Annotated in this window: 107 protein-coding genes, 2 tRNA genes and 3 rRNA genes (1 of these 112 cut by a window edge); 71 read left to right on the top strand and 41 right to left on the bottom strand. The window is 66.3% G+C overall.

Going from position 1 to position 110,389, the window contains the following annotated elements; genetic code table 11:
* Both BMY12_RS07630 and BMY12_RS07625 read right to left on the bottom strand, forming a co-directional pair.
* Window positions 1-947, bottom strand: partial view of a Tex family protein gene (locus BMY12_RS07630; protein ID WP_093284121.1) — the beginning only. 1,381 nt of this gene lie to the left of the window's left edge; only the first 947 of its 2,328 coding nucleotides appear in the window; its start codon is at window positions 945-947; its stop codon lies off the left edge, out of view.
* Window positions 948-1,033: 86 nt separating this feature from the next.
* Window positions 1,034-3,616 (bottom strand): M1 family metallopeptidase, encoded by a 2,583-nt coding sequence (locus BMY12_RS07625; protein WP_093284119.1) that lies wholly within the window; start codon window positions 3,614-3,616, stop codon window positions 1,034-1,036.
* A gap of 153 nt (window positions 3,617-3,769) precedes the next feature.
* On the opposite strand from BMY12_RS07625, the gene BMY12_RS07620 reads away from it, so the two are divergent.
* Window positions 3,770-4,321 carry an NADPH-dependent FMN reductase gene (locus tag BMY12_RS07620; protein ID WP_093284573.1) on the top strand — a complete coding sequence of 184 codons (552 nt, stop codon included), beginning with the start codon at window positions 3,770-3,772 and terminating at the stop codon, window positions 4,319-4,321.
* A 161-nt stretch (window positions 4,322-4,482) separates the two neighbouring features.
* Here BMY12_RS07620 and BMY12_RS07615 read toward each other — a convergent pair whose 3' ends face one another.
* On the bottom strand, window positions 4,483-5,280 hold the full coding sequence (locus tag BMY12_RS07615) for an alpha/beta fold hydrolase (RefSeq protein WP_093284116.1): 798 nt from the start codon (window positions 5,278-5,280) through the stop codon (window positions 4,483-4,485).
* Between the two features lie 347 nt (window positions 5,281-5,627).
* Here BMY12_RS07615 and BMY12_RS07610 point away from each other — a divergent pair, with 347 nt between their 5' ends.
* From BMY12_RS07610 to BMY12_RS07595, 4 genes are all read left to right on the top strand, one after another.
* Complete coding sequence (locus BMY12_RS07610) at window positions 5,628-8,405, top strand: DUF3857 domain-containing protein (RefSeq protein WP_143068882.1); 2,778 nt, start codon at window positions 5,628-5,630, stop codon at window positions 8,403-8,405.
* 88 nt (window positions 8,406-8,493) lie between these two features.
* Window positions 8,494-8,796 (top strand): type II toxin-antitoxin system RelE/ParE family toxin, encoded by a 303-nt coding sequence (locus tag BMY12_RS07605; RefSeq protein ID WP_093284111.1) that lies wholly within the window; start codon window positions 8,494-8,496, stop codon window positions 8,794-8,796.
* A 4-nt stretch (window positions 8,797-8,800) separates the two neighbouring features.
* Window positions 8,801-9,106: an addiction module antidote protein gene (locus BMY12_RS07600; protein WP_093284109.1), complete on the top strand. Its 306-nt coding sequence runs from the start codon at window positions 8,801-8,803 to the stop codon at window positions 9,104-9,106.
* Window positions 9,107-9,316: 210 nt separating this feature from the next.
* Window positions 9,317-9,733, top strand: a complete 417-nt coding sequence (locus BMY12_RS07595) for an ester cyclase (RefSeq protein WP_093284108.1) — start codon at window positions 9,317-9,319, stop codon at window positions 9,731-9,733.
* 9 nt (window positions 9,734-9,742) lie between these two features.
* Here the strand turns inward: BMY12_RS07595 and BMY12_RS07590 are convergent, their stop codons facing one another.
* Window positions 9,743-10,621 (bottom strand): spermine/spermidine synthase domain-containing protein, encoded by an 879-nt coding sequence (locus BMY12_RS07590; RefSeq protein WP_093284105.1) that lies wholly within the window; start codon window positions 10,619-10,621, stop codon window positions 9,743-9,745.
* Between the two features lie 244 nt (window positions 10,622-10,865).
* Between BMY12_RS07590 and BMY12_RS07585 the strand changes: the two genes are divergently transcribed.
* On the top strand, window positions 10,866-11,165 hold the full coding sequence (locus BMY12_RS07585) for a hypothetical protein (RefSeq protein ID WP_093284103.1): 300 nt from the start codon (window positions 10,866-10,868) through the stop codon (window positions 11,163-11,165).
* A 240-nt stretch (window positions 11,166-11,405) separates the two neighbouring features.
* Here BMY12_RS07585 and BMY12_RS07580 read toward each other — a convergent pair whose 3' ends face one another.
* Window positions 11,406-12,116, bottom strand: coding sequence for a DUF4386 domain-containing protein (locus BMY12_RS07580; protein ID WP_093284100.1), 711 nt, complete (start codon window positions 12,114-12,116; stop codon window positions 11,406-11,408).
* Between the two features lie 434 nt (window positions 12,117-12,550).
* Between BMY12_RS07580 and BMY12_RS07575 the strand changes: the two genes are divergently transcribed.
* A complete protein-coding gene (locus tag BMY12_RS07575) occupies window positions 12,551-13,183 on the top strand; it encodes a LysE family translocator (protein ID WP_093284098.1) in 633 nt (210 codons plus the stop codon).
* 7 nt (window positions 13,184-13,190) lie between these two features.
* Here the strand turns inward: BMY12_RS07575 and BMY12_RS07570 are convergent, their stop codons facing one another.
* From BMY12_RS07570 to BMY12_RS07550, 5 genes are all read right to left on the bottom strand, one after another.
* Window positions 13,191-13,829: an SLATT domain-containing protein gene (locus BMY12_RS07570; RefSeq protein WP_093284095.1), complete on the bottom strand. Its 639-nt coding sequence runs from the start codon at window positions 13,827-13,829 to the stop codon at window positions 13,191-13,193.
* A 20-nt stretch (window positions 13,830-13,849) separates the two neighbouring features.
* Window positions 13,850-14,980 carry an aminotransferase class V-fold PLP-dependent enzyme gene (locus BMY12_RS07565; protein ID WP_093284093.1) on the bottom strand — a complete coding sequence of 377 codons (1,131 nt, stop codon included), beginning with the start codon at window positions 14,978-14,980 and terminating at the stop codon, window positions 13,850-13,852.
* 270 nt (window positions 14,981-15,250) lie between these two features.
* Complete coding sequence (locus BMY12_RS07560) at window positions 15,251-16,807, bottom strand: alkaline phosphatase D family protein (RefSeq protein WP_093284090.1); 1,557 nt, start codon at window positions 16,805-16,807, stop codon at window positions 15,251-15,253.
* Between the two features lie 457 nt (window positions 16,808-17,264).
* A complete protein-coding gene (locus tag BMY12_RS07555; protein ID WP_093284088.1) occupies window positions 17,265-18,509 on the bottom strand; it encodes a DNA recombination protein RmuC in 1,245 nt (414 codons plus the stop codon).
* Window positions 18,506-19,273 (bottom strand): M48 family metallopeptidase, encoded by a 768-nt coding sequence (locus tag BMY12_RS07550; protein ID WP_093284085.1) that lies wholly within the window; start codon window positions 19,271-19,273, stop codon window positions 18,506-18,508. The genes BMY12_RS07555 and BMY12_RS07550 overlap by 4 nt, the downstream gene beginning before the upstream one ends.
* Window positions 19,274-19,467: 194 nt before the next feature.
* Here BMY12_RS07550 and BMY12_RS07545 point away from each other — a divergent pair, with 194 nt between their 5' ends.
* Complete coding sequence (locus BMY12_RS07545) at window positions 19,468-19,680, top strand: cold-shock protein (RefSeq protein ID WP_093284570.1); 213 nt, start codon at window positions 19,468-19,470, stop codon at window positions 19,678-19,680.
* A 113-nt stretch (window positions 19,681-19,793) separates the two neighbouring features.
* On the top strand, window positions 19,794-20,267 hold the full coding sequence (locus BMY12_RS07540) for a copper chaperone PCu(A)C (RefSeq protein WP_093284082.1): 474 nt from the start codon (window positions 19,794-19,796) through the stop codon (window positions 20,265-20,267).
* Between the two features lie 30 nt (window positions 20,268-20,297).
* Here BMY12_RS07540 and BMY12_RS07535 read toward each other — a convergent pair whose 3' ends face one another.
* The 5 genes from BMY12_RS07535 to BMY12_RS07515 all read right to left on the bottom strand — a co-directional run bounded on the left by BMY12_RS07535 (window position 20,298) and on the right by BMY12_RS07515 (window position 25,207).
* Complete coding sequence (locus tag BMY12_RS07535) at window positions 20,298-21,167, bottom strand: DUF4340 domain-containing protein (RefSeq protein WP_177188892.1); 870 nt, start codon at window positions 21,165-21,167, stop codon at window positions 20,298-20,300.
* 19 nt (window positions 21,168-21,186) lie between these two features.
* Entirely contained in the window at window positions 21,187-22,551 is a 1,365-nt protein-coding gene (locus tag BMY12_RS07530) for a GldG family protein (RefSeq protein WP_093284077.1), read from the bottom strand.
* A 22-nt stretch (window positions 22,552-22,573) separates the two neighbouring features.
* Window positions 22,574-23,317 carry an ABC transporter permease gene (locus tag BMY12_RS07525; RefSeq protein ID WP_093284075.1) on the bottom strand — a complete coding sequence of 248 codons (744 nt, stop codon included), beginning with the start codon at window positions 23,315-23,317 and terminating at the stop codon, window positions 22,574-22,576.
* Entirely contained in the window at window positions 23,314-24,249 is a 936-nt protein-coding gene (locus BMY12_RS07520; RefSeq protein ID WP_093284072.1) for an ABC transporter ATP-binding protein, read from the bottom strand. The genes BMY12_RS07525 and BMY12_RS07520 overlap by 4 nt, the downstream gene beginning before the upstream one ends.
* Window positions 24,250-24,319: 70 nt before the next feature.
* Window positions 24,320-25,207, bottom strand: coding sequence for a lysophospholipid acyltransferase family protein (locus BMY12_RS07515; protein WP_093284070.1), 888 nt, complete (start codon window positions 25,205-25,207; stop codon window positions 24,320-24,322).
* A gap of 89 nt (window positions 25,208-25,296) precedes the next feature.
* Here BMY12_RS07515 and dtd point away from each other — a divergent pair, with 89 nt between their 5' ends.
* From dtd to tatC, 10 genes are all read left to right on the top strand, one after another.
* Complete coding sequence (gene dtd, locus BMY12_RS07510) at window positions 25,297-25,734, top strand: D-aminoacyl-tRNA deacylase (protein WP_093284067.1); 438 nt, start codon at window positions 25,297-25,299, stop codon at window positions 25,732-25,734.
* A gap of 146 nt (window positions 25,735-25,880) precedes the next feature.
* Window positions 25,881-26,633, top strand: coding sequence for an SDR family oxidoreductase (locus BMY12_RS07505; protein ID WP_093284065.1), 753 nt, complete (start codon window positions 25,881-25,883; stop codon window positions 26,631-26,633).
* Between the two features lie 167 nt (window positions 26,634-26,800).
* Window positions 26,801-27,394 (top strand): imidazoleglycerol-phosphate dehydratase HisB, encoded by a 594-nt coding sequence (gene hisB / locus BMY12_RS07500; RefSeq protein WP_093284062.1) that lies wholly within the window; start codon window positions 26,801-26,803, stop codon window positions 27,392-27,394.
* 113 nt (window positions 27,395-27,507) lie between these two features.
* Complete coding sequence (gene hisH, locus BMY12_RS07495; RefSeq protein WP_093284060.1) at window positions 27,508-28,143, top strand: imidazole glycerol phosphate synthase subunit HisH; 636 nt, start codon at window positions 27,508-27,510, stop codon at window positions 28,141-28,143.
* A 195-nt stretch (window positions 28,144-28,338) separates the two neighbouring features.
* The gene (hisA, locus tag BMY12_RS07490; protein ID WP_093284057.1) at window positions 28,339-29,064 is read left to right on the top strand and encodes a 1-(5-phosphoribosyl)-5-[(5-phosphoribosylamino)methylideneamino]imidazole-4-carboxamide isomerase; all 726 of its coding nucleotides are present in this window, start codon (window positions 28,339-28,341) and stop codon (window positions 29,062-29,064) included.
* 75 nt (window positions 29,065-29,139) lie between these two features.
* The gene (hisF, locus tag BMY12_RS07485) at window positions 29,140-29,910 is read left to right on the top strand and encodes an imidazole glycerol phosphate synthase subunit HisF (RefSeq protein ID WP_093284055.1); all 771 of its coding nucleotides are present in this window, start codon (window positions 29,140-29,142) and stop codon (window positions 29,908-29,910) included.
* Between the two features lie 55 nt (window positions 29,911-29,965).
* Window positions 29,966-30,292, top strand: coding sequence for a phosphoribosyl-ATP diphosphatase (locus BMY12_RS07480; RefSeq protein ID WP_093284053.1), 327 nt, complete (start codon window positions 29,966-29,968; stop codon window positions 30,290-30,292).
* Window positions 30,293-30,311: 19 nt separating this feature from the next.
* On the top strand, window positions 30,312-30,542 hold the full coding sequence (gene tatA / locus BMY12_RS07475; protein ID WP_093284050.1) for a Sec-independent protein translocase subunit TatA: 231 nt from the start codon (window positions 30,312-30,314) through the stop codon (window positions 30,540-30,542).
* Window positions 30,543-30,658: 116 nt separating this feature from the next.
* Complete coding sequence (gene tatB, locus BMY12_RS07470; protein ID WP_093284048.1) at window positions 30,659-30,973, top strand: Sec-independent protein translocase protein TatB; 315 nt, start codon at window positions 30,659-30,661, stop codon at window positions 30,971-30,973.
* Entirely contained in the window at window positions 30,970-31,746 is a 777-nt protein-coding gene (tatC, locus tag BMY12_RS07465; RefSeq protein ID WP_093284045.1) for a twin-arginine translocase subunit TatC, read from the top strand. The genes tatB and tatC overlap by 4 nt, the downstream gene beginning before the upstream one ends.
* 33 nt (window positions 31,747-31,779) lie before the next feature.
* Here the strand turns inward: tatC and BMY12_RS20255 are convergent, their stop codons facing one another.
* Window positions 31,780-31,956 (bottom strand): hypothetical protein, encoded by a 177-nt coding sequence (locus BMY12_RS20255; RefSeq protein WP_177188891.1) that lies wholly within the window; start codon window positions 31,954-31,956, stop codon window positions 31,780-31,782.
* A gap of 349 nt (window positions 31,957-32,305) precedes the next feature.
* Between BMY12_RS20255 and BMY12_RS07460 the strand changes: the two genes are divergently transcribed.
* Together BMY12_RS07460 and BMY12_RS07455 are read left to right on the top strand one after the other, a co-directional pair.
* On the top strand, window positions 32,306-33,775 hold the full coding sequence (locus tag BMY12_RS07460; RefSeq protein ID WP_177188890.1) for an aminotransferase-like domain-containing protein: 1,470 nt from the start codon (window positions 32,306-32,308) through the stop codon (window positions 33,773-33,775).
* A gap of 11 nt (window positions 33,776-33,786) precedes the next feature.
* Window positions 33,787-34,287 (top strand): GNAT family N-acetyltransferase, encoded by a 501-nt coding sequence (locus BMY12_RS07455; protein WP_093284040.1) that lies wholly within the window; start codon window positions 33,787-33,789, stop codon window positions 34,285-34,287.
* Here the strand turns inward: BMY12_RS07455 and BMY12_RS07450 are convergent.
* Both BMY12_RS07450 and BMY12_RS07445 read right to left on the bottom strand, forming a co-directional pair.
* Window positions 34,284-34,565 (bottom strand): hypothetical protein, encoded by a 282-nt coding sequence (locus BMY12_RS07450; protein WP_143068881.1) that lies wholly within the window; start codon window positions 34,563-34,565, stop codon window positions 34,284-34,286. The two genes, BMY12_RS07455 and BMY12_RS07450, sit on opposite strands and share 4 nt — an antisense overlap.
* Window positions 34,566-34,650: 85 nt before the next feature.
* A complete protein-coding gene (locus BMY12_RS07445; protein WP_093284035.1) occupies window positions 34,651-35,334 on the bottom strand; it encodes an alpha/beta hydrolase in 684 nt (227 codons plus the stop codon).
* Between the two features lie 67 nt (window positions 35,335-35,401).
* On the opposite strand from BMY12_RS07445, the gene lptM reads away from it, so the two are divergent.
* From lptM to polA, 3 genes are read left to right on the top strand one after another with little or no spacing between them, the layout of a single operon-like run.
* The gene (gene lptM, locus BMY12_RS07440; protein WP_093284032.1) at window positions 35,402-35,590 is read left to right on the top strand and encodes an LPS translocon maturation chaperone LptM; all 189 of its coding nucleotides are present in this window, start codon (window positions 35,402-35,404) and stop codon (window positions 35,588-35,590) included.
* A 52-nt stretch (window positions 35,591-35,642) separates the two neighbouring features.
* The gene (gene lysA / locus BMY12_RS07435) at window positions 35,643-36,893 is read left to right on the top strand and encodes a diaminopimelate decarboxylase (protein WP_093284030.1); all 1,251 of its coding nucleotides are present in this window, start codon (window positions 35,643-35,645) and stop codon (window positions 36,891-36,893) included.
* The gene (gene polA / locus BMY12_RS07430; RefSeq protein WP_093284027.1) at window positions 36,890-39,691 is read left to right on the top strand and encodes a DNA polymerase I; all 2,802 of its coding nucleotides are present in this window, start codon (window positions 36,890-36,892) and stop codon (window positions 39,689-39,691) included. Before lysA ends, polA begins: the two co-directional genes overlap by 4 nt.
* Window positions 39,692-39,991: 300 nt before the next feature.
* Here the strand turns inward: polA and yihA are convergent, their stop codons facing one another.
* Window positions 39,992-40,636: a ribosome biogenesis GTP-binding protein YihA/YsxC gene (yihA, locus tag BMY12_RS07425; protein ID WP_093284024.1), complete on the bottom strand. Its 645-nt coding sequence runs from the start codon at window positions 40,634-40,636 to the stop codon at window positions 39,992-39,994.
* Window positions 40,637-40,818: 182 nt separating this feature from the next.
* Between yihA and BMY12_RS07420 the strand changes: the two genes are divergently transcribed.
* On the top strand, window positions 40,819-41,451 hold the full coding sequence (locus BMY12_RS07420) for a c-type cytochrome (RefSeq protein ID WP_093284022.1): 633 nt from the start codon (window positions 40,819-40,821) through the stop codon (window positions 41,449-41,451).
* Between the two features lie 60 nt (window positions 41,452-41,511).
* Window positions 41,512-42,168, top strand: a complete 657-nt coding sequence (locus tag BMY12_RS07415; protein WP_093284019.1) for a thiol:disulfide interchange protein DsbA/DsbL — start codon at window positions 41,512-41,514, stop codon at window positions 42,166-42,168.
* A 128-nt stretch (window positions 42,169-42,296) separates the two neighbouring features.
* Here the strand turns inward: BMY12_RS07415 and BMY12_RS07410 are convergent, their stop codons facing one another.
* The 3 genes from BMY12_RS07410 to lpxL all read right to left on the bottom strand — a co-directional run bounded on the left by BMY12_RS07410 (window position 42,297) and on the right by lpxL (window position 45,566).
* A complete protein-coding gene (locus BMY12_RS07410; RefSeq protein ID WP_245732403.1) occupies window positions 42,297-43,514 on the bottom strand; it encodes a L,D-transpeptidase family protein in 1,218 nt (405 codons plus the stop codon).
* A 27-nt stretch (window positions 43,515-43,541) separates the two neighbouring features.
* Complete coding sequence (locus tag BMY12_RS07405) at window positions 43,542-44,570, bottom strand: nuclear transport factor 2 family protein (RefSeq protein ID WP_093284016.1); 1,029 nt, start codon at window positions 44,568-44,570, stop codon at window positions 43,542-43,544.
* A gap of 72 nt (window positions 44,571-44,642) precedes the next feature.
* Window positions 44,643-45,566 carry an LpxL/LpxP family Kdo(2)-lipid IV(A) lauroyl/palmitoleoyl acyltransferase gene (gene lpxL / locus BMY12_RS07400; RefSeq protein ID WP_093284014.1) on the bottom strand — a complete coding sequence of 308 codons (924 nt, stop codon included), beginning with the start codon at window positions 45,564-45,566 and terminating at the stop codon, window positions 44,643-44,645.
* Window positions 45,567-45,631: 65 nt separating this feature from the next.
* Between lpxL and waaA the strand changes: the two genes are divergently transcribed.
* Entirely contained in the window at window positions 45,632-46,885 is a 1,254-nt protein-coding gene (gene waaA / locus BMY12_RS07395) for a lipid IV(A) 3-deoxy-D-manno-octulosonic acid transferase (protein ID WP_093284011.1), read from the top strand.
* 29 nt (window positions 46,886-46,914) lie between these two features.
* Entirely contained in the window at window positions 46,915-47,895 is a 981-nt protein-coding gene (locus BMY12_RS07390) for a ligase-associated DNA damage response exonuclease (protein WP_093284009.1), read from the top strand.
* Window positions 47,896-48,033: 138 nt separating this feature from the next.
* On the opposite strand, the gene BMY12_RS07385 is transcribed toward BMY12_RS07390, so the two are convergent.
* The gene (locus tag BMY12_RS07385; RefSeq protein ID WP_245732402.1) at window positions 48,034-49,251 is read right to left on the bottom strand and encodes a helix-turn-helix transcriptional regulator; all 1,218 of its coding nucleotides are present in this window, start codon (window positions 49,249-49,251) and stop codon (window positions 48,034-48,036) included.
* 248 nt (window positions 49,252-49,499) lie between these two features.
* Between BMY12_RS07385 and BMY12_RS07380 the strand changes: the two genes are divergently transcribed.
* Window positions 49,500-49,886, top strand: coding sequence for a steroid Delta-isomerase (locus BMY12_RS07380; RefSeq protein WP_093284004.1), 387 nt, complete (start codon window positions 49,500-49,502; stop codon window positions 49,884-49,886).
* Window positions 49,886-50,335, top strand: a complete 450-nt coding sequence (locus tag BMY12_RS07375) for a nuclear transport factor 2 family protein (RefSeq protein WP_093284002.1) — start codon at window positions 49,886-49,888, stop codon at window positions 50,333-50,335. The genes BMY12_RS07380 and BMY12_RS07375 overlap by 1 nt, the downstream gene beginning before the upstream one ends.
* Here the strand turns inward: BMY12_RS07375 and BMY12_RS07370 are convergent.
* Window positions 50,325-51,710: a sensor histidine kinase gene (locus BMY12_RS07370; RefSeq protein ID WP_093283999.1), complete on the bottom strand. Its 1,386-nt coding sequence runs from the start codon at window positions 51,708-51,710 to the stop codon at window positions 50,325-50,327. The two genes, BMY12_RS07375 and BMY12_RS07370, sit on opposite strands and share 11 nt — an antisense overlap.
* Window positions 51,707-52,384 (bottom strand): response regulator transcription factor, encoded by a 678-nt coding sequence (locus tag BMY12_RS07365; protein WP_093283997.1) that lies wholly within the window; start codon window positions 52,382-52,384, stop codon window positions 51,707-51,709. The genes BMY12_RS07370 and BMY12_RS07365 overlap by 4 nt, the downstream gene beginning before the upstream one ends.
* A 133-nt stretch (window positions 52,385-52,517) precedes the next feature.
* Here BMY12_RS07365 and BMY12_RS07360 point away from each other — a divergent pair, with 133 nt between their 5' ends.
* From BMY12_RS07360 to BMY12_RS07350, 3 genes are read left to right on the top strand one after another with little or no spacing between them, the layout of a single operon-like run.
* Window positions 52,518-53,774 carry a TolC family protein gene (locus tag BMY12_RS07360; protein ID WP_093283994.1) on the top strand — a complete coding sequence of 419 codons (1,257 nt, stop codon included), beginning with the start codon at window positions 52,518-52,520 and terminating at the stop codon, window positions 53,772-53,774.
* Window positions 53,771-54,928, top strand: coding sequence for an efflux RND transporter periplasmic adaptor subunit (locus BMY12_RS07355; protein WP_093283992.1), 1,158 nt, complete (start codon window positions 53,771-53,773; stop codon window positions 54,926-54,928). The genes BMY12_RS07360 and BMY12_RS07355 overlap by 4 nt, the downstream gene beginning before the upstream one ends.
* 27 nt (window positions 54,929-54,955) lie before the next feature.
* A complete protein-coding gene (locus BMY12_RS07350) occupies window positions 54,956-58,057 on the top strand; it encodes an efflux RND transporter permease subunit (protein ID WP_093283990.1) in 3,102 nt (1,033 codons plus the stop codon).
* A gap of 269 nt (window positions 58,058-58,326) precedes the next feature.
* Here BMY12_RS07350 and BMY12_RS07345 read toward each other — a convergent pair whose 3' ends face one another.
* From BMY12_RS07345 to BMY12_RS07335, 3 genes are all read right to left on the bottom strand, one after another.
* Window positions 58,327-59,448 (bottom strand): 3-ketosteroid-9-alpha-monooxygenase, oxygenase component, encoded by a 1,122-nt coding sequence (locus tag BMY12_RS07345; RefSeq protein WP_093283987.1) that lies wholly within the window; start codon window positions 59,446-59,448, stop codon window positions 58,327-58,329.
* Window positions 59,449-59,582: 134 nt separating this feature from the next.
* Complete coding sequence (locus tag BMY12_RS07340) at window positions 59,583-60,002, bottom strand: MAPEG family protein (RefSeq protein ID WP_093283985.1); 420 nt, start codon at window positions 60,000-60,002, stop codon at window positions 59,583-59,585.
* An 83-nt stretch (window positions 60,003-60,085) separates the two neighbouring features.
* Window positions 60,086-60,931 carry a protein NO VEIN domain-containing protein gene (locus BMY12_RS07335; RefSeq protein WP_093283982.1) on the bottom strand — a complete coding sequence of 282 codons (846 nt, stop codon included), beginning with the start codon at window positions 60,929-60,931 and terminating at the stop codon, window positions 60,086-60,088.
* A 368-nt stretch (window positions 60,932-61,299) separates the two neighbouring features.
* Here BMY12_RS07335 and BMY12_RS07330 point away from each other — a divergent pair, with 368 nt between their 5' ends.
* From BMY12_RS07330 to BMY12_RS07320, 3 genes are read left to right on the top strand one after another with little or no spacing between them, the layout of a single operon-like run.
* Window positions 61,300-62,505 carry a flavin-dependent monooxygenase gene (locus tag BMY12_RS07330; protein WP_245732400.1) on the top strand — a complete coding sequence of 402 codons (1,206 nt, stop codon included), beginning with the start codon at window positions 61,300-61,302 and terminating at the stop codon, window positions 62,503-62,505.
* A 56-nt stretch (window positions 62,506-62,561) separates the two neighbouring features.
* Window positions 62,562-64,274 carry an FAD-dependent oxidoreductase gene (locus BMY12_RS07325; protein ID WP_093283980.1) on the top strand — a complete coding sequence of 571 codons (1,713 nt, stop codon included), beginning with the start codon at window positions 62,562-62,564 and terminating at the stop codon, window positions 64,272-64,274.
* Between the two features lie 7 nt (window positions 64,275-64,281).
* Complete coding sequence (locus BMY12_RS07320) at window positions 64,282-65,037, top strand: SDR family NAD(P)-dependent oxidoreductase (protein ID WP_093283977.1); 756 nt, start codon at window positions 64,282-64,284, stop codon at window positions 65,035-65,037.
* Window positions 65,038-65,126: 89 nt separating this feature from the next.
* On the opposite strand, the gene BMY12_RS07315 is transcribed toward BMY12_RS07320, so the two are convergent.
* The gene (locus BMY12_RS07315; RefSeq protein ID WP_143068880.1) at window positions 65,127-65,768 is read right to left on the bottom strand and encodes a hypothetical protein; all 642 of its coding nucleotides are present in this window, start codon (window positions 65,766-65,768) and stop codon (window positions 65,127-65,129) included.
* Between the two features lie 190 nt (window positions 65,769-65,958).
* Here BMY12_RS07315 and BMY12_RS07310 point away from each other — a divergent pair, with 190 nt between their 5' ends.
* Window positions 65,959-67,026: an NAD-dependent epimerase/dehydratase family protein gene (locus BMY12_RS07310; protein ID WP_093283972.1), complete on the top strand. Its 1,068-nt coding sequence runs from the start codon at window positions 65,959-65,961 to the stop codon at window positions 67,024-67,026.
* Window positions 67,027-67,028: 2 nt separating this feature from the next.
* Window positions 67,029-67,916: an RluA family pseudouridine synthase gene (locus BMY12_RS07305; RefSeq protein ID WP_093284563.1), complete on the top strand. Its 888-nt coding sequence runs from the start codon at window positions 67,029-67,031 to the stop codon at window positions 67,914-67,916.
* A 120-nt stretch (window positions 67,917-68,036) separates the two neighbouring features.
* Here BMY12_RS07305 and BMY12_RS07300 read toward each other — a convergent pair whose 3' ends face one another.
* Window positions 68,037-71,171, bottom strand: a complete 3,135-nt coding sequence (locus tag BMY12_RS07300) for a parallel beta-helix domain-containing protein (RefSeq protein ID WP_245732399.1) — start codon at window positions 71,169-71,171, stop codon at window positions 68,037-68,039.
* 253 nt (window positions 71,172-71,424) lie between these two features.
* Between BMY12_RS07300 and BMY12_RS07295 the strand changes: the two genes are divergently transcribed.
* The 13 genes from BMY12_RS07295 to ubiB all read left to right on the top strand — a co-directional run bounded on the left by BMY12_RS07295 (window position 71,425) and on the right by ubiB (window position 82,286).
* On the top strand, window positions 71,425-72,441 hold the full coding sequence (locus tag BMY12_RS07295) for an aromatic ring-hydroxylating oxygenase subunit alpha (protein WP_093283970.1): 1,017 nt from the start codon (window positions 71,425-71,427) through the stop codon (window positions 72,439-72,441).
* A gap of 71 nt (window positions 72,442-72,512) precedes the next feature.
* On the top strand, window positions 72,513-72,839 hold the full coding sequence (locus BMY12_RS07290; protein WP_093284558.1) for a 2Fe-2S iron-sulfur cluster-binding protein: 327 nt from the start codon (window positions 72,513-72,515) through the stop codon (window positions 72,837-72,839).
* 54 nt (window positions 72,840-72,893) lie between these two features.
* Window positions 72,894-73,733 (top strand): diaminopimelate epimerase, encoded by an 840-nt coding sequence (dapF, locus tag BMY12_RS07285; protein WP_093284556.1) that lies wholly within the window; start codon window positions 72,894-72,896, stop codon window positions 73,731-73,733.
* Window positions 73,721-74,425, top strand: a complete 705-nt coding sequence (locus BMY12_RS07280; protein WP_093283967.1) for a DUF484 family protein — start codon at window positions 73,721-73,723, stop codon at window positions 74,423-74,425. Before dapF ends, BMY12_RS07280 begins: the two co-directional genes overlap by 13 nt.
* Before the next feature lie 10 nt (window positions 74,426-74,435).
* On the top strand, window positions 74,436-75,407 hold the full coding sequence (gene xerC, locus BMY12_RS07275; RefSeq protein WP_093283965.1) for a tyrosine recombinase XerC: 972 nt from the start codon (window positions 74,436-74,438) through the stop codon (window positions 75,405-75,407).
* Between the two features lie 158 nt (window positions 75,408-75,565).
* Window positions 75,566-75,793, top strand: coding sequence for a hypothetical protein (locus BMY12_RS07270; protein WP_093283962.1), 228 nt, complete (start codon window positions 75,566-75,568; stop codon window positions 75,791-75,793).
* Between the two features lie 145 nt (window positions 75,794-75,938).
* Window positions 75,939-76,706, top strand: coding sequence for a methanethiol S-methyltransferase (mddA, locus tag BMY12_RS07265; RefSeq protein WP_093283960.1), 768 nt, complete (start codon window positions 75,939-75,941; stop codon window positions 76,704-76,706).
* Window positions 76,707-76,843: 137 nt separating this feature from the next.
* Window positions 76,844-77,386 carry an ATP-dependent protease subunit HslV gene (gene hslV, locus BMY12_RS07260; protein WP_093283957.1) on the top strand — a complete coding sequence of 181 codons (543 nt, stop codon included), beginning with the start codon at window positions 76,844-76,846 and terminating at the stop codon, window positions 77,384-77,386.
* Window positions 77,387-77,419: 33 nt separating this feature from the next.
* On the top strand, window positions 77,420-78,745 hold the full coding sequence (gene hslU / locus BMY12_RS07255) for an ATP-dependent protease ATPase subunit HslU (RefSeq protein ID WP_093284553.1): 1,326 nt from the start codon (window positions 77,420-77,422) through the stop codon (window positions 78,743-78,745).
* A 2-nt stretch (window positions 78,746-78,747) separates the two neighbouring features.
* Window positions 78,748-79,167: a gamma-butyrobetaine hydroxylase family protein gene (locus BMY12_RS07250; protein ID WP_093283955.1), complete on the top strand. Its 420-nt coding sequence runs from the start codon at window positions 78,748-78,750 to the stop codon at window positions 79,165-79,167.
* Window positions 79,168-79,309: 142 nt separating this feature from the next.
* Window positions 79,310-80,098, top strand: a complete 789-nt coding sequence (gene ubiE / locus BMY12_RS07245; protein WP_093284550.1) for a bifunctional demethylmenaquinone methyltransferase/2-methoxy-6-polyprenyl-1,4-benzoquinol methylase UbiE — start codon at window positions 79,310-79,312, stop codon at window positions 80,096-80,098.
* On the top strand, window positions 80,098-80,712 hold the full coding sequence (locus BMY12_RS07240) for a ubiquinone biosynthesis accessory factor UbiJ (RefSeq protein WP_093283952.1): 615 nt from the start codon (window positions 80,098-80,100) through the stop codon (window positions 80,710-80,712). Before ubiE ends, BMY12_RS07240 begins: the two co-directional genes overlap by 1 nt.
* Complete coding sequence (gene ubiB, locus BMY12_RS07235; RefSeq protein WP_093283950.1) at window positions 80,709-82,286, top strand: ubiquinone biosynthesis regulatory protein kinase UbiB; 1,578 nt, start codon at window positions 80,709-80,711, stop codon at window positions 82,284-82,286. Before BMY12_RS07240 ends, ubiB begins: the two co-directional genes overlap by 4 nt.
* Window positions 82,287-82,511: 225 nt before the next feature.
* Here the strand turns inward: ubiB and BMY12_RS07230 are convergent, their stop codons facing one another.
* Together BMY12_RS07230 and BMY12_RS07225 are read right to left on the bottom strand one after the other, a co-directional pair.
* Complete coding sequence (locus BMY12_RS07230) at window positions 82,512-83,861, bottom strand: S41 family peptidase (protein ID WP_093283947.1); 1,350 nt, start codon at window positions 83,859-83,861, stop codon at window positions 82,512-82,514.
* Between the two features lie 90 nt (window positions 83,862-83,951).
* Complete coding sequence (locus BMY12_RS07225; RefSeq protein WP_093283945.1) at window positions 83,952-85,106, bottom strand: murein hydrolase activator EnvC family protein; 1,155 nt, start codon at window positions 85,104-85,106, stop codon at window positions 83,952-83,954.
* A gap of 54 nt (window positions 85,107-85,160) precedes the next feature.
* Between BMY12_RS07225 and BMY12_RS07220 the strand changes: the two genes are divergently transcribed.
* The 4 genes from BMY12_RS07220 (at window position 85,161) to BMY12_RS07205 (ending at window position 87,432) form a co-directional block, all read left to right on the top strand.
* Window positions 85,161-85,586, top strand: coding sequence for a rhodanese-like domain-containing protein (locus tag BMY12_RS07220; protein ID WP_093283942.1), 426 nt, complete (start codon window positions 85,161-85,163; stop codon window positions 85,584-85,586).
* Entirely contained in the window at window positions 85,583-85,837 is a 255-nt protein-coding gene (gene grxC, locus BMY12_RS07215) for a glutaredoxin 3 (protein WP_093283940.1), read from the top strand. Before BMY12_RS07220 ends, grxC begins: the two co-directional genes overlap by 4 nt.
* 28 nt (window positions 85,838-85,865) lie before the next feature.
* Window positions 85,866-86,366 carry a protein-export chaperone SecB gene (gene secB / locus BMY12_RS07210; RefSeq protein WP_093283937.1) on the top strand — a complete coding sequence of 167 codons (501 nt, stop codon included), beginning with the start codon at window positions 85,866-85,868 and terminating at the stop codon, window positions 86,364-86,366.
* Window positions 86,367-86,430: 64 nt separating this feature from the next.
* Window positions 86,431-87,432, top strand: coding sequence for an NAD(P)H-dependent glycerol-3-phosphate dehydrogenase (locus BMY12_RS07205; RefSeq protein WP_093283936.1), 1,002 nt, complete (start codon window positions 86,431-86,433; stop codon window positions 87,430-87,432).
* A gap of 168 nt (window positions 87,433-87,600) precedes the next feature.
* Here the strand turns inward: BMY12_RS07205 and BMY12_RS07200 are convergent, their stop codons facing one another.
* The 3 genes from BMY12_RS07200 to BMY12_RS07190 all read right to left on the bottom strand — a co-directional run bounded on the left by BMY12_RS07200 (window position 87,601) and on the right by BMY12_RS07190 (window position 89,338).
* Window positions 87,601-88,494, bottom strand: coding sequence for a CAP domain-containing protein (locus BMY12_RS07200; protein WP_093283933.1), 894 nt, complete (start codon window positions 88,492-88,494; stop codon window positions 87,601-87,603).
* Between the two features lie 71 nt (window positions 88,495-88,565).
* Window positions 88,566-89,036: a tRNA (uridine(34)/cytosine(34)/5-carboxymethylaminomethyluridine(34)-2'-O)-methyltransferase TrmL gene (trmL, locus tag BMY12_RS07195; protein WP_093283931.1), complete on the bottom strand. Its 471-nt coding sequence runs from the start codon at window positions 89,034-89,036 to the stop codon at window positions 88,566-88,568.
* Window positions 89,033-89,338, bottom strand: coding sequence for a putative signal transducing protein (locus tag BMY12_RS07190; protein ID WP_093283928.1), 306 nt, complete (start codon window positions 89,336-89,338; stop codon window positions 89,033-89,035). Before BMY12_RS07190 ends, trmL begins: the two co-directional genes overlap by 4 nt.
* Window positions 89,339-89,486: 148 nt before the next feature.
* Between BMY12_RS07190 and BMY12_RS07185 the strand changes: the two genes are divergently transcribed.
* Window positions 89,487-89,753 carry a hypothetical protein gene (locus tag BMY12_RS07185; RefSeq protein WP_245732395.1) on the top strand — a complete coding sequence of 89 codons (267 nt, stop codon included), beginning with the start codon at window positions 89,487-89,489 and terminating at the stop codon, window positions 89,751-89,753.
* 59 nt (window positions 89,754-89,812) lie between these two features.
* Here BMY12_RS07185 and BMY12_RS07180 read toward each other — a convergent pair whose 3' ends face one another.
* Entirely contained in the window at window positions 89,813-92,608 is a 2,796-nt protein-coding gene (locus BMY12_RS07180) for a M16 family metallopeptidase (protein WP_245732393.1), read from the bottom strand.
* 55 nt (window positions 92,609-92,663) lie between these two features.
* Between BMY12_RS07180 and ampD the strand changes: the two genes are divergently transcribed.
* Genes ampD through BMY12_RS07165 form a run of 3 tightly spaced genes read left to right on the top strand, consistent with a single transcriptional unit; the run spans window position 92,664 to window position 94,925 of the window.
* Window positions 92,664-93,236, top strand: coding sequence for a 1,6-anhydro-N-acetylmuramyl-L-alanine amidase AmpD (ampD, locus tag BMY12_RS07175; protein WP_177188902.1), 573 nt, complete (start codon window positions 92,664-92,666; stop codon window positions 93,234-93,236).
* A gap of 4 nt (window positions 93,237-93,240) precedes the next feature.
* Entirely contained in the window at window positions 93,241-94,104 is an 864-nt protein-coding gene (gene ampE, locus BMY12_RS07170; RefSeq protein ID WP_093283926.1) for a regulatory signaling modulator protein AmpE, read from the top strand.
* Window positions 94,104-94,925: a helical backbone metal receptor gene (locus BMY12_RS07165; RefSeq protein WP_093283923.1), complete on the top strand. Its 822-nt coding sequence runs from the start codon at window positions 94,104-94,106 to the stop codon at window positions 94,923-94,925. The genes ampE and BMY12_RS07165 overlap by 1 nt, the downstream gene beginning before the upstream one ends.
* Here BMY12_RS07165 and BMY12_RS07160 read toward each other — a convergent pair.
* On the bottom strand, window positions 94,906-95,448 hold the full coding sequence (locus BMY12_RS07160) for a cob(I)yrinic acid a,c-diamide adenosyltransferase (RefSeq protein ID WP_093283920.1): 543 nt from the start codon (window positions 95,446-95,448) through the stop codon (window positions 94,906-94,908). The two genes, BMY12_RS07165 and BMY12_RS07160, sit on opposite strands and share 20 nt — an antisense overlap.
* A gap of 117 nt (window positions 95,449-95,565) precedes the next feature.
* Here BMY12_RS07160 and BMY12_RS07155 point away from each other — a divergent pair, with 117 nt between their 5' ends.
* Complete coding sequence (locus BMY12_RS07155; RefSeq protein WP_093283918.1) at window positions 95,566-96,366, top strand: inositol monophosphatase family protein; 801 nt, start codon at window positions 95,566-95,568, stop codon at window positions 96,364-96,366.
* Window positions 96,367-96,630: 264 nt separating this feature from the next.
* Here the strand turns inward: BMY12_RS07155 and BMY12_RS07150 are convergent, their stop codons facing one another.
* The gene (locus BMY12_RS07150) at window positions 96,631-97,287 is read right to left on the bottom strand and encodes a histidinol-phosphatase (protein ID WP_093283915.1); all 657 of its coding nucleotides are present in this window, start codon (window positions 97,285-97,287) and stop codon (window positions 96,631-96,633) included.
* Window positions 97,288-97,400: 113 nt separating this feature from the next.
* Between BMY12_RS07150 and BMY12_RS07145 the strand changes: the two genes are divergently transcribed.
* From BMY12_RS07145 to bfr, 3 genes are all read left to right on the top strand, one after another.
* Entirely contained in the window at window positions 97,401-97,934 is a 534-nt protein-coding gene (locus BMY12_RS07145; RefSeq protein ID WP_093283913.1) for an RNA pyrophosphohydrolase, read from the top strand.
* A 75-nt stretch (window positions 97,935-98,009) separates the two neighbouring features.
* On the top strand, window positions 98,010-98,234 hold the full coding sequence (locus BMY12_RS07140) for a (2Fe-2S)-binding protein (protein ID WP_093283910.1): 225 nt from the start codon (window positions 98,010-98,012) through the stop codon (window positions 98,232-98,234).
* Between the two features lie 61 nt (window positions 98,235-98,295).
* A complete protein-coding gene (gene bfr / locus BMY12_RS07135; RefSeq protein ID WP_093283908.1) occupies window positions 98,296-98,775 on the top strand; it encodes a bacterioferritin in 480 nt (159 codons plus the stop codon).
* 11 nt (window positions 98,776-98,786) lie between these two features.
* On the opposite strand, the gene hemJ is transcribed toward bfr, so the two are convergent.
* Window positions 98,787-99,206 (bottom strand): protoporphyrinogen oxidase HemJ, encoded by a 420-nt coding sequence (hemJ, locus tag BMY12_RS07130; protein WP_093283905.1) that lies wholly within the window; start codon window positions 99,204-99,206, stop codon window positions 98,787-98,789.
* Window positions 99,207-99,302: 96 nt separating this feature from the next.
* On the opposite strand from hemJ, the gene argC reads away from it, so the two are divergent.
* Window positions 99,303-100,334, top strand: a complete 1,032-nt coding sequence (gene argC / locus BMY12_RS07125; protein ID WP_093284540.1) for an N-acetyl-gamma-glutamyl-phosphate reductase — start codon at window positions 99,303-99,305, stop codon at window positions 100,332-100,334.
* A gap of 70 nt (window positions 100,335-100,404) precedes the next feature.
* Window positions 100,405-100,761, top strand: coding sequence for an iron-sulfur cluster insertion protein ErpA (gene erpA / locus BMY12_RS07120; protein WP_093283902.1), 357 nt, complete (start codon window positions 100,405-100,407; stop codon window positions 100,759-100,761).
* A gap of 10 nt (window positions 100,762-100,771) precedes the next feature.
* On the opposite strand, the gene BMY12_RS07115 is transcribed toward erpA, so the two are convergent.
* Together BMY12_RS07115 and BMY12_RS07110 are read right to left on the bottom strand one after the other, a co-directional pair.
* On the bottom strand, window positions 100,772-101,887 hold the full coding sequence (locus BMY12_RS07115; protein WP_093283900.1) for an anhydro-N-acetylmuramic acid kinase: 1,116 nt from the start codon (window positions 101,885-101,887) through the stop codon (window positions 100,772-100,774).
* 17 nt (window positions 101,888-101,904) lie between these two features.
* Complete coding sequence (locus tag BMY12_RS07110; protein ID WP_093283897.1) at window positions 101,905-103,317, bottom strand: OapA family protein; 1,413 nt, start codon at window positions 103,315-103,317, stop codon at window positions 101,905-101,907.
* A gap of 195 nt (window positions 103,318-103,512) precedes the next feature.
* Here BMY12_RS07110 and tyrS point away from each other — a divergent pair, with 195 nt between their 5' ends.
* The 6 genes from tyrS to rrf all read left to right on the top strand — a co-directional run bounded on the left by tyrS (window position 103,513) and on the right by rrf (window position 110,341).
* Window positions 103,513-104,724 carry a tyrosine--tRNA ligase gene (tyrS, locus tag BMY12_RS07105; protein WP_093283895.1) on the top strand — a complete coding sequence of 404 codons (1,212 nt, stop codon included), beginning with the start codon at window positions 103,513-103,515 and terminating at the stop codon, window positions 104,722-104,724.
* A 484-nt stretch (window positions 104,725-105,208) separates the two neighbouring features.
* Window positions 105,209-106,738, top strand: a 16S ribosomal RNA gene (locus BMY12_RS07100).
* 122 nt (window positions 106,739-106,860) lie between these two features.
* Window positions 106,861-106,937: transfer RNA gene (locus BMY12_RS07095), tRNA-Ile, on the top strand.
* Between the two features lie 30 nt (window positions 106,938-106,967).
* Window positions 106,968-107,043: transfer RNA gene (locus tag BMY12_RS07090), tRNA-Ala, on the top strand.
* Window positions 107,044-107,250: 207 nt separating this feature from the next.
* Window positions 107,251-110,108, top strand: a 23S ribosomal RNA gene (locus BMY12_RS07085).
* Window positions 110,109-110,226: 118 nt separating this feature from the next.
* A 5S ribosomal RNA gene (gene rrf, locus BMY12_RS07080) occupies window positions 110,227-110,341 on the top strand.
* Together the 16S, 23S and 5S rRNA genes with 2 tRNA genes alongside form the textbook arrangement of a ribosomal RNA operon.
* Window positions 110,342-110,389 lie beyond the last annotated feature (48 nt).

Below are 110,389 nucleotides of genomic sequence, written 5' to 3'. Positions count from 1 at the left end.
TTGAGGTTTCTGGCGAAGACCTCGATGGCCTCGGCCTCGGCGCGATTGCGCAGTTCCATCATCAAGTCCACCGACAGCGTCAGCGAGAGCTTCACGCGCCAGGTCCAGCGTGAGACTTCCAGCAGCCAGGCATCCGCCGCGCCGCCGTTGACGCGGATGTTCTGCGACTCCGCGATCATGCGCTCGATGGGCTTGAGCGGCGAGGCGTCGTCCGCATCGATCTCGATCTCCAGCATCAGCACTTCTTCATTGCGGCCGCGCATCATCGCCAGCGCGCGATGGCCGGCGACCTTGGCATAAGGCTCGCGATGATCGAAGTAGTCCGAGAACTTGGCGCCGGCTTCTTCCTTGCCTTCGAAGACTTTCGAGCGCAGCACGCCGTGATCGCGCAGATACTGGCGCAGGCGGCCGAGCAGCGTGGCGTCTTCGGCAAAGCGCTCCATGAGAATGTCGCGTGCGCCGTCCAGCGCCGCCTTCACATCGGCCACCTCGCCCTGCACATAAGCCTGCGCGGCTTCGGCCGGCACCAGGCTGCGATCCGCCAGCAGCGCATCGGCCAGCGGCTCCAGGCCCAGCTCGCGCGCGATCTGCGCGCGCGTGCGGCGCTTGGGCTTGTAGGGCAGATACAGGTCTTCGACTTCCGCCTTGGTGCTGGCGGCGCGCAGCTTGGCTTCCAGTTCCTCGCTGAGCTTGCCCTGGCTCTGGATCGATTCGATCACTGCCGCGCGGCGGTCTTCCAGCTCGCGCAGATAGCCCAAGCGCTCTTCCAGCTTGCGCAGCTGCGTGTCGTCGAGCCCGCCGGTGACTTCCTTGCGGTAGCGCGCGATGAAGGGCACGGTGGCGCCTTCGTCCAGCAGCTCCACCGCCGCCTGCACCTGTCGCGCCTGTGCGCTGATCTCCACCGCGATGGTCTGCAGGATGGACTGGCGGACTTGCTCGGGACTCATGTTTCGTGCGCGCTGATGAAAAAGGCCGGCAACGATAGCGGCTTGCCGGAACGAATCCAAGCGCAGCGCGCGGCGTCGCGCAGGCCTCAGCTGTCCTGCTGCGCCAGATAGCGTGTCAGCGCCGGCAGACGCTCGCGGCGCAGCCGGGCGTGGAAGCGGATCGCCGCCTCGGCCTCGCGCACGCTCTGCTGTGCGCTGGCCGGAATGTAGCGCGCCGCGTACTGGCGCAGGCGCGCAATCAGCGCCGGATCGGCCGAGTGCGCGGCCAGATCCGGCACGAAGCGATCGCGGGCCGAAGGTTCCAGCAGGTCGTGCACGGCCTCGATGTTGCGCAGCACGAAGTCGAACACCAGCTCGGGTTGCTGATACGCCAGAGCCTGCATCATCGCCGAGCGCTCGGTGGTGGGCAGCTGGCCGTGCAGCACCTCCTCCAGCATGCGCCGCACCAGGGCCGGATCGCGCACGCCGGTGAGTGCGAAGCGCAGGTGCTGCGCATCCAGTTCGCTGCCGGCCTGCTGCCGCGCCGCCTGCAGCAGTGCCCAGTCGCCGGCGCCGGCATTGCGCACCACCACGTTCAGCACATCATCGCGTGCCTCGCCGGAAAGCGTCTGCGGCTGCTCAAGCCAGTGCCGATAGCGCGCGTTTGCGGTGGCGATCACCGCTGCGTCGCCGAACTGTCCCAGCGCGCTGATCAGGCTGCTGCGCGCCAGCGGCGTGTTGCCGTCTTCGCCGGCGCGCGCATCCCAGCCCACTGCGGCCAGCAGCGGCTGCAGCAGCGCGATGGCGCGGCGCCGGTACGCGGCCTGCGCCGGCAGACCGCGATACGCATCGTCCAGGCGCATCAGCCGCCGCGTCAGCGCGCTGACGATCAGGGGATGGCTGCCCGGCGGGCACTGCGCTGCGATGCGCAGGAAATCGGACAGCGGCTGATCGCCGGAGTAACCCAGCGCCAGACTGTCGTCCAGCAGCCCGTACTGATCCGCCAGGCTCAGCTGCGCAAACTGCGGCAGCAGCGCGTCCAGCAGCTGGCTCTGATAGCGCGTGCGGAAGTAGCCGCTCTGCCCGGCATTCACCAGCGGCAGCTCGATGTGCGGGAGCATTTGCGGCTGCCGCGCCACCAGGCCCTGCCAGTCTTCGCCCCCGGCGCTCAGGCTCGCCACTTTCACCGGCACCTGCCACGGCGGCGGCCGCTTGCGCGAATCATCCACGCCGTAGCGTGACAGCTGCAGACGCAATGCCTCGCCGCTGCGCGAGGCCTCGATCATCGGCACGCCCGGCTGCAGGGTGAAGCCGTGCGCCACGTGCACCACCGGCTGCCCGGCGGCCTGCGCCAGCGCCGACCACAGCGCGTCGGTGGTGGCATTGCCATAGGCGTGCGCGGCGAAATAGCGGCGCACGCCATCGCGGAAGACATCGGCGCCCAGCCACTGCTCCAGCATGCGGATCACCGCCTGGCCCTTGCGGTAGGTGATGTCGTCGAAGGCCTGATCGGCCTGCCGCGAATCGGCCACCGCCTGCACGACCGCATGCGCGCTGCTGCGGGCGTCCAGATCCATGGCGCCGCTGCGCTCGCCCTGGGCGTCCAGCCAGACGTGCCAGTCCGGATGCAGCCGCTCGGCGGCCTTGCTCTGCATCCACTCGGCAAAGCCTTCGTTGAGCCAGAGATCGTCCCACCACTGCATGGTCACCAGATTGCCGAACCACTGATGCGCCATCTCATGCGCGATCACCGCAAACACCTCGCGGCGGTCGGCGGTGGTGGAGGTTTGCGCGTCGAGCAGCATGGCCGACTCGAAGTACAGGATCGCGCCCCAGTTCTCCATGGCGCTGAAGCTCACGCTGGAACCGGCGGCGGCGATCATGTCCAGCTTGGGCAGCGGAAACTTCACGCCGAAGTAGTCGTTGTAATAAGGCAGAACCTGCGCGGCGGTCTCCAGTGCCTCCTGCGCGCGGCCCAGCTCACCGCGACGCACCACCACGCCCAGGTCCACGCCTTCCACCATCCGCGACTGCCGCTCGAAGTCGCCGGCGGCGAAGAACAGCAGATAAGACGACATCAGCGGCGAGGTCTCGAAGCGCACGCGCTTGAGCCCATCGCCCGCCGGCGTCTGCTCCGCCACCGGCATGTTGGACACCGCCATCTGCGCCTGCGGCAGCACGGCGCTGAGCGTGTAGCGCGCCTTGATGCCGGGCTCGTCCCAGCAGGGCAGCAGGCGTCGCGCATCCGCCGGTTCGAACTGCGTGTACAGCGCGCGCTGCTGACCTTGCGCTGTGGCGTAGTCCAGCGCAAACAGTCCCGCCGGCTGCGTGTTGATGCGCCCGGCGTACGCGATCTGCAGACGGTGCCGGCCCGGCGTCAGCGGCCGCGCGAAGTCGAGAATCAGGCGCTGGCGTTCCGCATCCAGACGGATGTGCCGCGCCGGCTGCCCGTCCAGGCTGGCCTGCGCGATCTGCAGTTCCGCGGCATTGAGTTCCAGGCGGCTCGTGGCCTGTCTGATTTCCAGCGTCACGCCCAGCTGCGCGGTGAAGCGCAGGGCCTGGGCATCGGGACGCAGCTCCAGCTCATACAGCAGGGGCTGCGCCGTAGTCGGCAGCTGTTCACGCGACGGCGCCGCGATGCCGGCCTGCGCCCAGAGAAGCACCGCAAGACCGGCGAGCCACTGTTTCATGTCCGTTCCTGATGAACCCGATCTGCCGACACAAAGACCGGCGAAAGCGCGAGTCTAGGCAAAAGCGCAGGCACAGCGCATGCGGTACTTCACCCAATTGCGCGGTGCGCGCTTACACTGACCACCGATTCACCGATGATGGAGGATGCACCCGTGCTCAAGATCCTGGGAATCTCCGGCAGCCTGCGGCAGCAGTCCTACAACACCGCGCTGCTGCGCGCCGCGCAAGGCCTGCTGCCGCCGGATGTGCAGCTGGACGTGGCCACCTTGCACGGCATTCCGCTCTACGACGGCGACGTCGAGGCGCGCGACGGCATTCCGGAAGCGGTGAGCGCACTCAAGGCGCGCATCATGGCCAGCGACGCGCTGCTGCTGGCCACGCCTGAATACAACAGCGGCATGCCGGGCGTGTTCAAGAACGCCATCGACTGGCTCTCGCGTCCGCCCGCCGACAGCGCCAAGGTCTTCGGCAACAAACCCGTGGCCCTGCTCGGCGCCTCGCCCGGCGGCTTCGGCACCATCTCCTCGCAGACCGCCTGGCTGCCGGTGCTGCGCGCGCTGGGCATGCAATGCTGGAGCAACCGCCTGCTGGTCTCGCGCGCGCATCAGCTGATCGACGCGCAAGGCGCACTGGGCGACGAAGCCACGCGCAAGCAGCTGAGCGAGCTGCTGGCCGGCTTCGCGGCATTTGCACGCGCACGTTGAGTTGAGCGGCTGCGGTGTTCCCATCTCTCTCGTGCAGGGCACGAGGAAGAAGCTGAACGGCTGCAGCGTCCCCTCTCCCTCATCGCGTAGCGATGGGGGAGAGGGAGAAAAAGAAAATCCACGCCGATTACCCGCGCAGCGGCGTCAGCCGCTGCGCAGCTTTAAGCGCCCAGCCCGCGCAACCAATCCACCACAGCCGCCAGCACCGTCTGCGCCTGTTCGCGATGCGGCACGTGTCCGCAGCCCGGCAGCACCTGCACCGTGGCCGGTCCGGCGGCCAGTGCGGCGATGCGATGGGGATGTTCGGTGGAGCCGTACTCATCCTGATCGCCGTGAAACACCAGCAGCGGACACTGCAGGCGCCGCAAATCCTCGTCCAGTGTCCAGTCGGCAAACGCCGGCGACAGCCAGGTGCCCAGCCAGGCTTGCAGCACCCAGGGCGCCTTGTCGCCGTGATAACGCGCCAGACGCTGCATCTGGCCGTCCTCGGCAAAGGCCTGCTTCGCGGCCAGCAGGCCGTCGATGGTGCGCTGCTCCACATACGATTGCGCGGCCAGCGTGATCACACCCAGGCAGCGCTGCGGATACTGCGCCGCCGCACACAGCGCCATGCCGCCGCCCACGCTGTGTCCCACCGCGATGAACGGCTCGATGCCCAGATGCGTCAGCACCGCCGCCAGCGCCTGCTGCGATTCGTCGCGGATGAAGGAGGTGGCCAGCAGGCCCGGATGCGGCGAAGACTCGCCGAAGCCCAGGCGGTCATACGCCACCACATCACGCGCGCACTGCCGCGCCAGCTGCTCGGGAAACTCGCGCCACAGGCTCACCGCGCCCAGCGAATCGTGCAGCAGCACGAAGGGCGCGCTGTGCGGCGATGCCTCGGCGTTGCGCCAGCGCCGCGCGTGGATCTGCCCCTGTGCGGTGGCGATGGTGAAGTCTTCGGTGTGAATCGGATTCATGTGAGTCGGATCAAGGCGCATGACAAAGCGAGAGCCAGGCAGCCTAGCAGCCTCGCGCCGCGAAAGTGACCGATTGCGAAAACGCATGCAGGGCCGCGCCAATGCAATCGCGGCCAGGGGCGCAGGCTGGTGCGTCCGGGCAAGGCGGGTCATCCGTCTTACGCGACATTTCTCGTCATTCCCGCTTGCGCGGGAATGACAAGGAACGGCAGGCGCCGCAGGCCCGACCCGCTGCGCCGGGCTGGCCCGATGAGACCGGCCGCACTTCAGGCCCACGCGCAAAGTTGTTTGCCGCCGGGCCAGCGATTAGGGTGAGCATCAGCACCATCGTCGATCCGTGTCCGCCAGTGAAAACCACTCTTCGCTTGCTGTTGCTGCTGCTGCCCGCCTTCGCCAGCCAGGCCGCCGAAACCGCCCCCACCGCCTCATCCGCCGCCGATGCGCCCGGCTACACCGTGGAGCCCACGCCCGCCTGGGTGCTGCCGGCTGTACGCGGCGGCGCCACGCCGGACGCGCCCATGTACTACCGCCTGGTGGACGATCAGCTGCGCGTGGGCAAGGCACAGCTGGAGCGCTACGTGCACGTGCTGCGCGTGGTGCGCGACGCCGCCGGCTTGAGCACGGCGGCGCAGATCCAGATCCAGTTCGAGCCGGACTTCCAGCATCTGGTGCTGCACCGCATCGACATCCTCCGCAACGGTCAGCGCTACAACCGCATCGACCGCAAGCGCATCCAGCTGCTGCAGCGCGAGACGCAGCTGGAACAGCGCATGTATGACGGCCGCATCACCGCCTCCATCGTGGTGGACGATGTGCGCGTGGGCGATGAGCTGGAATACGACTACAGCCTGCGCGGCGACAATCCGGTGTTTGAAGGCCGCCTCGTTGACGTCGATTACGCCGGCTCGCCCTATGGCCCGGTGATGTCGCTGCGCTACCGCGTGCTGGCGCCGGCCGAGCGCAGCATCGCCTTCCGTAGTGCCCCAGGCATGAGCCGCAGCGACAAGCTGCAGGACGGCCTGCGTGATACGCAGTTCACCCAGAACGATGTGCCGCAGCTGCAGCTGGATGGCGGCGCGGCCATGGATCAGCTGCTCAAGCATCAGATCTGGACCAGCGAGTTTGCCGACTGGCGCGAGGTGGCGGCCTGGGGCCGCGCGCAGTTTGCCGAGCCCAAGGCCAGCGGCACGACGCTGGACGCGCTGGCGCAAAGCTTCAGGCGCGGCAACGCCACGCCCGAGGCGCAGCTGCTGGCGGCACTGCGCTTCGTGCAGCAGGACATCCGCTACTTCGGCACCGAAGTGGGCACCGGCACGCATCGGCCCAGCGCGCCGGAGAAAGTGCTGGCGCAGCGCTTCGGCGACTGCAAGGACAAGGTGGCGCTGCTGCTGGCGCTGGCGCGGCGCCTGGATCTGGACGCCACGCCGCTGCTGGTTTCACAAAGCCTGCATCGGCATGTCAGCGAGCTGCCGCCCAGCCCGCTGGCTTTCGACCACGTGATTGCGCGCGTGGATCTCAAGGGCAAGAGCTATTACCTGGACGGCACGCGCAACTACCAGACTGGCGGCCTGGACAGCCGCCAGGCCCTGAGCTTCGAGCGCGGCCTGCTGCTCGGCGCCGACAGCCAGGAGCTCTTGCTGCTGCCCGTCGCCGACCGCCAGACCAGCATCACAGTCAGCGACCGCTTCCGCGTGCAGCGCTTTGCCGATGGCGCACAGCTGGAATCGCGCATCCGCTATCGCGGTGACGGTGCGGAGGCGGTGCGCGCTGCCATGGCCAGCAACGGCAGCGAGCGCGTGGAGCAGGCGCTCAATCAGTCCTACGTGCGCGTGTATCCCTCGCTCAAGAGCAGCGCGCCGCTGCGCATCGAAGAAAGCCCTGGCGACAACGAGCTGACCGTGGTGCAGCAGTTTGTCATTCCCGAGTTCTGGAGCTTTCCCGATCAGAAGCTGCTGCGCGCCGACTTCAGCTACTGGATGCTGGCCGATCTGCTGCGCCTGACCAGCACGCAGTCGCGCAAGGACAGCTATTACCTGGGCGCGCCCGCCAGCTTCGAGCAGCGCATCAGCGTCGACTTCGCCGAAGACGCCTTTGCCAAGCCCCACACCGAGCGCTTCGACGACGGTGATTCGCACTTCGCCCTGCACATCGAACTCAACAGCAGCGCGCGCCACGCCGAGTTTCTGGGCCAGCTGCGCTTTCTCAACGACGAGGTGCAGCCCGGCGAATGGAATGCCTATACCAGCAAGCTGAGCAAGCTCTGGCCGCAGCTGGGTTGGTCCAGCAACGTCTCCGCGATTCCGCTGGAGCAGCTGCCCAAGCTGATGACGGAGCTGCAGAGCGCAGCCCGCGATCTGGACCGGGGCACGCCCAAGCTGAGCACCAAGCTGCAGCGCGAGGCCTATATTGAAACGCTGGTGCTGGGCTGGAAGATCAAGGGCGGACGCCTGTCGCCCGCGCAGCTGGCGCAGGCCCTGCATGCGCGCGGCGTGGACTACGACAACATCGGCCGCTATCAGGACGCCGCGGAAGACTTCAAGGCCGCGCTCAAGCTCACGCCCAATGCGCCGGAAATACTCGAATCCAGCGCGGTCAACGCCACCGCGCTGGGCGAACTGCCGCGCGCCGTGGTGTTCAGCAGCCGCGCCATCAACGCCAGTCCCGGCAATCTCGGCGCCCTGTCCACCCGCGCGCAAGCGCTGTACCTGATGCGCGACTACCCCGCTGCGCAGGCCGATCTGCGTGATCTGCTCAAAGACAGCGCGCAGCAGCGCAGAGGCTATCCCTTGATTCTGCTGGCCCTGGCCGCCCGCAACGCCGGTGATGACCCGCAGAAGGCGATGCAGCCCTATCTCGATGGCGAGCTACCCAAGGACTGGCCGCGCCCGCTGATCGACTACCTGCGCGGTGCCAGCGACGAAGACAGCGTGCTACGCGCCGCCGGCCAGGGCGAACAAGGCCAGGCCCAACTCTGCGAAGCCTACTTCTACCTCGGCGAACGCTACCTGGCCGAAGGCAAGACCGAACGAGCGCGTGACTACCTTCGCAAATCGCAGTCGCAGGGCGTGATGGAATACTTCGAGCACATCGCGTCCGGGCAGGAGTTGAGGAGGATTGGGATGTGACAGGGCAGTTGGGGCTGCTGGAACGCAGGGCGTTGGCACCAACCGGTCGATTCTGAATAGCTTGTGTCGTTGTAATCGGTCGATTACTATGGCTACATTCACGATTCGCCAGCTACCTGAGTTCGCAGTCTGGTTGTCTGGCATCAAAGACTCAAAGACGCGACTGCGTCTGGCCAGGCGACTGGACAAGGCACAGCGTGGCTTGTTCGGTGACGTGCAACCGGTCGGTGAAGGCGTCAGCGAATTTCGTGAAGACTTCGGGCCTGGTTGGCGGATGTACTTTGTGCAGCGAGGTTCGGCGCTGATTGTGATGCTCGGTGGCGGCGATAAGTCCACACAGGCCAAGGATATCGTCAAGGCGAAGCTGCTGGCAGCCACGCTTGAGGACTGAAGCAATGCGCAAGAAGGTAAAGGTTTCGGAATTGCCGGAGTTCGACATCACCGAACATCTGGAGAGTGAAGAAGCGATTGCCGAATATCTGACACTGGTCATCGAGGACCAAGACCCCTCAGAACTGGCCCATGCCCTGGGTGTTGTCGCGCGCGCGCGCGGCATGTCGCAAGTGGCAGAGATGGCCGGCATCACCCGCGAGGCGCTTTACAAAGCGCTGCGGCCCGGCGCACAGCCTCGCTTCGATACCGTGCAGCGCGTGTGCCTGGCGCTGGGCGTAAAGCTGACGGCTGTTCCGGCTGCGCAGTAGGTGTGTGGTGGTTCAGCCCGGAGCACCCTTTGGGGGTGCTGATCGTAGCTTGTCATCTCTACAATGGGCCTTTCACTATGACAAACCCTGTGTTGATGGTGTCCTCGACGAGAAGCAGGCTGCAGCCATAAAGGAGCCAGCGAAGTTTTGGCTCTGCAGGCAGTTGACGCGCCGAACCGCTGAACTGGTTTTCGAACCAAGCAAGCCCGGATGCAGCGCAGCGGAATCCGGGACTCAGAAGTCTGGAGCCAGGGCGATGCCGAGGCGGCGGAGCGGTATATCGCGCCGAAGTACAAGATCTTCCATGACCCGGGTGATCCCTGGGAGGGTCGTGAGCTGGACCTCACGGCTTACAAGGCGCGCGTGCGGACGCTGCGGGCCGCCTTCCCGGATCAGCACTTCGACATCCAGCGGCTGTTTGCCGATGGTGATGCGGTGGTGGTGACCTGGCTGTGGTCCGCCACGCATCAGGGCGAGCTGCCGGGCTTTGCCGCGACGCAGAAGCGCATCTTCATGTCCGGCGCCACGGCCTACTTCTTCGAAGGCGACCGGCTCGCGGGGCATTGGCAGATCACGGATCGGCTGGGCGTGTATCAGCAGCTGCAGGCCGCAAAGTCCGCTGCCTGAGCGTCGCTTTCAGCCCATCGCCTGAAACTGCCGGCTCGCGCGCAGCTGCCGCGCAAACTTTCCGAAGTCCAGGCCGTGCTGTTCTTCAAGCGTCTTGGCGATGTCCTGTATCTCCAGCCAGTCCGGGCTGTACATCGCGGCCTTGAAGGCGAACACCAGGCGGTTTCCGCCTTCGCGCACGCGGATCACCATCACGCGGCCGGCGAAGGCGCTGGCGATGCAGCGCAGGTGCTGCTCCAGCACGGTGGCGCGGCCGATGATGTTCATCACCATCAGGCCCTTGCGGCTCAGGCGCGCGGCCACGCTGCGGTAGAAGGCTTCGCTGCAGAAGGCCGGCGCCACGCCGTGCTTGTCGCAACCGTCGATCAGGATCGCGTCGGCCGCTTCCTCGGCGTCCTGCAGATATTCCGCCGCGTCGGCGTGGATGATGCGCAGGCGCGGATCGTTCTGCGGCACTTCAAACAGCTCGCTGAAGGCGATGACGTTGGCGTCCACTTCGATGGCGGTGATGCGGGTCTTGGGCAGTTCGCGGTGGCAGAACTTCACCAGTGAGCCGCCGCCCAGGCCCACGGCGACCACGTGCTTGGGGCGCGGCACGAACAGCAGAAAGGCCATCATCTTGCGCGTGTAGGCGAACTTCAGCGTGCAAGGCTCGTTGAGGTGCATCTCGCTCTGCACATAGTCCAGATTGAAATGCAGGCGGCGGGTCTTGCCGTCGTCGATGACGAAGGGCTTGCCGTATTCGCCGCTGCGCAGCTGTTCCAGCAGCTCGGGCACCGGCGCGTTGGCGCGCTCCTTCAGCCAGAGGGTTCCGGGTTCGGACAGCGGCTTGGCCGGCAGCTTGAGCCAGCCGCCTCTGGCGCGCGCATCCTTCTTTGAATCGGACATGGTGTGCTTGAAAAGGTGCGCGCGGTCGCTGCGTGCCGGCCGGGCGCAGGAAAAAGGTCGTGGAGTGTAGCGTCCCGGCCGCGCCGCGACAGGCTGGCGTGATCACGCGGGGCGCCGTCGCGCGCAGCCGCGGCAGGCGCTGCACCGCGCAAGCTGGCATGCTCCGCGCATTGCAATTGTCGGGCCCCCAGCCCAGCCGCCCGCAGTCGCCTCGCGTCCGGCCTCACCCACGTTCGAGGATGCGATGTCCGACCCCCATTTCCCCACGCTGGCCGAAACGCGCGCGCTGGCCCATATGAATGCCGCCGGTGAAGACGCGCAGACGCTGGAGCGTCAGCTGCTGCTGCTGCGCGCCCACGGGCTGCGCCTGCACGATACGCAGGCCGACCTGGTCTGCCGCTGGGTGGATGTGCGCGAACGGCCGGTGCCGCCGGACGCCGACACCATCATCCGCACGCTCACGCGCACCATCGGCAATCAGTCCTGGAGCGCGACGTACTGGCTGGAAGGCCTGCGCGCGCCGGCGATGCCGGGGACGGGCTGAGGAGGGGCTGCGGCGTGCTCGCTTGCTCGCGCCGCGCGGTTCCCGCTGTCATTCCCGCGCAAGCGTGATTCCAGGCTTTGCCGCCACAAGCGCGGCCTGCTTCTGATCACTGGATGCCCGCGTTCGCGGGCATGACAGGCTGGTGCTGATGCGCGCCTGCAGGCACGGCCCCTCTCGCTGGCCGCTTGGCGACGGGGCGCGGGTGAAGAGCACTTGCGCCGCGCTGCAGAAAGCGGGCGCTCAAGCGCCCTGACTGGGCTTGCGTGCGCCAAACACGGCGAGCCAGAGAATGATCAGCAGCTCCAGCGATTGCAGCGGCGTGACCACGCTGCTCAGCGTGGCGCTGAGCGTCGGCGCCAGCACGCGGATTGCCACGTCCAGCACATAGCCCAGGCCCGCGATGATCACGCCGATGCCGATCCAGCGCGGGATGAAACCGCTGCGGATGCTCAGCGCGCCCAAGGGCAGCAGCCACAAGCCCCAGAACACCGAGGCCACGCTCAGGCCCGCACCGTGCAGGCGCATCAGCAGATACAGCAGCGCGTCGCGCTGCGGTCCGGAGAAGGCGGCAGACAGCGCGGCGTCCTTGAGCAGCAGCAGCACGCCGAATTCGCTCACCGTGTTGAGAAAGGCGATGGGAATCGGCAGCAGCCCCAGCACCGCCATCAGTCGCGCCCAGGGTTCGCGCACCGGTGCCAGCAGGCGATACAGGGCCAGCACCAGAAACACTTCGATGGTCTGGTGCAGCAGCTCCGTGGCAATGCCCAGGCGCAGCAGCCATTCCCCGGCGGCCAGCGCGGCGGCGGTGGCGGCGGGATCGCCGGCCACGAACAGCTTGTTGGGCGCATAGACCAGGCCCCAGGGCGCAATCAGCGCCACCGCCAGATACAGCAGCCCGGCGCGACGCGCCTGCGCGCGCAGGGCGGTGAAGGAATCGGAGGCTGGATGCATCGTCTCTCTCCTGGCTCTGGTCTCGGACGCGGTGCGCGGCGCTTCACCCTAAGGCATCGTCGCTGTCGTTTGCGAGGGCTGGGCCGCATCAAAGCAGACGCAGCTTGTGCCGCCAAGCCGCCCTGCGGCGAACGCTCGTTCTGCGCGGTTCCCGCTGTCATTCCCGCGCAAGCGGGAATCCAGGGCGTGCCGGCACAAGCGCGCTTTGCGCCTGAGCACTGGATGCCCGCAATCGCGGGCATGACAGGCTGGGCTGGTGCGCGTCTGCGGGCAGCGCTCCTCTCGCTGGCCGCGTCGCGACGATGAAGCGAGCGCCTGCGCCGCCAGGCCTCCCCAACAAAAGCTGATCCGCCCAGGCGCGATGAACGCTTCCATCCCGCCGCGCTGGCACGTTCTAATTCACCGGATCGCGATCCGCCCTGAGTAAAGCGGCCATGAGCCTGAGCACGTGGTGGTTGTTTGTGGTGACGGTGTTCCTGCTCTGCGGCACGCCGGGGCCGAACATGCTGCACATCCTTTCGCGCAGCGTGAGCGTGGGCGCGCGACGCAGCTGGCCGGCGATGGCGGGTTGCCTGAGCGCCGTGCTGCTGGTGCTCTGCGCTTCGGCAGCGGGCCTGGGGGCGCTGCTGCTGGCTTCGCCCAGGGTGTTCGAGGCGCTGCGCTATGCGGGCGTGGCCTATCTGCTGTGGCTGGGCATCCGCAGCTGGCGCAGCGGGGATGCGCCGCTGGATGTGAACGAATCCAATCTGCTCGGCGGCAGCCTGAGCCGCGCCAGCCTGTTTCGCGGCGGGTTGCTGGTGTCGCTGAGCAATCCCAAGCTGCTGCTGTTCGCCACCGCGTTTCTGCCGCAGTTCGTGAACCGCACGCAGCCGCAGCTGCCGCAGTTTGCGTTGCTGGTGGCCAGCTTCGGCCTCTGCGAGCTGTTCTGGTATCTGACATACGCCTTCGGCGGACAGCAGCTGCGCCGCCATCTGTCGCGGCCGGCGCTGCGGCGGCTGTTCGACCGCCTCACCGGCGCCATCTTCCTGGGCTTTGGCGTGCTGCTGCTGCGTTACCGGCCGCAGTAGCCGCGCCTCAGCGCTTGGTTTCGGCGCCGCGCGCTTCGATCTTCTTCTGGTACTGCGCCAGCTCGGTCAGCAGGGTCTCGCCCCAGTGTCCGGTCTCGCCGATGCTGATGCCGTGCAGCTCACCGGCGTACTGCAGCACGAGGGCGAAGCCGTTGTCGATCTGCGCCTGCGTGGCATGGGGCTGACTCAGGTACTGGCACCAGCGGATGCGCGAGGCGGTGATCAGCTTTTCCAGCTGCAGCTGCGTGGTGACGAAGCGGATGTGTCCCTCGGTGCCGCCGAACAGGGAGTTGGCGGCCAGGCAGCTCGCCGCTGCGGCGAGAAAGGCATAACCGTAAAGCCCCCAGGCCGCGAAGCGCGGTGCGTCCGCCGCCGCCAGCAGCGGCAGCAGCAGGCCCACCGAGCCCAGGCTCCAGGCGCCGATGCGCGTGAGGCCGGAAATCCAGGCGCGGGTGCTGCGCCGCCGGTAGTAGTAGGCCACTTCCGACTGCGCCAGATCGTCCACCGCGCTGAACAGGTGGGACATGGACGGCGTCACATCCGCCGCGTCCCAGCGCAGCGACTCGATGCGGGCGCGAAACGCCTGCAGGCGCTGCGGGTCTTCGGGGCGCAGGGGTTTGGACAGAGGCGAATCTGGGTTCGACATACGGCCTCCGGAGCCGGGTTTCAGCCGGCGATCTGCTTCACCGCCGCTGCCAGCCGCGCCACCGCGCCGTTCACATCCGCGAGCTTGTCCAGGCCGAACAGGCCGATGCGGAAGCTGCGGAAATCCGCCGGCTCATCGCACATCAGCGGCACGCCGGCGGCGGTCTGCAAACCCTGCGCGATGAACTTCCTGGCATTGGCCATCTCGGCATCGCCGGTATATGCCACCACCACGCCCGGCGCTTCGAAGCCGGCGGCGGCCACGCTGGGAAAACCATGCGCCGCGAGCAGTGCGCGCACCTGACGGCCCAGCTGCCACTGCGCCTCGCGCAAGGGCTCCAGGCCGATGCCGATGGTTTCCTGCATGGTGTCGCGCAGGGTGAGCAGGCTCTGCGTAGGCACGGTGGCGTGATACGCATGACCGCCGCCTTCGTAGGCCTGCATGATCTGCAGCCACTTCTTGAGGTCGGCGGCAAAGCTCGTGCTCGTGGTCTGCTCCACGCGGGCCTTGGCGGCGGCGCTGAGCATGATCAGCGCGGCGCAGGGCGGCGAACTCCACACCTTCTGCGGCGCGGTGAGCAGCACGTCGATGCCGCAGGCCGGCATGTCCACCCAGATCGCGCCGGAGGCCACGCAGTCCAGCACGAACAGACCGCCGTGCGCGTGCACCGCGTCGGCCACGCGCTTCAGGTAGGCGTCGGGCAGCAGGATGCCGGAGGCGGTTTCCACATGCGGTGCGAACACCACGGCGGGCTTCTCGCGGCGGATGGTGTCCTCCACCAGCTCGATGGCCGGTGGCGCGAACGGCGCCTGCGCGCCTTCACGCTGCGGCTTTGCCTTGAGCACGGTCTCCTGCGCGGGGATGCGGCCCATCTCGAAGATCTGGCTCCAGCGATAGCTGAAATAGCCGTTGCGGATCACCAGCACGCGTTGATCGCTGGCCAGCTGCCGGGCGATGGCCTCCATGCCGTAGCTGCCGCCGCCGGGCAGCATCACGGCGGCCTCGGCTTTGTAGGTGCGCTTGAGCATCACCAGGATGTCGCGCAGCGCCTGCTGGAACAGCTGCGACATGTGATTGACCGCGCGGTCGGTGAACACCACCGAATATTCGAGCAGGCCTTCAGGATCGACGCGGGGGAACTGTCGGGACATGGTGCGGCTCCAGCGGCTTGAGATGGTGCAGGCCCGTGATGCGGGCAGGGCATTGTGGCGGCGGAGCGGCGACGGAACAATCGGCCCGGGCGGCTGCGGAGGCGGTTTGTTGATGCAGGACAAGATTGTGGTGGCGACGAGGTTTGGTTGTGGCTGCGATGGCTGACGCAGCGCGGGTGGCCACAGTTCCCTCTCCCCCGGCACGGGGGAGAGGGAACTGAGCGGTGCAGCGCGATGAAGGCGCGGGCCTTTGCCGCCCCGCTCGCGCGCTCAAGCCGCCACAATCCGCGCCTGCCCCGCTTCCACCACGAAGCTCGCCAGCGTGCGGATGCCGGAGTCCGCATCGCGCACATCGTCCAGGGCGCGGAACTGCATCTGCAGGGTGTCGCGGCTGAGTTCGCCCAGGGCATAGCCGCGAAAGCGCGAGTCGAAGAAACGGATGTGCGGGTTCTCCGGCAGCAGCGCCTGATAACGCTCATAGCCGCCACCGAGCGAGCTGATCGAGGTGCCGGTGAACTCGCAGGCGATGTTCGGCGACTGCGGATCGGCGAAATCGGCTTTCAGCTCGCTGGCCCAGAAGGAATGGATGTCGCCGCCCAGCACCAGCGGATTGCGCAGCTGCGTGTCGCGCATGCTCTGCAGCAGGCGCGTGCGGGCCGCGGGATAGCCGTCCCAGCCATCGCTCCACCAGACCTCGCCCGGACCGGGCTGCTGATCCAGCGGCGCCATCAGCAGCTGCTGCGCGAGCAGGTTCCAGCGCGCCTTGCTCTGCGCAAAACGCTGCTGCAGCCAGGCTTCCTGCGCGGCGCCGTACATCGTGCGCCTGGGATCAACGCGCTGCGCGCAGTCGGCCAGCAGCTCGCCGCCCCAGTGGCCGGCGCTGCCGCAGGCCTGGTCGTCGCGATACTGGCGATCATCCGGCAGATAGATGCGCAGCAGCTCGCCGTAGTCGCGGCTGCGGTACAGGCGCATGTCCGGTCCGTGCGGCCGTGCGGAAAGGGGCAGCGGCAGATGTTCCCAGTAGGCCTGATAGGCGGCGGCGCGGCGCAGCAGGAAGCGTTCGGGCGGATCGTTGAACTGCGAATGCGCGCCGGCGTAGTCGTTCTGCACATCGTGATCGTCCCAGGTCAGCAGCCAGGGACAGGCGGCGTGTGCGGCCTGCAGATCGGCGTCGAGCTTGTACTGCGCGTGATGCCGGCGGTACTGCGCCAGGGTCTGCGGATTGTTGACGCGATGCTGGCGCACGCCGTCCTCACGCGAGGACTCGTAGATGTAATCGCCGACGTGCAGCACCAGATCCGGAGCCTCACGAACCAGGTGCCGGTAGGCGGCGTAGTAGCCCTGCTCGTAATGCTGGCAGGAGGCGAGCGCGAAGCGCAGCCGGCCCATGCCGGCGGCCGGCGCGCTGCGCGTCCAGCCGCGCGGGCTTTCGGCGTCCATGGCGAAGAAGCGATAGCAGTAGCGGCGATCCGCACGCAGGCCGCGCACTTCCACGTGCACGCTGTGGCCCCATTGCGGCTCGGCCAGGGTGCTGCCTTGTGCGACCAGCTTGCGGAACTGCTCGTCCTCCGCCACCTGCCAGCGCACCGGTACCGCGAGCGCCGGCATGCCGCCGGCACCGCTTTCATCATCCAGGGGCTGCGGCGCCAGGCGCGTCCACAGCACGAAGCCATCGGGCAGGGGGTCGCCGCTGGCCACGCCGAGCGTGAAGGGATAGGTCTTGCTGCTTGGTTCGCGCGCGTTTGCCAGCAGCGCGGGCAGCAGGCCCAGACCGCAGAGCCCGGCGCTGGCGAGCAGCAGCTGGCGGCGTTTGGCGTCGATGGGCATGGGCTCTCCCGAGGCAGCGGCGACTGCGATGCAGCCTAGCGGGAAATGATGACGCTGCGGGGACGCGGCCGGCCTGGCTTGTGCCGCTGTGCCGGGCTGCAGGACAAATCCCAGCAGTGGCCACCGCACTCATTCCCTCTCCCTTTGCGGGAGAGGGCCAGGGAGAGGGGGCGGCTGCCGTTTGATCTGGCGCCGCGCCCCCTCTCCCCCCGCCCCTCTCCCGCGAGGGGAGAGGGGAGTAAGGTGCTCGTGTTGAACGCAAGTGATCTGAACCCGGCGGCCTACGCGCACGACATCTTGTAGTCGTCGACACAGCGGTTCCCTCTCCCCTTGCGGGAGAGGGCTAGGGAGAGGGGGCGACGCACAGCGATTACACCCAGTCTCTCCTGCCGCCAGCAAAGCCTGGATTCCCGCTTACGCCGGAATGACAAAGATTTACCTTATTTCGTCTCACGTCTCAGGCCTCACCCTCTTCGCCCTTGCCCAGCATCGGCGCGCTGTCCGCCTCGGGCAGCGCTTCGACTTCGCGCAGGCGGCGGCTGATCGCGCGCGAGCGCACGCCGGTGGCTTCGATCTGGGTGCTGGCCTCGTCGAGCTTCTTCTTCACCTTGTCGAGCACCTCGCCGAACTTGGCGAACTCGGTCTTCACCGCCCCGAGCACGCGCCAGACTTCGCTGGAGCGTTGTTCGATGGCCAGCGTGCGGAAGCCCATCTGCAGGCTGTTGAGCGTGGCCAGCAGGGTGGTGGGGCCGGTGATGGTGACGCGATGCTCGCGCTGCAGGGCTTCGAACAGGCCCGGGCGCCGCAGCACTTCGGCATACAGCCCTTCGGTGGGCAGGAACAGGATGCCGAAGTCGGTGGTGTGCGGCGGCGAGATGTATTTGCTGCTGATGTTCTGCGCTTCCAGCTTGATGCGCCGTTCCAGGGCCTGCGCGGCGGCTTCCGCGGCGGCGGGGTCGGCGCGGTCCTGGGCTTCGAGCAGGCGCTCGTAATCCTCACGCGGGAACTTGGCGTCGATGGGCAGCCAGACCGGACCCTCGTCGCTGCGGCCGGGCAGCTTGATGGCGAACTCCACGCGTTCGGCGGAGCCGGGCTTGGTGGCGATGTTGGCGGCGTACTGCTCCACGGTCAGCACCTGTTCCAGCAGCGCCGCCAGCTGCACCTCGCCGAAGATGCCGCGCGTCTTCACATTGCCCAGCACGCGCTTGAGATCGCCTACGCCCACCGCCAGGGCCTGCATTTCTCCCAGGCCCTTGTGCACCTGTTCCAGGCGCTCGCTGACCAGCTTGAACGAGTCGCCCAGACGCTTCTCCAGCGTCTCGTGGAGTTTTTCATCCACGGTGCGGCGCATCTGCTCCAGCTTCTCGGCGTTGTCGGCGCGCAGGGTTTTCAGGTTTTCCTCGACGCTGCCGCGCAGCGCCTCGCCCTGCTTGAGCTGGGTGTCCACCAGCTGTTGCAGGGACGCGCGCTGCGCTTCGCCGAAGCGCGCCAGGGTCTCGGCCTGCTCGCTGCGCTGCGCGCGCAGCGTGTCCTGGGTTTCGCGGCGGGTGGTGGCGGCTTCCTCGCGCAGGCTGCGCTCGATGCGCTCGATCTCGCTGCGCAGCTGCGCGGCCAGGTCCGGACCGCGCTGGAGGCGCGAGACCAGCAAAGCGCCGAGCGCGGCGCCCAGAGCGGCGGCCAGCAGGGTGAGCCAGATCATCATGAGGATTTGCAGCCCGGGTTCTTGCCGGCGGCGCGGGCCTGCGCGTACAGCGGCTGCACCTGCGGCAGCTCGCGTTGCAGATCGGCGATGCGCGTGGCGTGGGAAGGATGGGTGGAGGCGAATTCCGGCGGCGCGCCGCTGGACTGCTTCTCCATATTGCGCCACAGCTCCACGGCCTGCGCGGGATCGAAGCCGGCGCGCGCCATCAGCTGCATGCCCAGCTCGTCGGCCTCGGATTCGTCGCCGCGCGAGAACGGCAGAATCAAGAGGTATTTGGCGCCGGCGCCCACCGCCTCGGAAGGCAGGCCGGTGCCCAGGCTCACCAGGGTCACGCCGAACTGCGTGGCGATTTCATTGGACACCCGCGCCGCCGAATGCCCGGCGAGCACATGGCTGACCTCGTGGCCGAGCACGGCGGCGAGCTGGTCCTGGGTCTGCGCCACTGCCAGCAGGCCGGTGTACACGCCGATCTTGCCGCCGGGCAGGGCGAAGGCATTGACCTCCTTGGACTCGAACACCTGCACCTCCCATTGCCCGCCGGTTTCCTGGGTGATGGCGCGCGCCACGCATTGCACATAGGCCGAGGTCTGCGGGTTCTGCGTCAGCGGCGTCTTGGTCTTCAGTTCCTGGAAGGCGGTGACGCCCATGGTCGCCATCTTCTGGTCGGAGACCAGGCGCAGCTGGTGACGGCCGGTGGGCGAGGTGGCGCAGGCGGCGGCCAGTCCGAGGCTGGCGAGAACGATCAGGAACGAGCGGGCTTTCATGGCGCGGCGAGGGATGCGGAGGCGGCGATGATAGTCAATGCCACCCCGGATCGCAGCCGCCGCCCACGCCAGAAGCCGCTTTGCGCTTGCAATCCGGCGCGCAAGGAGAGCAAAGTCGAATCGAGCGCGGCAGCAGGGCCGCGCTCGATCCACGCGGCACCCGGGCCGCGGTACGGCAAAAAGGGTCGATGCAGATGGCAAATCGTGAAAAAGGTACGGTGAAGTGGTTCGATAACGCGAAAGGCTTCGGGTTCATCCAGCGTGAAGGCGGCAGCGACGTATTTGTGCACTTCCGCCAGATTCAGGGCACCGGCTTTCGTACGCTGAGCGAGGGACAGAAAGTGGAATTCGAAGTCACGCAGGGCCAGAAGGGCCCGCAGGCCGAGAAAGTCACGGTCCTCACTTGAATCTCAGGCAGCCAGGCGCCTGAACTCGAAACCCCGCGACGCGGGGTTTTTTTGTGGGCGGGCCGGCGCTCTACAATGCCGCGCTTTATCACGGTCGATCTGGAGTCTTCGCCATGCCCGTCGCGATTCGCGCTGCCTGTCTGAGCCTGCTGCTGGTGCTGGGCGCCTGCTCGCGCCAGGCACCGCCGCCTGCGGCCGAGGCGGCCGTGGCCAGCCAGGGCGCGATCAGTGCGCAGGCGCCCTGGGTGCGCGCGGCACCGCCGGGCGCCAGCGTCACCGCCGGCTATCTCAAGCTGCGCAACGACGGCGATCAGGCCGTGCAGGTGATTGCCGTGCACAGCGAGGCGGCGGGCGAGACCATGATGCACAGCATGGCCACCGAAAACGGCCTCATGCAGATGCGCATGCTGGAGCGCCTGGAGATTCCCGCACACGGCAGCGTGGCGCTGGCGCCCGGCGGCACCCATCTGATGCTGATGGGGCTCAAGCAGGCGCTGAGCGCGGGCGACGAAGTGACCGTGAGCTTCCGGCTCGATAACGGCCAGGAACTGAGCGTGCCGTTCCCGGTGCGTGAGACCGCGCCTTGACGCAGCGCGCAAAGTGATTGTCAGCAGGCCCTAGGGCTTGGCCGCTGCCGCCGGCTTCAGGCTCAGCAGCGTGTCGGCATCGGCCTTGGACAGGGTGTAACGCACTTTGAGATCCGGCCGGTCGATGATCAGCTGCGGCTCGCGGCTGATCAGCAACAGCTGGATCGTCTGTCCGCCTTCCAGGCTCAGCGTGATGGGCTGCGGCGTCTGGCCGCTCTGTGCTGCCTGCGCCGGGATCGCCGCATTCCACATCGCGCGGGCGTGCCGCCAGGCTTCGACGAGGCGGGACAGATCATCGGCGCTGGCGGCGGCGGGCGCCGGCTCCGCCTGCCAGCGCTTGCCGTCGGCGTCGCGCTTGAGGCTCAGGCCCGGCAGCTGGATCGCCACCAGCCTGGCATCGGACGGCAGCAGGGTCTTGGCCAGCAGATCGGAATAATCGGCATCGACGCTGGTGGCGGCAGGATCGTCGATCAGCGACACCGTGTCGCCGTGCTGCACATAGCGCCGGTATTCCAGCGGCTCGACATCGCCGAAGGCCAGCTTCTGGTCATTGAGCGTGATGCTGAACTGCGGCGGATCGAGCTTGAGCTCGGCGGGCTTCACCTCGCTCAGCTTGAAGCTGCGCTGCGTGCTGGCGCTGGCCAGATTGAGCAGCGTCGCCACTTCAAAGGGATCGCAGGGTGCCGACACCGGCGCGCTGAGCCACCAGTCGCTGCCGCGCTTTTCCAGCTGCAGCGCCGGGCGATCCGGATGCTCGATGCGGATGCGGTCGATGGCATCCGTGTTCAGCGCCGTCAGCGGCGCGCCCTTGGGCTCTTCCTTCTTGCGCGTGAAGTACACGGTGGCGGCCAGCGCCGCCACCAGCACGAGCAGCAGCAGATTGAGTCTTGCACGCTTCATCGCAAACTCCTGCGCTTGCTCAGCGCCGACGGCGCAGCGCCCAGCGCGTGACGCCATAGCCCAGCAGGCCCAGCGGCAGCAGTACCACGAAGCCGGCGGCGATCAGCAGGCTGGCCCAGCCCGGCAGCACCAGCTGCGTGTCCGGCGCCTTGGGCACGTTGATGTTGAGCTGCGCGTCGCGGCTGGCCAGCCACTGCACCAGATTCAGGCCCAGCTGCTGATTGCCCAGCTGCTGCAGATAGGCATCGGAGATGAAATCGGCGTCGCCGATCAGCGCGATGCGCTGCGGATGCGGCTTGCCGGTCTTGTCCTCGGCGGACGGCTTGTAGTCACGGGTCAGGGTGGCGCCGATGGTCAGCGGCCCCTTGATGTCCTTGCCCTCGTCATAGCCCACCGCGCCGGACTGGATGTCGCCGGTTTCCAGCCAGGCGCTGTCCTGCGTCTGCAGCAGCGGCTGCGCGGTGAAACCGTTCTTCGCCTCGGTGCGCAGCGCGCGCACCAGCGGGAACAGCGTGACCATGTCCAGGCCCTGGGTGACGGCATTGGCCGGGTAATCGATGGCGGCGAAGAAGCCGGGATGGCCGGTGCCCAGGATCTGGTAGTCCGGGAAGATCGCGTAACCGTCCTGCCAGTGCACGCCGAGTTCATCGGCCAGGGCCTGCAGGCCGGCGGGGAAGTCGGGGTCCGCCAGCCACAGCAGATTGCCGCCGCGCGCGACGTAATCCTTGATCAGGTTCACCTCGCCTTCCAGCGGCGCGCGGCTGGGCGAGGCCAGCACCAGCACGCTGGTGTTGTCGGGAATCTTCGGCGTCTTGACCAGGTTCAGGCTCTCGACCTTCAGACCCTTGTCGCGCAGCAGCTGCGCGAACTTGTCCACGGCATCCTGGCCGCCGCCGGGCGCGATGGCGCGCTCGCCGTGGCCTTCGAGAAACACCACGGTCTGCTCGCCGGCATAGGCCAGACGCTGCAGGGCGGTGGTGATCGCCGGCTCGGTGGTGGCGTTGAGCGTCTCGCGCCGGCCCTGATACTCGGCGACGATCTGGCCCACATACGAGACCTGATAGTCACGCACCTTCTGCGGCGAGGCGGAAGGGTCGATGAAGTCGATACGGATGTTCTTCTTCACGCGCTGGTACTTGTCCAGGTCCGCCGTGGCGCCGCGACGCGCATCGGCGCCGTTGGGCGCGAAGACATGGAACACCAGCTCATCGGGCATGGACTTGAGCTGCTTGATGCTGGCCTCGGTGAGCGTGTTGCGCTTGCCGGCGGTCCAGTCCAGCTCGGTCTTGAAACGCACCGACAGATAGCCCAGCAGGGCCACCACCGCGACGATCAGCAGGGCATTGATCAGCTGCTGCACGCGGGTCTGATTCTTCTCTTGCATGGTGTGATTCTCTGGCGTTGACTCAGGCGCGCTCGATATCCAGGCGCAGCACGGTGAGGCTCAGGAACAAGCCCGAGAACAGCAGGTAGTAGATGACGTCGGCGCTGTTGAACACGCCCCGGCGCAGGCTTTCGAAGTGATCGATCAGCGACAGATAGCCGAACAGCTCCTTGAACGGCACGCTGTCGTTGAAGGCCAGGATGTTGATCAGCCAGATCACCAGCAGCAGGCCGAAGCTCATCACCGCCGCGATGGTCGGCTCGCGCGTGCAGGACGACACGAACAGGCCGGCCGAGGCGAAGGACATCATCAGCAGGAACAGTCCGGTGAGGCCCGCCGCGATGCGGCCCCAGTCCAGATGCGTGGCGCCGGCCAGCGACAGCGGCATCAGGGCCAGCAGCACGATCACCGCCGCGATGAAACCCAGCACGCCCAGGAACTTGCCCAGCACGATCTCGGTGAGCGAGACCGGCGCCGAGAACAGCAGGGTGATGCTGCCGTTCTTGCGCTCCTCGGCGAACAGCCGCATGGTCATCAGCGGCATCACCAGCAGCAGCAGAATCGTCGCAAAACCGTAGAGCGAGCCGCCGATGTAGTCGGACACGCCCATGCTCTCGTCGCTGCCGGCGGCGGCCGCGTACTGCAGCAGCAGATTGATGAACACGAAGCCGACGATGAACTGCACCACGGCCAGCACCGCCCAGGCCAGCGGCGAAAGAAAGATGCGGCGCCACTCGGTGCGCGCGATGCTCAAGACGGCGCTCATGCGGCGCTCCTCAGGTCGGCGGAAGTGAGTTCCACGAAGATTTCCTCCAGGCTGCGGTTCTGCGCGTGCAGCTCGATCAGGCCCCAGCCATTGCGCACCGAGGCTTCGACGATGGATTCGCGCGGGTCCACTTCGGTGGTGGGCGTGAAGCGGTAGCGGTTCTCGCCCATGCCTTCCACGGCGGCCACGCCCAGCACCGCGCCCAGTTCGGCGATGTCGGGCGTGCGGCGGAACTCGGCGATGATCTGTGCAGCCTGGTCCTGCAGCGCGCTCAGGTTCTCGTGATACACCACGCGGCCGCGGGCGATGATCATCACGCGCCCGCACACCGCCTGGATCTCCGGCAGGATGTGGCTGGAGACAATCACGCTGTAGGTCTTGCCCAGCTCCGCGATCAGGGTGCGGATCTCGCGGATCTGGATCGGGTCCAGACCCACGGTGGGCTCGTCGAGAATCACCACCGGCGGGCGATGCAGAATCGCCTGCGCGATGCCGACGCGCTGCTGATAACCCTTGGAGAGATTGCCGATCAGGCGGCCGCCGACCTCGGTGAGGCCGCAGTCGCGCTTGGCCGAATCCAGCGCCGCGCCGATCTCGCCGGCGGGCAGGCCGTGCAGGCCGGCGCAGAAGCGCAGGTATTCATCGACGGTCAGCTCCGGATACACCGGCGGCTGCTCGGGCAGATAACCCAGATGACGCTTGGCGGCCTTGGGGTTCTCGCGCAGCGAGATGCCCTTGATCTCGATCTCGCCGCCGGAGGGCGCGAGATTGCCGGTGAGCATCTTCATGGTGGTGGACTTGCCGGCGCCGTTGGGGCCGAGCAGCCCGAGGATTTCGCCCTGACGCAAGGTCAGGTCCAGGTTCTCCACGGCCACGGTGGGGCCGTAGCGGCGCGTCAGTCCCCGCGCCTGGATGAGCACTTCGGATGCCATGCCTAGGGTTCTCTTGTCGGTGATCGTTTAAGTGGTGGCAGCTTGCGCCACTGACCGCGTGGCCGGGTCTTCAGTTCCGCGCATCGAGCTGGCGATAGAAGGGCTCGGCACCCGCCGGCTGGCGACGATAGCGCCGGTAAGCCCACCAGTATTGCTGCGGCCAGCGCCGGATCACATCTTCCACGGCGGCATTGAGCGCGGCCACGCCCTGCTCGGGATCGGACACGGCGGCCGGCGCCGGCAGCAGATGCAAGCGGTAGCCGGCGGCGCGCGGCAGGCGTTCGGCGATGCAGAACCACACCGGCGCGCCGCTGCGCGCGGCGAGCTTGCTGACCAGTTCGGTGGTGTGCGCGGCATGACCGAACAGCGGCGCGAACACGCCCGAGCCCGGCGGCGGATCATGATCGGGCAGGATGCCGATCATCTCGCGGCGCTTGAGCGCGGCCAGCAGCGCCTTCACGCCGCCGGCGCTGGTGGGCACCAGCTGCGCGCCGAGGCGCTCGCGGCCTTCGCGCATCAGCGCATCCAGCGCGCCCTTCTGCGGCTTGTACAGCGAGGACATCGGTCCGTTGGCCGAGCAGAACAGTCCGGCCAGTTCCCAGGCGCCCAGATGCGGACACAGCCAGATCACGCCGTGCTGCTGCGCCAGCAGCGCCTGCAGCTGCTGCGCGGCCTGCGCATCGGTCAGCCAGGCGCGCAGGCGCCGCTCGCCGCCGAACCAGAACGTCGGCGCTTCCAGCACCGCCTGCATCATGTGGGTGAGGCTCTCGCGCGCCACCCGCTGGCGCGTGGCCTCGTCCAGTTCCGGCAGGCAGCGCTCCAGGTGCCAGAGCGTGAGCCGCCGGGGCTTGTTGGGCAGCCGCCAGAGCAGGGCGCCGAGGCCGGCGGCCAGCGCGTGCAGCAGGCGCAGCGGCAGCCGGCCGCTGAAGTTCAGCAATGCGCGTAGGGCAAAAGACATAGGCGCGCGATTGTACTGAACTGCCGTCGGCGCACAGTGGCAGGGCACAATGGCGGCCGGTTTCTTCGGCAAACAGGCACGGCATTGCCATGATCGGACTGCTGCAAAGAGTGCGCGAGGCCAGCGTCACGGTTCAGGGCGAGACCATCGCCCGCATCGGCGCGGGCCTGCTGGTGCTGGTGGGCGTGCAAGCCGGCGACGGCGAGGCGCAGGCGCAGCGCCTGCTGGAGCGCCTGCTCGGCTATCGGGTGTTTGCCGATGCCCAGGGGCGCATGAATCTGAGCCTGCGCGATACCGGCGGCGGTCTGCTGCTGGTGCCGCAATTCACCCTGGCCGCCGACACCCGCTCCGGCACGCGCCCGGGTTTTTCCACCGCCGCCGCGCCGGCGCTGGCGCATGCGCTGTTTGCGCAGCTGGTCGAAACAGCGCGCGCGCAGCACGGCGAGGTGGGCAGCGGCCGCTTCGGCGCCGACATGCAGGTGGCGCTGATCAATGACGGCCCGGTGACATTCTGGCTGCAGGTATAGGCAGAAAATACAGGGGGGGTCGTCTGATTTGCCATTGTCCCGGGGATCGGGCGCTGTCTAATCTCTGCTTCAGGACGCGGTTTCACACTAGAAGCGTCCGCGGATCACAGGCAGCGGGGCGCACCCGCGCCGGACATGGGGGGAGCATGCAGCATCAGCACAAGACCGTCCTGGTCACAGGCGGTGGCGGCGGCATTGGCCGCGTCACGGCCCTGACCTTCAGTCAGCGCGGCTATCGCCTGGCGATCTGCGACATCGATGCCGGCGCGGCGCGCGACACCGCGCAGCTGATCCGGGAAGGCGGCGGCATCGCCTCCTGGCATGAGGCCGACATCAGCCAGTCCGAACAGGTGCAGCGCCTGCTGCGCGAAGTGATCCGCGAACACGGCAAGCTCGACGTGGCCTTCAACAACGCCGGCGTCAGCGGCGGGCGCGTGCCGCTGGCGGAGATCGAGGAAGACGATTTCGACCGCTGCCTGCACACCAATCTCAAGGGCACCTGGCTGTGCATGAAGTACCAGATCCGCCAGATGCTGGAGCAGGGCGGCGGGGTGATCGTCAACAACTGCTCCATCAATGGCATCAACGGCAGCGTCGGCGCCTCCTACTGCAGCACCAAGCACGGCGTCGCCGGCCTCACCAAGTCCGCCGCCCTGGCTTACGCGCGGCGCAATATCCGCGTCAACGCGGTCTGCCCCGGCCTCATCGACGCCGGTCTGGGCGCCAAGCTGATTCAGAAGTTCGCCGACCAGCCGGCCGCGCTCACCGCCGCGATTCCGGTCGGCCATGTCGGCAGCGCCGAGGATGTGGCCGAGGCCGTGCTCTGGCTCAGCTCCGACGCGGCGCGCTTCACGCACGGCCACCTGCTGCTGGTGGACGGCGGCTACAGCGTGCATTGAGGGGTCGTGACCGGTGACGGGTGATTCGGGATTCGGAACGGCCGCCGCGCGCCTGCCAGTCGCCCGTCACGGATCACGAATCACTGGTGTCATGCCCGGGCTCGGGGTATGCTTGGCGCCCTTTTCGCCAGCATAACGAAGGCTGCGCAAGCCGCCCGCCTCCACCGATGTCCGCCCGCACCGCCAGCGTTGAGCGCAATACGCGCGAAACGCAGATTCGCGTCCAGATCAATCTCGATGGCAGCGGCCAGGCGCAGCTGGCCACCGGCATTGCCTTTCTCGACCATATGCTGGATCAGGTGGCGCGTCACGGCCTGATCGATCTGTCCATCCAGGCCAACGGCGACCGGCATATCGACGATCACCACACCGTGGAAGACATCGGCATCACGCTGGGCCAGGCCTTCGACCAGGCCGTGGGCGACAAGAAGGGCCTGGTGCGCTACGGCCACAGCTACGTGCCGCTGGACGAGGCGCTGTCGCGCGTGGTGGTGGACCTCTCCGGCCGTCCCGGCCTGGAGTACGCCGTGGACTTTCCGCGTGCGCGCATCGGCGAGTTCGACGTGGACCTGTTCCGCGAGTTCTTCCAGGGCTTCGTCAACCACGCCAAGGTCACGCTGCACATCGACAGCCTGCGTGGTCGCAACGCCCATCACATCATCGAGACCGTGTTCAAGGCTTTCGGCCGCGCGCTGCGCGTGGCGGCCAGCCGTGACGAGCGCCTGGGCGATGTCATGCCTTCCACCAAAGGCTCTCTCTAAGGCGTGACTGGTGATTCGTGATTCGTGATTCGTGATTCGTAACTGCACGAGCCGTTCACCACCATTCCCGATACCGATCACCACTCACCCCTCACGAGTCACCAATCACGGCCATGGCAGCCATCGGCGTCATCGATTACGGCATGGGCAATCTGCACTCGCTCGGCAAGGCCCTGGAGCGCGTCTCCGGTGCCGGCCGCGTGGTGATCAGCTACGACCCCGAAGAACTGCTCAAGTGCGACCGTCTGGTGCTGCCCGGTGTGGGCGGCGTGCGCGAGTGCATGAAGGAGCTGCAGCGCCTGGAGCTCAACCAGCTGGTGGTGGAAGCCGCGCGCAGCAAGCCCATGCTCGGCATCTGCCTCGGCATGCAGGTGATGTTGGAATGGAGCGATGAGAACGGCGGCGTGCCGGCCCTGGGCCTGTTTCCCGGCCGCGTGCAGCGCTTCCCGGATCCGCCCGAAGACGCCGCCACGCGCCTGAAAGTGCCGCACATGGGCTGGAACCGCGTGCGCCAGGAACGTGCACACCCGATCTGGACCGGGGTGCCGGACGAGGCCTGGTTCTATTTCGTGCACAGCTACCACGCCGCGCCGACCCAGCCCGAGCACGTCCTGGGCAGCGCCGAGTACGGCTATCGCTTCGCCGCGGCCATCGCCCGCGACAACATCGTCGCCTTCCAGTTTCACCCCGAGAAATCGCAGAATCTCGGCATGATGCTGCTGGCCAACTTCACGCACTGGAGCCCGTAGCACCGGTCCCGGCGCCCGGCCACGGCACGAAGCCTGCGTCAGCATTCCAGGCAGGTGGCTTGCCAGGCTTGCGCCATATAAGGCAGAGTTCGGTGCAACGTCAGGTTGATAAGCCAGCCTTCCCCCAATTATTCCTTCGCTACGCTCGAACACAGCCGCGCGCCCACTCCCACCTGACCTCCATTCCCGCAGACCATGTTGTTGATCCCCGCGATTGATCTGAAGGGCGGCCAGTGCGTGCGTTTGCGCCAGGGCCGGATGAATGACGCCACCGTGTTTTCCGACCAGCCGGCGGATGTCGCCAAGCGCTGGGCCGACGAAGGCGCCGAACGCATCCACGTGGTGGACCTGGACGGCGCCTTCAAGGGCGCGCCGGTCAACCTCAAGGTGGTGGAGGAAATCGTCAAGGCGGTGAACGTGCCGGTGCAGATCGGCGGCGGCATCCGCGACGAAGACACCGTGCAGCGCTATCTGAACATCGGCGTGCAGTACGTGATCATCGGCACCAAGGCCGTCAACGCGCCGCACTTCCTGCACGATCTCTGCCTGGAATTCCCGCGCCACATCATCGTCAGCCTGGACGCCAAGGACGGCCGCGTGGCGCTCAACGGCTGGGCCAAGGTCACCAGCCATGACGTGATCGAAACCGCCGTGCACTGCGAACGCGACGGCGTGGAAGCGATCATCTACACCGACATCTCGCGTGACGGCATGATGCAGGGCTTCAATGCCGAATCCACCAGCAAGCTGGCGCGCGCGCTCAAGACCCCGGTGCTGGCTTCCGGCGGCGTCTCCAGCCTGGACGACATCCGCCGCCTGAAGGAAATCGAGGCCGACGGTGTCGGCGGCGCCGTGATCGGCCGCGCCCTCTACGAAGGCAGCCTGGACTTCAAGGAAGCGGTGAAAATCGCCAAGTCGTGAAGCCTCGAACGTGAGGCGTAAGCGCTTCACACGCTCACCCCCTTCGCCTCACCCCTCACGCCTCAGCCCAACGTCATGCTCGCCAAACGCATCATCCCCTGTCTCGACATCGACCGCGGCCGCGTGGTCAAGGGCGTCAAGTTCCAGGACGTGCAGGACGCCGGCGATCCGGTGGAAGTCGCGCGCAAGTACGACATGCAGGGCGCCGACGAGCTGGTGTTCCTCGACATCACCGCCAGCGTCGACGACCGTCCCACGCTGTTCCAGACCGTGGAAGCGGTGGCGCGCGAGATCTACATCCCGCTCACCGTCGGGGGTGGCGTGCGCAACTGCGCGGATGTGCGCGCGCTGCTCTCGGCCGGCGCCGACAAGGTCAGCATCAACACCTCGGCGGTGGACAATCCCGACTTCGTCAGCGAGGCCGGCGAGCGCTACGGCGTGCAGTGCATCGTGGTCGCCATCGACGCCAAGCGCGTCAGCAAGAAGAAGGAAGCACCGCGCTGGGAAGTGTTCACCCACGGCGGACGCCGGCCCACCGGCCTGGACGCCATCGAATGGGCGCGCACCATCGTGCAAAAAGGCGCCGGCGAGCTGCTGGTGACCAGCATCGACCGCGACGGCACCAAGGGCGGTTATGACAACGAACTGCTGCAGGCGATTTCGGCGGCGGTGAGCGTGCCGGTGATCGCCTCCGGCGGCGTCGGCACCCTGGAACATCTCTACGAAGGTCTCACCGACGGCGGCGCCGACGCGGTGCTGGCCGCCAGCATTTTCCATCAGGGCACTTACACCGTCGGCCAGGCCAAGCAGTATCTGGCCGATCATGGCGTGCTGGTGCGCAGCTGAAAGCGCGGCGGCGTACACTAGCGGGCCTGACTGATCGAGTAAGCCCGAGTTCGCCGTGTCTGCGCCCCAGGACGTTCTGCTGAAGCTGTGTGAGACGCTCGAAGCCCGCAAGGGCGCCGACGCCAAGACGTCTTATGTGGCCAGTCTCTACGCCAAGGGTGTGGACGGCATCGCCAAGAAGATTGGCGAGGAAGCTGCCGAAACCATCATCGCCGCCAAGAACGATGACGATCAGGCACTGATCCGCGAGCTCGCGGATTTGTGGTTTCATTCCCTGGTGCTGATGGCCCATCGCGGTCTTACGCTGCAGCAGCTGGGCGAAGAACTGGCGCGGCGCAGCGGCACTTCCGGGCACGCCGAAAAGGCCGCCCGGCCCCAATAGAACATCTGGAGGTCATGACATGGGTTCCCTGAGTATTTGGCACTGGCTGATCGTGTTGGCCATCGTGCTGGTGGTGTTCGGCACCAAGAAGCTGCGCGGTGCCGGCGGCGATCTCGGCGCGGCGGTGAAGAACTTCAAGACCGCGATGAAGGAAGGCGAGGAAGACGCGCCCAAGACCCTCGACCAGCTGGCGCAGAGCGGCGGCAAGACCGCCAGCGAAGCGCGCCAGCACGACGAACACAAGAGCTGAAAAGCCGCCACGCCTCGCGCGCGGCGGGCGCGGCTCTTCATGCACACGGGCGCTGCGCCCGCCACAGCATGAAAGCCAGGCCCGCTGTAACGACGTGAGGTGCGCGGACTCTTCCCATGTTTGACGTCGGCTTTTCCGAAATGCTGGTCTGCTTCATCGTGGCCCTGGTGGTGCTGGGGCCCGAGAAGCTGCCCAAGCTCGCCCGCACCATCGGCCGCTGGACCGGCCAGGCCAAGGGCTATCTGCGCAATCTCAGCGCCGAGCTGGATCGCGAGAGCGAGCTTGCCGAACTGCGTCGCCAGCTCGATGAAGCCAAGCGCGTGGTCAAGGGCGAGGCGGATTCCTTCAGCCAGACCGTGCGCGAGACCCAGCAGTCGGTGCACGACAGCGTGCACACGGCTGACAAGCCCAAGGACGACAAGGCGGCATGAGCGAGCAGGAAGAACAGTCCGGCGGCCAGGAACAGCCGCTGATGTCGCATCTGCTGGAACTGCGCTCGCGCCTGCTCAACATCGTCTGGGGCGTGCTGCTGGTGTTCGTGCCCACCAGCTTCTTCGCCAAGCAGCTGTATTCGATCTTTGCCCAGCCGCTGCTGAAGCTGATGCCGGCGGGCAGCTCGATGATCGCCACCGAAGTGGCCTCGCCGTTCTTCACGCCGATCAAGCTGGCCTTCGTGTTCAGCCTGGTGCTGGCCATGCCCTGGGTGCTCTGGCAGATCTGGGCCTTCGTCGCCCCGGGCCTGTACAAGAGCGAGCGCCGCCTGGTGGCGCCGCTGATGATGTCGAGCACGCTGCTGTTCTACGCCGGCGTGGCCTTTGCCTACTTCCTGGTGCTGCCCACGGTCTTCCACTTCATGGTCAACATCGCGCCGCAGGGCGTGGCGGTGATGACCGACATCAGCAAGTACCTGGATTTCGTGCTGACCATCTTCATCGCCTTCGGCTTCGCCTTCGAAACGCCGGTGGCGCTGGTGCTGCTGGTGAAGACCGGTTTCGTCACGCCCAAGCAGCTGCAGCAGAACCGTCAGTACGTGCTGGTGGGCGCCTTCGTGATCGGCGCCATCTTCACGCCGCCGGATGTGGTCTCGCAGATCATGCTGGCGGTGCCCATCTATCTGCTCTTCGAACTCGGCATCGTCGCGGCCCGCATCATGGTGCCGGAGTCGGCGGCAGTGGACGCGCAGCGGGAAAGCCAGGGCTCCTGAGCGCCTGCGAGCAGTAAGGCGCGCGTCTGCGCCTCAGGGCGCGGTGGCGCCCATCAGCAGTGCCGAGCCAATTCCCAGAAGTCCCAGCAGCACCCCGGCCACCAGCATGGCCAGGCTGTAGCGCTCGACGGTGCCCGGCCGGCCGCCGGCGGGCAGGCGGCGCAGGGGCAGGTAGCGGCCGGGGACGTGCAGAATCAGGCTGGAGTTCATGGTGGCGCTCGCAGGAATGGGGGCTGGCCATTCTTGCGTGATGACGCAGGCAATAACAGATACAAAAATTGCTGACATGGGCGGCACAGATACGGAACAGATGGGCCGCTTGCCGGGCTGATCGGTCTGGCCAAACGCCGCTGTGAGCGGATATCCGCCATGGAGCAGTACAGTTCACTGTTGCCGCACAGGGGCGCGACTGCGGCGTCCGGGCGGTTTTCCGCTGGCTGGCCTGCGCGCTTCCGGACGGCCATAACAGATTCCATAAACGGCATTTACCGGAGCACAGAAGCCATACAGAATGGCCGGAACAGCTTGTGTTTTCCTGCCGACTTTCGAGGTTTTGGCCATGCCGGACGATTCCAGCGGTACAGATCAGGTGCTGCCGCATCGTTATGCCGATCTCGCCCAGCGCCTGGAGTCGCAGATCCACAGCGGCGGCCTGCGCGCCGGCGATCGCCTGCCCTCCGTGCGCGAGCTGGCCGGACAGTTCCAGTGCAGCATCAGCACCGCGCTGCGCGCCTATGAGCACCTGGAGGCCCTGGGCCTGATCGGCTCGCGGCCGCGTTCGGGCTATTACGTGCAGGCGCAGGCGGCCACGCGCGAGCTGCCGCAGGCCATCGCCCTGCCGCAGAGCCAGCCTAGCCTGATCTCCTCCGATCTGGTCTCCACCGTCATCGATACCGTCTCGCGTCCGGGCCTGATGCCGCTGAGCTATGCCACGCCGGCGCCGGAGTTTCTGCCGGCGGCGAGCCTCAACCGCATCACCCGCAATCTGATCAAGCAGCAGCCCGCGCAGGCCCTGAGCTATCTGATGTCGCCGGGCCTGGAGCGCCTGCGCCAGCAGATCGCCGCGCGCATGAATGCCGCCGGTGTCGAGGCCGCTGCCGAGGACATCGTGATCACCAACGGCGCGCTGGAGGCGATCAATCTCTGCGTGCGCATGCTCACGCGCCCCGGCGATACCCTGCTGATGGAATCGCCCACCTATTACAGCCTGCTGCAGGTGGCCGAAGAGCACGGTCTGCGCGTGGTGGAGGTGGCCAACGACCCCACGCGCGGCGTCGATCCGGAAGAAGTGCGCCGCCTGGTGCGCCGGCATCGCATCGATGCCGCGCTGCTGGCGCAGAACTTCAACAATCCCACCGGCAGCCTGATGCCCGATGCGGCGAAGCGCGAGCTGGTGCAGATTCTCGGCAGCGCGGGCATTCCCCTGATCGAGGACGATGTCTATGGCGAGCTGGGCTTCAACGGCCAGCGCGCCACACCGCTGAAAAGCTTCGATACGGATGATCGCGTGCTGTACTGCTCGTCCTTCAGCAAGACGCTGTCACCGGGCATGCGCCTGGGCTGGGTGCTGAGCCGCCGGCATCGCCGCGAGCTGGCGCGGCGCAAGTTCACCGCTTCCTGCGCCGCCGCCTCGCTGCCGCAGCTGCTGGTGAGCCGCTATCTGGACGGCGGCGGCTACGAGCGCCATCTGCGCGGTATGCGCAGCGCGCTGGCGCGCTCGGTGGCGCGCTTCGCCGACGTGGTGCTGCGCGAGTTTCCGGCCGGCACCTCGGTGACCCGGCCGCAGGGCGGCTTCGTGCTCTGGGTGCAGCTGCCGGACCGCATCGATGCCATGGAGCTGTTCGCGCAGGCCGCGCAGGGCGGCATCGCCATCAGTCCCGGCACGCTGTTCTCGGCGGCGGGCCAGTATCAGCACCATATCCGCCTCAACTGCGCGCTGCCCTGGACGCCGAAGCTGGAGCAGGCCCTGTGCAGCCTGGGCTGGCTGGCGGCGCGGATGTTGCGTAAATCAGCCGCAGCTGGGGCTTGAGGGGCAGAGCCATGAGTCTGAAAGTGCGCGACGCGGTGGACAGCGATGCGCCGGCCATCACGGCGATCTACAACCACTACATCCGCGACACCGTCATCACCTTCGAGGAAGAGGAGGTGAGCGTGACGGAAATGTGCAGCCGCCAGCAGCGCGTGCGTGAGGCCGGCTGGCCGTATCTGGTGGCGGAGCGCGACGGCGAGCTTTTGGGTTACGCCTATGCCAACACCTGGAAGGCGCGCCGCGCCTATCGTCACAGCGTGGAAAGCACGGTGTATCTGCATCCGCAGCACACCGGTCAGGGCTGCGGGCGCGCGCTCTACGAGGCGCTGCTGGCACGTCTGCGCATGCTGCCGGTGCACGCGGTGATCGGCTGCATCACCCAGCCCAATGCCGCCAGCGTGGCGCTGCACGAGCGCCTGGGCTTCGTGCAGGTTTCGCGGTTTTGCGAGGTGGGCTTCAAGTTCGGGCGCTGGATCGACGTCGCCGACTGGCAGCTGCGTCTGGGCGATTAATGCCGATCGCCGCCGGGTTCGGCCGGGGCGCTCATCGCATATTCCGTGGCATCGATCACGCCGTCCTGATTGCGGTCCCACTGTGCCCAGTGCGCCCGCATCTGCGCGCTCGCCTCCTTCTTGCTGACCACCCCGTCCTTGTTGCGATCCTCTTTCATGATCGCGGTGTTGGCATTGCCGGTGGCATCGGCGGGCGTCGTCGGCTGCGGATTCACCTGGGCCAGGGCGCTGAAAGCGGCAGTGGCGAGCATTGCGGCGAAAAGGCTTCTGGCATTCATGACAGGCTCCCCTTGCTGACAGAAACCCCAACAGAACACCTGGGCGGTGAATCGCGCCTGACTTGCCGGCGCAGCTGAAAATTATTCAGCCGGCGGCGGCCAGGCGCGCGCCGAGCCAGCGCGACAGATCGCCGATCTCCTCGTCGCAGACTTCGTGTGCCATCGCATAACGCTGCCACTGCACCTCGTAACCCTGTGCCTGAATCAGCTGCATGGAGCGCTCGCCCCAGCTGCAGGGCACGATGGCATCGTGACGGCCGTGAGCCATGAACAGCGGCGCCTGCTTGCTGGCCGCGCTGGCCTCCGCCGCGAGACGTTCATGCAGCGGCAGGTAGGTGGACAGGGCAATCAGTCCGCCGATGGTTTCCGGCAGACGCAGCCCGGTGTGCAGCACGATGGCGCCGCCCTGCGAAAAACCCGCCAGCAGGATGCGCGCGGCGGCGATGCCGGACTCGCGCTGTTGCCGCAGGTAGCCCAGCAGGCGCTGCTGCGAGGCGGCGATGCCTTCGGCGTCGGCGCGGGCCGTGCCGTCAAGGCCCAGGATGTCGTACCAGGCGCGCATCGGCAGGCCGTTGTTGAGCGTCACCGGCCGCACCGGCGCGTGCGGAAAGATGAAGCGCACCGCAGCATCCCCAGGCAGCTCCAGCTCCGGAATCATCGGCACGAAGTCGTAACCATCGGCGCCCAGGCCGTGCAGCCAGATCACGGCGGCGCGTGCCGGCCGCTGCGGCTCGAGGATGACTTCCTCGGCGTTCTCGATCAGGTTCATGGCGGGCATTGTGCGCTGAGGCTGGAGCGGAACCAAGCCGGCGCATTCGCGATAAACTGCGCGGCCCATGAGAACCACGCTGCTGCTGCTGACTGTGCTGGGACTGGCCGCCTGCGGTCAGACCGGCGCGCTGTACCTGCCGGAGCAGGGCGCCAAGCACAAGAAACCCGCCAAGACCGCGCCGGTGAACAGCGTGCCGGCACCTGCGGGCACGCCGCCGCAGACGCCGCCGCCGGCGAGCACGCCGGCACCGTAAACCCCAGACGCCGCCCGCGCGGCGCGCATCAGGCTTTTGATCAGGATCACCAGTGGATTATTTCGAATACCGCGACGGCCAACTCCACGCCGAACAACTGCCGCTGCAGGCGCTGGCCGAACGTTTCGGCACGCCGCTGTATGTGTATTCACGCGCGACGCTGGAGCGTCACTACCGCGCCTTCGACGAGGCGCTGGCCGGCATCGATCACGCGATCTGCTACGCGGTGAAGGCCAATTCCAATCTCGCGGTGCTGCAGACCCTGGCGCGCCTGGGTGCGGGCTTCGACATCGTCTCCGGCGGCGAGCTGCAGCGCGTGCTGCGTGCCGGCGGACAGGCGCACAAGGTGGTGTTCTCCGGCATCGGCAAGACCCCGGAGGAAATGCGCCTGGCCCTGCAGGCCGGCATCCACTGCTTCAACGTCGAATCGGCCTATGAGCTGGAGCTGCTCAACGAGGTCGCCGGCGCCATGAGCCTGCGCGCGCCGATCGCGCTGCGCGTGAATCCGGATGTGGACGCCAAGACCCATCCCTATATCTCCACGGGCCTGAAGAACAACAAGTTCGGCGTGGACATCGCCACCGCCGAAGAACTCTATGCGCGCGCCGCCACACTGCCGGGCCTGAAGATCGTCGGCGTGGCCAGCCACATCGGCTCGCAGCTGCTCGACGTCACGCCGCTGCTCGATGCCCTGGACCGCATGCTGGCCCTGGTGGACCGCCTCGCGCAGCGCGGCATCGTGCTGCAGCACATCGACGTGGGCGGCGGCATCGGCGTGCGCTATCGCGATGAACAGACCCTGGCGCCCAGCGAGTGGGCCGCCGCCATAAAGCCCAGGCTCGCCGGCCGCAAGCTGCAGCTGCATACCGAGCCGGGCCGCGCCATCGCCGGCAATGCCGGCGTGCTGGTGACGCGCGTGCTGGGCCTGAAGGGTTCGGAGTTCAAGCGCTTCGCCGTGGTGGACGCGGCGATGAACGATCTGATCCGGCCCACGCTCTACCAGGCCTGGATGAACATCGTGCCGGTGGTGCCGCGCGGCGAGGACTGCGATACGCAGGTCTATGACGTGGTGGGGCCGGTCTGCGAATCCGGCGACTGGCTGGGCAAGGATCGCACGCTGGCCATCGAGGCCGGTGATCTGCTCGCGGTGCGCACGGCGGGGGCCTACGGCTTCACCATGGCCTCCAACTACAACACGCGCGGCCGCGCCGCCGAAGTGATGGTGGACGGCGATCAGGCGCATCTGGTCCGTGCCCGCGAAAGCTTCGAGGACATGGTGCGCAACGAGCATCTGCTGCCATGAACGACGACAGCCCGGCGAGCCAGCGGCATCCGCTGATTCTGATTGACGGCTCGTCCTGGCTGTTTCGCGCGTACCACGCGCTGCCGCCGCTCTCCAATTCCAAGGGCCAGCCCACCGGCGCCATCTACGGCATGGGCAATATGCTGCGGCGTCTGCTCAAGGACTATGCGCCCGAAGAGATCGCGGTGATCTTCGATGCGCCGGGCGACAACTTCCGGCATCAGCTCTACGCCGAGTACAAGGCCAATCGCGACGAAACGCCGGAAGATCTCAAGGCGCAGTACGAGCCGATCCGCGAGATGATCCAGGCCATGGGCCTGCCGCTGCTGGCGGTGCCCGAGGTCGAGGCCGACGATGTGATCGGCACCCTGGCGAAGCAGGCCGATGCGCGCGGCCAGAGCGTGCTGATCGTCACCGGCGACAAGGACATGGCGCAGCTGGTGAACGAGCGCGTGCATCTGCTCGACACCATGAAGAACGTGCGCATGGATCGCGCCGGTGTGATCGAGAAGTTCGGTGTGCCGCCGGAGCGCATCGTCGATTACCTGGCGCTGATGGGCGACAGCGTCGACAACATTCCCGGCATCGATGGCGTGGGTCCCAAGACCGCCGCGAAATGGCTGCAGCAGTACGGCTCGCTGGATGAAGTCGTCGCGCACGCCGAGGAAGTGAAAGGCAAGATCGGCGAGAAGCTGCGCGCCGGCCTGCACATCCTGCCGCTGTCGCGGCAGCTGGCGACCATTCACTGCGAGGTGGAACTGCCGGTGGCGCTGGACAGCTTGAGGCCCGCGCCGCAGGACAAGCCGCGCCTGCTGACGCTGTTCAGGCATCTGGAGCTGCAGCGCTGGACGCAGGAGCTGGAAGGCCAGCTGCCGCCTGCCGAGGACAGCCCGGCGCCAGCCGCAAACAGCAGCGCGCCCGCCGAGACCGCGGCCGCGCCGGCCGAACCGCCACCGCGCCTGGAGACGCAGGCGCTGGCGGTGCTGGACTGGGCGGGCTTCGATGCCATGCTCGCGCAGCTACAAGCCGCCGAGCTGGTCTGTGTGGATACCGAGACCGACAGCCTGGACAGCAATCAGGCGAATCTGGTCGGCATCGCCTTCGCCATCGAAGCCGGCAAGGGCTGGTACATCCCGGTCGCGCACGATTATCTGGGCGCGCCCGCGCAGCTGCCGCGGGCCGAGGTACTGGCGCGCTTGAAGCCGCTGCTCCAGGACCCGAACAAGCCCAAGCTCGGCCAGCACATCAAGTACGACCTCAATGTCTTCGCGCGGCATGGCGTGCAGGTGGCCGGCATCGCGCACGACACCATGCTGCAGAGCTATGTGCTGGATGCCGCCGGCAATCGCCACGACATGGACACGCTGGCGCTCAAGTATCTGAACCACACCACCATCCCCTTCGAGGCGGTGGCCGGCAAGGGCAAGAACCAGCTGAGCTTCAATCAGGTGGCGATCGACAAGGCCACCGAGTATTCGGCCGAAGACGCCGACATCACCCTGCGGCTGCATCAGACCCTGTATCCGCGCCTGCGTGAAATCGAGGCGCTGCAGCGCGTCTACGAAACCATCGAGATGCCGCTGGTGCCGGTGCTGGCGAAGATCGAGCAGACCGGCGTGAAGATCGACGTGCCGCTGCTGGGCCGCATCTCCCTGGAGCTGGCCGAGCGCATGCAGGCCTTGCAGCAGGAGGCTTTCACGCAGGCCGGCACCGAATTCAATCTGGGCTCGCCCAAGCAGCTGGGCGCGATTCTCTATGAGCAGCTGAAACTGCCGGTGCTGGGCAAGACGCCCAAGGGCGAGCCGTCCACCGCCGAGGATGTGCTGGAGGAACTCGCCGCGCAGCATCCGCTGCCACGCCTGATTCTCGACTGGCGCGCGATGCAGAAGCTGCGCTCGACGTACACCGAGCAGCTGCCGGCGGCGGTGAATCCGCATACCGGCCGCATCCACACCTCGTATCACCAGGCGGTGGCGGCGACCGGACGTCTGTCGTCTTCCGATCCGAACCTGCAGAACATCCCGGTGCGCAATGCCGAAGGCCGGCGCATCCGTCAGGCTTTCGTGGCGGAGCCGGGCAATCAGCTGCTGGCCATCGACTACTCGCAGATCGAGCTGCGCCTGATGGCGCATTTCTCCGGCGATGCACGCTTGCAGACGGCGTTTCATGAAGGCCGCGACATTCACCAGGCCACCGCTGCGGAAGTGTTCGGTCTGCCGCTGGAAGCCGTGGGCGGCGAGCAGCGCCGCGCCGCCAAGGCGATCAACTTCGGTCTGATCTACGGCATGTCCGCATTTGGTCTCGCGCGCCAGCTGGGCATCGCGCGCGGCGAAGCGCAGGACTATATCGAGCGCTTCTTCGGCCGCTATCCGGGCGTGAAGCAATTCATGGACGGCACGCGCGCACAGGCGCGCGAGGCGGGTTACGTGGAGACCCTGTTCGGGCGGCGTCTGTACCTGCCCAATATCCGCTCCAAGAACCAGGCCCTGCGCCAGTACGCCGAGCGCACCGCCATCAACGCGCCGCTGCAGGGCACGGCCGCGGATCTGATCAAGCTGTCGATGATCGACCTGCATGGCTTTTTGCAGGCGCGTGCGCCCAAGCTGCGCATGATCATGCAGGTGCACGACGAACTGGTGTTCGAAGGTCCGGCCGAGCATCTGGCGGCGATGGCTGCCGAACTCGCCGGCCGCATGGTGCGGATTGCCAAGCTTTCCGTGCCGCTGGTGGCCGATTTCGGCCTGGGTTCGCAGTGGGATGCGGCCCATTCCGGCTCCGGCCACGCAAGCAGCGGATAAAAAAAGAAATTTAGTCGCCAAATGAGCGGGCGGCGCGCCTCGGCGCAAACTTCATTCTTCCCGTAGCGGATTGATTTTCTGTGGTTTTCAGCTCGGGCCGAACGGCATCGCATCTGGGTGGAATCACCCTGCTTGAACTTTCTCCCCCCAGCCGCATCTAAGACTGTGAGTGGCGATTCTCCCTAGTCCCACTCCTCGCCTCCACTCCCTGGGCGAGTTCCGGCACTCCCCCAATCGCCGGAAGCGTAGCCCGGCAACTCCCCCCTAAGTTGCCGGGCTTTTTTAATGCCCGTCTGTTTTTTACGGCGCTGAAGGCAGGTTTTCCGCGCCGCCGCCGAGCCAGCGCAGCAAATGCGCACGCGCGTCGTCCAGGCCCAGAAACGAGGTGGACGAGAACAGCTGCGTGCTGGCCAGCGGCAGCTCGGCAATCGCCTTGCGCACCGACAGCAGCACGTTCTTGGCGGCACCGAAGCTGAGCTTGTCGGCCTTGGTCAGCATCACATGGCAGGGCAGCTGGCGATGCGCGGACCATTCGATCATCTGCACATCGAAAGGCGTGAGCGGATGGCGGATGTCCATCAGCAGCACGATGCCGCGCAGATTGGCGCGACCTTCCAGGTAATCACCGATCAGCCGGCCCCAGTCGCGGCGGATGTCCTTGGGCACCTTCGCAAAGCCATAACCCGGCAGATCAACGAAGCGCCCGCCGGCGACATTGAACAGATTGATCAGCTGCGTGCGTCCCGGGGTCTTGCTCACGCGCGCCAGCTGCTTGTGCGAGCACAGCGTGTTCAGCGCGCTGGATTTGCCGGCATTGGAGCGTCCCGCAAAGGCGATTTCCGGCAGGCCGTCGGCGGGCAGCTGCGTGAGCTGCGCGCAGGACATCAGAAACTGGGCGCCGGCGAAAGGATTGACGGCGGGTGTATCGGACTTGGTGCGTTTCATGGCCTGTGCGGGCGGCGGCGGCGGCCGAGCATACTCGTAAAGTGTCCGGCGGCGTGAAATTCCGCTCGCGGAACCTGTAGAATCCTTCGACTTTTTTCCCGCCACCTTGGTCAACGGCAGCCGGAATGCGAATGCTCTCGGCAGTGGACAGCGGGTGCGAACGATTCATCAGGAGTGTAGGCATGAAGCGCGTTTTGATGGTTCTGGCCCTGTGCGCCCCCCTGTCCGCCTTCGCTGAAGGCGCCGCCAAAGATCCGCTCACCGGCGGCAGCGCCGAAGCCGGTGCCGGCAAGGCTGCCGTCTGCACCGCCTGCCACGGTCCGGGTGGCAATAGCGCGAATCCGGAATGGCCGAAGCTGGCGGGCCAGAGCTCGCGCTACATCAGCGAGCAGCTGCATCGCTTCAAGTCCGGCAAGCGCGTCAACCCGCTGATGTCGGCGCAGGCCGCAGGCCTGAGCGACGACGACATCAAGGATCTGGCCGCCTACTTCGCCGCGCAGAAGACCGCGCCGGGCGTGGCCAGCGAGGCTGCGGTGCCGGTGGCGCAGAAGATCTTCCGCGCCGGCGATGCCAGCCGCGGCCTGCCGGCCTGCGGTTCCTGCCACGGTCCGACCGGCGCTGGCGCCGCGCCGGCCGCCTATCCGCGCATCGGTGGCCAGCAGGGCACCTACGTCGCCAATCGCCTGAAGGCTTATCGCGAAGCGGCCAAGGGCGAGCTGGAGGATGGGAACTTCAAGATCATGTCCCAGGTCGCAGCTAAGCTCAGCGACGCCGAAATCGAGGCGCTTTCCTCTTACGTCGGCGGCCTGCAGTAAGCGAAACTCGGGGCCGCGCCGGTTTTCGGCGCGGCCTTTTTACTTTCGGGATTAGAAGATATGCGCCCTCTGCTGCGTGGCCTTCTGGCCGTCGTGCTCAGTGTTTCCGCTGCCGCCTGCTCGGCCAAGGACAGTGCCGGTTTCGAGGAAGGCAAGCAGTACAAGAAGGTCATGGCGGTGCAGCCGCCCAGCGACCCCAAGCGCATCAGCGTCGAAGAGTTCTTCTGGTACGGCTGCCCGCACTGCTACGCCTTCGACCCCGATATCAACAAGTGGCTGAAGACCAAGCCGGCCGACGTGGACTTCATCCGCGTGCCGAACTCCCTGGGTCATCCGCAGGGCCTGCTGCACTCCAAGGCCTTCTACACCGCCGAGGCGCTGCAGCTGTATCCGCAGCTGCACACGGTGCTGTTCGACGCCATCCATAAGGACAATCTGCCGATGAACACCCAGGAGCAGATCGGGCAGGTGTTCGCCAAGGCCGGTGGCGTGAAGCCGGACGTGTTTGCCGGCACCTTCAACAGTTTCGTGGTGGAAGCGCAGGTCAACAAGGCCGAGCAGCTGGCGCGCACTTACGGCGTGATCAGCGTGCCGACGATCATCGTCGGCGGCAAATACATGACCAGCGTGCAGATGGCCGGCGGCCACGACCAGACCCTGACCGTCATCAATCAGCTGGTGGACAAGATTCGCCAGGAGCGCGGGCTGAAGAAGTAAGCCGCAAGCGCAGCAAAGCAAAACCCGGCCGCCAAGCGCCGGGTTTTTTGTGCGCCTCAAAAAGAATCACGCCCAGGTGCAAGGAGCGCCAAGGCGCCACGCTTGATCTTTTTTTCGCCTCACGCGCTTCAGCGCGTTTCCTCGCGCACGATGCGCCACAGGCCATCGCTGTCCTGGCGCCAGAACTGCAGCTTGCGCGAGTCGGAGCGGTAGTTGTCGGAACGGTAGTGCTGGCTGAACTCGGCCAGCATCATGCGTGCGTCGGGATCGGGATAGCGGTACACCGACAGCTCGTCGAGCTGCACATCGATGTCCTGCTTCTGCGCGTTGACGCGCTGCTTGTACGCGGCGAAGGCGTCGCGGCTCATGTCCGGGGTGCTGAAGTCTTCGGCGTAGAAGCCCAGGTACGCGTCGGTGTCGATGGCCGACCAGGCCTGGCGCCAGGCTTCCAGGCGCGACAGCACCGCCTCGCGCTCGCTGGCCAGGGTGTCGGGCGTCACCCAGTTCACCGCATCCGACAGCACCACCGGCGTCTGGCCGGGCGTGATGTAGGGCCTCAGCGCGAGCAGATCGGCATTGGCCATGGTCACGCAGCCTTCGCTGGACTGCGGCGGGCGGGTGTCCATGCCCGGCGGCACCCCGTGCAGCCAGATGCCGTGGCCGCCGCGCAGGCGGAACTGGTCCCAGACATTCGGATAGTCCAGCGGGAATGCGCCGGAGCCGTACAGCGGCGGCAGCTTGTCGCCGGCGATCCAGCCGGTGATCTGGTACACGCCCAGCGGCGTGCGGCGGTCACCCGGCAGCTGCTTGCCATAGCCATTGCTGCCCATGCCGGCGTACTGATTGCGCAGCAGCTTGAGCTGACCCTTGTCGTTCTCCAGCACATACAGCCGGGCGCTGGACAGGTTCACCACGATGGCGTGCTGGATGTGGTCGGCCAGCTGCAGCAGCACGTCCGGCACGGTGCCCGGCGGCGGCACCGCGGTTTCGCTGGACAGGCGCAGACGCGCCTCGCGCGCCAGCACCTCGTAGGTGCCCACGCGCACCTCGTCTTTCAGGCGCGTGCGCAGCTGCTGATAGAACTGCTGGCCCAGCTGGAACTGCGGCGCGTCTTCGCTGAGCGTCTTGTAGGCGGCCAGCGCTTCCGGTCCGTGGCCGGCGGCCAGCAGCTCGGTGGCGGCGGCAAAACGCAGCACCGGGTCTTCTTCGCGGGCCGGGGCTGCGCTTTCGGCTTCGGCGCCGCTGTCCGGCGCCGAAGCCATCGGCATCTCGCTTTCGGCGCGCAGCAGCGGTGCACTCAAGCTCAAGGCCCAGGCCAGTGCCCAGTGCCGTGCGCGAACCCCCATGTCTGCGCCCCCGCGCTTACCGAGCGCTTAGCGCGAGTACTCGCGCACGATCTTCCAGCTGTTCTTGATCGGCACCAGCTCCAGCACCTTGTTGCTGCTGTCGCTGAAGGTGTCGGACTTGTAGCTCTGGCGGAAGCTCACGCGCATGGCGCCGTCTTCGATGGCGCTCACTTCCGGCTTCTCCACCTTCACGCTGATGTCCTTGGCGCGCGCGATGCGCTCGCGGCGCTGCGTGGCCCAGGCTTCGCGGCTGAGGCCGCCCTCGGGCGTGAATTCATCGGCGTAGGCGCCCAGATAGCCGTCCACGTCCTTGGCGGTCCAGGCCCTGGCCCAGGCCTCCACGGCCGCGAGTACGCCCTGCTTCTGCGTGCTTTCCAGATCGGTGGCCGTGCTCGTCGCCGGCGCGCTGCTGACCGCCGGCACCGGCGTGGCGGCCACCACCGGTGCGGGAGCAGCGACGGGCGCCGCGCTCGCCACCGGCGCCGGCGCGCTCACCACCGGGCGCGAGGCCAGCGGCTGCGCCGCGCTGCTCTGCGTGAGATTGCTGCCGGCGCTGGCCAGCTGGCTGACCACCGCGAGCTTGCGCTTGGCGCCGGCGTTGCCGGGATTGAGCTGCGCGGCCTTGCTGTAGGCGGCGCTGGCCAGGGTGGCGTAGATGTCGCCCAGGTTTTCATTGGCGAGCGCGTAGCCGGGGTTCTTCACCACGGCGGCCTGCAGCGCATCGCGGGCCTTGATGTAGTCGCCCTGCGCGGCATACAGCGCGGCGAGATTGTTGTAAGGCTCGGGCAGCGTCGGATAGTCGCGGGTGAGATCGGCATAGACGCGGATCGCATCCTTGGGCCGGCCGAGCTTGACCAGCGCCAGGCCGCGCACGAAGCGCGCCTCGGCGTCCTGCGGATTGCTGGACAGCTGCGAGTCCAGCTTGGCCAGCGCCTCGCTGGCCTTGCCGGCATTGAGCAGGGCCTGCGCCTGCTGGGCCACGTTGTCGGCGGCGAAAACCGCGGCGGCGGACAGCACACCGGCGGTGAGCAGCGCGGCGCGCGAGAGCGTCTTCATCGGCATTGTTCTGAAGGGTCTGGGCTGACGGGGGAGGGGCCGTACTATACCAGTGGTGGCGCGCTGTTCCGATCAGGCTTTGCGATAGGGATTGGGCGTGCCCGGCGGCACGCGCTTGAAGCGGCGATGCACCCAGAAATACTGCGTGGGCGCGGCGCGGATGCCGTCCTCGATCACCTGATTGATGCGCGCGGCATCGGCCAGCTCATCACCGCTGGGAAAGTTTTCCAGGGCCGGGTGGAAACGCACGATGTAACGGCCGTCACGGCGTTCCGGGAAATACGGCACCACCTTGGCGCGGCCCATCTGCGCCAGGCGCGCGGTGGCGGTGATGGTGCCGGTGGGCACGCCGAAGAAGGGCGCGTAGACGCTGATGCGCTCGTCCAGGGTCTGATCCGGCGCATACCAGATGGCATGGCCCTGGCGCAGGGCCTTGACCAGCGCGCGCAGATCATCGCGCGGCAGCGCCGGCAGGCCGGAGCGGCCTTCGCGCCAGTAGTGCATGAAGTAATCCAGCACCGCATTGCTGTAGGGCCGGTACATGGCGTGGAACGGCCGCTGCGCCAGACACACGAAGCGCGCGCCGATCTCCAGCGTGGTGAAGTGTCCGGTCAGCAGCAGCACGCCCGAGCCGTCGGCCTGCGCCGCGTCCAGATGCTCGATGCCCTCCACGCCGCCCCAGCGCCGCGCCCGCCAGTCCGGCGCAAACCAGGCGGCGGCGGACTCGAACACGCCGGCGCCCAGATCGCGGAAATGCGCATCGCAGGCGGCCTCGATCTCGCGTGGGCTCTGCTGTGGAAAGCACAGCTGCAGGTTCACCCGCACGATATGGCGGCGGCTGCGCAGCAGCCGGCCGGCGGCAAAGCCCAGGCCCGCGCCCAGGCCGCGCATCAGCGGCAGCGGCAGCCAGCTCAGCAGCCAGACCAGACCGATGCCGGCCCAGGTGGGCCAGGTGCGTGGATGAAAGTGACGGGCTTGCAGCTTGGGTGCGGCCATGGTGCTGGTGGATAGGCTCAGCCCTGCATTGTAGCGGTCATGATTGGCCGCTAGGCTGCCGGCCCATGCGCGTCCTCTACACGGTTCTGCTGTACCTGATCACGCCCTTCGTGCTGCTGCGCCTGCTCTGGCGCGGCCGCGAGCTGCCGGCCTACCGCCAGCGCTGGGGCGAGCGCTTCGGCTTCGTGCCGCGTCCCGCGCAGCCGGTGGCGGTGTGGTTGCACGCGGTCTCGGTGGGCGAGGCCCTGGCGGCGATGCCGCTGATCCGCGCCCTGATCGCCCGGCATGGGCCGGGGCGCATCTGGGTCACCACCACCACGCCCACCGGTTCCGAGCGCGTACAGCAGCAGCTGGGCACGCAGGTGCTGCACTCCTACGCACCTTATGACCGCCCCGGCGATGTCGCGCGCTTTCTCGACACCGTGCGTCCGGCCAAGATCGTAGTGATGGAAACCGAGCTCTGGCCCAATCTGCTGCACGCCGCCGCGCAGCGCCGCATTCCGCTGACCATCGCCAACGGCCGCCTGTCGCCGCGCTCCTTCAAGCGCTATGGCCGCATCCGGGGTTTCACCGGCGAGATGCTGGCCAAGGTCACGCGCATCGCCGCGCAGAGCGAGGCCGACGCCGAACGTTTCCGCTGGCTGGGCGCGCCGGCCGAGCGCGTCAGCACCATGGGCAACATCAAGTTCGATCAGGCCCTGCCCGAAGCCCAGCTCGCGGCGGGCGCGCGTCTGCGCCAGCGCATCGGCGCGCGGCCGGTGTGGATCGCCGCCAGCACCCATGACGGCGAGGACGAGCTGGTGCTCGCCGCGCATCGCGAGCTGCTGCGCAGCGACCCGCAGGCGCTGCTGATCCTGGTGCCGCGTCATCCGCAGCGCTTCGACGCCGTGGCGGCACTGGCGCAGGCACAGGGCTTCAGCCTGCAGCGACGCTCGGCGCTGGCCGATGGCGAAGCCATCCGCGCGCAGGTGCTGCTCGGCGACAGCATGGGCGAGCTGTTCGCCTACTACACGGCCTGCGACGTGGCCCTGGTCGGCGGCTCGCTGATTCCGGTCGGCGGCCACAATGTGCTGGAGCCGGCGGCCCTGGGTCTGCCGGTACTGTTCGGCCCGCACATGCACAACTTCGTGCAGGCGCGCGACCTCTTGATGGAAGCCCAGGCCGGCATCCAGGTCAGCGCCAACTACCTGCCCGAATCGCTGCGCGTGCTGCTGCACGACGCCAAGCGCCGCGCCGAACTCGGCGAAGCCGGCCGGCGCGTGGTCGAGGCCAATCGCGGCGCGCTGCAGCGGCTGCTGAGCTTGATTGGCGAGGCTTGAGGCGGTGCATCCGCGCTACCATCGCGCGGATGAACGATCTGATCGTCCTTCGCCCTGAAGGACTCTACTGCCCCGCTGGTGATTTCCACATCGATCCGCACAAGCGCGTGCCGCGCGCGGTGGTCACGCATGCGCATGGTGATCATGCCAAGAGCGGTTGCGGGCGCTACTGGACGGCGGCTGCCGGCTACAAGCTGCTGCGTCATCGCCTCGGCGCGGGTGCGCAGGTGCGGCCGCTGGAATATGGCCAGCGCTTCGATCTGAACGGGGTGCAGATCTCCCTGCATCCGGCCGGGCACATCCTGGGGTCGGCGCAGGTGCGGCTCGAACACGAGGGCCGCGTGTGGGTGGTGTCCGGCGACTACAAGCGCGAGCCCGATCCGTCCTGCGAGCCCTTCGAGAGCGTGGCCTGCGAGGTGTTCGTCACCGAAGCCACCTTTGCCTCGCCCGAGTATGTGTGGGCGCCGGCCGGCCAGGCGGCGCGCGAGATCCATCAGTGGTGGATGGAGAACCGCACGCAAGGCCAGGCTTCGGTCCTGTTCTGCTATGCGCTGGGCAAGGCGCAGCGCGTGCTCGCGGAGCTGATGGCGCATGCGCCGGAGCAGACCGTGTATCTGCATACGGCGATGATGAAGCTGGTGAGCATTTACCGGCAGCAGAACGTGGCGATGCTGCCGACGCTGGGCGTGAGTCAGGTGGCGCGGCATCAGGACTTTCGCGGCGCCCTGATTCTGGTGCCGCCGCATGTCTTCGGCACCAGCTGGCTGCATCGTCTGCAGCCGTATCGCAGCGGCTTTGCCTCGGGCTGGATGGGCGTGGATGGCGCGCGCGCCAAGCGCTACGACCGCGGCTTTGCGATGTCGGATCACGCCGACTGGCCGGCGCTGCTGCAGACCATCCGTGACAGCGGTGCCAAGCGCGTGCTGGCCATGCATGGCGAGACGGCGACGCTGATCGCGACGCTGCAGGCGCAGGGAATTGCGGCGGAGGCGCTGCGGGTGGAGGCCTGAAGCCCCCCTTCTGCCCTGGCCCCTCTCCCGCAAGGGGAGAGGGGAAGGATGCGTTCCAATCTGAAACCTTGGATGCGATCGCCGACCTCATGCCCCCCTCCCCCTTGCGGGAGAGGGGTTGGGGAGAGGGGGCCTTGCTCAGCCCAAGCTCAGCACGCTGTTGAGCAGCAGCCGCACCAGCATGGTCTGACGCGTCACGCCGGTCTTGCAGAAGATGGAGCGCAGATGCGTGCGGGCAGTGTTGCGGCGCACGTTCATCTTCTCGGCCGCTTCATCCAGGGTCAGGCCTTCGGTGAGCAGCAGCGCAAGCTGCGCTTCCATGCGGGTGAGGCCGAACAGGCGGCGCACCAGTTCCTGTGAAGGCTGCGCGGCATTGGCTTCCGGATCGCGCAGGAACACCGCCACCGCCGGACGCTGCTTGCTCTCCGACCAGGGCCCCAGCGGAATCGCGCGCACCAGAATGCCGAGCTTGGCGCGGCCGGAAGGACGCGACACCGCGATGGCTTCCACCAGTTCCGGTTCGCTGCCGGCGCGCGGATGCGTGCCGCCGCTCAAGGCCTGACGCAGCATGCGCTGGAAGTCGCGGCTTTCCTGGCTGCTGTCGATGCACAGATTGTTGCCGGACAGCCAGATGCCGTCGCGCTCGGCGAGGATGCGGCGCGCTTCCTGATTGGTTTCCAGCAGCTGGCCGTTCTGATCGAAGCTGATCATGCCCAGCAGCATGCGGTTCACGGTGCCGGCGAACAGCGCGCGCTCGCATTCCAGGAAGTCCAGGCGCGCATGCAGCTGGATGGCGCGCTTGAAGTGCGGCAGCACGCGACGCAGCAGGCTCTTGTCGCCGGCATCGAAAGGCAGGGCCTCGGGGCCGCGCGTGACGCGCAGGCGGCATTCGATGCCTTCGCGGGTGTAGATGTCGGCGCCGAGCAGATGACGCACGCCCACCGGCTGCAGGAACTCGCGGTAATACTGGCTCTGCAACCACTGCGGGCCGATCAGTTCCTCTGCGGAAAACACCTCTCCTTCAGGCAGACGCACGAAGGGGTCGGCAGCGAAGAAGTGGCTTTCGTAGGAATCGACGTGCTGCTGCTGCGTGGGGCCGGTGTTGATCATCGCGCCCGAGCCGTCCTGCGAAGGCGGCCGCAGCATCAGCGTGACATGCGCGGCGCCGAGCCGTTCACGCAGCAGCTGCGAGGCATTCTGCCAGGGTGGCGATTCCATCGGTCCTTCGTAGATGGCGCCGAGCAGACGGTCCAGGCCGTCCAGTTCCAGGTTTTCGGGCGGCGGGCTGGGTGGCATCATCGCGGCTGACTTGCCGGCCGTCCGGCGTGCGGACAGGCTGTGTACATTGCTTGCCAAGGCTCTCTCCTCCAAGACAAATGACGGGCCGCATTTGCGCCTGCTGGACGCTTTGTTGTTTCAGGTGCGGATCCGGGAGCCGCTATCCAACTCCCCACGGCTGCGGGGGTCAATAGCGTTTCTGACAAAGCACCCGTTGCGACGGTAGAAAATTTTGCTCAGGGCCAACTCACCCATATGGATGATCCTGGCAGCGACCCGCTCAGCTGAACATCAGGGTCTCCCTGAGACCGGATCGGAAAAGTGCCATGACCAGCGAAGCGCTGATGAAGCAGCAGATGCAGGCTTACATCGACGGCTTCAACCGCAGCGATGCGCAGGCCATCGCCGATCTCTACGCCGACGACGCCACCGTGGAAGACCCGGTCGGCGCGCCGCTGCGCGTGGGCAAGGCCGCGATCGCCGAGTTTTACCGGGCCTCCATCGCCACCGGCGCCAAGCTCAAGCTGGCGGCGCCCATCCGCGGTTCGCATGGCAACTGCGCCGCCATGGCGTTCGACGTGGAGCTGAACATGCCGGAAGGCCGGGCGCTGATCCACGTGATCGACGTGATGAGCTTCGACGAGGCCGGCCGCTTCACCTCGATGAAGGCGTACTGGGGCCCCGGCGACATGCTGCTGGGCGGCCAGCGCTGATGGCCGCGGCCACGCTGCAGACCTTGCTCGACCAGCAGGCCCTGCAGGCGCTGATCACCGCCTACGCCTACGCCATCGACGAGCGCGACTGGGATCGGCTCGATGCGATCTTCACGTCCGATGCGCACATCGACTATACCGCAATGGGCGGCATCGCCGGCGCTTATCCCGAAATCCGCAAATGGCTGCCGCTGGCGCTGGCACGCTTTCCCGGCTACATGCATCTGATGGGCAACTGCCAGTTCGAGATCAGCGGCGACGAGGCCAGCGGCAAGATCGCCTGCTTCAATCCCATGGTCCTGCCGATGCCGGACGGCGGCACCGACACCATGTTTCTGGGCCTGTGGTATCTGGACCGTTACCGGCGCACGGCGCAGGGCTGGCGCATCTGCGAGCGCGTCGAGCGCAAGAGCTACGCCTACAACGTGCCGGCCGCGCTCAGGCTGTAGGCTGCGGCGGCGCCGCGCGCAGGCGCAGACGGATTGCCGCGCCGCGCCCGCCCGGCGCCGTCACGACCTCGGCGTCACCGTTCTGCGCGCGCAGGAGCTCGCGCACGATGGCCAGGCCCAGGCCGGCGCCATCGCCACTGCTGTGATCGCCACGCGCAAAGCGGCGGAACAGGGTCTCGCGCAGATGCGGCGCAAAGCCGGGGCCATCATCGGCCACCGTGAGCCAGGCTTCCTCGTCCGCGCTTTCCACGATCAGCCGGATCAGGCGGCCCTGCCCGGCGTAGCGCAGCGCATTGTCGAGCAGATTGTCCAGGGCCTCGCCCAGCAGCAGCGGCCGGCACAGCGCGAACACCGGCTGCGGCGGCGGATCGAGCTGAATCTGCAGGCCGTGCCTGAGCAGGCGCGGCACCCATTCGCGGCCACGTTCGGCGCAGAACTGTTCCAGGTCCACACGCTGGATCGGCATCTGCGCCTGCATCGCATCGGCCTCGGCGCGCGCCAGCGACAGCAGCTGCGCCGCCAGACGCGCGGCGCGGTCGGTGCCGCCGAGCACGCGCAGCAAGGTTTCGCGTGACACCGGTTCGGTATGACGCAGCGCCTCTTCGATCTGCAGCTTGATGCCGGCCAGCGGATTGCGCAGCTGATGCGCGGTGTCGGCCACGAAGCTGCGCTGCGCATCCAGGGCCAGATTCAGACGCGCGAGCAGATCGTTGATGGCGGTGATCAGCGGGCGGATCTCGTCCAGCTCCGCCACCGGCAGCGGCTGCAGCTTGAGCGGATCACTGCGCACGATGGCGTCGCGCACCGCGCCCAGCGGCTGCAGCGCGCGCCGCACGCCGCTGCGGATCAGCAGCGCCGCCACACCGGCCAGCAGCAGCGAAGGCAGCAGCGTTGCCAGCAGCAGCTCGCTGGTCATCAGCCGGCGCTTGCGCAGGGTTTCCGCCACCGCCACGGTGTAGGGCTGGCCGTCGCGTTGCAGCTGCACATAGGCCACGCGCAGATCGCGCTCCTGCAGCAGCGCGTCATACAGCTGCACGCCGGCGCCGTGCGGATGTGCGGGCATCGGAATATCCGCGCGCCCGGCCAGCAGGCCCTGCGGACCGCGCACGGTGAAGGCCACCCAGTCGGTGTTGTCGAAGCGCACCTGCTGTTCCACCGCCTGGCTCAGCGCCGCGTCGCTGAAGTCGGCGCGGCTGGCCACGACATTGGCCAGGGCCTCGGCGCTGTCGGCGAGCCAGGCGTCGAACACGCGGTCGGCGAAGTGCCGGCTCAGGGCATAAGTGAAGCTGGCGCCGGCGCCGACCACCAGCGTGGTGACCAGCAGCAGGCGCCGCAGCAGGCGCGACTGCAGGCTGTGCGTGCGCGGAACGTTCAAGCGGTGCTGGCGGTGTCGCCGAGCAGATAGCCGAAGCCGCGCAGGGTGCGCAGCTCGATGCCGGGCGCACCGTCCAGCTTCTTGCGCAGGCGATGCACCAGCACTTCGATGGCGGTGTCGGACAGCGCGCGATCCCAGTCGCAGAGCTGCTCTTCGATCTGCGCCTTGCTCACCACGCGGTTCTGCCGCGACAGCAGCAGCTCCAGCAGCGCGTACTCGCGCGGCGTCAGCTCCAGCGCGCGCTCGCCGATCTGCGCGCGGCGCGCATCGGGCAGCAGTCGCAAGCCGCCCAGCTGCAACTCGGCGCTGCTGCCGGCGCCGGAGCGGCGCGTCACCGCGCGGATGCGGGCCTCGATCTCGGAGAGGTCGAAAGGCTTGACCACGTAATCATCCGCGCCCAGGTCCAGACCCCGCACGCGATCCGCAGGGCGATCGCGTGCGGTCAACACGATCACCGGCACGCTCTGACGACGGCTGCGGATGCGCTGCAGCAGCTCCAGGCCATCGCCGTCCGGCAGGCCCAGATCCAGCAGCACCACCGCGTAGTCGGTGCCCAGCGCCGCCTCGGCGTCGCGCTGCGTGCGCACCGCATCGATGGAGTGGCCGCTGTTGCGAAGCGCCGCGCTGAGCGCATCGGCGATGAGGGGATCGTCTTCAACCAGAAGGATGCGCATAGAGAGACCGGCTCGCTGAAAGCAGCTTGTAAGCTGCGGAAACGAAAGGCACCGGTAAGTGCCTGCCTCGATAATAACGCGAGCTTTCACCCGCGCTGCGATCCAGACATCCAAACCCCCCGCTGTGTTCCCCATGCGTGAAGTTTTTTCGCTCCTCGTGCTGGGTGCGGTGCTGCTGCCGCCCGGTGCCATGGCCCAGGCCGATACTTGTGCCGGGCGCGAACTGTCCTTGACCGCCGCACTCGATCTGGCCGCGCAGCACAACGCCGATCTGCTGGGCGCCCGCGCGCAGCTCGCCGCCGCACAAGCCGGCGAACGCATCGCCGCGCAGCGGCCCAATCCGCTGCTCAACACCGGCATCACGCAATGGGACCCGCGTGCGCGCAATCGTGGCGAAGGGCTTTATCAGCAACCCGCATACAGCAGCGTGCAGCTGCAGCAGCTGATCGAACGCGGCGGCAAGCGCCAGGCCCGCGAGCAGGCCGCGCAGGCCGGCAGCGAAGCCGCGCAGGCGGATCTGGCCGACGCGCAGCGTCGTTTGCAGGCGCAGGTGCGCGACGGTTACTACGATCTGAAGCTGGCGCTGGCGCGCGCCGGCACGCTGCAGGACATCGCAGCGCTGCAGGCGCAGACCCTGGCCGTCGCCGATCACCGTTTGAAGGTGGGTGATCTGGCACAGGCGGATCGCGCGCGCATCGCGGTGGAAACCTATCGCGCACAAGGTGAAGCCCGCCAGGCGCAGGCCGACGCGCAGGCTGCGCGCCTGGCTTATGGCGCGCTGCTCGGCTGTCCGCTGACGCAGGATCTGCAGGCCACGGACGACTGGCCGCAGCAGGCGCCGAGCCTGCCACGCGACGGCGCGCGCGCCGACGAGATTGCCGATCAGCAACGCCTGCGCGCCGCCGAGGCGCAGCTCAAGCTCGCGCAGGCGCAGGCCACGCGCGATGTCACCCTGGGTCTGGAGTGGGAGCACGATCCGCGCGAGGCGCCGAACATGGCCGGCATCAGTGTCAGCGTGCCGCTGTTCGTCTATCACCACTACCAGGGCGAGATCGCGCAGGCGCGCGCGCAGCTGGACAGCGCGCGGGCGACGGCGGCGCAGACCGCGCTGCAGGCCGATGTCGAGCGCGACAGCGCCGAGCTGCTGCTCGATGCCGCCGCACAGCGCCGGCAAAGTGCGCTGGCGCAGGTGCTGCCGCAGGCGCAGGCCGCCGCCGAGGCCGTTGAATACGCCTATGCCAAAGGCGCCGCGCCGCTCACCGATCTGCTCGATGCGCGGCGCGCGCTGCGCAGCGCGCGCCTGGATGCCTTGAGCGCACAAAACGATTTTGCCAAGGCGCTGGCGGCACGCGATGCCGCGCTGGCGCCGTACCGGCGGAGCGAACCATGAAGCTGAAATCCAGAAACCTCGGGCTGGGCGGCGGTGCCTTGCTGCTGCTGGCCGGACTGGGCCTGCACCGCGCCTGGCCCACCGCGCAGAGCGAGGGGGAAGACGCGCAAAGCGGCGTGCGCGTGCAGGGTGAGACCGTGACGCTGCCGCCGGCCTCGGCGGCGCTGCTGCAGCTGGCCACGGTCGGTGCCGCCGCGCCCAGCGCCGCGGAGCTGCCGGGCCGCCTGAGCTGGGATGAGGAACACACCGCGCGTGTGCTCACGCCGTTTGCCGGACGCGTGGCGCAGATCCTGGTCAAGCCCGGCGACACCGTGAAGGCCGGACAGGCGCTGGCGCTGCTGTACTCGCCGGACTTCGGCGCCGCGCAGGCCGATGCCCGCAAGGCCGAGGCCGCGCTGCAGCTGGCCACGCACAATCGCGCGCGCCAGGAAGATCTCTACGCGCACGGCGTGGTGGCGGCCAGGGATCTGGAACAGGCGCAGGCCGATTACGCCGCCGCGCAGGCCGAGCAGGAGCGCACGCAGGCGCAGCTCAAGCTGGTGGGCGATGCGCGCGAAACCGTGGACCAGCGTTTCTCGCTGCGCAGTCCGATCGACGGCGTGGTGGTGGAGCGCAATCTCAACCCCGGGCAGGAGCTGCGTCCCGATCAGCCCGGTGCGCCGTTGTTCGTGGTCACCGATCCGAACCGGCTCTGGGTGCTGCTCGACGCCACCGAAGCCAGCGCACCGGCAGGCCTGGCACGCGGCGCCACGCTCAAGCTGCGCGTGCAGCAGCTGCCGGATCAGACGTTTGAAGCGCAGCTGGCAGACATCGCGGATTTCTTCGATCCCGTCACGCGCACCGTGAAGCTGCGCGGCGTGTTCGACAATCATCAGGCGCAGCTGCGCGGCGGCACCTATGTGACCGCGCAGCTGCCGGCGCCGCCCACGCAGGCGCTGGCCGCGCCGGCGTCCACCGCGTTTCTGCTCGGCCAGGACTACTACGTGTTCGCGGCCGGCGCGCAGGGTTACACGCGGCGCAAGGTGACGGTGAGTTTCGACGAGCAGGACCGCCTGCTGTTCAAAAGCGGCGTGCAGCCGGGCGAGCGTCTGGTGGCGGACGGCGCGCTGTTTCTCGAACGCATCCTCGAACAGCATCAGAACGAGCCGCGCTGATCTCATGCTCCGGTCCGGGACTCTCTCATGATCGCGCCTCTGGTTCGCGGCTCGCTCAAGCAGCCGCTGTTCGTGTTCGGCGCCACGCTGCTGTTCATCCTGCTGGGCATCAACGCCTTTCGCGGCCTGCCGGTCGAAGCCTTCCCGGATGTCTCCGACACCCAGGCCACCATCATCACCCTGGAACCGGGCCGCGCCGCCGAGGAAGTGGAACAGCAGGTGACCATTCCGCTGGAGATCGCGCTGTCCGGCCTGCCGCATGCGGTGCGCATGAACTCGCATACGCAGTTTGGCCTGTCGTACATCGTCCTCACCTTCGACGACAAGCTCGGCGACATGGCGGTGCGCCAGTATGTGGCCGAGCGTCTGCGTGATGTCGATCTGCCCGACGGCATCACCCCGCAGCTGCAGCCGCTGTCCACGGCCATCGGCGAGATCTACCGCTTCCGCATCGCCGGCCACGGCCGCGACTCGCGCGATCTGCGCACCATCGAGGACTGGGTGGTGGAGCGGCGTCTGCGCCAGGTGGCGGGCGTGGCCGATGTGGTCACCGTGGGCGGACGCGAGCTGCAATACGAGGTGAACCCGGATCTGCGCCGTCTGCGCGATCACGGCCTGACGCTGGCGCAGCTGTTCGCGGCCCTGCAGCGCGCCAATGGCAATGCCGGCGGCGGCGCGGTGACGCAGGGCGATCAGCAGTACCTGCTGCGCGGCCTGGGCCTGCTGCGCAATCTGGGCGATGTCGGCGATGTGGTGATTGCCGAGCAGAACGGCATCGCGGTGCGCGTGCGCGATGTGGCGCAGGTACGGCGCGGCGCGGCGCCGCCGCAGGGCATCATCGGCGTCAACGAATCCGACGACGACATCACCGGCATCGTGGTGATGCGCAAGGGCGAGAATCCCTCGCTGGTGCTGGACGGCGTGCGCGCGGCAGTGGCGGAGCTCAACCGCAGCATCCTGCCGCCGGGGGTGAAGCTGATTCCCTATTACGACCGCTCCTGGCTGATCGCCCGCACCCTGCACACGGTCTTCCACAATCTGCTGGAAGGCGCGCTGCTGGTGGCGGCAGTGCTGTGGCTGTTCCTGGGCAATGTGCGCGCGGCGCTGATCGTGGCCGGCGTGATTCCGCTGGCCCTGCTCAGCACCTTCATCAGCCTGGACCTGCTCGGCATTCCCGCCAACCTGCTGTCACTCGGCGCCATGGACTTCGGCATCCTGGTGGACGGCGCGGTGATCGTGGTGGAAAACATCTTCGTGCACCTGTTGCGCCGCGCGCCGCGCGAGGACACCCGCGAGACCGTGGCGCAGGCGGCCATCGACGTGGGCCGGCCCACGCTGTTCTCGATGCTGATCATCATCGCCGCACACATTCCGATCTTTGCGCTGCAGCGTCAGGAAGGACGCCTGTTCGCGCCCATGGCCTATTCGGTGGTGGCGGCCTTGATCGGCTCGCTGATCTTCAGCCTGAGCCTGGTGCCGCTGCTGTCCTGGCTGGGCCTGCGCAAGCTGCCGCCGGCCGCGCCGGGCGAGGGCGAACACGAGCACGACAACCGTCTGCTGCGCTGGTGCAAGGCTGCCTACGAGCCGCGCCTGCGCTGGGCACTGGCGCGGCCCGGCACCACGCTGGGCATCGCGCTGGCGGCCTTGCTGCTGGCGGTGCTCATCGGTTCGCGCCTGGGCAGCGAGTTTCTGCCGGAGCTCAACGAAGGCACCATCTGGGTCAACTACACCATGCCGCCGTCCATCTCCGTGGACGAGGCGCGCGACCAGCTGCACCGCGTGCGGATGCGCCTGCTCAGCGTGCCGGAAGTGGAGACCGTGGTGAGCAAGGCGGGGCGACCGGATGACGGCACCGATCCGAAGCTGATCAACAGCGTGGAAATCTTCGTCAGCCTCAAGGACGAGCAGCAGTGGCGCGCAGGCTTCGACAAGGAACGCATCATCGAAGCCCTGCGCGAGCAGATGGAAGCGCTGCCCGGCGTGGACGCCAGCTTCTCGCAGCCCATCCGCGACAATGTGCTGGAGTCCATCAGCCAGGTGGACGGCCAGATCGTGGTGCAGATCTCCGGTGATGATCTGGGCGTGCTGGCGCAGAAGGCGGCGCAGATGCGCGGTCTGTTCGTGCGCGTGCCCGGCGTGGTGCATGCGGAAATCGACCGCGAAGGCGCGCTGCCGCAATACCAGCTGCGCATCGACCGCGCGCAGGCCGCGCGCTACGGCCTGAACATCGCCGACGTGCAGGACGTGGTGGAAACCGCACTCGGCGGCCGCGAAGCCACGCAGCTCTACGAGGGCGAGCGTCATTTCGGCGTGGTGGTGCGTCTGCGCGATGAGGAGCGCGAGCTGGCCCGGCTCAAGGACCTGCTGATCGCCACGGCCGATGGCGCCTACGTTCCGCTTTCCGAGGTGGTGCAGTTCCAGTCCGTGAGCGGCGCCATGGACATCTCGCGCGTGGACGGCCGGCGCACCATGTCCATCGGCGTGTTCCTGCATGGCCGTGACATGGGCTCGGTGGTGAAGGACATGCAGGCGGCGGTGGCCAGGGGCGTGGCCATTCCCAATGGCTACAGCCTGCACTGGAGCGGTGAATTCGAAAACCAGCAGCGCGCCATGAAGCGCCTCGCCGTGGTGGTGCCGGTGTCCATCGCGCTGATCTTCGTGCTGCTGGCACAAGCCTTCGGCGCCTTCGCCCCGGCCGCGCTGATTCTCTGCAACATCCCGCTGGCCCTGGTGGGCGGCATCATCGGTCTTTATCTGCGCGGCATGCCGCTCTCGGTGTCGGCGGCCATCGGCTTCATCGCGCTCATGGGTCAGGCCGTGCTCAACGGCGTGGTGCTGGTGAGTCACTTCAAGCAGCTGAGCGCCGAAGGCCTGGCGCCGGAACTGGCCGTACTGCGCGGCGCGCTGGCAAGACTGCGCACCGTGCTGATGACCACGCTGCTGGCGATGCTGGGCCTGCTGCCCATGGCCCTGTCCACCGACATCGGCAGCGAGACGCAGCGGCCGCTGGCCACCGTGGTGATCTTCGGCCTGCTCTCCGCCGCGCCACTGACGCTGTTCGTGATGCCGGTGCTGTATCTGCGCCTGATCGGACGGCGCAAGAGCGGCGTCGCCGCGGTCAGCGGATAAGGAATTCGCAAGGGCAAGAACGGCGCGGCCGCCCGATCAAGGCGAAGCTCGCGCTGACCGCCCCCTCTCCCGCAAGGGCAGAGGGGAGGAGGCGCAAGGCATGTCGCGGCTTGGGTGATCGTCTGCCGACATCACGGTGGCCACCCAGGCAACCGCGAAGTCATCGCCGCAACTTTCCCCTCTGCCCTTGCGGGAGAGGGGTCAGGGGAGCGGGGGCAGCGCAGCCCGATCAAGCCTCAGCGCAGCCCATGGCCCCGCACCCCGCCCAATCAAGCCGCCTGCATCATCCGCCGCAGCTGCGCCGCGCTCTCGGCGCGCATGGTGTCCGGTGCCGGCTGCATGCCGCGCGGCACGTGCACGCCTTCCACGGTCTGCAACAGCTCCTGCTTCTTCGCACGCGGGTTGTAAAACTGCTTGTACCAGTTGCGTTGCAGGCGAAACGCGCCATCGCCCTGCACGAACAAGCCCTGGATGCAGGGCTTCTTGTACTTCCACACCTCGAAGTCCTGCGCGAAGGCCGCCAGCGCCACGTCCTGATACTGGCGCGCGGCGGCGCGGTCGGCATCCGTCGCCGGCTTGCCGTCGCTGGTGCGCACCATCAGCGAATGCCACACATAAGTGCTGCCATCATCCACCGGCGTGTGCGCGATGATGATGTAAGAGTCATACAGCCCGCTCATGCGCGTGATCAGCACGCCGGGGCCGTGGTACACCGCTTCGGTGATCAGCATCGGCCCGCCTTCGGCGATCAGGGTGCGATGCCCGCCGCCCATGCGCTGCACCGCCACGTGGCCGCGGAACTCGTTCTCGAAGAACTGCGTGCGTGAGCCATGCACGGGGCCGAAGTGCGCCACGTCGGTGATGTTGTCGATCACTTCCTGCGGGTGGCTGTTCACCAGGCCCAGGTCGTCATAGGCGCCCGCCACCCAGGCCGGATCGTTCCACTCGTTGATGAAGGGCACGCGGTAATCCGGCTCGCCGCCTTCCGGGTCATGCCAGAAGAACACCGCGCCCAGGCTCTCCACCACCGGGTAGGAACGCACCTTCGCCGCCGGCGGAATCGGCCCCGGCGAGTAGGGAATCTCATTGCACTTGCCGTCCGCGCCGAAGCGCCAGGCATGGTACGGGCAGCGCAGCGAATCGCCCTCGATGGGCCCGTCCTGCGCCACATAGGACGTGCTGTTGCGCGCCATATGCGTGCCCATGTGCGGGCAGTGCGCATCCAGCATCACCAGCTTGCCGCTGTGCTGGCCGCGATACAGCGCGAAGTCCTGGCCGAAGAAGCGGATGGGCAGCGGCTTGTCGCTCCCCACCTTCGCCGCATCGGCAATCATGAACCAGCCGCGCGGAAACGTATGTTCGCCCAGCCCGTAATCCTTGGTCGTCGCCATAAGCCGCCACCGTCACCGCATCCGGGAAATGAGGCCAGTATGGTGAGGGGCCGGGGGGCTGCATCATCCGTTTGAATGAAACGGGCATGGGACAGCGGCGGCGAGCCGCGTGGCCCGCTGCCTGGCGGCGCAGCTCAGGTCAGCAGCGCAATGAACAGCCGGAGCCACAACAAGGCGAGCACGCCATTGCTGGCCGCGAACACCGCCATGCGGTGCATGACCTGGTTGTAGCTCAGGTGCACCAGGCTGTGCAGCATGCGCAGGACGACATACGACCAGGCCAGCGTCAGCGTGAGGGGGTCGGCCTTCTGCATGAAGTAGGCGACCACGCAGACGACATAGAACAGCACCGGCACTTCCAGCAGGTTCATGAGATTCCGGTTGGGGATGCTCACGTCCTGCGGTACGCGCGCCGACTCGCCGAACTTGAAGTCATGGGCCGTGACCTTGCCGGCAAACGCGGCTTTGAAGCGCTGATAAGGCACCAGCAACAGGACACAGAGCGTCCAGCCGACTAAGGCCATGGCGGGGAGGAGGATGGTGGGCTGAGTCATGGGTGGGTTGGGATGAGGCGCGTGGGTGAACCGCGAGGCTGGGGGCCGGGTCGGGGCCATCGGCCTAGCCGAAGCGCCGGGTTTCATCGCGGCGATGCAAGATAGGTTCTCGGTGAAAGCAGGCAGCTAACTTCGATTGCGCCAGGCAGGGTGTAAAGCCGAGGCGTTTGTCGGAAATCAAAGAGGCGATAAACCTGATACCTCTCCGCCTCTCGATTTGACACCGCGACCTCATTGCTCGACACATAGAACGGCGTCTCGCTTCCGTACTTAGTAGTCTTGACTTCAATTAGCAGCTCTTTGCCGGACACGTCGAAGCTCATGATGTCGAATCCCGCTGAATCCCCCCTAATCTTTGCCGTATGCTCGATCTGCGATGCGAGTCGCTCCTGGCCGAGAGAGATCAGTCGCGCCGTTTCGTAGTTGAGGACGAAGGTCTCGCCAGCTGCCCCAAGTGATCTATTGCGGGCTTCGCGCTCTAGATAGTTTGTAGTGAGGTGAATTCTGTTTGGGGAAGGCTCAGCGATTCGAAGCGACCCAGGCTGCTCTTTCGCCTCAGGGCGGGCCGTAAGTACGGCCAATATGTCGTCCACATCTGGAACCACTATTGGTCGCTCCACATCTGAAGCTGCCAAGTCGGTAATCGTCCTATCTTTGTCCAGGCGGTCCGCCAGCACGTCAACGAGGAGTGCCTGATAGTTCGACCTTGGTTTGTAGCCGCTTATATAAGGAAAGCCGGCTTCCAGAAGCGCCGCGCTGATGTTGGCATGCTTAAATTCGATGGACGCCTCTGAGCGATTGGCTAGCTTCTTCCGTAGCTCGCGGCGATGAGATGCTTTGTTGTACGCCACACCTGCAAGCTCGGCGGCGAGCATGGCCATGTAGTCCTGGACGATTGCTTCAACCTCCTGTTTGCTCCAGTCGTTCATATGCTCGCTTCAGGGCTCCTGGGTGAAGCCGATTGCCTTGGCTTGCCGACCGTCTGGCCGGAGCGGCGTAGCCGAGGAGGTTGGTACGTCATGTGGAACTGCTGGTCTGGCGCCTTAGTCACTTGAAGTCCGGAAAGCCTGCCAGTAATTTTTTTCTGCATTGGTTGTCGAGCCCAGCTCAAACTGTAAAACCAAGCTCGCATCAACAAAAGCCCAGCCCCCAGCGCCCTTAGCACATCACCACCCACGCCCCAGCAACACCACGCCTTACGTCCCACGCCACCCTCACCAATTCGGGTGAGGCCCCCCCCGCCGTTTTCCCCGATAAAGGCATCCGTACCACAGCCTTTATTTGCGGGAGAACACCGGTGTCCAGCCCAGCTCTCAAGACTTCCCCCAGCCTGCTTCAGCCCACGCCGGAGCAGCTCGTGCAGCGTGCGCGGGCGATGGTGCCGCGCCTGAAGGAGCGGGCGGCCAAGACGGATGCCGAGCGCAAGGTGCCGGACGAAACCGTGCGCGAGATGAAGGAGGCCGGCTTCTTCCGCGTGCTGCAGCCCAAGCTCTACGGCGGCTACGAGATGGACCCGCAGGTGTTCTACGAGGTGCTGATGACGCTGGCGGAGGGCTGCATGTCCACGGCCTGGATCTACGGCGTGATCGGCGTGCACAACTGGCAGATGGCGCTGTTTGATCCGCGCGCCGCCGCCGAGGTCTGGGCGCAGGACACCGACGTGCTGATCGCCTCCACCTACATGCCCAAGGGCCAGGTGAAGCCGGTGGACGGGGGCTTCCGCTTCTCCGGGCGCTGGGGCTTTTCCAGCGGCATCGATCACTGCGAATGGGTGCTGCTGGGCGGCCTGATCTTCAACGAGGGCCAGCCGCCGGAGTACCGCACCTTCCTGCTGCCGCGCCGCGACTTCAAGGTGCTGGACACCTGGCATGTGATGGGCCTCAAGGGCACGGGCTCCAAGGACATCGTGGTGGAGGACGCTTTTGTGCCGGAGTACCGCACGCACAAGGCTTCCGACGGGTTCATGGGCACCAACCCGGGCCGCGAGACCTTCACCGCCGATCTGTACAAGCTGCCCTTCGGCCAGATCTTCGTGCGCGCGGTGTCCTCGGCGGCCATCGGCGGCCTGCAGGGCGCGCTGGACACCTTCCTGGATTTCGCCAAGGTGCGCGTCGGCGACATGGGCAACAAGACTTCCGAGCAGCCGCCCGCCCAGCTGGCCGCCTCGGAAACGGCGCTGGCCATCGATGAGATGAAGCTGGTGCTCAACCGCAATTTCGAAGTGCTGATGAAGAGCATCCGCGCCGGTGAGCCGCTGTCGGACATCCAGCAGCGTCTGCGCTTCCGCCATCAGGCGGCGCAGGTGGTGGAGCGCTGCGCCAAGCAGGTGTACCAGCTGTTCTCGGTCTGCGGCGGTCGCGGCATCTTCACGGACTTTCCGCTGCACCGTTACCTGTTCGACATCATGGCTGCGCGCGGGCATTACGCGAACAACCCGGATCAGTTCGGGCGCAATTACGGCGCGGTGATGCTGGGCAAAGAGAACACGGATTACTTCATTTGACGTTCCTGTCACCGCTCCGGCCATCCCTGGCCGTGGATTCAAACTAGAGACTGGATATGAGTGCAGCACCGGGCTGGGATCAGGAATTTGATGTCATCGTCGTCGGCTCCGGCGGCGGTGGCATGACGGCGGCACTGTGCGCGCAGGCGCAGGGCTTGTCGGCGCTGGTGATCGAGAAGGACGCGCTCTACGGCGGCACCAGCGCGGTGTCGGGCGGCGGCATCTGGATTCCCTGCAATGACGATATTGCCGCCAGCGGTGGCAGCGACTCCTACGAAGAAGCGCTCACCTATCTCAAGGGCCTGATCAGCGAAGAGGAAGTGCCGCGCGCGCGCCTGGAGGCGTATCTGAAGAACGCGCCGGAGATGGTGCGTTACCTGAAGCGCCTGGGCGTGCACTTCCGTGGTGTGAAGCTGTACCCGGACTACTACCCCGACCGCCCCGGCGGCAAGGAAGGCCGCCGCTCCATGGAGCCGGCCGACTTCGACGCGCGCCTGCTGGGCGATGCCTTTCAGCATCAGCGTGCCGCCTATGCCAGCACCCTGCTCATGGGCCGCATCTCCATGGATCAGGTGGAAGCGCACAAGCTGTTCTCGCGCAGCCCCGGCTGGATCAAGCTCACGCTCAAGCTGATGCTGGGCTACTGGCTGGACTTCTCCTGGCGCCGCAAGAGCGCGCGCGACCGGCGTCTGGTGCTGGGTCAGGCCATGGTCGGGCAGCTGCGCTATGCGCTGGCGCAGCGCGGCGTTCCGCTGTGGCTCAACACCGGCATGGACGAGCTGATTCATGAGAATGGCCGCGTCGTGGGCCTGAGCGCCACGCAGCAGGGCAAGCGTCTGCGCCTGCGTGCGCGGCGCGGTGTGGTGCTGGCCTGCGGCGGCTTCGAATCCAATCAGCAGATGCGCGAGCAGTACCTGCCCAAGCCCACCAGCACCGCCTGGAGCGCGGCGCCGCCCATCAATCATGGCGACGGCATCCGCGCCGGCCAGCAGCTGGGCGCGGGCCTGAAACTCATGAACGAGGTCTGGGGCGCGCCCACCGCGCGCAAGCCCGGGCAGCCCTATCAGGTGCCGCTGTTCGTGGAGCGCGGCATGCCCAACTGCCTCGCGGTGAACGCCAGGGGCGAGCGCTTCGTCAATGAAGCGGCGGCGTATCCGGATTTCGTGCGCACCATGTACGCCAAGCAGGCGGTGCCCTGCTGGTTCGTGTTCGACGCCACCTTCCGCTACAAGTATCCGATGGGCATCTTCCTGCCCGGCCAGATCGAACCGGACAGCAAGCTGCCCAGGGACTGGCTGGATTCGGTGTATTACCGCGCCGACAGTCTGGAAGCCCTGGCCGCGAAGATCGGCGTGGATGCTGCGGGCCTGAAGCGCAGCGTGGCGCAGCTCAATGATTACGCGCGCAGCGGCGTGGATGCGCAGTTCGGCAAGGGCCGCACCGCCATCGACCGCTATTACAGCGATCCCGCCGTCAAGCCCAACACCTGCCTGGGGCCGGTGATCAAGCCGCCGTTCTACGCCGTGCGCTTCGATCCGGGCGACATCGGCACCAAGGGCGGCCTGAACGTGGACGCGCGAGCGCGCGTGCTGCGCGAGGACGGCAGCGTGATCGAAGGCCTCTACGCCACCGGCAACACCTCGGCGGCGGTGATGGGCTCCACCTATCCGGGTGCCGGCGCCACGCTGGGGCCGGCGCTCACCTTCGCCTATATCGCCGCGCTGGACATCGCACAGCAGAGCGCGCGCGACGTGCGCGCCGCCGCCTGAGCACGGCATGCGTCTGCAAGGACAGGTGGCCCTGGTCACCGGCGCGGGCCAGGGTGTGGGGCAGGGCATCGCCTATGCACTGGCCAGCGAAGGCGCCGCCGTGGCCCTGCTCGGCCGCACCGCCGCCAAGCTGGAGCAAACCGCTGCCGGCATCGAGAAGCGCGGCGCGCGCGCGCTGGTGATTGCCGCCGACATCAAGCAAGCCGAAACGCTGGCGGCCGCCGTTGCGCAGACCGTGGCGCAGCTGGGCGGCATCCAGATTCTGGTCAACAACGCGCAGGAAGTGCCGCTGGGCAAGTTGCTGGAAGTGAGCGAGGCGAGCGTGGAAGCCGGCTGGCAGTCCGGACCCATGGCCACGCTGCGGCTGATGAAGCTCTGCTATCCGCATTTGAAAGCGCGCGGCGGCAGCATCGTCAATCTCGCCACGCCCGCCGCCAAGCGCTGGGACCTCAGCGGCTACGGCGCCTACGCGGCGGTGAAGGAAGCGATCCGCCAGCTCACGCGCGCGGCGGCCTGCGAGTGGGGCGGGGAGGGCATCCGCGCCAACGCCATTCTGCCCCTGGCCGATTCACCGGCCATGGCCTGGTGGACGCGCGAGCGGCCGCAGGAAGCATCGGCGTTTCTGGCTACGGTGCCGCAGCATCGTGTCGGCAGCTGCGAGCAGGACATCGGCCGCTTCGTGGCGCTGCTGTGCAGCGCGGACTGCGCTTATGTGAACGGGCAGAGCATTGCCCTGGACGGCGGGCAGGTGTTTCTGGGCTGAGGGCAGCGCTTGATTGCCCGGAGCGCAGGAAAGCCGCGCTTTTGCGTAGCCACCTGAAAAACGCCACGGACGGCGTTTTCGGCAAGCCCTTAGAACTGCCACACCATCCGCAGCTGCCAGATGGCGCCCAGGCCCTCGTCGCGGCCCTTGAGATCGCTCCAGTGCACGCGCTGCAGAATCAGGCGACCGTTGCCGGAAGCGTCGAGCAGGCGGTCGGCATCGAGCACCAGCTGCGGCGCCAGATCCAGATGTCGCTGACCCATGCCGCCGACGCGGTACGCGGGCTCGCGCACCACTTCCAGGCAAGCGCCCAGCGACCACAGCTTGCCTTCCAGCCGGCTGCTGTCGCCGTTCATGTCCCAGCGCATGCCGCGGCTCACCGCGTCGCGTGCGGGCAGCATGTCCAGGTGCAGCTTGCCGGCGTCGGGCAGATCGAAGTCCATGCCGATGCCGCCGCGGATATTGGCGCCCCGGCTGCCGCGATCGATATCGATCAGACCATGCAGCGAGGTGTGCGCGCTCACGCTGGTGCTGCCGGACAGCGAGCCGGTGGTGATGCTCAAGCCGGAAGCCGTGGCGCTCAGCGTCGGGGAGGTGGTCCAGAACGGCGCCGGCTCACGCTGCTGCGCCAGGACGCTCTGGCTGCAGATCAACGCCAGTCCGCAGAGCAGGCAGCTTGAGCAGCTCGGTTGCGCCTGCCCTGCCCCGGTCTGATCCGCCGCCTTCCTCATCGCCGTCTCTTCTTCTTTTGCTTCTGGATTCGCTGTCTGGTCCTAGCATCGACGGCGCCGCCGCCGCGCACCGGGGGACGGCGACGAGCGGAAGAAAACAGTGGACGGCGGGCGTGGCGTCGCCGCCGGTATCCATGTTGCAGCGCAGCAGTTAGGATGCGCTGATCGGAGGGCGACGCAAGGGGGGCTCATGCAGATCGATCGATCCAGGCCGGTGCTGGTCACGGGCGGCAACGGCTACATCGCATCCTGGCTGGTGAAGATGCTGCTGGAGGATGGCATGGACGTGCACGCCACCGTGCGCGACCCCAGTGACAACCGCAAGGTGGGTCATCTGCTCCAGCTGGCGCAGCACACGCCGGGCAAGCTCAGCCTCTATCCGGCCGATTTGCTCAAGGACGGCAGTTTCGATCTGGCGATGGCCGGCTGCGAGCTGGTGTTCCACACCGCCTCGCCCTTCGTGATCAGCGGCATCCGCGATCCGCAGAAGCAGCTGGTGGACCCGGCGGTGAACGGCACGCGCAATGTGCTGGCCAGTGCCGACCGCTGCGCCAGCGTGCGGCGCGTGGTGCTCACTTCCAGCTGCGCGGCGATCTACGGCGACAACATCGATCAGCAGGACGTGCCCGGTGGCGTGTACACCGAGGCGCAGTGGAACAGCAGCAGCAGCCTGCAGCACCAGCCTTACAGCTATTCCAAGCTGGCCGCCGAGCGCGCCGCCTGGGAGATGGCGCGCGCGCAGGACCGCTGGCAGCTGGTGGTGATCAATCCCGGCCTGGTGCTGGGGCCGGCGCTGACGCGGGCCAGCGATTCCACCAGTCTGGACGTGATCAAGCAGTTCATCGACGGCCGTCTGGCCCTGGGCGCGCCCGATCTGGATTTCGTGGTGGTGGACGTGCGCGACGTGGCGCTGGCGCACATCCGCGCCGGCCTGCTGCCGGAGGCCAGCGGCCGCCACATCACCATCAGCCAGACCATGAGCCTGCTGGAGATGGGCCGCGTGCTGCGCCGTCACTACGGCTGGCGCTACCCGTTTCCGCGCTGGCGCGCGCCCAAGTGGCTGGCCTGGCTGCTGGCGCCGATCAGCGGCGTCACGCGCGACTTCATCAGCCGCAACGTCGGCTATCCGCTGCGCTTTGACAACTCCTATGCCTGCCGCGATCTGCAGATGCGGTTCCGGCCCTTCGAAGAAACGCTGGTGGATCACTTCCAGCAGCTGATCGACGACGGCGTGGTCAAGGACCGGCGCCCGCGGTGATCATGCAAGGCACGCCACCACTGCGCGAAGGCGTGGGCGCCAGCACCGTGCGCCTGCCGCCGGGAGCCTGGCGCAGCGTGCTGGATTTTCTGGTGCAGCACTTTGCCGACGTGGGCGAGGCCAACTGGCGCTCACGCTTCGCGCGCGGCCTGGTGCTGAACGAACAGGGCCGGCCGCTGACGCCGGACGCGCCCTACGTGGTCGGCGCGCGCCTGCATTACTACCGCGAGCTGCCGCCGGAACCGGTGATTCCCTTCACCGCCAAGATTCTGTTTCAGGACGAGCAGCTGCTGGTGGCCGACAAGCCGCATTTCCTGCCGGTGCTGCCCTCGGGCCGCTTCGTGCAGGAGACGCTGCTGGTGCGTCTCAAGCGCGAGCTGGGTCTGGCCGAACTCACGCCGCTGCATCGCATCGACCGTGAAACCGCAGGCCTGGTGCTGTTCTCCTGCCAGGCTGCCACGCGCGGACGCTACCAAGCGCTGTTCGCGCAGCGCCTGGTGGAGAAGACCTACGAGGCCATCGCGCCGATGCTGCCGCAGCTGCGCCTGCCCTACACGCACAAGAGCCGCATGGTGGAAGGCGAGCCCTTCTTTCGCATGCGCGAGGTGGTCGGCGAGGCCAACAGCGAGACGCGCATCGAGCTGCTGGAGCGGCGCGGTCTCTGCAATCTCTACCGCCTGCTGCCGGTGACGGGGCGCAAGCATCAGCTGCGCGTGCATCTGGCAGGCCTGGGCGCGCCGATTCTGAACGATTCGATGTATCCGCAGCTGCAGGAGCGTGAAGCGGATGACTACTCCCGGCCGCTGCAGCTGCTGGCGCGCGGCCTGCGCTTCATCGATCCGCTCAGCGGCCAGCTGCGCGAGTTTGAGAGTGAGCGTGTGTTGACCTGAACGCCCCCTCTCCCGCGAGGGGAGAGGGGCATGGTGTCGTTCGAGTCTGAAGCGTTCAAGTTGTTTGCGAACCCAAGCCCTCTCCCCTTGCGGGAGAGGGCCTGGGGAGAGGGGGCTCTCCTACTTCGCGCAACTCGTCGAACCCGGATAAGCCGCCTCATCGGCCCTGGTCACGCTGTCGATCCACAGCTGCACCAGGGCATGGCCTTCTTCGTCCACCACGCTGCGCGCCAGCGGCGGCATGCGTGCAGCGGGTGTGAGCGCCGTGGGGCCGATGCGGAATTCGACGATGGAATCCGCGGACAGTCCCGGATGGATGTCATAGCTGCGGCCGCCATTGCCTTCCTGGCCGGTGGCGGTGGGACGCTTGCAGATGCCGTAGCCGCCATCGACCTTGCGCAGTGAATCCAGATAGAAGCCGGTGTTGGCGGCAAAGCCGCGCGCGTTGTGGCAGTGCTGGCAGTTCACTTCCAGCCAGGCGCGGGCGCGGGCTTCGATGTCCTGCGCGCTGCCGGCGGCGTAACCGGCATCGCCGGGCTTGTTGAAGGTGGGGCTGCGTTCCAGCTTGCCGGCGATCTGCGTCGCGCCGTCCACGCCCAGATCACTGGGGCAGCCGGCGAGCAGGCCGTGATCGCACCACCACTGGATCTGATTCAGGCCGCGCTCCGGATGCTGCGACAGGCCGCTGACGCGCAGCGATTCCGGACGCCAGGCGCGGTTCATGAACCGCACCTTGGTGCCGATGGGCGCGGCGCCCGGCTCCTGGTCCTCGCGCGAATGGCAGTTCAGGCACTGATTGGCATTGGGCACCGTGTAGCTCGTGGTGCTGCCGACATGCCGCACACCCGAGTCCACATCGGTGGTCACCCAGTGCACCGAGTCGGTCTCGCCGCCCATCGCCAGTTGCGCCACGAACTGGCCGCCGACGTTGCGCCAGACATACACCAGACCATCCCAGCGCACCTGCCCCTTGGAGTTCACGCGCTTGATCAGCAGGCGCGTCTCCAGCGGCGTTTCGCTGCCCACGGTTTCGTCGGCGAAGGCGAAGGTCTTGGCGATGATGGTGCCGGTGGGGAACACCAGCGTGGCATTGGCGCCGTCGCTGGCGGCATCGCGATAAGTGCCGTGCGTGCCGGGCGGCAGGAACACCACGCGATATTTCACCGCGTAGTCGGAGAACAGCTTGCTGTTCAGGCCATAGGGCGTGCCCTGGCCATTGGGCGTGCTGCGCGGGTCCTGCGCATTGCTGAACAGATGGTACTGATCCAGCGTCGGGCAGTTCACCGAGCTGGCGGCGAAGTTCACTTCGCCGGCCGGCACGCTGGCGCCGCACAGCGCCGCGATCTTCTCGGCGGTGGGCGCCGGATCGTAATCGCCGCTGCGCACGAAGGGCGGAATGGTGATGGGCGGCAGCAGCGGCAGGTTCTTGCCGTAGCGCGCCACGCAGTCATGCGGCGACATGTCCAGATCGGACGGCAGCTGCGCCAGCGCGCGCAGGTCGAGCTTGGAAGAGACGATCAGCTCCAGGCCCTTGGTGCCGTGGAAGTTCGCGTACTTGATGCTGTCGCGCGCGAAGTCGTTGTCGGCGTCGATGCAGGAGAACCACTCCGGCTTGATGCGCGGTGCGCCGCTGGCGGCGGTGTTGAACTTGTATTTGTTGTAATGGCAGGACGGATTGGGAACGTCATTGCCCAGCTGCGGCTTGCCGTAGGCATTGGCCGGCACCGGCTTGCCCTCGGCATCGAGCGGATACGGGCAGCCGGCGTCATAGGTGTCGAGCAGGCCGTCCCAGATGATGTGCGCGCCGCGCACGTCCAGCAGCGCCGGCGGCTGCACCTGCAGCAGGGTGCGCGGGCAGGCCAGCAGATTGGTGAGGATGCCGCAGGCCGCCTGGTTCTTCAGGCCGACGATGGCCGGCAGAAAGCGCGAGAGGTTCTGCGAAAGGATGTCCTGCAGGCTCGGCAGCGGCAGCTGATTGCCGTTGTTGACGAACTTGTTGTGGAAGATGTGCAGGCCTTCGGTGTACCAGTCGATGCGCTTCTCGCTGGGGCGGCCGGCGCCTTCAGGGAAAATCTCGTAGCTGGTGTGGATGATGCCGGCGGTGTTGTTGTCGCGGAACTCGTTGTCGAAGACGTCGATCTGGTCATAGGCCAGGGTGATCATGCCGCTGCCCGCCGGCACATTGCCGACGAAACCGCCGGAGGTGAAGTTGTAGGTGTTGTTCATGCGCGCGATGTTGCCGTGCATGCGCGAACGTTCACCGTACTGGCGCAGACCGTCGAGGTCGTAGATGAGAAAGCCGCCGGTGTTGCACTCGGCGAGATTGCTGTCGTACTCGCCGCCCTGCACGTTCTCGATCTCGAAGCCGAAGACATTGAAGGCCGAGCGGCTGTTGCGGATGATCGCGGTGTTGGTCTGGCCGACGTAGATGCCGGCGTCGGATGCACCGATGGATTCCGCGTTCTCGATCAGGATGTTCTGCGAGGACACCGGGTAGATGCCGTAGCGGCCGGACTTGCGGCTCACGGTGTAATCCGGCGAATGCGTGTCGCCGAGCACGGCCAGCGGGTCTTCCGGATTCTGCGTGGCCGGATCCGTGCAGGGCACCGACAGGCGCGTGAGGTAGTTGCTGCCGGTGATGGGGTCGGCGCTTTCGCGGCCGCCGCCCGAGGACCACATGGCGCGCACGCGGCGGATGGTGCCGTGATCCACGCCGCGCAGTTCCACGCCATTGCCGCCGGTGTCGAGCACGGTGAGGTCCTGCACGGTGATGCCGCGCGCGCTCACCACCAGAATGCCTTCCGGTGCATTGTTGTGCTTGAAGGACAGCACCGTGCCTTCGCGGCCGCAACCGCTGATCAGCACGTCCTCGGTGTGCGTGATGAGCAGGCTGCTGCTGAGTTCAAAGTAGCCGCAGCTGAAGCGGATCACATCGCCCGGCGCGGCCTGCACCATGGCGGCGATCATGTCGCGCGTGGCATTGCTGCCGGGATTGATCTGGAAGATGCGGCCTTCGCTGCTGCTGCTGCTGCTGCCGGTGCTCGCGCCGCCGCTGCTCGCCGAACCGCTGCTGGCGGAGTCGCTACCGCTGCTGCTGCCGGTACTGATGCTGCCGCTGCTGGGCGTGCTGGAGGCGCCACCGCTGCTGCCGCCGCTGGTGGCGCCGCTGTCCGGACTGCCGCCGCCGCAGGCCGCCAGCGTCAGCAAGGCCAGGCCGCCAGCCGCCATCGCGGCCGTCTTCAATCCCTTGCGCATCCCCACTCCCCGAAATGATTTGTCGTCTGTTTCGCCTGGCCCTTGCCTGGCCGGCGCAGCTTGCATCTTGCCCCTGCGTGCGCAGCAGCGGCCACGGTAAATTCATCTTATGCGGGTTTTCCCGCAGGGCGCTGGCTCACCTGAATGGACTAAGACGCAGCGCGGCGCAGCGGCGACCATGTGTCACCAATCCGGCGTCCGCCTGACATGCGCGGACGCTCAAGGCAAATCACCGCGTGAGGAGTGCTGGCACATGGGTAGTCCCAATCTCAAGGTCCTGCTCGAATCGAAGACCCTGGAGCGTTGTCCGTTCCCGATTCCGGCGGGCTGGTTCTTCGTCGATTACTCGGAGAACCTGAAGCCCGGCGAGCTGCGCAATGTGCAGCTCTTCGATCAGGAGTGGGTGCTGTTTCGTGGCGAAGGCGGCTCGGTGGGCATGAGCGACCCGTACTGCCCGCATCTGGGCGCGCACATGGGCCACGGCGGCAAGGTCTGCGGCGAGCATCTGCGCTGCCCCTTCCATCACTGGGAGTACGACGCCAGCGGCTTCTGCAAGAGCATCCCCTACGCCAAGATCGTTCCGCCCATCGTCAAGCGCGAGCCGATCCTGCGCACGCTGCCGATCAAGGAAAAGTACGGCCTGATCTGGGCCTGGTTCCATCCCGCCTGCGAACCGCCGAGCTGGGAGCTGCCGTACATCCCGGAGATCGAGGACGCCAGCGGCTACACCGGCTCGCGTCGCGGCAGCTGGACCGCCAACACCTGCATCCAGGAGATCGCCGAGAACGGCGTGGACACCGCGCATCTGAAGTTCCTGCACGGCGCGCCGATGATTCCGCCGGTGGAAGCCACGTATGACGGCCCGGTCATGAAGCTGGACATCGGCCGCGGCTACATCCTGGGCACGGCCTACGGTCCGGGCCTGAACGTCATGCGCTTCACGCAGCAGGGCGTGACCGCGACCATGATCTCCTATACCCAGCCGATCAGCGCCGAGAAGAGCCAGATGAACATGAGCTTCCGGCATCCGGACTTCGCGGCCGGCAGCACCGAGCTGCACATCGCCAAGAAGATCGTCGATCACATGATCGGCGCCGCCGAAGGCGAGGAGAGCGCGGGCTTCGAGAGCGTGGACTTCATCGTCTGGAACAACAAGAAGTATCGTCCCAATCCGCTGCTCTGCGACGGCGACGGTCCGGTGCTGCAGTTCCGCAAGTGGTTCAAGCAGTTTTACGTGGAAACCCCGGCCGAGCTGCGTCAGGGCCAATAGGCGCGGGCGGCAGGCGGTGATGCGAGCCCCGCCGAGGCGGGGCTCATTTTTTGGCGAGAAGGATGCACAGCATGGTGGTGATCAAGGTGCGCGACCGCAGCGGCACGCTGCGCGAGCTCAAGGTCGAGCGCGGCACGCTGCTCATGGAGGCGCTGCGCGACGGCGACTTCGGCGTGGAAGGCACCTGCGGCGGCGCCTGTTCCTGCGGCACCTGCCATGTCTACATCGCACCCGACTGGGCGGCGCGTCTGGCCCCGGCCGGCGAGGACGAGAAGGCGATGGTCGAGGCCATCGGCGAGCTGGCGCCGCTGCGTGAGGGCTCGCGCCTGTCCTGCCAGATCCGCCTGGACACGGCGCAGGATGGCCTGGACCTGGAGATCGCCCCCGCGATCGAGTAGGGCGTGGCCGCCCGCCGCCGACCCGCCGCCCCTGCGCGGCGTACAATGGCGGGCATGAAACTGCAGTTCACCAAGATGCATGGCGCCGGCAATGACTTCGTGGTCATCGACGCCACACGCCGGCCCTTTTCTCCCACGCCCGCCCTGTTGCACCGGCTCGCCGACCGCCGCTTCGGCGTCGGCTGCGACCAGATTCTGGTGGTGGAGCCGCCCTCGGCCGGCGATGTCGATTTCAACTACCGGATCTTCAATGCCGACGGCAGCGAGGTCGGACAGTGCGGCAATGGCTCGCGCGCCCTGGCCCGCTACGTGCGCGAGCACGGTCTGTCCGACAAGCCGCGTATCCGCGTGCGCACCGCGACCTCGGTGCTGGAGCTGGCGCAGGTCGATGCCAGCCATTACTGCGTCGATATGGGCGTGCCGCGTCTGGAGCCGGCGCAGATTCCGTTCAAGGCCGCCGCGCGCGCGGCGCGCTATACCCTGACCCTGGACAACGGCGAGCCGCTGGAAATCGGCGTCGCCAGCATGGGCAACCCGCATGCGGTGATCCGCGTCGAGGACGTGGACCTGGCGCCGGTGCATGAGCTGGGCCGCGCCCTGCAGCAGCATCCGGCGTTTCCGCAGAGCGTGAACGTGGGCTTCTTGCAGGTGCAGGCGCGGGACCGCGTGCGTCTGCGCGTCTACGAGCGTGGCACCGGCGAGACCCTGGCCTGTGGCAGCGGTGCCTGCGCGGCGGTGGTGGTGGGCCGGCTCTGGGGCCTGCTCGACGAGAAAGTGAAGGTGGTGGTGCGCGGTGGCGAGCTGGAAATCCAGTGGCCGGGCGAGAACCAGACGGTGTTGATGACCGGCCCGGCGGAAACCGTGTTCGAAGGAGAAATCGAATGGCCGAACTGAGCGCGCCCAAGGAAGCGGCGACGGTTGCCAAGCTCAATGAGCGCGAGCTGGTGGCTTATCTGAAGGCGCATCCGGATTTTCTCTCGCGGCATCCCGATCTGCTGGAAAGCATCGAGCTCAAGCATCGCAGCGGTTCGGCGGTGTCGCTGATCGAAAAGCAGGTGGAGATGCTGCGCGCCCGCAACCAGCGCCTGGAAGACCGTCTGGAGCGCCTGCTGGATGCGGCGCGTGACAACGAACGTCGCCAGGACAATGTGCATCGCCTGGCCCGCACCCTGATCCGCGCGCCCTCGCTGGCGGCGGTGGCCAAGGGTCTGGCCGACTGCATGCGCGAGGACTTCGGCATCGAAGAAACGCTGATCGGCATCAGCGCCACGCACTACAAGCGCCATGACATCGAGGGCGTGGTGCCGGTGGCGCCGGACAGCCGTCTGGCGCAGGGCCTGGAGAATTTCTTCCGCACGCGCCTGATCGAGTGCGGACCCATCGACGCCACGCGCGCCGCGCTGCTGTTCCCCAAGGCGGCGGAGACCGTGGCCTCGGCGGCGATCGTGCCGCTGGAGAAGGAAAGCAGCCTGGGCTTCGTGGCCCTGGGCGCTTACGACGGCGAACGCTTCGCGCCGCGCCAGGGCAAGCTGTTCCTGGAGCTGACCGCCGAACTGATCGCCGCCGCGGTGCGCGCGCGCACCTGAAGCCCAGCGCATGGCGCGGCCGGCCGCAGCGAAGCCTGAACCCCTCGCGCCGCCGCCGTTTCTGGTCGGCCCGCTGGCGGCGTATCGCGACTATCTGCGCTTTGAAAAGCGCAGCTCGCCGCACACCGTGGCCGCCGCCGACAACGATCTGAACCGTTTCGCGCAGTACTGCGCGCAGGCGCGGCTGAGCGCGCTCACGCAGCTGGATTCGCATCTGGTGCGCGCCTGGATCGCGGCTGAGCATCGCAGCGGGCGCGACCCGGCGACGCTGCATCGTTACCTGTCCAGCCTGCGCAGCTTCTGCCGTTTTCTGCTGCGCGAAAAACAACTGTCCGCCAATCCCGCCGCCACCGTGCGCGCGCCCAAGCATCGCCGCCGGCTGCCGGAGGTCATCGATGCCGAAACCCTCAATGCCGCGCTGGATCGTGTCGAGGACGAGGACTTTGCCGTGCGCGATCAGGCGCTGGTGGAGCTGTTCTATTCCACGGGCCTGCGTCTGGCCGAGCTGCAGGGACTCGATGCCAACGACTTCGCCGGCTCGCCGCAGACGCTCACCGTGACCGGCAAGGGCCGCAAGCAGCGTCTGCTGATGATCGGCCAGCATGCCCGCGAGGCGCTGACGGCCTGGCTCGCGCAGCGCGGGCAATGGGCCGATGCGCACGAGCCGGCGCTGTTCGTCTCCACGCGCGGCAGCCGCCTGTCGCGCGGCGCCATCGCGCAGCGTCTGCGCGTCTGGGCGCAGCGCAGCGGCCTGAATCAGCATCTGCATCCGCACCGGCTGCGCCACAGCTTCGCCACCCATATGCTGGAAAACAGCGGCGACCTGCGTGCCGTGCAGGAGCTGCTGGGGCATGCGCAGCTGTCCACCACGCAGATTTACACGCAGCTGGACTGGCAGCGCCTGGCCGGGGTCTATGATCAAGCGCATCCGCGCGCGCGACGTGCGGCTGCAAACCCGGATCCTGATGGAAGCGAGAGCTGAACGCAGGCTGAAGTGGATACCACCCCGGTCACAATCTTTTCGCTTGAGCTTGTGCGCCGCAAAAAAGCCGGTATGATTTCCGCCGTTCTCCGGGCATCACAGCTGTATGTCCGGGCTATAGAGCAAACAGTTCACAAATTTAACCCCGGGAGTTGAATATGAAGCGTAATGTTCTGATCGCGATGGGCCTCGCTGCCGCCCTCGCCCTGGCCGCCTGCGGCAAGAAGGAAGCGCCGGCTGAAGCCGCCGCTCCGGCCCCTGCCGCCGAGCAGCAGGCTGCTGACGCCGCTGCCGCCCCGGCTGCCCCGGCTGAGTCCGCGCCTGCGGCTGCCCCGGCCGAAGCCGCTCCGGCTGAAGCCGCCCCGGCGGAAGGCGAGAAGAAGTAAGTTCTGCGGAACTGATCTTCACGAAAAGGGCGCCTTCGGGCGCCCTTTTCTTTTGCGGCAAACCTAGCGAAAGATGGGGTCTGCACCGGCGCCGGTTCCCGTACACTGGGGGGTACTCATTTCATAAGACGAGGGGAGATCCGCCATGCCAAGAGCCTTGGTGCTGGCCTACGGGCTGATTTGCTACGCCGTATTTTTTCTGGTGTTTCTCTACATGGTCGCCTTCGTCGTGGCGATTGACGGTGTGGTGCCCCGGACCCTGGCGCCCGGCGAGGGCGGGTCGCTGTCCAGCGTGCTGCTGGTGAATCTGGGCCTGTTGCTGCTGTTTGGCGTGCAGCACAGCGTGATGGCGCGCAGCAGCTTCAAGCACCGGGTGTCCGCCTGGCTGCCGCCGCCGGTGGAGCGCAGCACCTACGTGCTGGCCACCAGTCTGATCCTGATGCTGATCTTCGCCGCCTGGCGGCCGCTGCCGGGCATGGTCTGGCAGGCCAGCAGTCCGGCCCTGGTCTGGGGCCTGTGGGCGCTCAATCTCTGCGGCTGGTGCATCGTGTTGCTGGCGACCTTTCTCACCAATCACTTCGACCTGTTCGGTCTGCGTCAGGTCTGGCTGCACTGGCGTCGGCAGAGCTACCAGCCGGTGCCGTTTCGCGAGTGGCTGTTCTATCGCAGCATCCGTCACCCGATGATGCTGGGCCTGTTCATCGCCTTCTGGGCCACGCCGCAGATGAGCCTGAACCACTTGTTGTTCAGCGCCGGCATGTCGATCTACATCCTGATCGGCGTGCATTTTGAAGAGCGTGCCCTGCGCCGCGAACTGGGCCAGCCCTATTGCGATTACGAGCGCCGTACCGGGCGCTTCCTGCCGCGGCTGCTGCCCGCCGGCGCGCGACAGCCGCAGAACGTGACCGGCTGAAACCCGGCGGTCGGCAAGCGACAGAGGCCGGTTTCGCGACCGGCCTTTTTGCTGCCCGTCGCCCGCGCCTTGAAAGGCCGGCGCCGTGCACCCATTACTGACACTCTTCCTCTTCTTTTTCGCGAACGGCGGCTCTCATGCAACAGTTCGATGGCACCACGATTCTCTGTGTGCGGCGCGGCACACAGCTGGCCCTGGGCGGCGACGGCCAGGTATCCATGGGCAATACCCGCATCAAGAACAATGCGCGCAAGGTGCGCCGTCTTTACAACGGCAAGGTGCTGGCGGGCTTCGCCGGCGGCACGGCCGATGCCTTCACCCTGTTCGAGCGCTTTGAAGGCAAGCTGGAAAAGCACGGCGGCCAGCTGCTGCGCGCGGCGGTGGAAATGGCCAAGGACTGGCGCACCGACCGTTATCTGCGCCGTCTGGAAGCGCTGCTGATCGTCGGCGACCGCGAGGCGGCGCTGATGGTGTCCGGCAACGGCGATGTGATGGAGCCCGAGCCGCATGGGGTGCTGGCCATCGGCTCCGGCGGCAGCTTCGCCAGCGCCGCAGCGCGCGCCCTGGTGGAGAACACCGAGCTGCTGGCGCGCGAGATCGTGGAGAAGAGTCTGCACATCGCCGCCGACATCTGCGTGTACACCAATCACAATCTCACTCTCGAAACCCTGGAAGCCTGAAGCGTGGACGCCATCGTCAAGAAGGACGCGGTGATGACGCCGCGTGAAATCGTCGCCGAACTGGATCAGCACATCGTCGGCCAGGCCAGCGCCAAGCGTGCGGTGGCCATCGCCCTGCGCAACCGCTGGCGGCGCGCGCAGATCGAAGGGCCGATGCGCGGCGAGATCCACCCCAAGAACATCCTCATGATCGGGCCCACCGGCGTGGGCAAGACCGAGATCGCACGGCGTCTGGCCAAGCTCGCCAAGGCGCCGTTCGTGAAGGTGGAGGCCACCAAGTTCACCGAGGTGGGCTATGTGGGCAAGGACGTGGAAACCATCATCCGCGATCTGGTCGACAGCGCGGTGAAGATGACCCGCGAGGTCGCGATCAAGCAGCAGCGCCATCGTGCCGAAGAGGCCGCCGAGGAGCGCGTGCTCGACGCGCTGCTGCCGCCGCCCAAGGATTTTGGCGAGGCCAGCAGCCAGCGCCAGAGCGAGAACAGCGCCGCGCGCCAGGTGTTCCGCAAGCAGCTGCGCGAGGGCAAGCTCGACGACAAGGAGATCGAACTCAAGCTGGCGCAGCCCCTGCACAATGTGCAGCTGATGGGTCCGCCGGGCATGGAAGAGATGACCCAGCAGCTGCAGGGCCTGTTCGCCAACATCGGGCAGGGTCCGGCCAAGGCGCGCAAGCTGAAGATCCGCGAGGCACTCAAGCAGCTGATCGAGGAGGAAGCCGCCAAGCTGGTGGACGAGGAAGCGATCAAGACCGAGGCGCTGAAGAACGCCGAGGAAAACGGCATCGTGTTTCTCGACGAGATCGACAAGATCTGCAAGCGCGGCGAGTACGCTGGCGCCGATGTCTCGCGCGAGGGCGTGCAGCGTGATCTGCTGCCGCTGATCGAAGGCTGCACGGTGAATACCAAGTACGGCACGGTGAAGACCGACCACATCCTGTTCATCGCCTCGGGCGCCTTCCATCTGGCCAAGCCTTCGGATCTGGTGCCGGAGCTGCAGGGCCGCCTGCCGATCCGCGTCGAACTCGATGCCCTGAAGTCGGCCGACTTCCTGCGCATCCTCACCGAGCCCAACTACTCGCTCACCGAGCAGTACAAGGCGCTGATGAAAACCGAGGGCGTGGACGTGCAGTTCACCGCCGACGGCCTGCAGCGCATCGCCGAGGTCGCCTGGCAGGTCAACGAGAGCACCGAGAACATCGGCGCGCGTCGTCTGCACACGGTGATGGAACGGCTGATGGAAGACATCGGCTACGACGCGCCGGATCAGAGCGGTACCACGCTCGCCATCGACGCCGCCTTCGTGGAGGCCAAGCTCGGCAAGCTGGCCGCCGACGAAGACCTGAGCCGGTACGTGCTGTAAGCATGCAACACGCCGCGCCCACGCAGATCCGTCTGCGCCGCCAGTCGCGCCTGCTGGAAGTGGCCTGGGCGGACGGCCGCCGCTACGAGCTGCCCTGCGAATACCTGCGCGTGTTCTCGCCCTCGGCGGAGCTGCGCGGGCATGGCCTGCCCGAGCCCATGCTGGTCGGCGGCAAGCGCGAGGTGAACATCGCGCGCATCGAGCCGGTGGGCCAGTACGCGGTGCGCCTGGTGTTCGACGACGGCCATGACAGCGGGCTGTATTCCTGGGACGTGCTCGCCGAGCTGGGTGCCGAGCAGGAGCGCAACTGGGCGCGTTACCTGCAGCGCCTGGGCGAAGCCAGGATGTCCCGCGACCGAGACGTGATGACCCTGGCCGGCCTGGTGGGCAAGTACACCCCGCCGGCGAAGTCGGGCGGCTGAAGCTTGCCGCTTCGCTCTCCCTCATCGCGCAGCGATGGGGGAGGGGGCGGAAAATCGCGGCGCGTCTTTAGTTTCTCCTGTGCGCGGTCTTGATCTGGCCCCGCCCGCGTTCCGGACGCTTGCCGCTACAATGAGCGCCGCCATGGCCCAGCCCTCCGATCCCAAGTCCCGACGCGACTCTGACGAGTCTTCCTCCACCACGCATTTCGGCTACGAACAGGTGCCGGTCGGCGAGAAGCGCCAGCGCGTGGCCGGTGTGTTCACCTCGGTGGCGGCCAAGTACGACCTCATGAATGACCTGATGTCCCTGGGCATTCACCGCGTCTGGAAGCGCTTCACCATCGATCTGGCCGGCGTGCGTCCCGGCGAGAAGGTGCTGGACGTGGCCGGAGGCACCGGCGATCTGACCCGCGAATTCGCCAAGGCCGCAGGACCCAAGGGACAGGTGATCCTGTCCGACATCAATGCCGCCATGCTGGGCGAAGGCCGCAAGCGCCTGGTCGATCACGGCCTGGTGCAGGTGCCGGCGGTGCAGGCCAATGCCGAGTGCCTGCCGTTTGCCGACGACAGTTTCGACTGCATCACCATCGGCTTCGGCCTGCGCAATGTCACCGACAAGGACGCCGCGCTGCGCTCCATGACGCGCTGCCTCAAGCCCGGCGGCCGCCTGCTGGTGATGGAATTCTCCAAGCCGCAGTCCAGCCTGCTGTCCAAGGTCTACGACGAATACTCCTTCAAGCTGCTGCCGCTGATGGGCCGTCTGGTGGCGCGCGATGAAGACTCGTACCGCTATCTGGCCGAGTCCATCCGCATGCATCCGGATCAGGCCACGCTCAAGGGCATGATGGAAAACGCGGGGCTTGCGCGCGTGCAGGTCTACAACCTCTCCGGCGGCATCGTCGCCGTGCATCGCGGCTTCAAGCTCGACTGATGCAAGCGCCGGATTTTCTGCTCGGCGCGCTGGAAGTCGCGCTCAACCGTTATCTCGCCCTGGATGGCGAGGTGCTGGCGCAATGCGAGGCACTCACCGGGCGCAGCATCGCGCTGGCCGTGGACGCGCCGGACTGGGTGTTCCTGCTGGAGTTTCATGACGGCGGCGTGCGCGTGCTGGGCGAGGATGCCGGAGTCGAGCCCGATGTGCGCGTGCAGGGCTCGCTGTCCACGCTGATGCGGCTGGCCTGGACCATCAGCCAGGGGCAGGCCGGCATTCCACAGGGCCTGCAGCTGACGGGCGATGTCGAACTGCTGCAGCGCTTCAACCGCATGCTCGCGCAAGTGGGTTTCGACCCCGAGGAATTCGCCGCGCGCTTCGTCGGCGATGCCGCCGCGCATCGTTTCAATCAGGGCCTGCAGAGCCTGCTCGGCTGGGGCCGGCGCTCCGCCGGTGACTTCGCGCAGGACACCGCCAGCTTCCTGCGCGAACAGACGCAGGATCTGGCGCGCGCGCCGGAAGTGGACGCCTGGATGGATGCCGTGGACGAGCTGCGCGACGGCGTCGAGCGGCTGGAAGCGCGGCTCAAGCGTCTGGAAGCCGGCACGCCATGAATGCGTTTTCGCGCCTGCGCCGCATCTGGCAGATCCAGCGGGTGCTGCGCCGTTATCGCCTGCGCGAGATTCTCAAGCCGCATGCGGACCGCGACCCGCGCCCGCGCGGCGAACGTCTGCGCATGGCCATCGAAGAACTCGGGCCGGTGTTCATCAAGTTCGGCCAGGCCCTGTCCACGCGACCGGACATCGTGCCTGCCGACATCGCGGCGGAACTTGCCAAGCTGCAGGATCGCGTGCCGCCGTTTGCGGGCAGCGCGGCGCGCGCCATCATCGAATCCGAACTCGGCAAGCCGGTGGACGAGATGTTTGCCGAGTTCGATGACCGTGCCCTGGCCTCGGCCTCGGTGGCGCAGGTGCACACCGCGCGCCTGAAGAACGAAGACGGCACGCCGGGCTTCGATGTGGTGGTCAAGGTGCTGCGTCCCGGCATCGAGGCGGTGATGAAGAGCGATATCGAGCTGCTGCACACGCTCGCGGCGCTGGCCGAACGCTTTTCTTCCGAGCTGCGCCGCCTGCGGCCGCGCGACGTGGTGCGCGAATACGAGAAGGTGCTGCTCGACGAGCTGGACCTGATGCGCGAAGGCGCCAACTGCGCGCAGCTGCGCCGCAACTGGCTGGGCTCCAAGCTCATCTATCACCCGCTGGTGTTCTGGGATTACACGCGCACCCGTGTGCTGGTCATGGAACGTATCTACGGCATCTCGATCCGCGAGCTGGAGCGCCTGCGCGCCCTGGATGTGGACTTCAAGGTGCTCTCCGAGCGCGGCGTGGAGATCTTCTTCAAGCAGACCTTCGTGCACAACTTCTTCCACGCCGATATGCATCCGGGCAATATCTTCGTGGACGTCTCCGATCCGCGGCAGCCCAGCTATCAGGCCGTGGACTTCGGCATCGTCGGCAGCCTCACCGCGTCCGACCAGCGTTATCTGGCGGAAAACTTCTACGCCTTCTTCAACCGCGACTACAAGCGCGTGGCCGAGCTGCATCTGGAGTCCGAGTGGATTCCGGAAGGCACGCGCGTGGAAGACTTCGAGGCCGCGATCCGCACCATCTGCGAGCCGATCTTCCAGCGCCCGCTGCGCGACATCTCGTTCGGGTTCTTCCTGCTGCGCCTGTTCCAGGTGGCGCGGCGTTTCGATTACCAGGTGCAGCCGCAGCTGGTGCTGCTGCAGAAGACGCTGCTGCAGATCGAAGGCCTGGGCCGTCAGCTCTATCCTGATCTGGATCTGTGGAAGACCGCCAAGCCGATCATGGAAGACTGGATGCGTGCGCGCCTGGGTCCCGCCGCCACCTTCGAGAAGATGCGCGCGCAGGCCCCGGGTCTGGCCGAGTCGCTGCCGGAACTCGCGCAGCAGGCCCTGCGTCACTTCAAGCGCCTGGATGCCGGCGGCAAGGACCGTGAGCTGCGCGCCCTGCGCGCGGAGATCCGCAGCGCCAACCGCCGCACGCTCACGCTCGTCGCGGCCATGGCCTGCGGCGTCGCCGCCCTGCTGTTGCGCGAAGCCGCGCCGCTGCTGCCGGCGGCGCTGGGCGCGATGGCGCTGCTGCTGGGCTGGCGCGCGCTGCGCTGAAGCCCGTCGCCGCCGAAAGATAAAGAATCACGCCAAGGCGCAGAGCAGCACGGCCAGGATAGAACTGTCATGCCCACGCAAGCGGGGATGACAGTGATCAAGGCGCAGCTGCGTTGACGTCGAAGCCGGCTTGGCGCCTCTGCGTGTTTCCTCGCGCGACGCGAGGCTGCAAACAAAAAGGGCGGCCGAAGCCGCCCTTGCACTTGCCCTGCTGGACTGCGCGCTTCAGCGCTTCTGCGCGATGATCAGGCCGCGCAGCAGGTTGGCGGCTTCGTAGAGCGTGTAGTCGGTCTGTGCCAGCTGCTGCGAGTCCTTGGCCTTCTGCTCGGTGGCGGCCTGCGCCTTGGCGCGGTCTTCCTTGCTGGCCTTGTCGTCCTTGTTCTGCAGGCTGCCCTTGAGATCGGCTTCCTTGATCGGGTCGAAAGCGTTGTCGGCGTCTTCTTCCTCGGCCTTGGCCAGCTTCAGCGGCTTGATCACCACGTCCGGCTCGATGCCTTCGCCCTGGATGGAACGGCCCGAGGGCGTGTAGTAGCGGGCGGTGGTGAGCTTGATGGCGCCTTCGTTGGTCAGCGGCAGAATGGTCTGCACCGAGCCCTTGCCGAAGGAGCGCGTGCCGACGATCAGCGCGCGCTTCTGGTCCTGCAGCGCGCCGGCGACGATTTCCGAAGCCGAGGCCGAGCCGCCGTTGACCAGCACCACGATGGGCTTGCCGTTCATGACATCACCGGCGCGCGCGTCGAACTCGCGCTGCTCGTTGGCTTCGCGACCCTTGATGCTGACCACCGGGCCTTTCTCCAGGAATTCGTCGCTGATCTTCACCGCCGCGTCGAGCACGCCGCCGGGATTGTTGCGCAGGTCCAGCACCAGACCCTTGAGGCCGCCCTTGGCGTCCTTGCTGATCTTGGCGAATTCCTTGTTGAAGCTGTTGTCGGTGTCGGTGGTGAAGGAGGAGATGCGCAGATAGCCGATGCTGTCGTCGAGCAGCTTGCCGCGCACGCTGGCCACCGAGATGGTCTCGCGCTTGAGGTCCAGCACCTTGGGCCCGCCGTCGCCTTCATGGACGACGGTGAGCTTGACCTTGGTGCCCGGCTCGCCGCGCATCTTGTCCACGGCTTCGTTGAGAGAGAGACCCTTCACCGGGGTTTCGTCGATCTTCACGATCAGATCGCCCGGCTGGATGCCGGCCTTGGCGGCGGGCGTGTCGTCGATGGGCGAGACCACGCGCACGAAGCCGTTCTGCATCTGCACCTCGATGCCCAGACCACCGAACTTGCCGGTGGTGACCACGTTCATGTCGGCGTATTCCTCCTTGTCCAGATACGCCGAGTGCGGATCCAGACCGCTGAGCATGCCGCGCACGGCGTTCTCGATCAGGGTCTTGTCCTCCACCGGTTCGACGTAGTCGGCCTTCACGCGATTGAGGATCTCCACGAAGGTCTGCAGATCCTTGAATGCCAGCGGATCGGCGTTGCTCTTCGCGGATTTGTCGGCCAGCACGCCCTGGGTCAGGGTCACGGAGGCGCCGAGCAGCGCACCGGCGGCAAGCGCCAGGGGAATGCGGTAATTCAGGGACATATCAAGGAAATCTGGGGCTTGGAGGGGGCGTGAACGGGGACGATAGCAACACTCAGACTGCACGGCAAAGCGCAGGTTCCTTTGCGGTGCTCAGCGCGCCAGCCACTGCGCCGGGTCCACGGCCTCGGTTCCACGGCGGATTTCGAAGTACAGGCCCGGCTGATCGTAGCCGCCGCTGTCGCCGGCATAGGCCAAAACCTGACCGGCGCTGATGGTGGCGCCCGCCGCCACCGCCGCGCTCTGGCAGTGACCGTAAAGCGAGAAATAGCCGCTCTCATGCTCCACCAGCACGATCAGGCCGTAGCGGTGCATCCAGCCCACGTAGGCCACCCGCCCCGGCGCCACGGCCTTCACCGGGCTGCCGGCAGCGCCGCCGATCCAGTGACCATTCCAGCTCAGGCGGCCGTCGGCCTTGGCCTGGCCGTAACGGGCCAGCAGCGGTCCGCGCAGCGGCCAGGGCAGCTTGCCCTTCTGGCGGGTGAAGGCGCTGTCGCTGAAAGCCACTTCCGGCGGCAGCGCGCGCTGCGCGGCCTTGAGTGATTCGATCAGCTTGCGGATCGCGCGCTCGTCGGCCTTGAGCTGGGCCAGATCGCCTTGCTCGTCGGCGATGCGCGCCTTGACCTTGTCCAGCACCTGCGCGCGATCCTGGCGCTGCGACTGCAGCTCGCCCAGCTGCGACTGCTGCTGGCGGCGCAAGGCCTCCAGCTCGTCCTGCTCCTGCTGTTCCAGGGCGGCGAGCTGTTCCAGCTCGGCGGCGCGCGCCTGGATGTCGGCGATCAGCCGCAGCTGGGCGCGCTGCAGATAGTCGTAGTAGCTCAGATTGCGGCCGACGCGCTGCACGTCGTCGATGTTGAGCAGCAGCTGGGTCTGGCCCTGACGGCCCAGCACATAGGCGGCGCGCAGCTGCTGGCCCAGCTCGGCGTGGCGCTGGTCCAGCTGGGCCTGGGTCTGGCGCTGCTGCTGCTGGGTCTCGCGCAGCTTCTGCGCCTGCGCGGCGATGCGGGAATTGAGCTTGCGCAGGGCCTGCTGGCTGTCGGCCAGTCGCCGCTCGGCCTTTTCCAGCTCTTCGGCCAGCGCCTCGCGCTGGCCCTGGTCGGACTGCATCCGCTTCTGCAGCTCGCCGATGCGCTCGCGCAGCGCGTCCAGTGCGCTCTGCTTCTGCTGCAGCACGCTGTCGTTGGCGGGGGCGGGAAGGCTGGCGGCGGCAAGCAGCAGCAGCGCCAGCAGGCGGCGTGGACGGAACATGCAATAATGCTAGCCGGTTTGCCTGTCCCCACGCAGTTCTTGTCTTTCACGACGATGGCCCAATTGCTTGAATTCGTTTCCGCCCACCCCCTGCTGCTGGTGGCGCTGGTGTTGGTTCTGCTGCTGCTGATCGCCAACGAAGTCCACGGCAACCTGACCGGCGGCAAGCGCCTGTCGGCCGCCGAGGCGGTGCGGCTGATCAATGACCGCGATCCCTTGATCGTGGACGTGCGCGGCGCCGCCGACTTCAAGCGCGGTCACCTGCTCAACGCCCATCACGCGCCGCTGGCCAAGCTCGATGATCACCTGGGGCAGCTGGCGCGCGACAAGGCCCGGCCGGTGCTGCTGTACTGCGCTCTGGGCAACAGCAGCCGCACGGCCGAGGAAAAGCTGCGCAAGAGCGGCTTTGCCGAGGTCTACCAGCTCAAGGGCGGCATCAATTCCTGGCTCGCGGCCAGCCTGCCGGTCACCGCCAAATGAAACGCGTGCTGATGTACACCACGCAGGTCTGCCCCTACTGCGTGATGGCCAAGCGCCTGCTGGGCAGCAAGGGTGTGGCGATCGAGGAAGTGCGCGTGGACCAGGAACCAGGCCTGCGCGAAGAGATGATGCGCATCACCCAGCGCCGCACCGTGCCGCAGATTTTCATCGGCGAGACCCACGTCGGCGGCTTCGAGGACTTGCAGGCCCTGGAGCGCGCGGGCAAGCTCGATCCCCTTTTGCAGGACTGACCTTCTTCACCTTTTTGCCAAGTACGCCATGACCGAAACCGCCGCACCCGCCGCTGCCGAAACCAACGAAGCCGCCCGCCAGGTTCTGCTGCAGAAGATTTATGTGAAGGACGCCTCGCTGGAAGTGCCGCAGGCGCCGCAGGTCTTCACCCGTCCCTGGCAGCCGACGCTGGACGTGCAGGTGAACACCGAGGCCAAGGGCCTGGAAGCCGACTCGGTGCAGGTGGTGCTGTCGATCACCGTCACCGCCAAGCTGGGCGAGGACGTGGCCTTCCTGGTCGAGGCGCATCAGGCCGGCATTTTCACGGTGCGCGGCTTCACGCAGCGCGAGGAGCAGGCGGCGGTGGTCGCGGCCTACTGCCCGAACCTGCTGTTCCCCTTCGCCCGCGAAACGATCGCCGATCTGGTGCAGCGCGCCGGCTTCCCGCAGCTGCTGCTGCAGCCGATCAACTTTGACGCGCTGTATCTGGAGCATCTGCAGCGCCAGCGCGCCGAACAGGCCGCCGCTGCGCCGGCCGCCGCGCACTGAGCAAGCCCAGGCGCCGGCGCCCTGCCGCGCCGGTGCTCACGCAGGCCAACCAGGAGCCGCAGCGATGACGTATCAGGTCGCAGTGCTCGGTGCGGGTTCCTTTGGTACGGCGCTGGCCATCCATCTGGCGCGACGCGGCGCGAGCGTGCGGCTCTGGGGCCGCGATGCCGCGCAGATGGCCGAGATCCAGCAGCAGCGCGAAAACGCCCGTTATCTTCCCGACTGTCCGTTGCCGGCCAAGCTGCTGGCCGATGCCGATCTCGCCGCAGCGGTGGCCGACAGCGACGATCTCTTGCTGGCCACGCCCTCGCATGCCCTGCGCGGCATGCTCAGCACCCTGCAGCCGCTGCTCAAGGCCGGGCAGGGACTGGCCATCGCCTGCAAGGGCCTGGAGCCCGACAGCGGCAAGCTGATTCACGAGGTGGTGGCCGATGTCCTGGGCGCCGCGCATCCCTTTTCGGTGATTTCCGGCCCCACCTTCGCCAAGGAGCTGGGCCTGGGTCTGCCGACGGCGGTGACCATCGCTTCGGACGACCGGCACTACGCCGAGAAATTCGCGCATCTGTTGCACGGCGATGGCTTCCGCGCCTACTGGAGCGAGGATCTGCCCGGCGTCGAGATCGGCGGCGCGGCCAAGAACGTGATGGCCATCGGCGTCGGCATTGCCGATGGGCTGGGGCTGGGCGCCAACACCCGCGCCGCGCTGATCACGCGCGGCCTCGCCGAGATGATGCGTCTGGCCGAAGCGCTGGGCGGCAAGGCCGAAACCCTGATGGGGCTGTCCGGCATGGGCGATCTGGTGCTGACCTGCACCGACAATCAGTCGCGCAATCGCCGCATGGGTCTGCTGCTGGCGCAGAACAAGAGCGTGGCCGAGGCCAGCGCCGAAATCCGTCAGGTGGTGGAAGGCGTCAAGGCCGCGCCGGAAGTGCTGCGCGTGGCGCAGCGCCTGGGCGTGGAGATGCCGATCACCACCGCGGTGGCCGCCGTGCTGACCGGACGCATCAGCGCGGTGGAGGCGGTGGCGCAGCTGGCCAAGCGTCCCGCCAAGGCCGAGCTGACCTGAACTTGTAGCCGCGTGCTGAAAAACGAAGTGTTCGGCACGCGGTGCTTGGCACATGGAGGTGCCGACAGCCATCCAGCGCGTCAGCGCTGGATGGCCGGGAGCGCAGGAAAGCCACGCTTTTGCGTGGCGACCTGAAAAACGCCAGGGATGGCGTTTTTCAGCAAGCGCTTAGTACGGCCGCTGGCCCAGATAATTGCCGGCCGGACTGTACTCGGCGGCAATCACCACGCCGCCGTCCGCGCATTGCGCCTTGCCGATGCCCACTTGCGTGGTGTCGCGCCACACCATCTGCGTGTAATGGCCGGTGGCGTGATAGTTCTTCGCGGTGACCGGCCCGTAACGGTACTGGCGGATTTCCTTGTACCAGCTCTGCGCGGCGTCCAGCGCGCCGTAGGGATAACCGTTGCCGGCGAACAGGTTCTCGCCGTACGGATTGTTCTGCGTGTGTTCGAGCTGGCAGCCGCGCGTGGCGGCCAGATGCTCGGCCCAGCGCTGCGCGGTGCCGGCCAGCGGCGCTGACCAGGCCAGCGCCGGCACGCCCACTTCGCGACGCTTGGCATTGTGGAAGTCCAGCGCCGCCTGCGCTTCCTGTGGCGAGATGCGCGAGCCGGTGCGCGGCGGCACACGGCTGGCCAGCGGCACCTGCGGCTCGGCCTCCGGCGCTTCGTCGCGGTACACCGGCTGCGGCGCGCGGGCCAGCTCTTCGCGCTGCAGCGGTGCGAGCTGGCCATGACGCTGCAGATAGCCGCGATAACGGTTCAGCAGCTCGTCCTTCAGCTGACCCAGCATGTCTTCGTAATCGGCATCGGCATTGCCGCGTCGCTGACAGGCCTGCAGCCGGGCGATGGCGTCTTCGAGATCGGCGCTGCGCAAGGCGTCGAGCCCCGCGCCACCGGGATTGTCGTCCTGCGTCTGATCCTGCAGCTGTTCGATCATGGCGGCGCAGGCATCCTGGGCGTGGGCGCCCGGTGCAAGGCCGAGCAGGCCCAGGGCAAAGAGACAGGCAGGCGTGGTGAGCTTCAAGGCGGGCTCCAGCGGTTTGAGCGGCAGTGGGTCGGCCAAGCTTAGGAAGCCAAACTGAAGCGCAACCGAACCGCGGCCGTTGCTGTGCGCCGTTTGACGGCGACGAGCGCTCAGGATCCGGCCATGCCCTCGTAGCCCAGCTGGCGCCAGGCCTCGTACACCGCCACCGCCACGGCGTTGGAGAGATTCACGCTGCGGTTGGCCGGCCGCATCGGCAGATACAGACGCTGCGACTCGGGCAGTGCGTCGAGCAGCTCGGCCGGCAGGCCGCGCGTTTCCGGACCGAACAGCAGGAGATCACCGCTCTGATAGCGATGCGCATCGAAGCGCACCCGGCCCCGCGTGCTGAAGGCCAGCAGTCGCGCCTGCGGTTTGCTGGCGCGCAGCGCCTCGAACGAAGCGTGCTGCTGCACGCTGGTGAGATCGTGATAGTCCAGGCCGGCGCGACGCAGCTTGGCCTCGTCCAGCGTGAAGCCCAGCGGGTGAATCAGGTGCAGTCGCGCGCCGGTGTTGGCGCAGAGCCGGATCACATTGCCGGTGTTGGGCGGAATCTCCGGCTGATACAGCGCCACCTCGATCATGCCGGCCGCTCGTGGCCACAGGACCAGCAGATTTCGAAATGCACCGGCGAGCGTTCGCCGCAGGCACAGACCCAGCTGGCACCGGCGTGACGGCGATGCTCGTAGCGGCGCAGCAGCTCGCGCGCCGGCGCCAGCTGGCTGTCGTCATCCAGCATCAGGCGTGGCCAGTTGTCGGCCGGCAGCTCGCCCAGGCCGCTCCACAAACCCGCGCCCAGCAGCTGCGCGCGGATGCCGTGCTCGGCCAGATAGGCGCGCAGGATTTCGGCTTCCAGAGGGTTGGCGGCGGCATACAGCGTGTGCATGACACATTGTAGGCGGCGCCGGCGCCGGCAGCCTATCCGTGAACCACGCGCCGGCGTGCGCAATTCGCCGATAGGCTCTAAGCTGCGCGCCTCTCGATGCAGCGAGAAGCCAATGATGTTTTTACGCAAGCTGTTGTGTGCAGCCGCGATGACGCTGGTGCTTGGCACCGCGCAGGCGCAGGTGGTGGAAACCAGTCCGGAAGTGGACAACTCGCCGTCCGGTGTGGCGATGGCCCTGGATCTGGCCGTGGCGCGTCCGCTCGGCTTGGCGGTGACGGTGCTGGGCGGCGTGGTGTTCATCGCGCAGCTGCCGCTGGACCTGCTGGGCTGGCAGTCGCCGGCGGCTCCGGCGCGCAAGCTGGTGATGGAGCCCGCGCGTTTCACCTTCACCCGGCCGCTGGGCGATTTCGAATAGGCCCAGCCCTTACCGGCCCGCAGACGCGGGATGCGTCTGCGGGCCGGCAGTCCTGTCAGCTAGCGCAGCACCTTGCCGTCGGCGTCCACGACCTGCACCTGCGTGATGCCCAGCGTCGGCGCCAGCTGGCGCAGCGGCGCTTCGATCTTGCTCAGATCTCCCACCACGATCCAGGTCAGCGCCTGCGGCTTTAAGAATTTCTGCGCGGCGGCGTTGATCGCCTCGGGCTTGAGTGTCTGCGCCTGCTGCACGTAATCGTTCCAGTAGGAATCCGGCAGGCCGTAGTTGAGGATGGTGGCGTAGGAATTGGCGAGCTCGGCGCTGGTCTCGTTCTCGCCGGGCAGTGAACGCACCAGGCTGTCGCGGGCGAAGTCCACTTCCTTGCCATCGATGGGTTTCTTGCCCACCGCCTCACGCAGTTCGCGATCCATCTCGCGCAGCGAGTCCACGGTCTTGTCGGACTGCACCGGCGCGTAGGCCATGAACGGCCGCTGCGCCTTGGCGCCGGCGATGGCGCTGAACGCGCCATAGCTCCAGTGCTTGTCTTCGCGCAGGTTCATGTTGAGCCTGGAGACGAAGTTGCCGCCCAGCGCGGTGTTGGCGAGCTGCATGGCGATGTCGTCCGGATCGGACTTCGGCGGTGCGAGTTCGGTGGCCATCACCAGGCTCTGCTCGGCGCCGGTCTTGTTGACCAGCACCAGCCGCGGCGCGGCCGGCAGCGCCACCGTGGCCAGATTCTTCACCGGCTTCTCGCCGCTGGCGCGCCAGCCGCCGAAGCGCTGTTCCAGCAGCGGCTTGATCTCGGCCAGCGTGGTGTCGCCGACGATCAGCAGCGTGGCATTGTCCGGGCGCAGCCAGCGCTGATAGAAGGCCTTGAGATCGGGCAGCGTGATGCTGGCGACGCTGGCCTCGGTGCCGCTGCCGGAACCCGGATTGCTGTAGGCGTGGTTCTCGCCGTAGAGCAGCTTGGGATAGATGCGCCGCGCCAGGCCCACGGGCTGCGCCTTCTCCTGGCGGATGGCGGCCAGCTGCAGCTGCTTCAAGCGCTGCAGCTCCTTTTCCGGGAAGGTCGGATGCAGGGCGACATCGGCGTACAGCGCCAGACTCTCGCTGAGCTTGGCCTTGAGCGCGTTGAGCCGCACATAGGCGTTGTCCAGCGAGGAGCCGGTGCTGATCAGCGCGCCCAGATCATCCTTGCGTGCCGCCAGTTGCAGGGCGTCGTAGGCCCCCGCGCCCTCGTCGAGCATGTCGAGCGTGAGCTTGGCGGTGCCCGGCTTCACGCCGGTGTCGGCGGCGTAGCCGGCGTCGAACATCAGGCTGAACTGCACCACCGGGGCTTCATGACGTTCGGCCAGCACCAGCTTCAGGCCGTTGCTGAGCGTGGCGCGCTGCAGCGGCGGCAGCTTCAGCGCCGGCGGCGCGCCGATCTCGGGCAGCTTGTCGCGCGGCGCGTCCTGGCCGCTGGCGGCGTATTCGGGGAAGGGTTCGACATCCAGCTTGAACACGCCGTCCGACAGCCATTTGCGCGCGACCTCGCGCAGTTGCGCGGGCGTGGCGCGGCGGATTTCGTCCAGCTCCTGCGTATAGCGCTCCGGCGTGCCGCAGTACACCTGGTACTGCGCCAGCTGTGCGGACTTGCCGCCGGAGCCGTCGATGCGTTCCAGGCCGCGCAGCGCCGAGGCGAACACGGCGGTTTTCACGCGCTGCAGTTCCTCGACCGTGGGGCCTTCACGCAGGAAGCGCTGCAGTTCCTCGTCGATGGCCTGCTCCACGCGCGCCGGTTCCACGCCTTCTTTCACCATGGTGTCGATGGTGAACTGCGAGCCGATCTCGAACGGGCCGATGCCCACTTCCACGCCGGTGGCGATCTGGTCCTTGTACACGAGCCGCTTGTAGAGACGGCTGTTCTTGCCGTCGCCCAGCACCGAGGCGGCCAGCGACAGGGTGTTGGCCTCGCGATCGCAGAAACCGGGAATGTTCCAGACCTGCAGCAGGCGTGCTTGCGGCACGCGATCCTGCATCGTGGCGCGGCGCGTGCCGCTCATCTTCGCGACCCAGGGACCCTGATGCTTGAGCGGTGGCCCCGACGGGATGTCGCCGAAGTAATACTCGACTTTCTTCAGCACCTCGGCCGGCTGCACATCGCCGGCGATCACCAGCGTGGCATTGGCGGCGCCGTAATGTTCCTGGAACCATTCCTTCACATCGGCCAGGCTCGCGGCATTCAGATCGGCCTCGGAGCCGATGGCAGTCCAGGAATAGGGATGGCCGACCGGATAGGTGGCCTGCGCGACGAAGTCATCGACCTTGCCGTAGGGCTGGTTTTCACCCTGGCGCTTTTCGTTGAGCACCACACCGCGCTGCTCGTCCAGGCGCGCCTGATCGACGGCACCGAGCAGATGGCCCATGCGGTCGGATTCCAGCCACAGCGCGCGATCGAGCACCGAGACCGGCACGTTCTGGAAGTAATTGGTGCGGTCGTACCAGGTGGAGCCGTTCATCTTGGTGGCGCCGGCCGGCTCCAGCGCGCGGAAGAATTCGTCGTTGTAATGCTCCGAGCCGTTGAACATCAGATGCTCGAACAGATGCGCAAAGCCGGTGCGGCCGGGCCGCTCGTCCTTGCTGCCGACGTGATACCAGACATTCACCGCCACCAGCGGCGCCTTGTGATCCTCGTGGATAATGAGCGTCAGGCCATTGGGCAGAATATGGCGCTCGTAGGGAATGCTGACGCTGGGAAATTCATCGGCCTTGGTGCTGGACTGGGCGGCGGCTTGCGCAATGGCGCTGCCACCGAGCATCAGGCACAGCGCGAGGCACAGCCGGCGGCCGGCGGTGGAGACTGGAGGCGTCATGGCTGGAGTAGGTCCGGTTTTCTTGTGGTATCGATGACAGCGGATGATTGAACAGATGGCGCAGGCGCGCAAAGGTTCCGTGGCAGCGGTGTCGGCCGAAGGCTGGCTGGCCGGCGCGCGCGTCTGTGTCTCGCCCTTCTGCGACGAGCGCCCGGATGCCGCCGATCTGAGTCTGGTGGTGATTCACGGCATCAGTCTGCCGCCAGGGCAGTACGGCGGCCCCTACATTGAGCAGCTGTTCACCGGCAGGCTCGATCCGGACGCGCATCCGTACTTTGCCGGCATCCACCAGCTCAAGGTTTCCGCGCATCTGCTGATCCGCCGCGACGGCAGCGTGATCCAGTATGTGCCGTTCACGCGCCGCGCCTGGCACGCCGGGGTCTCGCGCTGGCAGGCGCGCGAGCGCTGCAATGATTTCTCCATCGGCATCGAGCTGGAAGGCAGCGATGAAGAAGCCTACGCGCTGGCGCAGTACGCGGCGCTGGCGGCTGCGCTGCGCGCGCTGCTGGCGGCCTATCCGCGCCTGAGCCGCGCGGGCATCGTCGGCCATAGCGATATCGCGCCCGGCCGCAAGACCGATCCGGGGCCCTATTTCGACTGGGCGCGCCTGCGCGCCGACCTGGAGTGAAGCCGTGGTATTGATCGGAATCCTGGTGGCCCTGGTGCTGGAGCGTCTGCTCGGTCGCTACAGTGGCTGGGGAAGGCCGGTGATCTTCCTCCGGATCATGTCGCTCGTGCGCAGCCTGCTGCCGCGCGCGATCTGGCAGTCGCCGGTCTTGCCGCTGCTGGCCATCGCGCTGCCGGCCGCCGCCGCGCACTGGCTCTGCGGGCTGTTTCTCAATCCGCTGCTGAATCTCGCCGCTTCCGCCGGCGTGCTGCTGCTGTGCCTGGGGCCGCGCGATCTGGCCGAGGACGTGCGCGATCTGCTCGCGGCGCGCGAGGCCGGCGATCTGGCGCGCGCGCAGCGCATCGTGCGCAATCTGCAGCGCGGCCCGCAGCCGGACCAGAGCCATCGCTCGCTGATGGGCACGCTGTTCATCCAGTCGCACGAAAAACTCTTCGGCGTGCTGCTCTGGTATTTCGTGGCCGGGCCGGCCGGTGCGGTGGCCTATCGTGTCGCCACGCGCCTGCCGCGCCTGCTGGCGGAGACCGCGGCCGGCTCTTCCGCGCAGTTCACCGCCGAAGCCCTGCATGGACTGCTGGCCTTTGTGCCGGCGCGCATCACCGCCGTGCTGTACGGCCTGGCCGGCAGCCTCGACGATGCCTTGATCGAGTACCGCCGCCTGCGCGCCGAGGCGCAGCACGGCTGGCGCTCGCACACCTGGGCGCTGCTGGCGGAAATCGCCACCGCCTCGCTGCGCAGCGAGGACGATGCCGGGCAGGCGCAGGCGCCGGATCTGAACACCGCGCTGCAGGAAGTGCTGGGCATGCAGCTGCGCGCGCTGATGATTCTGCTGGCGCTGTTTGCGATCTTCGCCACCGGCAGCATGTTCTGATGCGGCGCTGGTTGGCCTGTGCGGCGCTGGCTCTGGCGCTGCCGGCGGCGGCGCAGGAGCGCATCGTCACCCTGGCGCCGCATCTGGCCGAGCTGGTCTGCGCGGTCGGCGCCTGTGCGCAACTGGCGGGGGTGGCGGCGTATACCGATGCGCCGGCCACGGCGGCGGCGCTGCCCAGGATCGGTGATGCGCAGGGCGTGAACCCGGAAGCGGTGCTGGCCTTGCGGCCCACGCGCGTGCTGGCCTGGGATGGCGGTACGCCGACGGCCACCATCGCGCGCCTGCGCGGCCTGGGCGTGCGGGTGGACGTGCTGCGCGTGCGCAGCCTGGACGATATCGGTCCGGCGCTGCTGCATCTGGGTGACGAGTTGCAGCGCCCGCAGGCGGCGCAGCAGGCGGCACAGGCTTACAACGCCCGGCTGGCCGCGCTGCGCCAGCGCTATGCAAGCCGGCCACGGCTGCGCGCCTTCTATCAGATCGAGTCCGGGCCGGCCTACACGGTGAATCGCGACAGCCCGATCAGCGCCGCGCTGACGCTGTGCGGCGCCGACAATGTTTTCGCGCAGCTGCCGACCTTGTCAGCGGCGGTGAGCGCGGAGGCGGTGCTGGCCGCCGATCCGGACGTGGTGGTGTTCACCAGCGATGAGAACCGCGCGGCGCTGGATGCCTACTGGTTGCGCCTGGGCAGTGCCCGCGCCGCCGATCCGCGCCGCCGCCTGCAGGTGGACGGCACCGCCCTGACGCGGCAGTCGCCGCGTGTGCTCGACGGCATCGCCGCGCTCTGCGAAGGCCTGGAGCGGGTCAGGCGTGACGCCAGGTGACTTCCTTGCCGCCGTCGGCGCGCGCCAGATGGCGGGCGATGATGAACAGCAGATCCGAGAGGCGGTTCAGATAACGCAGGGCGGCCGGATTGAGCGGCGTCTCTTCGTGCACCGTCCACAGCGCGCGCTCGCCGCGACGCGCCACTGCGCGCGCCAGATGCGCCTGCGCCGCCGGCAGATTGCCGCCGGGCAGCACGAATTCCTTCAGCGGCGGCAGATCGGCATTGAAGTCTTCCACCCAGGCTTCCAGCTGCGCGACATGCGTATCGCCGATGGCGATGTGGCCGGGCAGGGCCAGCTCGCCGCCGATGTCGAACAGACGATGCTGAATCACGCCCAGGGCCTCGGCGAAGCGCGCCGGCAGGGCTTGGGCGATCAGCACGCCGATCTGCGAGTTCAGCTCATCGAGCTCGCCCATGCAGCGCACGCGGGCGTGGGTCTTGGCGACGCGCTCGCCGCTGGCCAGGCCCGTGCTGCCGGCATCGCCGGTACGGGTGACGATCTTGCTCAGGCGATTGCCCACGACTGGCTCCGGAAACGGTGTGAGGAATGGAGCGGTGCATTGTAAGGGCCGGCGCCGCGGGTATCATGCGCAGCCTTGCGGCCTGCGGGCCGTGTGTCGATTCCCTGGATGCAATGCATGAGCAGTTCCGAACTTGAGGCGGCCCTGGCCGCTGCGCGCGCCGCCAGCGTGGTGATCCGCAAGGCTTATCGCGGCAATTTCAGCGTCGAGTACAAGGCCGACGCCAGCCCGGTGACGGAGGTGGATGTCGCCGCCGAGAAGGTCATCAAGGCCGAACTCGCCGCGCGCTTCCCCGACTACGGTTTCTTCGGCGAGGAAACCGGCAAGGAGCACGCCGAGGCCGAGAATCTCTGGCTGGTCGATCCCATCGACGGCACCAAGTCCTTCGTGCGCGGCTATCCGATCTTCTCGGTGCAGATCGCGCTGATGCGGCGCGGCGAGCTGGTGCTGGGCGTGTCCTGCGCGCCCTGCTGGAACGAAAACCTCGGCGAACTGATCTGGGCAGAGAAAGGCCAGGGTGCCTGGCGCGGCCTGCTCGACACGCCGCTGGCGCAGTTCGAACGCCTGCAGGTGTCCAAGGTGGCGCAGCCGGACAAGGCGATTCTGTCCACCGGCAATCTCAACACCCTGGCGCGCGCGCCGCAGCAATGGGCGGCTCTGGGCCGGCTGATTCCGCAGTTGCACCGCCTGCGCGGTTACGGCGACTTCGTGCACTACCACTATCTGGCCGCCGGCAAGATCGACGCGGTGGTGGAAAGCGATGTGAACATTCTCGACATCGCGGCGCTGACCGTGATCGTGCGCGAAGCCGGTGGACGCTTCACCGATCTCAACGGCGGCCCGGTCGGCCTGGATACGCGCACGGTGCTGGCCAGCAATGGCCTGCTGCACGGCGCCTTCGCGGAACTCGCGCTTTAGGGCCTGTTAACGATCACTTTGGGCGCTGCGTTGCTGCCAGAAATCGCGCCATGCGGCGTTGCGAAACTTGGCCTTGGCACCACCAAGGCCTGCGTTTCGCGCCTTGCCTGGCGCGATTTCTGGCGCAAGCCTTCGGGACGGGGCCGTTTTGTCGCAGTGCGGCGTTGGCAGCCGCTGGTTTGGAATCACCAAGCGGCGCGCCTGCCGCCTTGCCCTGCAGCAAAACGACCTCCGTCGCAGCGCCAAAGTGATTGTTAACAGGCCCTAGCGCAGGCTGATCACCGGCCAGCCGCGCTGCCCGGCAGCGGCGCGCAGCGTCGGATCCGGGTCCACGGCGGTGGCCTGATGCATCAGGCTCAGCAGCGGAATGTCGTTGTGTGAATCGCTGTAACCGGCCAGCTGCGTATAAGGCTGGGTCTGCTGCGACAGCCACTGCTGAAGGCGCGTGACCTTGCCGCCCTGGAAATTCGGCGTGCCGGCGATGCGGCCGGTGTAGCGGCCCTCGACGATTTCCGGATCGGTGGCCAGCAGCACGTCCACGCCCAGCAGCTCGGCGATCGGCTCGGTGATGAAGCGCCCGGTGGCGGTGGTGATCAGCAGGGTGTCGCCCTGCGCGCGATGGCGGGCCAGCAGCTCCGGCGTGCCGCGCGCGATGATCGGGCGGATGCGCTGCTCCACATAAAGCCGGCGCAGGGCCAGCATGCGTTCCAGCGGCTCTTCCACCAGCACCTGCAGGCTGAAGGCGGCGTACTCGTGGATGTCCAGGCTGCCGTCCTGATAGGCGCGGTAAAAGCGATCGTTCTCGCGCTCGAAGCGCTGTGCGTCCACCACGCCCTGTTCGACCAGGAACACCCCCCAGAGGTGATCGCTGTCGCCGGCCAGCAGGGTGTTGTCCAGATCGAAGACTGCCAGGCGCCGCATGGTGCTTTCTCTCGCCGCTCAAAAAGGTCGCGCAGCATAGCGCAGGCGGGTTTGCCGGCGCCGTCGTGGCTGTGGAACAATGATTTCGGCTCTGCTCTCAGACTGGTGCTTAAGTGATTGATGCAGACGGCTTTCGTCCCAATGTTGGCATTGTGATCCGCAATGCCGAGGGGCAGCTGTTGTGGGCCAAACGCATCGGTCAGGACGCCTGGCAGTTTCCGCAGGGCGGCATCCAGCGCGGCGAGCGGCCCGAGGAAGCGCTGTTCCGCGAGCTGGGCGAGGAACTGGGTCTGGGGCCCGAAGATGTGCAGATTCTCGGCGTCACGCGCGGCTGGCTGCGCTACCGCCTGCCGCGGCGCTATCTGCGCCGTTCGCGGGGCCGGCTCTGCGTCGGCCAGAAGCAGAAATGGTTCGCGCTGCGCCTGAAAACCCATGATGCTGCGGTGCGCCTCAATACCAGCGAACGGCCTGAATTCGACGGCTGGCGCTGGGTGGATTACTGGCTGCCGCTCGACGAGGTGGTCGAATTCAAGCGCGAGGTCTACCGGCACGCCTTGCAGGAGCTGGCGCCGCTGCTGGGCGCCACCACCCTGCCGGTCTTCGATCCGCCGCTGCCGCTGATTTCTCCTTCTGCGCCGTCGGGCTGAGATTCACGGCCGCTCAGCGAGAACGAGATTGGCCTGCAGTTGACATGAATTCTCATTTGCAGCCATCATGCGGCCATGATCATCTGCGTCTGCAAGGCTGTTTCCGATCGTCAGATCCGTCGCGCGGTTCGCGAGGATGGCGTGGTGAGCCTGCGCGAGCTCAATCGGCTCTATGGTCTGGGCAGTTGCTGCGGCAAGTGCGTGCCGCATGCGCGCCAGCTGCTGGACGAGACGCTGGCCACGCTGCCGGCCGCCGCGCCGAGCGCTGAAGTGTCGCCGCTGGCCGCCGGCGCCGGCTGAGAGCGCAGGCGCAGGCTTTCCGTATACTGCGGCCATCCGGCCCAGCACTACGGAGCGTGCCATGCAAGGCGACCCCAAGGTCATCGAATTCCTCAATCTCGCCCTCAAGAACGAGCTGAGCTCCATCAACCAGTATTTCCTGCATGCGCGCATGCTCGGCAACTGGGGCCTGAAGCGCCTGGAGAAGCACGAGTACGAAGAATCCATCGACGAGATGAAGCACGCTGATCGGCTGATCGCGCGCATTCTGTTTCTCGAAGGGCTGCCCAATCTCCAGGATCTGGGCAAGCTCTACATCGGTGAGGACGTCAAGGAAGTGCTGGAGTGCGATCTCAAGCGTGAGCGCGAGGCGCATCCGCTGTACAAGGACGCCATCGCGTACTGCGAGAAGGTCGGCGACTACGTGACGCGCGAGCTGCTGGTGTCGATCCAGAAGAGCGAGGAAGAGCACATCGACTGGATCGAGACCCAGCTGGGCCTGATCGAGAAGATGGGGCTGCCAAACTTCATGCAGTCCGGTGCGGGCGAAATCGGCTCCTGAGGCGGCGTGCTTCAGAAGGGCTTGAGCACCACCAGAATCACGATGGCGGCGAGCAGCAGCGTCGGCACCTCGTTCATGGCACGGTAGAACTTCGCGCTCTTGTCATTGCGCCCCTGCGCGAATGCCCGCAGGCGGGTCTTGAGCCAGCCGTGATAGGCCGAGAGCAGCACCACCAGCGTCAGCTTGGCGTGCAGCCAGCCGGCGTGCAGCCAGATCTGCGGCCCCAGCCACAGCGTCCAGACGCCGAACACCCAGGTGCCGATCATGCCCAGCGTGGTCATCAGGTACAGCCGCCGCTCCATGGTGCAGAAGCGCGCATGGCCGGCCTTGTCCTGGACCTCGCAGTGATACACGTAGAGCCGCGGCAGGTAGAACAGCCCGGCGAACCAGGCGATCAGGAAAAACAGGTGGGCGGCCTTGGTCCAGAGCATGGTGTGGTTTGCCTGAGGGCTGAAAGAAAAGGCCGCACTTGCGTTTGCGGCCACGGGACCTATTATCGCCGCCCCTGGCGTTGAATGAGCAAGGACATGATCAAGGTCGGCATTGTGGGCGGCACGGGCTATACCGGCGCGGAATTGCTGCGCCTGTTCGCGCAGCATCCGCAGGCGCGCGTGACCCTGCTGACCTCGCGCAAGGAAGCCGGACAGCGTGCCGACGCCATGTTCCCGCATCTGCGCGGGCACTGCGAGCTGAGCTTCAGCGCGCCGGACCCCGAGGCGCTGGCCGCTTGCGACGCGGTGTTTTTCGCCACGCCGCACGGCACCGCCATGCAGATGGCGCCAGCGCTGGTGGCGCGCGGCGTGAAGGTGATCGACCTCTCCGCCGATTTTCGCCTGCGCGATCCGGCGGTCTTCCAGAGCTGGTACAAGCTGGAGCACAGCGCACGCGAGCTGCTGGCCGAGGCGGTCTATGGCCTGCCGGAAGTGCATCGCGAGGCGATTGCCCGGGCGCGCATCGTCGCCAATCCCGGCTGTTACCCCACGGCGGTGCAGCTGGGTCTGCTGCCGCTGCTCAAGGCGGGTGCGGTCGATACGGGGCACATCGTCGCCGACTGCAAGTCGGGCGTGAGCGGCGCCGGTCGCGAGGCCAAGATCGGCTCGCTCTACGGCGAGGTCGCTGATTCCTTCAAGGCTTATGCGGTGCCCGGCCATCGCCATGGCCCCGAGATCCTGCAGGGCGTGGCGGATATCGCCGGCGCGCCGGTGGCGGTGACCTTTGTCCCGCATCTGCTGCCGCAGTTCCGCGGCATCCACGCCACGCTTTATGCACGTTTGACGCGGCCGGTCGACAATCTGCAGCGGCTTTACGAGCAGGCCTTCGTCGGCGAGCCCTTCGTGGACGTGGCGCCAGCCGGCGATCATCCGGAGACGCGCGGCGTGCGTGGCGGTAACACCTGCCGTATCGCTGTGCACCTGGCGCCGGACCGGCAGACGGTCGTGGTGTTGTCGGTGATCGACAACCTGGTCAAGGGCGCTTCGGGACAGGCGGTCCAGAACTTCAATCTGATGTTCGGGCTGGACGAGCGCCTGGGCTTGCAAGCGCCGCCACTGGCGCCATAAAAGGCGTACAGTTCGAACACCAGCAGGCGTCGCGTGTGGACGCCGATTGCAAGTGGTTCAAGAGGCCAATATGTCGGAAACGGTTGCGGTGCAGGACGAGGTGCCGGTGCTCTTCAGCGAGGCGGCGGCCAACAAGGTGCGGGAGCTGCTGGACGAGGAAAATGATCGCGAGCAGATGCTGCGCGTGTTCGTCACCGGCGGCGGCTGCTCGGGTTTTCAGTACGGCTTCAAGTTCGAGAAGGACACCGAAGACGGCGATACCCTGGTGGTGAAGAACGGCGTCACCCTGCTGGTCGATCCGATGAGCATCCAGTACCTGACGGGCGCGGAGATCGACTACAAGGAAAGCGTCGAAGGCGCGCAGTTCGTGATTCGCAATCCCAACGCGACCACCACCTGCGGCTGCGGCAACTCGTTCTCGATCTGAAGCCCGCTCTTTAAGGGCGATACAGACCGCCCAGTACCGCGCTGCGGCTGGCGCCGGTCACGGCCGGCAGATTGCCCGCCACTTCATGAACGCGACGCCAGGCCAGCCAAGCGAAGGCCGCGGCCTCCACCCAATCCGGATCAAGCCCTGCAGCGCTGGTGCTGCGCACCGCGCGCGGCGCCAGTAATTCCGCAAGGCGCCGCATCAGCTCGCCATTGCGAGCGCCGCCCCCGCAGATCAGCACTTCCGCGCTTTGCGGCGCGGCGCGCAGCAGCGCCTCGGCTATGCTGCGCGCGCTGAGTTCCAGCAGGCTGGCCTGCACGTCTTGCGGCCGATAGGCGCTCAGATCTGCGGGATGTCGCGCCCAGTCCAGCTTGAAGTAATCGCGCCCGGTGCTCTTGGGCGCCGCTGCCGCGAAATAAGGCTCGGCCAGCCAAGCCCGCAGCAAAGCGTCCTGCGCGACACCGGAGGCGGCCCAGCCGCCGTCGGCGTCATACGTCCGCTGCCGGTGCAGCTGGATCCACTCATCCATCAGGCCATTGCCGGGACCGGTATCGAAGCCGAATACGGCCTGCTGCGGATTTGCTGGCAACACGGTGATGTTGGCGATGCCGCCGATGTTGACGACGGCGCGTGGCAGGTCGCTGGCGAACACCGCCTGATGAAACGCCGGCACCAGCGGCGCGCCCTGACCGCCGAGGGCCATGTCGGCGCGGCGCAGATCGCCGACCGTGGCGATCCCTGTGCGGGCCGCAATGCGATTGGGGTCGCCCAGCTGCAGGCTGGTGCCGATCTGCTGCGGGTCGTGAAAAACGGTCTGGCCGTGCGAGCCGATGGCGCTGATCTGCGCGGAACTGAGTCCGGCCTGCTGCAGCAGGGCTTGCGCCGCTTCGGCGAAGCAATCGCCGACCTGCGCATCCATGCGCGCGAAGTCGCGCAGGCTGAGCTTCTGATCGGGCTGCGCCTGCAGATCCAGCAGTTCGCCGCGCAAACCGGGCGGATAGGGATGGCTGCGCGTGGCGAGCAGCCCCTGCCAGCGGCCCTGCTCGTCAAAGCGGCAGGCTGCGGCGTCGATTGCATCCAGACTGGTGCCGGAGATCAGCCCCAGACAGATCGTGCTGCCCACGCCGCGGCGCGCGGCGCTCAGTTGCTGCCGAGGGCCGGCGGTGGCGGATTGCCGGGAGCGGCAGTCGTGGCGCTGCTGCCACCCGCACTGGCGACGCGCGCCTGAGCCGAGGTCGACTCCAGCTGGGCCAGCACCTGGGCGTTGCTGCTGCGCCACTGTGCCACCACGCTGCGCGGCAGCGGATTGGCGCGCGGCAGTCCCACCGTCATCGGGTTCTTGTGCATGCCGTTGACGCGGAATTCATAGTGCAGATGCGGGGCGGTGGCCAGACCGGTCATGCCCACATAGCCGATGATCTGACCCTGGCGCACGCTGGCGCCGCTGCGCAGGCCCGGACGGAAGCGCGAGAGGTGGCCGTACACGGTTTCGTACTGCGAGCCGTGCTGCAGCATGATCACATTGCCGTAGCCATTCTTGACGCCGGCAAATTCCACCTTGCCGTCGGCAGTGGCGTGCACCGGGGTGCCGGTCGCGGCTGCATAGTCCACGCCCTTGTGCGCACGGATCACGTTGAGAATGGGATGCAGGCGGCCGAGGCTGAAGCCGGAGCTGATGCGGGCGAAGTCCACCGGCGTGCGGATGAAGGCCTTGCGCAGCGAGTCGCCGTCCGGCGTGTAGTAGGTGGCGTTGCCGTTGCCGTCCACATAGCGCATCGCGCGATAGGTGCGGCCCTGGGTGACGAATTCTGCGGCGGCGATATCGCCATCGCGCAGCATCTGGCCGTTCTTGTAGAGCTGCTCATAGACCACCGAGAAGTGGTCGCCGTCGCGCAGGTCCAAGGCAAAGTCGATGTCGTAACCGAAGATGTCGGCCAGCTCCATGACCAGACGGTTGGAGAGGCCGGCCTTCTGGGCGGCAGCAAACAGCGAACTGGTGATCACGCCGCTGGTGGCGGCCTGGCGGTGTTCGATTTCGGCTTCGATGGTCAGCGCTTCAAAGCCATTGTCGGTGCGGCGCACCTGCAGGGTGTGCGACTCATCGAACTCGTAGTGCAGCTCGTCGAGGCTGTCGTCGTCGGTCTTGCGGTAGCTGAGCTTGTCGCCAGTGCGCAGCGACTGCAGCTTGCGGGCATCGCCACCGAGCGCGACGATCGCCAGCGCGTCCGAAGAGCCCAGATCTTCCTTGTCGAAGATATCGGACAGGGTCTGCCCCTTGCGCACAACCACCGTGGTCCACTCGGAGGCGGACGGCGCGGCCAGGGTGTCGCTCGCCGCGGACTGCAGGGCGCGGTCGAAAGCCTGCTCGGTTCCGGAGTTGAAGGCCGCAGCCACTTCGGTTCCGGCCGCCTCCTGCAGCGTGCTGCTGCGCGTGGCAATGGACTCATGAACCGCAACGATCGACAACACCGCGACGCAGGCGCTGGCGAGAATGACAGACCTGCGGGCCGAGCGGCGGGGTGCCAGCTCGGCTGGGCTATAATCAAGCTTCATCACTGATAAACCTAGTCAACGATATCGGATCATGTCGCAAAGCGACGCGCGGGCCAGCATCTGGTGCTGCAATATCGTTGTGGTTATTTTTGATGCGTCCCGGGACGGTAAAGAAACACAGATTTGCCCTTATTGCAAGCCAGTCCGGCCTGCTGTTCGCTTCTTTTGACATATCCCAGCGGTCCCCAGTCTTCCATGAGCATTGATTTTTCTGAGTTCGAGCGCGGCACGGAGGAAATCCTTCCCGCCGAAGAGTTCCGCGCTCGCGTCCTGCAGGCCGAACGAGAAAGCCGGCCCTTGCGCATCAAGGCGGGCTTCGATCCGACGGCCAAGGACCTGCACCTCGGCCATACCCTATTGCTTAACAAAATGCGTGCCTTTCAGCAGGCCGGGCACGAAGTTGTTTTCCTGATTGGCGACTTCACCGGCATGATCGGCGATCCCACGGGTAAAAACGAAACACGCAAGCCGCTGACGCGAGAACAGGTTGAAGCCAACGCCCAGAGCTACAAGGAGCAGGTCTTCAAGATTCTCGATCCGGAGCGCACGCGAGTTGAGTTCAATTCACGCTGGCTGGACTCGCTGGGCACCGAGGGCATCATCCGCGTCGCAGCCCAATATACCGTTGCCCGCCTCATGGAGCGGGACGACTTTGCCAAGCGCTATGCCGGTGGGCAGCCGATCGCGGTGCACGAATTCCTCTATCCGCTGCTGCAGGGGTACGACTCGGTAGCGCTGAAGTCCGATGTGGAGCTCGGGGGCACGGACCAGAAGTTCAACCTGCTGGTCGGCCGTCACCTGCAGGGCGCCTACGGGCAGAAGCCACAGTGCATCATGACCGTGCCCATCCTCGAGGGGCTCGATGGCGTGCAGAAGATGTCCAAGAGCCTGGGCAACTACATCGGAGTCAATGACGCGCCGGGCGAGATGTTCGGCAAGATCATGTCTGTCTCCGACAGCCTCATGTGGCGTTATTTCGAGCTGCTGTCATTCCGCCCGCTCAAGGACATTGCCGCCCTGCGGGAGGCGGTGGCTGCGGGGCGCAATCCGCGCGATGTGAAGATCGAGCTTGGCGAGGAGATCGTCGCCCGTTTCCATGGGGCTGCGGCCGGCCCCGCGGCCAGCGCCGCCTTCAGGGCGCAGTTCTCGCAAGGCGCGTTGCCGGAGGATATCCCGCTGATACAGCTCAGCAGCGCAAGCGGCGGGCTGCCCATCGCGCGAGCCTTGAAGGAGGCGGGGCTGGTGGCCAGCAATGCCGAGGGAGGCCGGATGGTGGAGCAGCGGGCGGTGCGCATCGATCAGGAGCGGATCGAAGATCGCAATCTGTGCCTGATGCCCGGGCGTGAGTATCTGCTGCAAGTCGGCTCGCGCCGCTATGCCAGGGTGGGCATCGTGCTACTTGTCTGAATTTTTGGCCGGTACGGAAGGGAAAATGGCGGTCGCAGGCCGCCATTTTTGTTTCTGTTGCCGTGTCCGCGTCGCTGCGGCTTGCAAAGCCTGGTCGCCGAATAGCCAAAAAATGGTTAGAAATTAATCATTTCTAGCGCGAAGCGCAGCAGGGCCTCACCCGGCAAAAAATTAAAACTCTTTTTTTTTCATGGTGTTAAATGAAAAGGCCTGGGGACTTGTTGCAGCACTTCGAAATTTCCCTATTATTCGCCTCCCCGCTGCACGGCGGCGCTGAAGAAAAGCGCGAAGCTGAGTGGCCTGATCTTTAAGAACAAAGCAAGTGATTTGTGTGGGTGCTCCCATGGTGATGGCGAAGCCATTGCAACATGAGAGTATCAACGTAAGCCAAAGTTGATTGAGCTTATCGAAGATGACTCTTCGATGGTTCTGGAGCGTTTAGCCACGTTCTGGGACTGTTATTTGGATCTAGCTTTACACCTTTAAAGTGGAGAGTTTGATCCTGGCTCAGATTGAACGCTGGCGGCATGCCTAACACATGCAAGTCGCGCGGGGTGTAGCAATACATCTAGCGGCGGACGGGTGAGGAACACATAGGAATTTGCCTTTAGGTGGGGGATAGCCCAGGGAAACTTGGAGTAATACCGCATGATGTCGAGAGACCAAAGCAGGGGATCGCAAGACCTTGCGCCTTTAGAGGAGCCTATGTCTGATTAGCTAGTTGGTAGGGTAATGGCCTACCAAGGCGACGATCAGTAACTGGTCTGAGAGGACGATCAGTCACACCGGAACTGAGACACGGTCCGGACTCCTACGGGAGGCAGCAGTGGGGAATATTGGACAATGGGCGCAAGCCTGATCCAGCAATGCCGCGTGTGTGAAGAAGGCCTTCGGGTTGTAAAGCACTTTAGGCTGGGAAGAAAAAGTCGGAGCTAATATCTCCGACCTTGACGGTACCAGAAGAATAAGCACCGGCTAACTCTGTGCCAGCAGCCGCGGTAATACAGAGGGTGCAAGCGTTAATCGGATTTACTGGGCGTAAAGCGTGTGTAGGTGGTTATTCAAGTCGGTTGTGAAATCCCCGGGCTCAACCTGGGAACTGCTTCCGAGACTGAAAGACTAGAGTACGGTAGAGGGCGGTGGAATTTCCGGTGTAGCGGTGAAATGCGTAGATATCGGAAGGAACATCAATGGCGAAGGCAGCCGCCTGGGCCTGTACTGACACTGAGACACGAAAGCGTGGGGATCAAACAGGATTAGATACCCTGGTAGTCCACGCCGTAAACGATGAGAACTTGACGTCGGTTTGCTCAGCAAGTCGGTGTCGCAGCTAACGCGATAAGTTCTCCGCCTGGGGAGTACGGCCGCAAGGTTGAAACTCAAAGGAATTGACGGGGGCCCGCACAAGCGGTGGAGTATGTGGTTTAATTCGATGCAACGCGAAGAACCTTACCTGGGCTTGACATGCTAGGAATCCTGCAGAGATGTGGGAGTGCCCGCAAGGGAACCTAGACACAGGTGCTGCATGGCTGTCGTCAGCTCGTGTCGTGAGATGTTGGGTTAAGTCCCGCAACGAGCGCAACCCTTGCCCTTAGTTGCCACCATTTAGTTGAGCACTCTAAGGGGACCGCCAGTGACAAACTGGAGGAAGGTGGGGATGACGTCAAGTCATCATGGCCCTTATGCCCAGGGCTACACACGTACTACAATGGACAGTACAGAGGGTCGCCAAACCGCAAGGTGGAGCTAATCCCAAAAAGCTGTTCGTAGTCCGGATCGAGGTCTGCAACTCGACCTCGTGAAGTCGGAATCGCTAGTAATCGCCGATCAGCATTTGCGGCGGTGAATACGTTCCCGGGCCTTGTACACACCGCCCGTCACACCATGGAAGTCTGTTGCACCAGAAGTAGGTAGTCTAACCGCAAGGGGGGCGCTTACCACGGTGTGGCCGATGACTGGGGTGAAGTCGTAACAAGGTAGCCGTAGGGGAACCTGCGGCTGGATCACCTCCTTTCAAGTACGCTTCAAAGCGCCTTGGGAGCATCCAACACAAGTCACTTGCACTAAGTATCGAGAGCCGCGGAAGCACGTGCGGTTCTGCCCGAAACAGGTTTGAAATCGCACGGTTTGACCTGGGGGTCTGTAGCTCAGCTGGTTAGAGCACACGCTTGATAAGCGTGGGGTCGCTGGTTCAAATCCAGCCAGACCCACCAACCTAGCGAATACACACAAATCGGGTATCCGGGGCCATAGCTCAGCTGGGAGAGCATCTGCTTTGCAAGCAGAGGGTCGTCGGTTCGATCCCGACTGGCTCCACCACCGATTCCGGAAAGCATTTGTTGTGAATGTTTTCCCGAATCTACGTGAGTAGATCTGTTCTTTAACAATACGGTTTAGTAGTTGAACACTGTTGTCATTAGTTGATTAGCGTAAAGCTAGTTGAACTCAATGCCATAGGTGCTTAACGGCGAAGATTGTCGAGTGAGATCTAGGCTTCGACGTTCGAAAGAATGTTTGAGGTTATATGATCAAGTGAACAAGCGCATCTGGTGGATGCCTTGGCGACAACAGGCGATGAAGGACGTAGTAGTCTGCGATAAGCCGCGGCGAGCTGACAAACGAGCTTTGACCCGCGGATTTCCGAATGGGGCAACCCAGGGCTTTTGGCCCTATCTGTCACTGAATCCATAGGTGGCGGAAGCTAACGCAGGGAACTGAAACATCTAAGTACCTGCAGGAAAAGAAATCAACCGAGATTCCGCTAGTAGTGGCGAGCGAACGCGGATCAGCCCAAAAGTTTTGTATGTCTTAGCAAAGCAGTCTGGAAAGGCTGGCCATAGTGGGTGATAGCCCCGTATGCGAAAAGGCATGTGAAATGAAATTGAGTAAGGCGAGGCACGTGAAACCTTGTCTGAACATGGGGGGACCATCCTCCAAGGCTAAATACTCGTTGTCGACCGATAGCGAACCAGTACCGTGAGGGAAAGGCGAAAAGAACCCCGGAGAGGGGAGTGAAATAGAACCTGAAACCGGATGCGTACAAGTAGTCGGAGCCCGCAAGGGTGACGGCGTACCTTTTGTATAATGGGTCAGCGACTTACTTCTCAGTAGCAAGGCTAACCGTATAGGGGAGCCGTAGGGAAACCGAGTCTTAATAGGGCGAATAGTTGCTGGGAGTAGACCCGAAACCCGTCGATCTATCCATGAACAGGGTGAAGAGTGGGTAACACCACTTGGAGGCCCGAACGAACTCCCGTTGAAAAGGTAGTCGATGATTTGTGGATAGGAGTGAAAGGCTAATCAAGGCGGGTGATAGCTGGTTCTCCTCGAAAGCTATTTAGGTAGCGCCTCATGTATCACTGTCGGGGGTAGAGCACTGTTACGGTCTGGGGGGAGCACAAGTTCCTACCCAACTGTTGCAAACTCCGAATACCGACAAGTGCAATCATGGGAGACACACGGTGGGAGCTAAATTTCATCGTGAAAAGGGAAACAGCCCTGACCGCCAGCTAAGGTCCCAAAATTACCGCTAAGTGGTGAACGATGTGGGAAGGCTAAGACAGCCAGGATGTTGGCTTAGAAGCAGCCATCATTTAAAGAAAGCGTAATAGCTCACTGGTCGAGTCGGCCCGCGCGGAAGATGTAACGGGGCTCAAGCGGTGTACCGAAGCTGCGGATGCATAGCAATATGCGTGGTAGAGGAGCGTTCTGTAAGCCTGTGAAGGTGAACCGTAAGGTTTGCTGGAGGTATCAGAAGTGCGAATGCTGACATGAGTAACGACAATACGGGTGAAAAACCCGTTCGCCGTAAGCCCAAGGGTTCCAGCGCAACGGTAATCGGCGCTGGGTGAGTCGGATCCTAAGGCGAGGCCGAGAGGCGTAGTCGATGGAAAGCTGGTTAATATTCCAGCACTTGTTGATGCTGCGATGGGGTGACGGAGAAGGTTAGGGTAGCTGCCTGTTGGATGGTAGTTTAAGCCCGTAGGAAGACCTCTTAGGCAAATCCGGGAGGTCAATTCTGAAAGGTGATGACGAGTCTCTTTTGAGACGAAGTACCTGATACCCCGCTTCCAAGAAAAACCTCTAAGCTTCAGGCATCAAGAATCCGTACCCGAAACCGACACAGGTGGGCGAGGAGAGTATCCTAAGGCGTTTGAGACAACTCGGATGAAGGAACTCGGCAAATTAGTGCCGTAACTTCGGGAGAAGGCACGCCCGCGCAAGCGGGCCGCAGTGAAGAGGGGGTTGCGACTGTTTATCAAAAACACAGGACTCTGCAAACACGAAAGTGGACGTATAGGGTCTGACACCTGCCCGGTGCTGGAAGGTTAAGTGATGGGGTCAGCCGCAAGGCGAAGCTCTTGATCGAAGCCCCAGTAAACGGCGGCCGTAACTATAACGGTCCTAAGGTAGCGAAATTCCTTGTCGGGTAAGTTCCGACCTGCACGAATGGTGTAACGATAGCCCCACTGTCTCCATCCGAGGCTCAGTGAAATTAAAATCGCTGTGACGATGCAGTGTTCCCGCGGCAAGACGGAAAGACCCCGTGAACCTTTACTATAACTTTACACTGGAGTTTGAGTTTGCTTGTGTAGCATAGGTGGGAGCCTTTGAGATCAGGGCGCTAGCTCTGATGGAGGCGTCGTTGAAATACCACCCTGGTAAACTCGAATTTCTAACCTCGTCCCGTTATCCGGGACAGGGACATTGTATGGTGGGTAGTTTGACTGGGGCGGTCTCCTCCCAAAGAGTAACGGAGGAGTGCGAAGGTTAGCTCAGCGCGGTCGGAAATCGCGCTCTTGAGTGCATAGGCATAAGCTAGCTTGACTGCGAGACAAACAAGTCGAGCAGGTACGAAAGTAGGTCTAAGTGATCCGGTGGTTCTGTATGGAAGGGCCATCGCTCAACGGATAAAAGGTACTCCGGGGATAACAGGCTGATACTGCCCAAGAGTCCATATCGACGGCAGTGTTTGGCACCTCGATGTCGGCTCATCTCATCCTGGGGCTGTAGTCGGTCCCAAGGGTCCGGCTGTTCGCCGGTTAAAGAGGTACGCGAGCTGGGTTCAGAACGTCGTGAGACAGTTCGGTCCCTATCTGCCGTGGGCGTTCGAGATTTGAAGGGAGTTCACCTTAGTACGAGAGGACCGGGTGGAACGTACCTCTGGTGTTCCAGTTGTCACGCCAGTGGCATCGCTGGGTAGCTATGTACGGACGGGATAACCGCTGAAAGCATCTAAGCGGGAAGCCCACCTTAAGATGAGATCTCGCGGGACTTTAAGTCCCCTGAAGAGCCCTTGTAGACCACAAGGTTGATAGGCGCGATGTGGAAGTGCAGTAATGCATGAAGCTAACGCGTACTAATTGCTCGTGAGGCTTGATCATATAACGCTCAAGCATTTTTACCGTTAAGAACTGAAGGCATTGAGAAATGTGCTTCAGTGTTCAACTACCAAAACCGAATTCGAGAAATTGACCGCAAGTCAGTTTCTCGGCCAGTTTCCCTGGCGGCCATAGCGAGTTGGAACCACCCGTTCCCATCCCGAACACGGAAGTGAAACGACTCAGCGCCGATGATAGTGTGGCAGCTGCCATGTGAGAGTAGGACACTGCCAGGGTCTTAAACCAAAAACCCCGATGCCAAATGCATCGGGGTTTTTCTTTTG

Source organism: Solimonas aquatica, from assembly GCF_900111015.1.
Classification (GTDB): domain Bacteria; phylum Pseudomonadota; class Gammaproteobacteria; order Nevskiales; family Nevskiaceae; genus Solimonas; species Solimonas aquatica.
This window is presented reverse-complemented; position numbering and strand designations above follow the sequence as displayed.

Coding starts and splice junctions, on each gene's coding strand:
- BMY12_RS07155 (WP_093283918.1), top strand. CDS start 95,566: ATGAGCAGTTCCGAACTTGAGGCGGCCCTGGCCGCTGCGCGCGCCGCC.
- BMY12_RS07270 (WP_093283962.1), top strand. CDS start 75,566: ATGAAGCGTAATGTTCTGATCGCGATGGGCCTCGCTGCCGCCCTCGCC.
- BMY12_RS07110 (WP_093283897.1), bottom strand. CDS start 103,317: ATGAAGCTTGATTATAGCCCAGCCGAGCTGGCACCCCGCCGCTCGGCC.
- erpA (WP_093283902.1), top strand. CDS start 100,405: ATGTCGGAAACGGTTGCGGTGCAGGACGAGGTGCCGGTGCTCTTCAGC.
- BMY12_RS07450 (WP_143068881.1), bottom strand. CDS start 34,565: ATGAATGCCAGAAGCCTTTTCGCCGCAATGCTCGCCACTGCCGCTTTC.
- BMY12_RS07565 (WP_093284093.1), bottom strand. CDS start 14,980: ATGTCCCGACAGTTCCCCCGCGTCGATCCTGAAGGCCTGCTCGAATAT.
- yihA (WP_093284024.1), bottom strand. CDS start 40,636: ATGAAACGCACCAAGTCCGATACACCCGCCGTCAATCCTTTCGCCGGC.
- BMY12_RS07250 (WP_093283955.1), top strand. CDS start 78,748: ATGCAACACGCCGCGCCCACGCAGATCCGTCTGCGCCGCCAGTCGCGC.
- argC (WP_093284540.1), top strand. CDS start 99,303: ATGATCAAGGTCGGCATTGTGGGCGGCACGGGCTATACCGGCGCGGAA.
- BMY12_RS07560 (WP_093284090.1), bottom strand. CDS start 16,807: ATGCCCATCGACGCCAAACGCCGCCAGCTGCTGCTCGCCAGCGCCGGG.
- ampD (WP_177188902.1), top strand. CDS start 92,664: ATGGCGCAGGCGCGCAAAGGTTCCGTGGCAGCGGTGTCGGCCGAAGGC.
- waaA (WP_093284011.1), top strand. CDS start 45,632: ATGCGCGTCCTCTACACGGTTCTGCTGTACCTGATCACGCCCTTCGTG.
- bfr (WP_093283908.1), top strand. CDS start 98,296: ATGCAAGGCGACCCCAAGGTCATCGAATTCCTCAATCTCGCCCTCAAG.
- BMY12_RS07455 (WP_093284040.1), top strand. CDS start 33,787: ATGAGTCTGAAAGTGCGCGACGCGGTGGACAGCGATGCGCCGGCCATC.
- BMY12_RS07185 (WP_245732395.1), top strand. CDS start 89,487: ATGACGCTGGTGCTTGGCACCGCGCAGGCGCAGGTGGTGGAAACCAGT.
- BMY12_RS07580 (WP_093284100.1), bottom strand. CDS start 12,116: ATGCATCCAGCCTCCGATTCCTTCACCGCCCTGCGCGCGCAGGCGCGT.
- BMY12_RS07240 (WP_093283952.1), top strand. CDS start 80,098: ATGCAAGCGCCGGATTTTCTGCTCGGCGCGCTGGAAGTCGCGCTCAAC.
- BMY12_RS07310 (WP_093283972.1), top strand. CDS start 65,959: ATGCAGATCGATCGATCCAGGCCGGTGCTGGTCACGGGCGGCAACGGC.
- BMY12_RS07305 (WP_093284563.1), top strand. CDS start 67,029: ATGCAAGGCACGCCACCACTGCGCGAAGGCGTGGGCGCCAGCACCGTG.
- hisH (WP_093284060.1), top strand. CDS start 27,508: ATGGCAGCCATCGGCGTCATCGATTACGGCATGGGCAATCTGCACTCG.
- BMY12_RS07345 (WP_093283987.1), bottom strand. CDS start 59,448: ATGGCGACGACCAAGGATTACGGGCTGGGCGAACATACGTTTCCGCGC.
- BMY12_RS07150 (WP_093283915.1), bottom strand. CDS start 97,287: ATGCGGCGCCTGGCAGTCTTCGATCTGGACAACACCCTGCTGGCCGGC.
- BMY12_RS07445 (WP_093284035.1), bottom strand. CDS start 35,334: ATGAACCTGATCGAGAACGCCGAGGAAGTCATCCTCGAGCCGCAGCGG.
- BMY12_RS07140 (WP_093283910.1), top strand. CDS start 98,010: ATGATCATCTGCGTCTGCAAGGCTGTTTCCGATCGTCAGATCCGTCGC.
- BMY12_RS07165 (WP_093283923.1), top strand. CDS start 94,104: ATGCGGCGCTGGTTGGCCTGTGCGGCGCTGGCTCTGGCGCTGCCGGCG.
- BMY12_RS07325 (WP_093283980.1), top strand. CDS start 62,562: ATGAGTGCAGCACCGGGCTGGGATCAGGAATTTGATGTCATCGTCGTC.
- tatB (WP_093284048.1), top strand. CDS start 30,659: ATGTTTGACGTCGGCTTTTCCGAAATGCTGGTCTGCTTCATCGTGGCC.
- BMY12_RS07405 (WP_093284016.1), bottom strand. CDS start 44,570: ATGAAGACGCTCTCGCGCGCCGCGCTGCTCACCGCCGGTGTGCTGTCC.
- BMY12_RS07625 (WP_093284119.1), bottom strand. CDS start 3,616: ATGAAACAGTGGCTCGCCGGTCTTGCGGTGCTTCTCTGGGCGCAGGCC.
- trmL (WP_093283931.1), bottom strand. CDS start 89,036: ATGATCGAGGTGGCGCTGTATCAGCCGGAGATTCCGCCCAACACCGGC.
- BMY12_RS20255 (WP_177188891.1), bottom strand. CDS start 31,956: ATGAACTCCAGCCTGATTCTGCACGTCCCCGGCCGCTACCTGCCCCTG.
- BMY12_RS07415 (WP_093284019.1), top strand. CDS start 41,512: ATGCGCCCTCTGCTGCGTGGCCTTCTGGCCGTCGTGCTCAGTGTTTCC.
- BMY12_RS07375 (WP_093284002.1), top strand. CDS start 49,886: ATGGCCGCGGCCACGCTGCAGACCTTGCTCGACCAGCAGGCCCTGCAG.
- BMY12_RS07520 (WP_093284072.1), bottom strand. CDS start 24,249: ATGGCATCCGAAGTGCTCATCCAGGCGCGGGGACTGACGCGCCGCTAC.
- BMY12_RS07550 (WP_093284085.1), bottom strand. CDS start 19,273: ATGAAAGCCCGCTCGTTCCTGATCGTTCTCGCCAGCCTCGGACTGGCC.
- BMY12_RS07320 (WP_093283977.1), top strand. CDS start 64,282: ATGCGTCTGCAAGGACAGGTGGCCCTGGTCACCGGCGCGGGCCAGGGT.
- BMY12_RS07205 (WP_093283936.1), top strand. CDS start 86,431: ATGACGTATCAGGTCGCAGTGCTCGGTGCGGGTTCCTTTGGTACGGCG.
- BMY12_RS07410 (WP_245732403.1), bottom strand. CDS start 43,514: ATGGGGGTTCGCGCACGGCACTGGGCACTGGCCTGGGCCTTGAGCTTG.
- BMY12_RS07505 (WP_093284065.1), top strand. CDS start 25,881: ATGCAGCATCAGCACAAGACCGTCCTGGTCACAGGCGGTGGCGGCGGC.
- BMY12_RS07180 (WP_245732393.1), bottom strand. CDS start 92,608: ATGACGCCTCCAGTCTCCACCGCCGGCCGCCGGCTGTGCCTCGCGCTG.
- ubiB (WP_093283950.1), top strand. CDS start 80,709: ATGAATGCGTTTTCGCGCCTGCGCCGCATCTGGCAGATCCAGCGGGTG.
- polA (WP_093284027.1), top strand. CDS start 36,890: ATGAACGACGACAGCCCGGCGAGCCAGCGGCATCCGCTGATTCTGATT.
- hslU (WP_093284553.1), top strand. CDS start 77,420: ATGACGCCGCGTGAAATCGTCGCCGAACTGGATCAGCACATCGTCGGC.
- BMY12_RS07295 (WP_093283970.1), top strand. CDS start 71,425: ATGGGTAGTCCCAATCTCAAGGTCCTGCTCGAATCGAAGACCCTGGAG.
- BMY12_RS07300 (WP_245732399.1), bottom strand. CDS start 71,171: ATGCGCAAGGGATTGAAGACGGCCGCGATGGCGGCTGGCGGCCTGGCC.
- BMY12_RS07340 (WP_093283985.1), bottom strand. CDS start 60,002: ATGACTCAGCCCACCATCCTCCTCCCCGCCATGGCCTTAGTCGGCTGG.
- dtd (WP_093284067.1), top strand. CDS start 25,297: ATGATCGGACTGCTGCAAAGAGTGCGCGAGGCCAGCGTCACGGTTCAG.
- BMY12_RS07355 (WP_093283992.1), top strand. CDS start 53,771: ATGAAGCTGAAATCCAGAAACCTCGGGCTGGGCGGCGGTGCCTTGCTG.
- mddA (WP_093283960.1), top strand. CDS start 75,939: ATGCCAAGAGCCTTGGTGCTGGCCTACGGGCTGATTTGCTACGCCGTA.
- BMY12_RS07535 (WP_177188892.1), bottom strand. CDS start 21,167: ATGAAGCGTGCAAGACTCAATCTGCTGCTGCTCGTGCTGGTGGCGGCG.
- hisA (WP_093284057.1), top strand. CDS start 28,339: ATGTTGTTGATCCCCGCGATTGATCTGAAGGGCGGCCAGTGCGTGCGT.
- hisB (WP_093284062.1), top strand. CDS start 26,801: ATGTCCGCCCGCACCGCCAGCGTTGAGCGCAATACGCGCGAAACGCAG.
- BMY12_RS07605 (WP_093284111.1), top strand. CDS start 8,494: ATGGCTACATTCACGATTCGCCAGCTACCTGAGTTCGCAGTCTGGTTG.
- BMY12_RS07540 (WP_093284082.1), top strand. CDS start 19,794: ATGCCCGTCGCGATTCGCGCTGCCTGTCTGAGCCTGCTGCTGGTGCTG.
- BMY12_RS07590 (WP_093284105.1), bottom strand. CDS start 10,621: ATGTCCGATTCAAAGAAGGATGCGCGCGCCAGAGGCGGCTGGCTCAAG.
- lpxL (WP_093284014.1), bottom strand. CDS start 45,566: ATGGCCGCACCCAAGCTGCAAGCCCGTCACTTTCATCCACGCACCTGG.
- BMY12_RS07315 (WP_143068880.1), bottom strand. CDS start 65,768: ATGAGGAAGGCGGCGGATCAGACCGGGGCAGGGCAGGCGCAACCGAGC.
- lptM (WP_093284032.1), top strand. CDS start 35,402: ATGAGAACCACGCTGCTGCTGCTGACTGTGCTGGGACTGGCCGCCTGC.
- hisF (WP_093284055.1), top strand. CDS start 29,140: ATGCTCGCCAAACGCATCATCCCCTGTCTCGACATCGACCGCGGCCGC.
- BMY12_RS07380 (WP_093284004.1), top strand. CDS start 49,500: ATGACCAGCGAAGCGCTGATGAAGCAGCAGATGCAGGCTTACATCGAC.
- BMY12_RS07525 (WP_093284075.1), bottom strand. CDS start 23,317: ATGAGCGCCGTCTTGAGCATCGCGCGCACCGAGTGGCGCCGCATCTTT.
- BMY12_RS07360 (WP_093283994.1), top strand. CDS start 52,518: ATGCGTGAAGTTTTTTCGCTCCTCGTGCTGGGTGCGGTGCTGCTGCCG.
- BMY12_RS07230 (WP_093283947.1), bottom strand. CDS start 83,861: ATGTCCCTGAATTACCGCATTCCCCTGGCGCTTGCCGCCGGTGCGCTG.
- BMY12_RS07570 (WP_093284095.1), bottom strand. CDS start 13,829: ATGTCGAACCCAGATTCGCCTCTGTCCAAACCCCTGCGCCCCGAAGAC.
- tatA (WP_093284050.1), top strand. CDS start 30,312: ATGGGTTCCCTGAGTATTTGGCACTGGCTGATCGTGTTGGCCATCGTG.
- ubiE (WP_093284550.1), top strand. CDS start 79,310: ATGGCCCAGCCCTCCGATCCCAAGTCCCGACGCGACTCTGACGAGTCT.
- BMY12_RS07420 (WP_093284022.1), top strand. CDS start 40,819: ATGAAGCGCGTTTTGATGGTTCTGGCCCTGTGCGCCCCCCTGTCCGCC.
- BMY12_RS07190 (WP_093283928.1), bottom strand. CDS start 89,338: ATGCACACGCTGTATGCCGCCGCCAACCCTCTGGAAGCCGAAATCCTG.
- secB (WP_093283937.1), top strand. CDS start 85,866: ATGACCGAAACCGCCGCACCCGCCGCTGCCGAAACCAACGAAGCCGCC.
- BMY12_RS07555 (WP_093284088.1), bottom strand. CDS start 18,509: ATGATGATCTGGCTCACCCTGCTGGCCGCCGCTCTGGGCGCCGCGCTC.
- BMY12_RS07390 (WP_093284009.1), top strand. CDS start 46,915: ATGAACGATCTGATCGTCCTTCGCCCTGAAGGACTCTACTGCCCCGCT.
- BMY12_RS07545 (WP_093284570.1), top strand. CDS start 19,468: ATGGCAAATCGTGAAAAAGGTACGGTGAAGTGGTTCGATAACGCGAAA.
- BMY12_RS07220 (WP_093283942.1), top strand. CDS start 85,161: ATGGCCCAATTGCTTGAATTCGTTTCCGCCCACCCCCTGCTGCTGGTG.
- BMY12_RS07280 (WP_093283967.1), top strand. CDS start 73,721: ATGGCCGAACTGAGCGCGCCCAAGGAAGCGGCGACGGTTGCCAAGCTC.
- BMY12_RS07575 (WP_093284098.1), top strand. CDS start 12,551: ATGAGCCTGAGCACGTGGTGGTTGTTTGTGGTGACGGTGTTCCTGCTC.
- hslV (WP_093283957.1), top strand. CDS start 76,844: ATGCAACAGTTCGATGGCACCACGATTCTCTGTGTGCGGCGCGGCACA.
- grxC (WP_093283940.1), top strand. CDS start 85,583: ATGAAACGCGTGCTGATGTACACCACGCAGGTCTGCCCCTACTGCGTG.
- BMY12_RS07600 (WP_093284109.1), top strand. CDS start 8,801: ATGCGCAAGAAGGTAAAGGTTTCGGAATTGCCGGAGTTCGACATCACC.
- BMY12_RS07365 (WP_093283997.1), bottom strand. CDS start 52,384: ATGCGCATCCTTCTGGTTGAAGACGATCCCCTCATCGCCGATGCGCTC.
- tatC (WP_093284045.1), top strand. CDS start 30,970: ATGAGCGAGCAGGAAGAACAGTCCGGCGGCCAGGAACAGCCGCTGATG.
- BMY12_RS07615 (WP_093284116.1), bottom strand. CDS start 5,280: ATGAATCCGATTCACACCGAAGACTTCACCATCGCCACCGCACAGGGG.
- tyrS (WP_093283895.1), top strand. CDS start 103,513: ATGAGCATTGATTTTTCTGAGTTCGAGCGCGGCACGGAGGAAATCCTT.
- BMY12_RS07515 (WP_093284070.1), bottom strand. CDS start 25,207: ATGTCTTTTGCCCTACGCGCATTGCTGAACTTCAGCGGCCGGCTGCCG.
- BMY12_RS07290 (WP_093284558.1), top strand. CDS start 72,513: ATGGTGGTGATCAAGGTGCGCGACCGCAGCGGCACGCTGCGCGAGCTC.
- hemJ (WP_093283905.1), bottom strand. CDS start 99,206: ATGCTCTGGACCAAGGCCGCCCACCTGTTTTTCCTGATCGCCTGGTTC.
- BMY12_RS07350 (WP_093283990.1), top strand. CDS start 54,956: ATGATCGCGCCTCTGGTTCGCGGCTCGCTCAAGCAGCCGCTGTTCGTG.
- BMY12_RS07595 (WP_093284108.1), top strand. CDS start 9,317: ATGCAGCGCAGCGGAATCCGGGACTCAGAAGTCTGGAGCCAGGGCGAT.
- BMY12_RS07530 (WP_093284077.1), bottom strand. CDS start 22,551: ATGCAAGAGAAGAATCAGACCCGCGTGCAGCAGCTGATCAATGCCCTG.
- BMY12_RS07585 (WP_093284103.1), top strand. CDS start 10,866: ATGTCCGACCCCCATTTCCCCACGCTGGCCGAAACGCGCGCGCTGGCC.
- dapF (WP_093284556.1), top strand. CDS start 72,894: ATGAAACTGCAGTTCACCAAGATGCATGGCGCCGGCAATGACTTCGTG.
- BMY12_RS07225 (WP_093283945.1), bottom strand. CDS start 85,106: ATGTTCCGTCCACGCCGCCTGCTGGCGCTGCTGCTGCTTGCCGCCGCC.
- xerC (WP_093283965.1), top strand. CDS start 74,436: ATGGCGCGGCCGGCCGCAGCGAAGCCTGAACCCCTCGCGCCGCCGCCG.
- BMY12_RS07460 (WP_177188890.1), top strand. CDS start 32,306: ATGCCGGACGATTCCAGCGGTACAGATCAGGTGCTGCCGCATCGTTAT.
- BMY12_RS07335 (WP_093283982.1), bottom strand. CDS start 60,931: ATGAACGACTGGAGCAAACAGGAGGTTGAAGCAATCGTCCAGGACTAC.